Raw genomic sequence first — 111,917 nt, 5'->3', positions numbered from 1 at the left:
GTGAGGGCGCCGTTGAGAGAGAGTTTCATGTTGCCCGTGCCCGAGGCTTCCTTGCCCGCGGTCGAGATCTGTTCGGAGAGATCAGCGGCCGGAACGATGCGCTGCGCAAGGGAGACGCGGTAGTTCGGCAGGAAGACGACCTTGAGCTTGTCCTTGATGCGGGCGTCGTTGTTGATGACGGCGCCGACGGCGTTGATGGCCTTGATGATGCACTTGGCCATGTCGTAGCCGGGGGCGGCCTTCGCGGCGAAGATGAAGACGCGAGGGGTGATGTCGAGCGTCGGATCCTGCAGCAACCGGCGATAGAGCGCGAGGATGTGGAGGAGGTTCAGGTGCTGGCGCTTGTATTCGTGGAGACGCTTGATCTGCACGTCGAAGAGCGCGTCGGGGCTGACCGTGACACCGCACTGCTCTTTGATGATCGATGCGAGGTGGACCTTGTTGGCGCGCTTGATGGCCATGAATTCCTTCTGGAACTCCGGATCGTCGGCGTAGGCCTCGAGGCCGCGCAGCTTGTCGAGATCGCGCTCCCAGCCGTGGCCGATCTTCGAGGTGATGAGTTTGCTGAGGCCTTCGTTGCAGGAGAGGAGCCAGCGCCGCGGGGTGATGCCGTTGGTCTTGTTGTTGAACTTGCCGGGATAAAGCTCGTCGAATTCCGGGAAGAGGTCGGCCTTGAGCAGCTGCGTGTGCAGCGCGGCGACGCCGTTCACCGAGTGGCTGCCGACGATGGCGAGATGCGCCATGCGGACCATCTGGACCGGGCCTTCTTCGATGATCGAGAGCGTGCGCTTCTTGGCCATGTCGCCGGGCCAGTGTTTCTCGACCTCGTCGAGGAAGTGCTTGTTGATCTCGAAGATGATCTGCAAATGGCGCGGGATGACCTTCTTGAACAGGCCGACGCTCCATTTCTCCAGCGCCTCGGGCAGGAGGGTGTGGTTCGTGTAGGCAAGGGTCTTTGTGGTGATGCTCCACGCCTGGTCCCACGGCAGGCCGTGCACGTCGTAGAGCAGGCGCATGAGTTCGGCCACGGAGATGGCGGGATGGGTGTCGTTGAGCTGGACGGCGACCTTGTCGGGGAAGGTGTTCCAATCCGAATTCAGCTGGAGGAAGCGGCGGATGATGTCCTTCAGCGAGCAGGAGACGAAGAAATACTGCTGGATGAGGCGAAGTTCCTTGCCGCTCTCGGTGTTGTCGTTCGGGTAGAGAACCTTCGAGATGGTTTCGCTCTTGTTCTTTTCGGCGACAGCTTCGTCGTAACCGCCGCGATTGAAGGCGGCAAAATCGAAGTCGGCGGAGGCGCGGGATTCCCACAGGCGCAGGTAATTCACCGTTTTCGTGCCGTAGCCGGGGATGGGAATGTCGTAAGGGACGCCGAGGATTTTCTTGGTGCCCGTCCAGCTCGGGACGTAGTTCCCGCGGTCGTCGAAGATGTTTTCCACGTGGCCGTAGAGTTCGATTTCCATCGTATGCTCGGGACGGACGATTTCCCACGGGGTGCCGAAGGTCATCCACGCGTCGGGCAGCTCGATCTGGTAGCCGTTGCGGAATTCCTGTTTGAAAAGGCCGTATTGGTAATGGATGCCGTAGCCGACGGCGGGCAGATCCAGCGTCGCCAGCGAGTCGAGGAAGCAGGCGGCGAGACGGCCGAGGCCGCCGTTGCCGAGGCCCATGTCGTATTCCTCGTCGCGGATGAGATCGGGGTCGAGGCCCATCGCGCGGAGGGCCTCCTCCATCTGCGCGTGAATCCCGGCGCTGTGCAGGGTGTTCGAGAACAGCCGGCCCATCAGGAACTCGAGGGAGAGATAGTAGACGCGCTTCGGATTGTTATCCGCATAGCAGCCCATCGTGCTGATCATCCGCTTGATCACGACGCTTAGCGCGGCCTTCGAGCTGGCCAGCCACCAGTCGCGATTCGTGGCCGTGGTCGTGTCACGCGCAAAGGTGAAAGTGAGCTGGTTGTTGACGGCGATTTGCAGTCCAGGGGCGGTATGATCGAGCTCGGGTGTAATTTCGGTAGACATGAGTATGGGTTGACGTGGACCGGAGTGAATCTTCCTAGCAGGATGCGCACCACTTCCGGAGGCTGGCAAAGCGGAATGCACGACGATTTTGTGACGCGTGCATTCGCCCTGGGATGCGGTCCGGAAAAAACAAAAGGCGAACAGGAAACCTGTTCGCCTTTCGAATTCGGAAGGAACGCCTGGTTCCTCAGGGAGCCGGCGTCGGAGTCGGCGTTGGACTGACTTTCTTGAACTTGCCGCCAATCGTCGCCTGGCCTGAAACCGAGGTATTCATCTTGGAGGTGGCCGTGACGGTGAAGCGGCACTTGCCTCCGCCTTGGGATGCTGCCTTCGGCGTGATCTTGGCGCGAAGAACGACAGGGCCGCTCGAAGGACCAAAGAGCGAGGTCGTAAACGTGCCCGCCATCAGCTCGGAGGTGACATCCTGGCCCGCGTAGGTAAAGGTCACTTTCGCCAGTTTCTTCGCGTCGCTGGGGATCGCCACACCGATCGTAAACACGTCCGATGCGCCGGTATTGTAAACCGAGAAGTTGAAGGCTTTCTTCCTTGGATATTTGAAGGTGTATTTCGACGAGCCGATGACCACTGGCGTGCCGGGGGTGATCGCAAAATTAACCATGCGACTGGTGGTCGCGTCGGTCACGAAGATGAAATTCTGCGAGAAGACCACGCCGCGAGGGCCGTTCAATGAGGTTTGGGATGTAGTGGGGAGAGTGGCGGCGTTGGTGATAAACGTCGCCTGCCCGAGCACGAACGTGGCGGCGCCGCCGTCAATCAAAGTGGAGGGAGACTGATAGATGACGACTCGATTGTTGATCGTGTCGGCGACATAGAGGCGCCCGAGCGGGTCGAAGGCGACCCCCGACGGCCCGCGAAGAGTGGAAGCCGTGGGCGGATTAACGACTATATTGCTGGTGAAGTTCGTCTGCCCCAGCACCAGGGTCGCGATGGCACTTCCGTTGATGGGCTGGGTCGTGACTGAGGCAAATTTCAGGACGCGATGGTTTCCGCTGTCAGCAACCCAGAGATTGCCGTCGAGATCGACGGCCACTCCAACTGGAGCGTTGAAGGCGCTGTTGCTAAGGCCGGCGGTGCTGGCCAGGAAGTTGCCCTGGCCGTTGGAGAGGGCGGCCTGGCCGAAAATGCCGTCCGCAAAAGCGTAGGAAGCCAGACTGGTCGCACCATTGAATTTCAGGACGCGGTTGTTGCCTTTGTCGGCGACGTAGAGGGCGCCCGCGCTATCGAACGCGAGACCGGTGGGAGCATTCATGCCGCGCTGCGATGTCGTTGGTGTCCCTGTGTCGTCTTCTTCCTGGCCGAAGAAGGCATTCGCATCGGGACCGCTCGTGGCGATCTTCGAGGCACCGGTAAACTTGAGCACTCGATTGTTGCCGGTATCGGCGACCCAGAGGTTGCCGCTCGTATCCACGGCCACACCTTGGGGCGCGTTCATGGTGTCGGCCTCGGGGGGGACAGCGGCGACTTTTGAGAAGAGGGTCTCTTGACCGAAGGCGATTTCTGCGCTCGCACCGTTGTCGTAGGCCGCGGTGGAGCGATACCGAAGCACGCGATTATTGGCCGTATCGGCGACGAAAAACTTGCCCGTGGTGGGGTCGACCGCAATGCCGCTCGGCGTTGCCAGGGTGCCATCGGTGGGATTTGCAGCGGTTGCGCTCGCGGTGAAGTTGGGCTGGCCCCAGACATGGGCGGCGTTCTGTCCGTTCGTGAATTGCGCTCGGGCTCCGGGAAGGGCGCTCAGACCAAGGGCGACGGAAAGAAAAAATCGCTGAGGGGAGAGAAATTTCATGCTTTTAGGCTAAAGATGCGGACCACGTTGAACCGCGATCGTCAAATGGGGTCAAGAGCAATGTGCCCAATTCTTGATGGAGACAATTGCTCGTCCAAACCCTTCGTTCCAAACCCTTCGTCTAAACGAGGCCGAGTTTCATGCGGCCGGCCTCGGAGATCATGGATTGGTTCCATGGCGGATCCCAGACGAGGTCGACTTCGGCTTCGTCGATGCCGTCGAGGATGAGGACCTTCTGACGGGCGTCTGCGGCGATCGTCGGGCCCATGCCGCAGCCGGGTGCGGTGAGCGTCATTTTCACTTTCACGTTGGTCTGGCCGCTCTCGGTTTTGTCGACGATGCAGTCGTAGATGAGGCCGAGATCGACGACGTTGACCGGAATTTCGGGGTCGAACACGGTCTTGAGCTGGTTCCAGACGGCGTCCTCGAGCGAGCCGTCGACGGCTTTCTTCTCGGTCGTGAATTCGGCAGGGTCGATGCCGAGGGCGTCAACGTCCTTTTCGTCGATGCGGGCAAGGCCGGCCTGGGTGGCGACGGTGTAAGTGCCGCCGAGGGACTGGGTGATGATGACGCTGGTGCCGATCGGAAGGATGATCGACGTGCCGCTGGGAATCTGGATGGCGTCGCAGTCGCGGGTGAGAGTGAGTTCGCGTTGGTCCATGGATGGTATCAAAAAAAAGCGGATTTACTTTTGAAGGGTGATTTTGACGGTCTTCGGGGTGTTGAGCTGGTCGAAAAGCGTCGGGGCCTGCGGGGCGGCGGGCGTCGCGGAGGCGGCCTGGGGGTTCAGCGCGTCCTTGAGGGCGCCTTCCACGAGCTGGGCGCAGTGAATCTTCATCGGCGGGAGCGGGCCGAGGGGGGCGGAGAGGTCCGCGCCGTTCATGGCGAGGGCTTCCTCGGCGGTTTTGCCGCGAATGAGATCGGTGGCCATGCTGGCGACGGCGATGGCGGTCTGGCAGCCGAAGGTCTGGAAGGTCGCCTTGTCGATGACCTTGCGGCCGTCTTCCTCCTTGAACTTTACCCACATGCGCAGCATGTCGCCGCAATCCGCGCTGCCGACGGTGCCTACGGCGTCGGCGTCGGCCATTTCGCCGAGATTGCGGGGATCGGCAATCGCTTCCTGAATTTTCGTTTCGAGGTCGTCGCTCATGTCACTCGATCGTGTAGCGGGGCAGGCTGGGGTCGACTTCGAGGCTCCAGGCGTCGATGCCGCCGCGCAGGCCGCGGACGTTCGTGAAGCCGTGGCCGGCGAAATACGCGGCGGCGTCCATGCTGCGGGCGCCCTGGTGATCGACGAGAATGACGAGGCCGTCCTTCGGCCAGGAAGTCATGATCGTCTGCAGAAGCTCCTGCGTGAAGTGCTGCGCCTGGGGGATTTTCACGGCGTCGAATTCCTCGCGCGTGCGGATGTCCAGCAGCCGGGCGTCTCCGCCCTCGGCAAGGGCGGTGGCGGCTTCCTTCGGCTCGATCAGCATCTTCGCGTCCTCGGCGCATGCGGCCTCCACCTCGGCCAGCGTTGCCACGGGATCGAGCCCGTCGTTGCGGGCGCAAACCTCGGCGAACGTCTCTTCGGGGCGGAATCCGCAGCTCGAGCAGCCGCCGATGTGATGGAGGCGGAAGAGCGCGCGTTGGGCGCCGGGCAGAGCCTGGAGCAGCTCCTGCATCGTGGAGTCGGGCGACAGCGTGGCGGTCATGCGCGCAATATGAAGCGGGCGGGGCGTCGTGGCAAGAGGGGTGTCCCGCTGAGAATTTCGGGCCTTTTCGTGGAGAAGTCCCGTGTCCGGAAAAACATCCTTCTGGCGCGCTGCGCGTCGGGCTTGTTAGTTTCCCGCTCGTGAAATCTCCGCGCGCCATCAACGAAGCCACGGGAATCTTTGTGATTCTCGCCGTGCTTTTCGTGGCCAGTCTCCTTTGGGTTCCCCCTCTCGCTCTCCTTTGGATGGCCGCAGCGGCCTTCACCTGCTATTTTTTCCGCGATCCCGAGCGCGAGGCGCCGAACGATCCCGCGATCGCCATCGCCCCGGCCGACGGCAAGATCGTGAGCGTCGAGGAGCGCATCGAGGGCGAGGCGCTCATGCAGAGCATGGTGTGCATCTCGATCTTTCTGTCCGTCGTCGACGTGCACGTGAACCGCTCGCCAATTGCCGGCACGATCACGCACAGCGAGGGCAAGAAGGGGCTTTATCTGGATGCGCGGAACCCCGACAGCGCCCGCAAGAACGCCAGCCGCCTCTGGGTGTTCAAGGGCGAGAAGGTCACCGTGGCTGTGCGGCAGATCACCGGCGCGATCGCCCGGCGGATCGTGCCGTGGTCGCAGGTCGGCGACGAAGTGAGGCAGGGCCAGAAGTTTGGGATGATTCGTTTCGGCTCTCGCACGGAACTCTGGGTGCCGCTCGGCTCGAAGATTCTCGTGCGCGAGGGGGAATCCGTGCGCGGCGGCCTCACTCCGGTCGCCGAATTTCCCGCCGATCTGCCGAAGCCGACGCCGCTGATTTGAGAGGGTGACGGAGGACTTCCGCAGTCCGCGCCGGGGCGGAATAACGCTGCCTTTCACCGCGCGGTCGGTGTAGGCTGCCGCGCCACGAACGTATGAGCAGCCCCGGCCCGAAAATTTATCTCCTGCCGAATCTCATGACGGCGGGAAATCTCTTCTGCGGCTTTGCGGCGGTGCGCAGCATCATCGAGGGCAAGATCGCGGGCGAAGTCGGGTCCGACGCGCTGGTGAGCGGGCGCTACAAGGAAGCCATCGCGTGGATTCTCGGCGCCTGCGTCTTCGATCTGCTCGATGGCCGGCTCGCGCGACTCGGCGGGCGCGAAAGTCCGTTCGGCCGGGAGTTTGATTCGCTGGCCGATGTCGTGTCGTTCGGCGTCGCCCCGGCGCTGCTTGCCTACGACATCGTGCTGCACGATTTCCACAAGACAGGCTGGGTGATCGCCTTCTTCTACCTGCTTTGCGGCACGCTCCGGCTCGCGCGATTCAACTGCCTCGCGGCCGATCCCGAGCACAAGGGCGCGTCGAAGGATTTCGAGGGCTTTCCGATTCCTGCCGCGGCCGGCGTGATCGCCTCACTCACGCTCCTCATGCTCTGGATCAATGAGGGACAGCGCGCAATCGGCAACTGGAAATTTGGCCTGCCGGCGCTGATGATTTTTCTCTCGGTGCTGATGTTCAGCCGCGTGCGCTACCCGAGTTTCAAGGCTGTGAACTGGCGCACCGAGCGCTCGCTGCCGGCCTTCATCGTCGTGATCGGCGTGCTCGTGTTCACGGCGCTGAATTACCAGTGGATGCCGGCGGTGCTTTTCGTCGCGTTCCTGCTCTACGGCTTCGTGCGCCCCTTTGTTTCCAAGGCGTTGCGCCGGGAGATCGAGGACGACGACGAGCCCGGCGAGGAGGAGCCGGAGAAGCGCGATGCAGCTTGATCTGAGCTTCGGCGCGACGCCGGATCCGGAGGAGGTGCCCGAGGCGGCACCGCGGATTTTCACCGTCACGGAGCTTACCCGCGCCGTGCGCGCGGCGCTCGAGGCGAAGCTCGGCGAGATCTGGGTGCGCGGGGAAATTTCCAATCTCCGCCGGCAGGCCTCGGGCCACCAGTATTTCACGCTCAAGGATGCCGGCTCGCAACTTGCCTGCGTGCTTTTCGCCGGGACCGCGCGCAGCCTGCGCGGCCTTCGGCTGGCCGACGGCATGCAGGTGCAGCTTTTTGGCGAACTCACGGTCTACGAGGCGCGCGGGCAATATCAGCTCGTCGTCGCGCTCGCGCAGGAAGAGGGGCTCGGCGCGCTGCAGGCCCGCTTCGAGGCGCTCAAGGCGAAGCTCGCGGCGGAGGGGCTCTTCGACGCCGGGCGCAAGCGTCCGCTGCCGGCGCTGCCAACGCGAGTGGGCGTGGTGACCTCGCCCACCGGGGCCGCAATCCGCGATTTTCTCAAGGTGATCCATCGACGCATGCCGGGCGTGGAAGTGATCGTGAATCCCGTGCGCGTGCAGGGCCGGGGCGCGGCGAAGGAGATTGCCGCGGCGATCGGGGAATTTTCGGCGGCGCCGGGCAATGGGTTGCCGGAAGTGGATCTCGTTGTCGTTACCCGCGGCGGGGGCAGCCTCGAGGACCTGTGGGAATTCAACGAGGAAGCCGTCGCCCGCGCGATCGCGGCCTCGCGCGTGCCGGTGGTCAGCGCGGTCGGGCACGAGATCGACTTCACCCTCTCCGATTTTGCGGCGGATTTTCGGGCGCCAACCCCCAGCGCGGCGGCGGAGCTCATCGTGCCGGACGCGGGGCAGCTTCTGCGCGGCGTGCGGGAGCGCGTGGGCCGCATGGGGCGCGAGTGTGTGAGCGTGGTGCGGTTTCAACGGTCGCGGCTGGTCGCCCTCGAGCGGTCCGCGTTGTTTCGCGAGCCCGCCCGACTCGTGAGGGAGCGGCGCCAGCGGCTGGATGGAGCGCATGCGGAGATGTTTCGAGTGATCGCGGCCAACCTGAAGGACCGTCGCGAAGGGTTGCTCCGGGCGAGAGCCATGATCGCCGCTCATCGCCCGGCGGCCCAGGTGGCGATACGGCGAGATCACCTGGCCCGGGCGCGCACGTTGCTCGACGAGGCCGTCGATCGGCAGTTGCGTCGATTTCGCGAGCGCTCGGCCCGTGCGACGGGGCTGCTGCAGGCGCTCAGCCCCGATGCCACGCTGGCCCGCGGCTATTCCATCACATTTGGTGCGGATGGCCGGCCGCTGCGTTCCGTAGCCGCCGTGAAGGCCGGGGACGTCCTGCGCTCGCGCCTGTCGGATGGCGAGGTGAAATCCACCGTCGCGGGGCCAGAGCGCTGAGGCAGCAATGGCTCAGGCCCGCGTGAGTTGCTGCCGGTAGGCGAGAGGCCGACGACCTTTCGGAAGACGCGGTTGAAGTGCGTGAGGGATTGGAACCCGACGTCGTAGGCGATCTCGCTCACGCGGAGGTTCGGATTCAGCAGTAGCGTCTTGGCCTTCTCGATGCGCACGCGGGAGAGATACTCGGTGAAGTTCAGGCCGGTGGCCTTCTTGAACATCTTGCAGAAGTAGAACGTGCTCGTGTTCACGGCCCGGGCGACCTGGCCGAGCGAGCCCCATCTCGGGCGCGGATCGGCGCGCAAAGGAAAGGCTCCGCCCATTCTGAAACGGACAATATAGGGTTCGCACCCGGCAAGGACCGTGTATCGCCGCGGCGGGGGGCTGCGTAAAGTGCCATCGCCATGAATCCGTTCTCCTCCCTCCGCCAGCAGGAGAATCTCGAGATTGCGGATAACGACGATCTCGTCGCCCTTGCCCGGAAAATCATCAATGAACGCCATCTCGGCGTGCTCACCACGGTCGACTCCGAGAATGCCCCTCATGCCCGTTGGATGGCGACCCTCACTCTCGACACCTTCCCGCGTCTGCTCACGCTCACGGCCGCGCACAGCGCGAAGGTCCGCCACATCCGCGTGAATCCGCAGGTGGACTGGCTGTTCGCGAACGAGGATTTCACGGTCGCCCTCAATCTCCGCGGCACCGCGCAGGTGCATGTCGATACCGTCACGATCAAGCGCGCGTGGAAGATCATCGAGGACAAGTCGCATCTCTATTTTCTGAACACGTTCGACGGGAAGTTTGCCCTTGCGGTGGTCGAGACCGAGATTGAGCGGATCGATTACACTGCCGCCGAGGCCGGCATCCGCCTCAGCCATTTCGTGATGGAGCCGGTGCCGGTCGAGGCGTGATTTTTGGCAAAAAGGGAGCGGGTTTGAGCAAGTCACGGGTATCGCGCTGGACCCGACCGATGGCACCATCGGATCATGATCACCACCGAAGTCGCCCCAACCGCAGTCCAGGCCGCCCCTACCCGTAACCGGGCTTTGCTCGCGTGGGTCGAAGAAATCCGCGCCCTGTGCCAGCCGGATGACGTCCGCTGGTGCGATGGCTCGCAGGAGGAATACGACGAGCTTTGCCAGACGCTAGTCGATGCCGGCACTTTCCGGAAGCTCAATCCCGCCAGGCGCCCGAATAGCTATCTCGCGCTATCGGATCCGTCGGACGTCGCTCGCGTCGAGGACCGCACGTTCATCTGCAGCATACGCAGGAAGGACGCCGGACCGACGAACAACTGGATGGCGCCCGATGAGATGCGCGCCACGCTCGAGCCGCTCTTCACCGGCTGCATGAAAGGCCGCACGATGTTTGTCGTGCCGTTCAGCATGGGCCCGATCGGCTCGAAAATCGCCCACATCGGCGTCGAGATCTCCGACTCGCCCTACGTCGCGGTGAACATGCGCATCATGACTCGCATGGGGCAGGCCGTGCTCGACCAGCTCGGTGAGAACGGCAGATTCGTGCCGTGCGTTCACACCGTTGGCGCGCCGCTCGGCCCCGACGAGGCCGACGTTCCGTGGCCTTGTAACCGCGAAACCAAATACATCGTCCATTTCCCTGAGACCCGCGAGATCTGGAGCTACGGCTCGGGCTACGGCGGGAACGCGCTGCTCGGGAAGAAGTGCTTTGCGCTGCGCATCGCCTCGTGCATGGCCCGCGATGAAGGCTGGATGGCCGAGCACATGCTCATCGTCGGCGTCGAATCGCCCGAGGGCAGGAAGGACTACGTCGCCGCCGCCTTTCCAAGTGCCTGCGGCAAGACGAACTTTGCGATGCTCATCCCGCCGAAGGAATTCGACGGCTGGAAGGTCACGACCATCGGCGACGACATCGCGTGGATCAAGCCCGGTGCGGACGGTCGCCTTTACGCGATCAATCCCGAGGCCGGCTACTTCGGCGTCGCGCCCGGCACGTCGGCCCGGTCGAACCTCAACGCCCTGAGATGCTGCGAACGCGACACGATCTTTACCAACGTCGCACTCACGGAGGACGGCGATGTGTGGTGGGAAGGCCTCACCGACGAGCCGCCGGCCAGGCTCACCGACTGGACCGGCAAGGAATGGACCCCTGGCTGTGGCCGGCCCGCCGCCCACGCGAATGCCCGTTTCACCGCGCCGATGGCCAACAATCCCGTGCTCGACGACAAGGCGGACGATCCCGCCGGCGTGCCGATCACCGCGTTCGTCTTCGGCGGTCGCCGCGCCACCACGATGCCGCTCGTCTTCCAGGCGTTCAACTGGATCCACGGCACCTACCTCGGCGCGACGATGGGCTCGGAAATGACCGCCGCCGCCGCCGGCACGCTCGGCGCCGTGCGCCGCGACCCCATGGCCATGCTCCCGTTCGCCGGCTACAACATGGGCGATTACTTCGCCCACTGGCTGGAGATGCGAAAGGAGATCAGGCGCGTGCCGAAGATCTTTCACGTGAACTGGTTCCGCAAGGATGAGGACGGCAGGTTCCTCTGGCCTGGCTTCGGCGACAACATGCGCGTGCTGAAGTGGATCATCGACCGCTGCCACGGCACGGTTTACGCCGAGGAAACTCCCCTCGGCTGGATGCCCGCCGCCGAGGACATCAATATCGACGGCCTCGAGGGTTACGATTTCGCGACGCTCGAGAAGGCGCTGGCCATCGACGTCCAGGGCTGGAAACGCGAGCTCATGCTGCAGGACGAACTGTTCATCAATCTGAACGCCGACCTGCCGAAGGAACTGCTGTTCCAGCGCGAGTTGCTCATCTCACGTCTGTAAAGATGCGGTCCCCGTAATCCGGATCGCCCGCCTCGGTTCGATGAAGCGGGCGAACGGAGACTCAAGGAAAGGGGATATTCCATGATCAGCGGACCGCCTGTTCCACTCGATCAAGTTGCGAGGCTCGGCCTGCAGATCGGACGCCACCTGCTCGAAGGGAGCACCGCGACAAGGCGTGAGTCCTCTTGCGGCCGAATGGGAAAATCCATCCCGTCAAATTTCATGAAGAGGATTGATCGCCGTGCTTGCGTCCCACCGTGGGAAGCTCCCATATCCCTATGAACTGGCTGCACGATCTTTTGGTAGCCCCCACGATTGCGCACTCGGTGCTCATCATCGCGATCGTGGCGGCGACTGGCTCGTGCTCGTCGGTCGCGCGAAGCGTGTGACGCAGGCCGCTGCGATCTTCGGTCGCATGGATGCGGGCTGAGCAGGCATTTGTGCCGCGATTCGCAAGCGCGCGCTAATCTTTGGCAACGGCTCGTTAGCGGGGGGGGCAAGGGTTCGTTAGGCATCCCGGCCAACCATGACGACACACTCAAAATTCCTTTTTGGCGTAATCGCCTTTCTTTCCCTGACTGCCACAACGCAGGCCACCATGCTCGGAATCAGTGATATCCCGGCCGAGAGCGCATGGAATCGAGGCGACGTCGGCACGGCCTACGCAACGTGGGACAGCTTCTCGAACGTGGACTTCACCTCGACGCCTGCCCCCGCCGGCACCATGACATTTTCGAATCTGGCTCCGGGCGAATCATCGGGCACGACTTCCGCGACCCTCGCGCAATCCGTCGCCCAGACCAACAATTTCGCTCAAGGCGCCGGGGTCTACGACTTCGTCGGAGGGATGACCGGAAACACCTACGGAACGGATGTGTTTCTGAACGGCGGCAACAACGTCACGTTCACGATCAATGCCACGCTCAACTTCACGGCCTACGGCGTGATCCTTCAGATCAAGCGGGCCGGCAGCACGGCGACGCTGGCGGACGCCAATGGCTTCACGCCGATCCTGACGATCAATTCGACGGCGGTTGGCGCTGACGGCTTTTACACGACCACCGGCAGTGGAGATACGAATTCGACCGCAGGCACCTATTCGGTGACCACCTGGTATTGGGACGCTTCCCTCGCCGGTCTCACGGATACCGGCTCGTCGACCGTGAGCATCGCGCTTCCCAAGAACAATTCTTTCTCACGCTCGATCGACGCTTTCTCAGTAGACTTCGCTTCGGTCACAGCTGTTCCCGAGCCCGGCACTTGGGCGATCGGCGGGGCGCTCGTGGCCTTGTTGGCCTTCCGGGTTTATCGCACGCGAGCGACAAGGATTCGCGGTTGATCAACTTACCGCAAAAGCTTCGCAAGTGACCGTTAGCGGGAACTTGCGAAGGGCCTAGTCTTCGCCGCAATGAAACTTATTTCCTTCTCCAGGTTCGCCCTTGTCGCTCTTTTCGGAGTCGCGGCTCCTCTTTCCGTGCGCGCCCAGACGCAGGTGGATCTGTGGAGCGCCGCTGGCGGGGCATGGACGCTGGCCAATCAGCCGAATTGGACCCCGGGCACCGGCGGTGTCCTCAATCCCGATACTGCATCGGATAGCGGCGCCGACCTCATTGTCACGGGAGCAACTTCGGGCGGACTCTACGACTCGTTCTACTATACGTTTTTCTCCACCCCGGCGTTCGATCTTTCCACGAGCAACGTCCTCTCAGGCGTCAAAACGGTCACGTTGTCGTTCGTGAGTTCCTCCGTGTTCTCCGAAAGCTCTGCGACGCTCAGCTTCAACGGTTTGCAGTCGGCAACTGCGTTCTCGGCGGCGCCGACGGGCCAGGTTGAAATGGGACAATCGTATGTCCGCTACACATGGGACTGGGACGTGAGCGCCCTGGGAACGGCCAACGCGTTTTCCATGGAGTGGACCACGCCGAGCGCTCACACGGCTTACACCGAGGTGGCGCTCATCCAGGCGGTGCCCGAGCCGCATGAATATGCCGTTTGCGTGGCGGCTCTGCTTGGGTTGTTGATCGTCATGCGCCGGCGGCGGGTAAGTCTGGCGGCATAAACGGGGGCGAGGATCTTTCGAATCACGAAGGCGGCGGGCGATGAGTCCGTCGCCTTTTTCTTTCCGATCGGACGGATCGCATTGTCGGCGAGAGCCCGGAAAGCGCAATTCCCCGCTAATCTTTCACAAGCCGCCGACAGCGCTGCAATTCCCTGCCCGCTAGCCTCGGCGCAGTGAGAATTTACAGAGAATCTGGTTTTACCCTCGTGGAGATGATGGCGGGGCTCGTGATCGTCCTCGTCCTGACATCGATCACATTTGCCGTCACCCGGGGCGCGATGGAGAGCGGCTACACCGCCCGGGAAACCGCCGCCGCCCGCACCCTGGCGTCCGCTTACGCCGCGGCGACGGCGGACAACGACGGGGTGTTTCTGCCGGGGTTTGACGACACTGCCAGCGGCTATACGGCGGGAGGGCTCTCCATCCCTCCGGAGGCCGCGCATCGCTATCCCTACCGGCTGGCGCCCTACTTCGACTACGGGCTCGAGGGGGTGATCCTGGTGAATCGCAACAAGGCCCAGATCAAGAATTCCGGGATGGATTCGACCTACGCGACGAGCCTGTTTCCCGCGCTCGGCATGAACCTCTACTACGTCGGCGGGGAGTGGGAGAATGGAGAACTCAGTATGAAAGAGGATTGCGCGACCCGCATGGGGCAGGTCAGCAAGCCGTCGTCGATGCTGCTTTTCGCCAGCGCCGGATACGGCGCCGGGGACAAGAAGGTCGACGGCTACAACCGGCTCGAGCCGCCGAACAAGCGGGTGAAGGTCTGGGATTCCTCTGACACTGATGACGACGCCCGCGACAAGCCACCGGGCAACTACGGCAACATCGATTTCCGTCACAACGGTCTCGCCGTCTGCGTTTTCCTCGACGGCAGCATCCGGATGATGGCGCCGAAGCAGTTGCGCGACATGCGCCTCTGGAATCGCAACGCCCAGGACCTCGACGATCCCGACTACCGCGTGCCCGTCGAGACACCCCCGCCAGGCAGCGGCAGCGGCCGGCGCTAACCCACTTTTCTTCCTGCGCATGACCTTCAATTGCCGACCTTTCCTGATCGTGGCCGCCGGCCTCGGGTTTACCGCGTCTTCCCGCGCGGAATATCTGTTCGGCCCTGAATACCTCCCCGTTCTCGCCAAATACAACCTGCTCGATAGCAACAATAACCCTCCGCCGGCCTACACGAGCTGGAAGGGGGAGTTCGCCGAGTGGAATGTCTTATACTCCCCGCACACCGCGGCGAATTATCCTGACGTGACCGCGCCGCACGGCGGGAAGCTCGAGAATGGGGTGTGGAAGCCCGTGCAGGCGTCGGTCGCAGGTTTCCCCACCGGTTCCAAGAATGATCCCGTGCGTCCCTACGATCCCGGTAATCCGCTGGCCTTCTGGGACACGAAGAATCCGACCATCACCCAGACGGGAACGACCAGCGCGTTCATCACCGGGACGGACAGCTCGGGAAACATCTATTCCCACGCCGCTCCGACGTCCTTCGTCCTCAAGGATTCCACGGCGGACGCTTCCTCGCCCTACCTCGCGAAGACGGTGATGTTCCAGTTCCAGACCGACGGAGCGCTGGTGGATTTCTCCAACATCCGGCTTCGTTACACCGACGGCACCGGGACGCACACGCTGGCCGCCACGGATTACCTGCGCGAGTTTCAGGCCAGCACGGTCTCGATTCCCGAAGCCGTCGGCTCGATCAAGAATCGCGTCGCCCTTCAGTGGGACCTCAGCGCGCTGTCCATCAGCAGCTACGAGATCGTCTGGGCCGCGTCGGCTTCGAGTATGAGCTTCCAGCGCGCGCGACTGGATACGGCCGATCATTATGCGGATGACGCCGGGCTTCCCACCGCCCGCACCTGGACCGCTCCGTCGGGCGTCTGGAGCGCCGGAGCGAACTGGGCCCAGGGCTCGACATCGAACGAGGGGGGCAACGTGCGTTTCGCCAATGCCACCGCCGCGACGGCAACCCTCGACTCGAACCGCACGGTCGGCGAGATGATCTTCCAGACGGCCGCGAACGTCACCATCACGCCTTCCGCGTCGCAGAAGATCCTCTCGAATACCGGAATCACCACGACGTCCGCCGCCACCGGCGTCTACGCGGTCAACGCCGGCTGGCAATTGGGCGCACTGAATCTCTTCGATCTCTCCGCCGGCACCGTGCGGCTGGGCGGGGGTGTCTCCGGCGGTTACGGCTTCATCAAGCAGGGCGCGGGCACGCTTTCCCTCGGCGGGCCGCTCGACTTCAGCGGCGGCGTCACCGTCGGTGCCGGCACGGTCGAGATTGCTTCCGGCGGGACTTATACCGGCTCAGGCGGCTGGCAGGTGAACTCCGGCGCGAAGCTGCGGGTAAACGGGTCGTTCGGCGGTGCGGGGGCGCTCACGCTCACGGCGGCTACGCTCGGGGGGGCCGGCACGGTGAGTAAAAGCGTGACGATTGCCTCCGGCAGTCGCCTGGCACCGGGCGTGAATGCGGGGATGCTGACCCTCGTGGGGTCGCAAACCTGGAGCGCCGGCGGCGGCTACGAGTGGCAGGTCGCGAATGCCAGCCAATCCAGCGGCTGGGATTTCGTCCAGATCAACGGCACGCTCACCCTCAGCGGCCAGTTCACGATCTACGCGACCTCGATCACGGTGGATGGCATCCTTGCGGCAGCCAGCGGTTTCGATGCCAGCCAGAGCTATCAATGGCTCATCGCGACTGCCTCCGGTGGCATCACCGGTTTCTCGGCGACGAATTTCGTCGTGAACACTTCCGGATTCACCAACGCCAATGGCACCTTCTCGGTCAGCCGGACCGGGAACTCGCTCTTCCTCGATTACACGGCCGTCCCGGAGCCCGGCACGTGGGCGCTGCTCGGCCTGGCCGGAATCGCGCTGGGCGGCGTGGCTTGCGCCCGACGAAAAGCAATCCAGCGACAAGGAATCGCAAGCTGCCGCTAGCCAGCCCGGCTTTCGCGGGGCACCGTAACTCGCTCATTTCCACCGTGACCTCCTTCGAATCGAAATCATGAAAACCACTTCCGATCTCAAATCGGCCTGGGCGGAACTCCGTCAGGCGGAACCCAAACTGCGCATCCGCGATGCCGCCGCCCGCCTCGGCGTGAGCGAGGCGGAACTTCTCGCGACCGGCGACCATGTCATCCGCCTCCGCCCCGAATGGCCGGAGCTGCTCGAGGCCTTCAAGGAACTCGGTCGCGTGATGTGCCTCACCCGCAACGAGCACGCCGTGCATGAGCGCAAGGGGCTCTTCCGCGAGATCGGTTTCTTCGGTGGCGGCGCGATGGGCCAGGTTGTGGGACCGGATATCGATTTGCGGTTGTTCCCGATGTCGTGGAGCGCGGCGTTCGCCGTGCGGGAGGACGAGGCCACCGGCGCGCACAACAGCGTCCAGATCTTTGGCGCGGACGGCCTCGCCCTGCACAAGGTTTTCCTGCAGGACGACAGCGATCTCACCGCTTTTGAAAAACTCATCGCCGATTTCCGGGGTGACGACCATGGCTTCGTCGCCCTGCCGGTGGAGGCCGCCGCGCCCGATCGCTCGGATGCCGAGATCGACGTCGCCGGATTTCTCGAGGCCTTCCGGGCCATGGAGGACACCCACCACTTCTTCGGTCTGCTGCGCAAATTCCAGGTGGGGCGCGTGCAGGCTCTGCGGCTCCTCGGGCCGGAGTTTGCCACGCCGCTTTCCGCGAAGGTCGCCGGGGACCTCCTGCGCGCCGCCTCCGCCGCGAAACTGCCGATCATGGTCTTTGTCGGCAATCGCGGATGCATCCAGATTCACACCGGCGAAGTCAACCGGATCGTGCCCTACGGCGACTGGATCAACGTCCTCGATGCCGAGTTCAATCTGCACCTCCGCGAATCCGGCGTGGCCAGCGCGTGGCTCGTGCGAAAGCCGACCAGGGACGGTGCCGTGACCTCGGTCGAGCTCTACGATGCGACGGGCGAGAACATCGCGCTGTTCTTCGGAAAGCGGAAACCCGGCGAAGCCGAGGATTCCAACTGGCGCAACCTCGCAGCCTCCCTCGACTGATGCTCCGCCACGTTCTTCTCTCGATGGTGCTGGGCGGCACCGCCCTGGCGGCGCCTCAGCGCGTTGTCACCCTGGGCGGTGACATCACGGAAATTGTCTACGCGCTCGGCAAGGGCGACACGCTCGCGGCGGTGGACGTCACGAGCGTCTATCCCGAGGCGGCGCTCAAGTTGCCGAAAGTCGGCTACGTGCGGGCTCTCTCCGCGGAGGGCATCCTCGCCATGAAGCCCGACCTCATCCTCGCGAGCGGCGAGGCGGGGCCGGCGGAAACAATGGCCCAGCTCAAGGCGGCGGGGATTCCGATCGTCGCGTTGCCAAAAGACCATACGCTTCCCGGCATCGAAGGGAAAATTCGGGCCGTCGCCGAGGCTTTCGACGCGAAGGCCGACGGCGAGAGGCTCGCCAGCACTTTCGAGACCGATCGCGAGGTTGCCGAGGCCACGGCGAAGCAGGGCGAGCCAGTCACCGCGGTTTACGTGATGGCGCGCAGCGACGGCACCCTCATCGGCGCCGGCCGGGGCACCGCGGCCGACGCGATGCTCACGGCCGCCGGCTTGAAAAACATCTTCGCCGACACGGAGGGTTACAAACCCGTCTCCGGGGAGGCGCTCGTCGGGCAGAATCCTGCGGTGATCGTCACCGGGCAGCGCACGGTGCAGGCCAGCGGCGGCCTCGAGAAACTGAAGGCGAATCCCGCCCTCAGCCCCACGGCGGCCGTGAAGAATGATCACCTGCTGGTCTTCGACGACATGTATCTGCTCGGCCTCGGGCCGCGCTCTGCCCAGGCAGCGAGGGAATTGGCCCAGGCGGCCCGCAAGTGATGGAAAACGCCTGGTCCGGGGCGACAGATTGGACGCCGTCGGAGGCTCCGGCCCCGGCAGAACTTCTGCGTCGCTCCCGGCGCCGGCGTCGGTGGCTGTTTCTTGCTTTGGTGGCGCTCCTTTTCGGATGCGCGCTGGCCGCGGTGACGATCGGGCCCATGCGCATCGCGCCGGCGGACATTTTCGCTCTCGCCACGGGGCCTGGCGGGGAGGTGGATGCGACCGTGCGCACCGTCGTTCTGCAGATCCGCCTCCCGCGGGTCGTGCTTGCGGCATTGATCGGGGCTGCGCTGGCGGTCTGCGGGGCCTCGATGCAGGGATTGTTTCGGAATCCGCTGGCGGACCCGGGATTGATCGGAATCTCGGCGGGCGCGGCATGCGGGGCGGTGGGGGTGATCGTGCTCGGGCACCGCGTTTTGCCGGTGCTGCCCGACTGGGCCGCACCGTATCTTCTCGCGACGGCTGCGTTCGTGGGATGCCTCGTCGCCACGCTGGTGATCTTGCAGCTGTCGCTGCACGACGGCCATCCCGTGGTCGCCACCATGCTCCTCGCCGGCGTGGCGATCAATGCCCTGGCCGGGGCGCTCACGGCTTTCATGATCTTCCTGGCGAATGATCAGCAGGTGCGCGACGTGACGTTCTGGTTGTTGGGCAGTCTCGGCGCCGCCACGTGGGCGAAGGTCGTCATCGTCGCTCCGGTTGTCCTCGTGGGGCTCACGCTGCTGCCCTTCGTGGCGCGGGCGCTCAATGGCCTGTTACTCGGAGAATCTGAGGCGTCCCATCTCGGTTTCGATGTCCGGCGGACGAAATCGCTGGTCATTCTCCTCTCGACCGTGATGGTGGGCGTCTCGGTCGCCTTCACCGGCGTCATCGGGTTTGTCGGGCTCATCGTTCCGCATGCGGTCCGACTCGTCGCCGGCCCGGATCACCGCTTTCTGCTCCCGGCTTCCGCGCTTCTCGGGGCGGCTCTCCTCGTTGGCGCCGACACCCTTGCGCGCTGCCTTGTCGCGCCGGCGGAGTTGCCGATTGGCATCCTGACTGCGCTTCTCGGGGCGCCTTTCTTTCTGTGGCTGCTCCTGCGGGCCAAGGCCGTCTGGCAGCCATGATCGAGGCAAAGGACATTTTCGTGGAGCGCAAGGGCCGTCCCATTCTTGGCGGCGTGAACTTCCGGGCTCCGCACGGGAAGGTCACGGCCATTCTGGGCTCCAATGGCGCCGGGAAGTCGACGCTCCTGCGCGTCCTGAGCGGCGACCTGAAGCCGGACTCGGGGAGCGTGAGTTTCGGACGGCAACCGTTGGCGGATTGGAAACCTGCCACTCTCGCCCGTCGGCGGGCCGTCGTGCCGCAATCGAGCGCGCTCAACTTCCCCTTCACCGTGCTCGAGGTGATTCTTCAGGGCCGCGCGCCGCATCTTGATGGCGGGGAACGCAATATCGACGAGGCGGCCGCGCTTGCCGCGCTCGAGGCGGTCGACCTGGTCCGCTGGGCCGATCGCGATTACACCACGCTTTCCGGAGGCGAACGCCAGCGCGTGCATCTCGCCCGGGCGTTTGCCCAGGTCGGCACGGAAGGGGAGGGACGCTGGCTGCTGCTCGACGAGCCGACATCCAGTCTCGATCTTCGCCATCAGCGCGACATCCTGCGAATCGTGCGCCGATTTGCCGACTCTGGCGGGTGCGTCGTTGTCGTCCTCCACGATCTGAACCTCTGCGCGCGATATGCGGACAAGGTCTGTCTTCTCCATTACGGCCGTGTCCTCGGGTCCGGCGACGCGACCGCGGTCATGACGCCCGATTGGCTGGAAATCGCCTACGGCATCCGCGTGCAGACCATCCCGGGGCGAGAACATGCCGTTTTTCACGTGGCCTGAGACCGGACAGTCGTTGCCGGCGTGAACCACCCAACTTCCGAGACTTTATAGTTGAGAGTGAGACGCAATCTCATGTAGAAGATCCGTCCGATGTCAGCTGACTCCGTTCCCTTGCCTGCCTCCGCCCGCTCCGAGCGTGGGAGTTTCGGCGATCCTCGAGAGGAAGGATTTCGCATCACCCGGTGGGATGAAAGTGATGAGCCGCCCGGCCGCCATTGGTTCGACCCGCACTCTCTCGTTCTCTGTCTGAATGTGAATGGCCAGGGGCGCTTCCAAGGAGGGGAGACGCAGCCTTGGGCGATGGAGCCGGGGAGCATGGCTCTCGCAACCGCGCCGCGCCGGCGTCAGAATCTGGAGCGAATCGGCGGTCAGCGCCATCGCTTCGTCGCATTGGAGATGCGGCGCTCGTGGATTGCCCGGTGGGCCTCTCCGGCCGCAAACGAACTGCGTCCCATCGTTCGGCAGTTTATCGAAACATCGCGGGGAGGGGAGTCGATCTGCGAAGTTCGGCCCATGACCGCGCGAATTTCCCAGATCGCGATCGATATGCTCCAGCCTCCGGCGGCCCCCGCCGCCTGGCTCCCGTGGCACCATGCCAAGGCGCTGGAGCTGGTTTCCTCCGCGCTTTTTGTCGAAAGCAAATCCGAGCTTTTCTGCGAACGCACGAAACGCGTCGGTCGCGAGCGGGTCGAGCGCGTGCAGGAGATCCTTCGCGCCGATATCGAAAATCCCCCCGCGCTGGCCGAGCTGGGGAAACGCGTGGGATGCAGCCCGTTCTATCTCAGTCGCATCTTCCGCCAGGAAACCGGCATCACGATCTCCGCCTACCTGCGCCGGGCGCGCCTCGAGCGCGCGGCCGAGCTGCTTCGCGGGGGCGAGGCGAACGTCACCGAGGCCGCGGTGACCGTCGGTTATTCCAGTCTCAGTCACTTCAGTAAAGCGTTTGCTGAAGCCTTTGGATGCTGTCCCTGCCTGTATGGACGTCGTCCCGCAGGGGGGCAAATCACCCGCGCAGCCGCATAAATCCAGCCCTCCGAGGTCTGTAAAAATTTGTCATTTTGTTGTTGCGCGTAAACGTCGAATCAGTAATCTAACCGTTCCCGCACAACGTCGGGGTCACGAGCCAACCACATCGCCGTGTGGTTTTTTTGTCCCCAAAAATTTTAGCGGAAACTTTCGAGGAACACCCAATGCCCACAATCAATCAACTGGTCCGCAAGGGACGCGCCAAGGTGACGGTCAAGTCCAAGTCGCCGGCACTCGTGAATTGCCCGCAGCGTCGTGGCGTTTGCGTCCAGGTCATGACCCGCACGCCGAAGAAGCCGAACTCCGCGCTTCGTAAAGTCGCCAAGGTTCGCCTCACCAACGGTCAGGAAGTCATCGCCTACATCCCTGGCGAGGGTCATAACCTGCAGGAGCACTCGATCGTGCTCGTTCGTGGTGGTCGTGTGAAGGATCTTCCCGGCGTCCGTTACCACATCGTTCGTGGTTCCCTTGACTCCCTCGGGGTTGATGGTCGTCGTCGCAGCCGTTCCAAGTATGGCGCCAAGCGTCCGAAGCCCGGCCAGGAAGCTGTCGCCGCTGGCAAGGGTGGCAAGGGCAAGAAGAAATAATTTCGAATCGGTAAAACACCATGTCCCGTCGACGCAGAGTCATTCACAAGGAAGTCAAACGCGATAGCCGTTACGCGAGCCCGCTCGTGGCGCGTCTCATCAGTGCTGTCATGCAGGCCGGCAAGAAGTCGGTCGCCGAGCGCATTGTTTACGGAGCCATCGACAAGTCGCGCGAAGGTAGCGACACCGTCGATCCGCTCGAGACGCTCAACAAGGCCATCGACAACGTTCGTCCTCGTCTCGAGGTGAAGTCCCGCCGCGTTGGTGGCGCCACCTATCAGGTCCCGATGGAAGTTCCTCAGGATCGTCAGATCGCTCTCGCCATGCGCTGGCTCGTTCTCTTTGCAAACAAGCGCAAGGGTGTCGCCATGAAGGACGCGCTCGCCTACGAACTCAAGGACGCCGCCGCCGGTCAGGGCAACGGCATCAAGAAACGCGACGACATGCACAAAATGGCCCAGGCGAATCGCGCCTTTGCCCATTTCCGCTGGTAACCTCAGCCTCCTCCCCGTTCTTTCTCAATGTCCGCTACGCTCCAGGAAAAATCCGCTTCGAATCCGAACTCGCCCGACCGCGCGTTCCCGCTCGAGCGCACCCGTAACATCGGGATCTGCGCCCATATCGACGCGGGCAAGACCACGCTCACCGAGCGTATCCTCTTCTACACCGGCATGATCCATAAGATCGGTGAAGTGCATGAAGGCACGACCGTGACCGACTGGATGGAGCAGGAGCGCGAGCGCGGCATCACGATCACCTCTGCCGCCACGACCTGTTCGTGGTTGCAGCGCAAGGAACCCGTCGAAGGCATCTACAAGGCTTTCGAAGGCATCAAGCAGCGCGTCAACATCATCGACACTCCCGGCCACGTGGACTTCACGGCTGAAGTGGAGCGTTCCCTGCGCGTGCTCGACGGCGCGATCGCCGTGTTCTGCGGTGTCGCCGGCGTGCAGCCGCAGTCCGAGACTGTCTGGCGTCAGGCCACCAAGTATGGCGTGCCGCGCATCGCGTTCGTCAACAAGATGGATCGCACCGGCGCCGATTTCGAGGCTGCCGTCGAGAGCATGCGCACCAAGCTCGGTGCCAACGTCTGGCCGATTCTCATTCCCTGGGGCAAGGAAGATACGCTCGTCGGCCAGATCGACGTCCTGAACCAGAAGGCTGTTCGCTACCTCGACGACAACTCGATGGGGTCGACCTACGAAATCGTCGAGATCCCGACGGAGCTCAAGGCTTCGGCCGAAGTGGCTTATCAGGACATCATCGACCAGATGTGCGACCTCGACGACGAGATCGGCATGAAGTTCCTCGAGGAGCAGCCGATCACGAAGCAGGATCTCAAGGCGGCCATCCGTCGCCAGACCATCGCGAACAAGTTCGTTCCCGTTGCCGGTGGTTCCGCCTTCAAGAACAAGGGCGTTCAGTTCCTCGTCGACGCCGTTGTCGACTATCTCCCGAGCCCGATCGAAATTCCTGCCGCCAAGGGTCAGAATCCGGACGACGCGTCCGAGATGCTCGCGCCGGCGGACGACAGCGGCAAGTTTTGCTCGCTCGCCTTCAAGCTCTGGAGCGATCCTTTCGTCGGTAAGCTCGTGTTCTTCCGCGTCTACAGCGGCAAGCTTTCCAAGGGCGACACGGTTTACAACCCGCGCACGAACAAGCGCGAGCGCATCAGCCGCATCATCCAGATTCAGGCGGACAAGCGCGAAGACATCGACACCTGCTATTCCGGCGACATCGCCGCGATCGTTGGCATCAAGAACATCACGACGGGCGATACGCTCTGCGACGAGGATTATCCGATCCTGCTCGAGCCGCCGTCCTTCCCTGATCCGGTGATCTCGATGGCCATCGAGCCCAAGACAAAGGCCGACCAGGAGAAGATGGGCAACGCACTCGCGCGTCTCGCTGAAGAAGATCCGACCTTCCGCGTTTTCACCAACGAAGACACCGGCCAGACGATCATCGCCGGCATGGGCGAGCTTCACCTGGAGATCATTCGCGATCGCATGATGCGCGAGTTCAAGGTCGAGGCGAACTCCGGCAAGCCGCAGATCGCTTACAAGGAGACGATCATCAAGGCCGCCGATGGCGAGGGCAAACTCGTCAAGCAGTCCGGTGGCCGTGGTCAGTATGGCCACGTCGTCATCAAGGTCGCTCCGAACGAGCGCGGCAAGGGGGTCACGATCGAAAACAAGACGGTCGGTGGTTCCATTCCGAAGGACTTCATCCCTGCGGTCATCAAGGGCCTCAACGAAGCCACGCTGAATGGCATCATCTGCGGTTCGCCCGTTATCGACATTCACATCGACATCGTCGACGGCAGCTACCACGACGTGGACTCGAACGAAATGGCGTTCAAAATGGCGGCGATCTTCGCTTTGAAGGACGGCCTCAAGAATGCGAAGTCGATCCTGCTCGAGCCGATCATGAAGGTCGAAAACATCACCCCGGAAGAATTCCAGGGCGACATCATGGGCGACCTGAACCGTCGCCGCGCGAAAATCTCCGGTCTCGAGACCAAGGGGAACCTCACCACGATCAACGCCGAAGTGCCGCTCGCCGAAATGTTCGGTTACGCCACGGCCATCCGCTCCCTCTCGAAGGGCCGCTCCTCGTATTCGATGGAGCCCTCGCACTTCGAGCAGGTTCCGCAACAAGTGCTCAACGCGGTCGTTGAACAGAAAAACTAATCGATTGCCATCATGACGAACGGCCAAAAAATCCGCATCCGCCTCAAGGCGTTTGACTATCGCATCCTCGACGCTTCCGCCGCCGAGATCGTCGAGACGGCAAAGCGCACCGGGTCCAAAGTGACGGGCCCGATCCCGCTTCCGACTCGCATTGAGAAATTCACCGTGAACCGCTCGCCCCACGTCGACAAGAAGTCGATGGACGCGTTCGAGATTCGCACGCACAAGCGCCTGCTCGACATCGTCGAGCCGACCGCCAAGACCGTTGATGAGCTCCGCAAGCTCAACCTCCCGGCTGGCGTGGACATCACCATCAAGATCTGACGTCGCCATGAGCATTGGATTGTTAGGAAAAAAAATCGGCATGACCCGCGTCTATGACGACAAGGGCGTGGCCCAGGCCGTCACCGTGATCGCCACGGGCGGTAACCGCATTCTCCAGGTCAAGGATCAGGAGAAGGACGGCTACACGGCCGTGCAGGTCGGTTTCGACGACCAGAAGCCGCAACGCGTGAGCAAGGCCCAGCTCGGCCATTTCAAGAAGTCCGAGAGCGGCGCCAAGCGTTTCATCCGCGAATTCCGCCTCAAGGACGGCGAAGCCGCTCCCGAGAGCGTCGACGTTCCCACCACGATTTTCGAAGTCGGCCAGTTTGTGGACGTCATCGGCACTTCGAAGGGCAAGGGCTTTCAGGGTGTCGTCAAGCGTTTCAATTTCGCCGGTCAGCCGGAAACTCACGGTTCCATGATGCACCGCCGGAACGGCGCCATCGGTAATCGTTCGACCCCGGGCCGTGTTTGGAAGAACATGGGCATGCCTGGTCACATGGGTGACGAGCGCAAGACCGTCCAGAACCTGCGCATCGTCCAGGTGCGTGAATCCGAGAACGTGATCCTCGTCAGCGGCGCTGTCGCTGGTGCGAAGGGATCCTACGTCATCGTGCGTCCTTCCAAGAAGAAGGTCGCCAAGAAAGCCTAAGCCATGAGCGCCACCGTTTTTACCGCTGAAGAGGCCCAGAAGGCCAAAATCGAGCTGATCACCGAGGAGAAGAAGGGCAACCAGGCCGTTCACGACGTCGTGGTCGCTCTCCAGGCTGCCCGCCGCAGTGGCACCGCCTGCGCCAAGAAGCGCAGTGAGGTCAATCTGTCCGGCAAGAAGCCTTGGCGACAGAAAGGCACCGGCCGCGCTCGTGCGGGCTCGTTCGCTTCGCCCATCTGGGTTGGTGGCGGCGCCGCTCACGGTCCTCGCCCTCGCGATTACTCGAAGAACATTCCCAAGCAGGTCAAGAAGCTGGCCTTTCGCAAGGCTCTCAGCGCCCGGATTCTCGCTGGCGACGTCGTCGTCGTGGAGTCCTTCGCGGTGAGCGAGCCGAAGACCAAGCAATTCATCAGCCTCGTCGCTAACGCCGCCAAGGACGCTCGCAAGACGCTCGTTCTCGGCAGCCAGTTCGACGAGAAGACCTTCATGGCCGCTCGCAACGTGCAGACGTCCCTTCTCGCCACGGCGACGGACGTCAACACCGAGCAGCTCCTCGCTTACGACAAGATCATCGTCACCCGCGACGCGGTGGCCAAACTCGCTGAAAGGCTCGCCTAAGATGAGCACCATTTTCGACCAGATCCAGACCGTCATCCTCACGGAAAAGGCCACGCTCCTTTCCGAGGCCCACGGCAAATACACCTTCCGCGTCGCCCCGACCGCGACCAAACTCGAGATCAAGCGTGCCATCGAGCAGCTCTTCAAGAAGACGGTCGTCGACGTGAATACCGCGAACTACGCGGGCAAGAAAAAGCGCGAGCGTCGGGCCGACTTCGGCCGGAAGCCGCATTGGAAAAAGGCCATCGTCACGCTCAAGGCGGGCGAGAAGCTCGACCTCGTTTAAGCCATGGGACTCAAAACTTTCCGCCCTCTCACGCCGTCCGCCCGCTTCAAGGAGCTTCCGGACTTCGCGGAGATCACCAAGAGCACGCCTGAGAAGAGCCTGCTCGAGCCGATCAAGAAGACCGGCGGCCGCAACAACAACGGCCGCAAGACCGCCCGTCACCGTGGCGGTGGTCACAAGCGCATGTATCGCGTGATCGACTTCAAGCGCAACAAGCGTGACGTCGTCGCCGACGTGGTCGCGATCGAATACGATCCGAACCGCACGGCCCGCATCGCTCTCATCCAGTATCCCGATGGCGAGAAGGCCTACATTCTCGCTCCCGCCGGCCTCAACGTTGGCGCGAAGGTCGCGGCTGGCGAGGCGATCGAAGCGAAGGTTGGCAACGCCCTCCCGCTCCGTTCCATCCCGCTCGGCACGGGCATCCACAACATCGAGCTCGTCGCGGGACGCGGCGGCCAGATCGTTCGCAGTGCCGGCACCCAGGCCATCCTGAACAACCGCGAAGGCGGCTACGCTTTTGTGAAACTCGCTTCCGGCGAAATTCGCAAGATCAACGAAGCCTGCTACGCCACGGTTGGCCAGGTCAGCAACGTCGATCACATGAACGTCTCCAGCGGCAAGGCCGGACGTCATCGCTGGCTCGGTATTCGCCCGCAGACTCGCGGTATGGCGATGAACCCGGTCGATCACCCGATGGGTGGTGGCGAAGGCAAGAGCAAGGGTGGTGGCGGACGCCAGCATCCGCAGAGCCCGTGGGGTCAGCTCGCGAAGGGCTTCAAGACCCGTCGCAAGCACAAGAAGTCGGACAGCTTCATCGTGGAGCGCCGCCCCAGCCGCAAGAAAGCCAAGTAATCTACCATTATGGGACGCTCACTGAAAAAAGGCCCTTACGTCGACATGAAGCTGCTCGAGAAGATCGACAAGCTCAACGACGCCAACATCAAGAAGCCCATCAAGACCTGGGCCCGCCGTTCGACGGTGACGCCTGACTTCGTTGGTCACACTTTCAATATCCACAACGGCAAGACCTTCATCCCGGTGTTCGTCACCGAGAACATGGTCGGGCACAAGCTTGGCGAATTTGCGCCTACGCGCATCTTCAAGAAGCACGGTTCTCACACCGCCAAGGTGAGCAAGTAATAGAACGGATGAAACTTGCCGCGATAGTGGCAGGCATCTGTGTCCTCGGACTGGCGAACTTCGCCGACGCGCAGGACGAACGATCTTTGACAAATTCTGGAATCAGCGCTCCGCGGGTCATTACCAGCGGAGGTGGCCGAACTGCGAATCCGAACGGAGGCGATGACCAAGACGCCCCGATCGAAGAGCGCGTCGTCCTGCTGCAAAATACGGTGAAACAACTCACCCAAAGCCTGGCCAACGCCAACGCCGAAGCCGAGACCTACAAGCGGCAGGCGGCGGATGCGACCCTGAAACTCCAGGCGCTTGGCATTGCCGGCGTCGAGGGGGATCAGGACAAGCTCGAGCAGAAGTTGCTCGCAGCCGTCCGGGATCTTCGAATCGCCAAGAAGAACGGCGAGGAATACCGAAGCGAGCTCATCCAGCTTTCCGAAGCGGTGATGACGCTGCTCAAAACGACGGAAAACGTCGAACCCGAGACGCGTGGTTCGGTCGAGGCTGAGTTGCGAAAAACCGCCGAATTGCTTGGTGCTCCCGCGGGAGTCGCCCAGCCAGAGGGGACGGAAGTGAGCCTCTCCGACGCCATCGTTTCCGACATTCGAGACGATCTTTCCCTGATCGTCATGAACGTAGGTGAAAAACACGGTGTGAAGATCGGCATGCCCTTCGAGGTGTGGCGCAGCGGCAGCAAGATTGGCGAGGTTCGAGTGGTCGATGTGCGCGAGCGCATCGCGGGAGCCGTCATCCAGAGTTTGGAAAACAATAAGAATCCGGTGAAAGCCGGTGACCAGCTGCGGGTCGACGCCCGGCAGTAAGATACACAGACAGAATTAATCAACTAGACATGCAGGTTCAATCGACATATCGGTATGCGAGGATCTCGGCCTTCAAGGCTCGGGAAGTCACTCGAGAGATTCAGGGGCTTCCCGCCACCGATGCGCTCAGCGTGCTTCGTTTCACCCCGAAGAAGGCTGCGGCACTCATCAGCAAAACGCTGAAGAGCGCCATTGCCAACGCGGAGAACAACAACAACCTGCGGGTTGATACTCTCGTCGTGCAGGAAGCGATCGTGGGTGAGGGACCGACGCTCAAGCGTTTCGTTCCGAAGGCCCGCGGCAGCGCCGGCCCGATCCGCAAGCGCACGAGCCACATCAAGATCACGCTTACGGACGAGGTCGAGATCAAGCGTCGCGAGACAAAGAATACGAAGAAGACCGCGGGCAAGTCGGCCAAGCCGAAGAAGTCCGCAAAACCGGCCGCTACGGCTGAGACGGCGCCTGCCACGGAAGCTCCTGCTGCCGAGGCCGCCGCCGAAAAGAAAGAATAACCATGGGACAGAAAGTCAATCCAATCGGCTTCCGCCTGCCAGTCAACCGCGACTGGCGCTCGAAGTGGTATGCCTCGAAGAAGGATCTCGCCGATTATCTTCTCGTCGACGTGCGCATCCGTGAGCACCTCAAGAAGAAGCTCAAAACCGCCGCGGTTTCCAAGATTCTCATCGAACGCGCCTGGAACACGGTGCGCGTCACCATTTACACCGCCCGTCCGGGTGTCGTGATCGGTCGCAAGGGATCCGAGATCGAGAACATGACGAACGAACTCTCCAAGCTCGCCGAAGGCAAGCAGGTGAAGATCGACATCGTCGAGATCAAGAAGCCCGAGACCGATGCGCAGCTCGTCGCCGAAAATGTCGCCGGCCAGCTCGAACGCCGCATTTCCTTCCGCCGCGCAATCAAACGCGCCGTCCAGACCGCAATGAGCATGGGTGCCGAAGGCATCAAGGTTCGCGTGTCCGGTCGCCTTGGTGGTTCGGAAATCGCTCGCACCGAATGGTATCGCGAGGGCTCCGTGCCACTCCACACCCTTCGTAAGCCCATCGATTACGGATTCGCCGAATCCGACACGACTGCCGGAAAGATCGGCGTGAAGTGCTGGGTGACCAAGCCCGCCGAGAAGCCTGAAAACGAGCCTGCCAATGAGCCGGCCGGTTCCGCCAACTAATTTCTAAGGAGAACACGCCATGCCACTGATGCCAAAACGGGTGAAGTATCGCAAGACCCAGCGGGGTAGCCGCAAGGGGAATGCTTCACGCACGCTCTCCATCGATTTCGGCGAATACGGTCTTCAGACCCTCGAACGCGCCTGGATCACGAACACCCAGATCGAAGCCGCCCGTGTTGCGATGAATCGTAACATGAAGCGCAAAGGCAAGCTCTGGATCCGCATTTTCCCGGACAAGTCCGTGACGGCGCGCCCGCCGGAAACCCGAATGGGTAAAGGCAAGGGCCAGCCCGAATACTGGGTGGCCACGGTTCGACCGGGCAACGTCCTTTTCGAACTCGGAGGTGTCTCCGAGACTCTCGCGAAGGAATGCCTGCGCCTCGCCGCCAACAAACTTCCCGTCCGCACGCGCTTTCTCGCGCGTCACCACGCCGCCGCTGTTGCCTAAACCGGAGGCCCGCCCGCAATGAAAATTCAAGAAATCCGCGAAATGAGCGCCAAGGAACTCGCCAGCCGCAAGCACGAGCTCGAGCACGAGGCTTTCAACCTTCGCATCCAGAAACAGGGCGGCCAGCTCGAAAAGCCGCACCTCCTTACGGCGATCCGCCGCGACATCGCGCGCATTTCGACCGCTCTCACCGAGAAGACGAAGGCGTCCGCCTCCAAGTAAAGACCATGAGCGATTCCGCTACCCCTGCTCCCGAAGTCAAAGCCCGCGGCCTGCGCAAGACCCGCGTTGGCGAGGTTGTTTCCGACAAGATGGACAAGACCATCGTCGTGAAGGCCCTGACGCGCGTGCCGCACCCGAAGTTCGGCAAGATCGTCAAGCAGATCACCAAATTCCACGTCCACGACGAGAAGAACGAAGCCAGGATCGGCGACCGCGTTTCCATCGCGGAAACCCGTCCGCTCAGCCGCCTCAAGCGCTGGCGCCTCGTCGAAGTCATCAAGCACTAACGTCCCATGATCCAGATTCGCTCCCGTCTCGACGTCGCCGACAACACCGGCGCCCGCATGGCGACCATGATTGGTGTCATCGGCAAACGCACGTCGACCGCCCACGTCGGTGACGTGATCACCGCCAACGTCAAGGAAGCCGCCACCGGTGGTTCCGTGAAGAAAGGCGACGTCGTGCGCGCCGTCGTCGTGCGCACGAAGCACGCGGTCAAGCGTCCGGACGGTTCCGTCCTTCGCTTCGACAACAACGCCATTGTCATCATCGACAAGGACCAGAACCCCAAGGGCAGCCGCGTCTTCGGACCGGTCGCCCGCGAACTCCGCGAGAAGAACTTCATGAAGATCGTCTCGCTTGCCCCGGAGGTGCTCTAAACCACCATGGCTACGAAATTTCACGTCAAACGCGGCGACACCGTCCAGGTGATCACCGGCAACCACAAGGGAGCCACCGGCAAGGTGCTCGAAGTCCGCAGCGCGAAGTCACAGGTTGTGATCGAAGGCGTGCGCATGATCAAGAAGCACCTCAAGAAGAGCCAGGATCTGCCGAACGGCCAGATCAAGGAGCTCGAGGGCCCCATCCACATCTCCAACGTCAAGCTGACGGAGAAGACCACCCCGGCAAAGCCCAAGAAGGCTGCGTCGAAAAAGGCGGCCTAAGCGGCCCCGAATGCCATGACTGCGCAACCCGAACCCGAACTTTTGAACGAATACCGCGCTCGCGTGGTGCCCGCGCTTCGTGAGAAGCATGGCTACGCGAACGTGAACCAGATTCCTCGCCTCACGAAGGTGGTCGTCAACACGTCCATCGGCTCCGCCAACGACGTAAAGGAAGCCCTCGAAGTCGCGAAATCCGAGATCGCTCTCATTACTGGTCAGAAGCCGGTCGAGACGATCGCCAAGAAGAGCATCGCGAATTTCAAGCTCCGTGGCGAACAGGCCATCGGCGCGAAGGTCACCCTTCGCGGCCGCGCGATGTATGAATTCCTCGAGCGCCTCATCAAGATGTCGCTCCCGCGTATTCGTGACTTCCGTGGCGTGTCGCCGAAGGCTTTCGACGGCAACGGCAACTACACTCTCGGTGTCGCTGATCAGACCATCTTCCCCGAAGTTGAGCTCGACAAGATCAAGCGCAACATCGGCTTCGACATCACGATCGTCACGACGGCCCGCACGGACGGCGAGGCAAAGACCCTTTTGACCGAGCTTGGATTCCCCTTCTCGGACAAGAAAAAACCCGAAATCAAAAAACCTGAACCCGAGGTGGCGGCCTAAAGCCAGCGAAACGAGGTTCCCGGCAGTTCACCGGGGCCGCGGCTCGACCCGACCACAAATACCATGACCGTATCCGATCCCATCGCCGATCTCTTGACCCGGCTGCGCAACGCAGCGGGCGTCGGCAAACCCAAATTCGATGTTCCTTACTCGAAGATGAAGGGCGAACTCGTCCGCATCCTCAAGCGTGAGGGCTACATCGCCGATTACGAACTCGACACGACCGGGAAATTCCCCGTTCTCCACGTGCAGAATAAGTTCGTCAACAAGGTCGCCGCTGTCGCGGGCCTGAAGCGCGTCAGCAAGCCTGGCCTGCGCAAATACGTCAGCGTGGACGAGATTCCCCGCGTTCTCAACGGCATGGGCATCGCGATTCTCTCGACTTCGAGCGGCGTGATGACCGGTCATGAGGCCAAGCGCAAGAAAGTCGGCGGCGAACTTCTCGCCTACGTCTGGTAATTACGAGGAGGAACGACAATGTCTCGTATTGGTAAAAAAGAAATCGCCCTTCCCGAAAAGGTGAAGGTGAACGTTGCGGCCGACGGAGCCGTCGTCGTCGAGGGCCCCAAGGGCAAGCTCGAGTGGACGCTTCCGAAAGGTGTCGCCGCGAAGGTCGAGGAAAAGAGCCTCGCCATCACGGTCGAGACGGAGACCCGCACCTCGCGCGCCATGCACGGCCTCAGCCGTGCTCTCGTGGCCAACATGGTCACCGGCGTGTCCACGGGCTTTAAGCGCGACCTCGAGATTCAGGGCGTCGGTTTCAAGGCCGCCGTCCAGGGTTCGAACCTGAACCTGAACATCGGCAAGTCGCACGCCGTGCTTTTCCCGATCCCCGCGGAAGTCAAGGTGACTGTCACCGACAACACGAAGATCAGCGTGGAAGGCATCGACAAACAAATCGTCGGCCAGGCCGCCGCGAACATCCGCGCCTATTATCCGCCGGAACCCTACAAGGGCAAGGGCATCCGTTACGCCGGCGAGCAGGTTCGCCGCAAGGAAGGCAAAACCGTCCAGTAACCTCGACCACTCACGTATATGGCAAACACCAAACTGCGCAAAATGCGGCACGCCCGCGTGCGCAAAAAAGTTTCCGGTTCCACGGAGCGCCCGCGCCTTGCGGTGCATTTCTCCGGCCGCAACATCACGGCCCAGGTCATCGATGACGAGGCTGGCGTTACTCTCGTTTCGGCCAACACGACCGAAAAGGAACTCAAGGCCGGCAAGGCGAACGTCGCCACCGCCATTGAGATCGGCAAGCTCGTCGCGGAACGCGGCGCGGCAAAGAACATCCGCAAGGTCGTTTTCGACCGGGGCGGCAACGCTTACCACGGCAAGGTGAAAGCCCTTGCTGACGCGGCTCGTGAAGCGGGCCTTGAATTCTAATATGGCTGCTCCCAACAACAACAATCGTCGGGGCGGAAATGACCGCCGCAGCCGTGGCCCTGCCGCGGAAGAGCCGAAGTCGGACACCGTCGAGAAGGTCGTTTTCATCAACCGTTGCGCGAAAGTCGTGAAGGGCGGTCGCCGCTTCAGTTTCAGCGCTCTCATCGTCTCCGGCGATAAGAAGGGCAAGGTCGGTTACGGCTTTGGCAAGGCGAACGAAGTTTCCGAAGCGATTCGCAAGGCCTCCGAGGCCGCGAAGAAGAAGATGGTCACCATCGCCGTGCGCGAGGCCACCATCCCGCATGAAGTCACCGGTGAATTCGGTGGCGGTCGTGTGCTCCTGCGTCCGGCCTCGCCCGGAACGGGTGTGATCGCGGGCGGCGGCGTCCGTGCCGTCATCGAAGCGGTCGGTATCCGCGACGTGCTCGGCAAGTCGCTCGGATCCAGCAACCACGCGAACGTCGTCAAGGCCACGATCAAGGCCCTCAGCGACCTGCGCAATCGTGACGCGATCATGAAGATTCGCGGCAAGCAAATCCGCCCGGCGGCCGTCGCGCCTGCCGCGGAGCCTGTCGCCACCGCCTAAGGGGGCATTCCAACATGAGACTCCATACTCTTTCTCCTAATCCTGGTTCGAAGCACCGCCGCAAGCGTCTCGGCTTCGGCGAAAGCTCCGGCAAGGGCAAGACCTCCGGCAAGGGCCACAAAGGTCAGAAGGCCCGCGCGGGCAAGGGCATCCGCCCTGGCTTCGAAGGCGGCCAGATGCCGCTCATTCGTCGCCTGCCGAAGCGCGGCTTCAACAACAAGGACTTCAAGACCGTCTTCGGCATCGTCAATCTCGATGATCTCGAGCGCGTGTTCGCCGAAGGCACTTCGGTCAACGAAGCGGCCCTCCGCGAGAGCGGCCTGATCCGCGGCAACATCGACGGCGTCAAGGTCCTCGGTCGTGGCGAGATCAGCAAGAAGCTCACGCTCGAAGTCGATCACATCACGGACACCGCCCGCGAAAAGATCGAAAAGATTGGTGGCACCATTGCCATCCGTGAGAAGAAGAAGGCGGCCTAACGCTTCCTTCGGTTTTCTCCGAATGAGTTACACACGGGGACCTGGCAACGCGACATCGCGCTGTCATCCCCGTGTTTCCATTTTATCCCGTCCCAGCGCCCGACTTCCCCAATGATTTCCGCCTTTACCAATATCTTCAAAATTCCGGAGCTGCGCGCGCGCGTGCTCTTTACGCTCGCGATGGTCGTCATCATCCGGGTGGGTTCCGCGATCACGACTCCGGGGGTGAACTCCGAGGTGCTGCGGGCCTGGTTCATTGACGTGGCCGAGCGGCAGTCGCACGGCGGCGTCGCGGCGTTGTTCAATCTCTTCAGTGGTGGCGCGCTCAGCCACGCGGCGATCTTCTCGCTGGGCATCATGCCTTACATCAGCGCGTCGATCATGTTGCAGCTCCTGACGGCGGTCGTGCCGAAGCTCAGCAAGCTCTCGCGCGAAGACGGTGGTCGCCAGAAGATCGCGCAATATACGCGCTACACCACGCTGGCTCTTTGTATTTTCCAGGGCTACCTGCTCGCGCTTTCGCTCGAGAATCCCGGCTCAAATCCGTTCCTGCCGAACATCATGGAAACGATCAATCGTCTCGGAATGAGTCTTGTGACGGATCCCGGCATCGGCTTCCGCCTGCTGACCATTGCGACGATGACTGCGGGAACGATGTTCCTGATGTGGCTCGGCGATCAGATCACCGAGCGCGGCATTGGCAACGGTGTCTCGCTGATCATCACGGTCGGCATTCTGGCGCAGCTACCTGCGGGCCTGAACCAGGCCTGGCGCACATTTGTTCCGAGCGCGGCCAACGCTGGCTCCCAGCTCAGCCCGGTCATCCTCGTGCTGATGATCGCGTTCCTTCTTTTCGTGATTGCGGCTGTCATTGCGGTGACGCAGGCCCAGCGCAAGATCGCGATCCAGTATGCGAAACGCGTCGTCGGCCGGAAAGTTTACGGCGGACAGACGCAATACATGCCGCTCAAGGTCAATTACGCGGGTGTGATGCCGATCATCTTCGCCCAGGCGATTCTTCTCTTCCCGTCCACCATCGTGCAGATGGCTTTCCCGGGAAATTCCACGGCCCAGTGGATTGCCAATGAGCTTACGACCGGCGTGTGGCACTACGCGCTGTATGCCGTGATGATTTTCTTCTTCAGCTATTTCTGGGTGTCGACCCAGTTCCAGCCGTCGCAGATCGCGGACGATCTCAAAAAATACGGCGGATTCATTCCTGGTGTTCGTCCGGGCAAGCCCACCGCCGACTTTCTCGATTTCACGATGACGCGCCTTACCTTCGCGGGCGCGATCTTCCTCACCGCGATCGCGGTGTTGCCGGAGCTGCTGAGCCGTCAGCTGAACGTCCCCTACATGACGTCGCAGTTCTTCGGCGGCACGGGTCTGCTCATCATCGTCGGCGTTGTGCTCGACACGATGCGCCAGGTCGAAACGCACCTGCTGCAGCGCCATTACGACGGCTTCCTTCGCAAGGGCCGCATCCGCGGAGCGCGCGACGTCCGTCCTCGCGTCGGAACCGGTAACCTCGTCGCCGAGTCGTCGCTCGTGTGGCTCTGGGTGGGCCTTGGTGCCCTTGCCATTGCGGGAATGACGATCGTGCTTGCGCACAAGTAGGTTTTGAAGCGGCGGATCGTTCTGCTGGGGCCGCCGGCCTCCGGCAAAGGCACCCAGGCGGAATTGATCGCCGCGAGGTTCGGCATTCCGAATGTCTCGACCGGCGCGCTGCTCCGGGAAGAGCGCATGCGCGGCACGGCGCTCGGTCGCGAGGCCGATGAATGGATCGCGCGAGGCCGCCTGTTTCCCGACGAGATCGCGCTCACGGTCGTGCGCAACTGGCTCGCGAAAACGGGCGCGGATGCCTTTCTCCTCGACGGCTTTCCCCGGACCCTCGGTCAGGCAAAAGCCTTCGACTCCGAGCTCGTTGCGATGGACGTCTCGCTCGACGCCGTTTTTCATCTGGCACTTGCGGACGACGAAATCCGCCGACGGGTCGCGAGTCGCATCACCTGCGCCTATTGCGGGGCCACGTTCAGTGCGACGATTCACCATGTGACCGATGGCGATGCCTGCCCTTCGTGCGGCCGGCCGCTCATCCGCCGTGGAGATGATATTCCCGAGGCGCTCGCGGAGCGGCTGGCTCAGCATCGCCTCCACACCGAACCCGTTGTGGAACATTACCGCGCCTCCGGCTGCCTCATCGAGATCGATGCTGCCATGGGTCGTGAAGCCATTTTTGAAAAGTTGTCCGAGTTCATCGAGGAAGGCGTGCCGGCGTGATTCCGATCAAAACCCCTTCCGAGATCGAGAAGATGCGCGCGGCCGGAGATCTGGCGGCTCGCGTCCTCAATGCCGTTGCCGATCTCATCCAGCCCGGCATCACGACCGGTGAACTCGATCGTCACGCGGGAAGGCTGATTGCTGACGCGGGGGCGCGCAGTGCCTTTCTCGGCTACCGCGGCTATCCCGGCCAGCTCTGCATTTCGTTGAACGAGGAGGTCGTCCACGGCATTGGCGGTCCGCGGAAGATCAACTATGGCGATATCGTTACGCTCGATTGCGGCGTGGATCTCAATGGGTGGATCGGCGACACGGCCGTCACGGTGCCGGTGGGCATCGTCGATCCCGAGGTCGAGAATTTGCTGCGCGTGACCGAGGAGACGCTCAACGGCTGCCTGAAATTTGCCGTCGCCGGTCGCCGACTCGGTGACCTCTGCAACTACGTCGAGGAGCAGGTCGTCAAGAATGGTTACAGCGTTGTCCGCGAATTCGTCGGGCACGGCGTCGGTCGCAAATTGCACGAGGAGCCCCAGGTTCCGAATTACGGTCGCAAGGGAAGCGGGCCGAAATTGAAGGCGGGAATGACGCTCGCGATCGAGCCCATGGTGAACATGGGGCGTCACGACGTGCGCATTCTCGAAGACAAATGGACCGTCGTTACCCGTGACGGTCTGCCATCCGCCCATTTCGAACACACAATTTTGATCACAAACGATCAACCGGAAGTGTTGACATGGCGCAGAAAGACGCTATTGAAGTAAGGGCTCAGGTCGTCGAATCGTTGCCCAAGTCCCAGTTCCGAGTCGAACTGGAGAACGGTCATCGCATCGTGGCGAACATTTCCGGCAGGATGCGATTGCTCTTCATTCGTATCTCCCCAGGCGACATCGTCCGGGTCGAAATGTCCCCCTATGACCTCACGAAAGGCCGCATCACTTACCGCTACAAAGAAAAGAAACCATGAAAGTCCGAGCATCCGTCAAACGGCTTTGCGAAAGCTGCAAGATCGTCAAGCGTGAGAACGTCTTGCGCGTGATCTGCAAGAATCCCCGTCACAAGCAAAAGCAAGGCTGATTCCATTTTAGATTTTGGATTTTGGATTTTGGATTTGGGGGTAGCTACCCGATGACGAAATCCCGGCGGCTGGCCTCCAAAATCAAAAAATCCAAAATCGAAAATCCGAAATCCAAAATTCATTATGCCCCGTTTACTTGGAGTTGATATTCCCGGCGACAAACGCATCGAAGCGTCGCTGCCCTACATCTACGGCATTGGCCCGAAGACCGCGAAGCGCGTGCTCGAGCAGGCCAACATCGATCCGAACGTCCGCGCGAAAGACCTTTCGCCGGAACAGCTCAACGCGATCATCAACGCGATCGGCCAGAGCCGCATCATCATCGAAGGCGACCTTCGCCGTGAACTGCAGAGCAATCTGAAGCGCCTGCAGGCCATCAATTGTTACCGTGGCATTCGTCATCGCCGCGGCCTTCCCGTGCGCGGACAGCGCACCTCCACGAATGCTCGCACCCGCAAGGGACCCCGCAAGACGGTGGGCGTGCAGCGTAATCCGAACGCCAAGACCGGCAAGGTCTAACCCGAATCCCGCATCATGTCCGAAGACACGAACGAATCCATCACTCCGACGCCGGAGTCCGAGCCCGTCAAGAAGGCTCCGAAGGCGAAGAAGGAAGCCGCTCCTGCCGTTGAGGCCTCGGCTCCCGTTGTCGAGACCGCTCCGGTCGCCGACATTCCCGCTCCCGTGACCGAAGCTGCCGCTCCCGCTGCGGCGGCCGAGCCAAAGCCGAAGGCCGCGAAGAAGGCTCCCAAGAAGAAAGAGGAAGCTGCCGCTCCCGCTCCGATCAGCATCTCGCTGGACGACACGATCGAGCCGATCAAGGTCGTCAAGGCCAAGGGCAGCAAGAATATCACGCAGGGCATCGCCCACGTGCAGGCCAGCTTCAACAACACGATCGTCAGCATCACGGATCTCCGCGGTGGCGTGATCGGTTGGTCGAGCGCCGGCAAGATGGGCTTCAAGGGCTCCCGCAAGAGCACGGCCTACGCCGCGCAGATGGTTGCTCAGGATGCCTGCCGCCAGGCGATGGGCCACGGCCTCAAGGAAGTCGAAGTTCGCGTGAAGGGCCCTGGTGCCGGCCGCGAATCCGCCGTTCGCGCGATGCAGGCCATCGGCCTCGAAATCGCGATCATCAAGGATGTGACGCCCGTTCCGCACAACGGTTGCCGCCCGCCGAAACAGCGTCGCGTCTGAGTTGCTGTTTCTGAACCACCAACTCTCAACCATTTCCTAGATCATGGCCCGCAATACCGGTCCCAAAACCAGAATCAGCCGCCGCTACAATGTGTTCCTTGGCGGCTCCGCCAAGGCTTTCGAGCGCAAGAACTATCCCCCGGGCATGCACGGCCCGAAGGGTTCGCGCCGCAAGGTTTCCGAATACGCGCTCGCGCTCGCCGAGAAGCAGAAGCTCCGCCACCAGTATGGCGTGCTCGAAAAGCAGTTCCGTCGTTACTTCCACATTGCGGTCAGCCGCCGTGGCGTGACCGGTGAGACGCTGCTCCAGCTCCTCGAGACCCGCGTCGACAACCTCGTCTACCGCATGGGCTTCGCGAAGACCCGCCAGGGCGCCCGCCAGCTCGTCGCGCACGGTCACGTCCTCGTGAACGGCCGCAAGCTCGACGCCGCCTCGGCGACGCTCAAGCCCGGCGACAAGATCACCATCAAGGACGCCGCGAACTCGAAGCGTCTCGCGCAGCGCAATCTGGATCAGACCCAGATCGCGACCGTGCCCGATTGGCTGATCGTCGATCGCGACAATCTCGCGGGTGAGCTCACCCGCATCCCGACTCGCGACGAGATCAACCCCATTGCCAACGAGCAGCTGGTGGTCGAACTTTACTCGCGCTAGTTTTTCCGCACCAACTTGGCGGTGGAGTCTGTTTGATCCACTGTCGGAAAAAGGGGCGCCCGCTGGTTGTTTCAGGCGGGCGCCTTTTTATTTGCCCGGATTGCCCCTGGGATCAGGGAGCCGCCCGTTGCAGACGGACGGGATTCGCGTCGGCGGAATTGAAGGGGATGCTCTCGGAGGAGAGGCCTTCGAGGGTATTGCGGTTCACGAGCTGGAGAACCGCGGTTTCGTTCGTCCAGCCATCCTCCGTGATGGCGAGGTAAAGCGTTCTGCCATTCAAGACGCCGCCGACGGGATATTCGTCGAGGATGCCGGTGACCCGGTTGCCCTTTTGCTTCAATTCGCCGTCGCCCCATTCTTCGGAGATCCATCGACCGGCGACGTTCACGGACGGCTGGCCGGCATTTGCGGCGAGCCAGCCGGCGGTGGCGTTGTTGTTACGGGCGTAGTCCTCGGCGCTCGTGCAGCCACTGAGGGTGAGGGCGCCGACGAGAAGAAGACGGGTAGGTGAAATCATGCCCGCAATCTACGAAAGTCGGGCGATCGCCGTCCCATCCAAATTTGGGGAAAAATCAGGCGATCGGAGCGGCGCCCTGGGTGTGGCGAATCTCCTCGGCGGCCACGGAGAAGACAACGTCCTCGCCCATGTTTGCGGCGTGGTCGCCGATGCGCTCGATGAAACGGGCGACGAAGATGAGATTGAGGTAGGAGGGGATGAGGTGGGGCTCCTCAGCCATACGCTCGGTGCAGGCTTCCGCGAAATTGCGGTTCATTTCGTCGAGTTCCTTGTCACGAGGCTTCAGCTGGCGCCCGATTTCGGCGTCCTCATCGGCATAGGCCTTGATCGCGTCGGCGAACATGCTGGTGGCGAGGGCAAACATGGGCTCGAGGGAGTGAACGATGGCGATCTCGGGCACGGCGGTGAGCTTGCGGGCGCGGCGGGCGATGTTCACGGCCTGATCGGCGATGCGCTCGATGTTCACGCTGCTCTTCATGGAGGTGACGACCTGGCGGAGGTCGGAAGCGACGGGCTGGTAGCGCATGAGCACGTCGACGCCGTCGCGATCCACGAGAATCTCGAGCTGGTCGATTTCCTCGTCGTCGGCGATGACGACGTTGCTGAGCTCGTCGTCGCGTTCGAAGAGGCCTTTCGTGGCGTTCGCGAGATTACGCTCGGTGAGGCTGGCCATCATGAGCACGTTGTTGCGCAGGCTTTGAAGGGCGGCCTCGAAGCTGTTGAGAATGTGGGGTCCGTTGCTGGGCATGAGACGTGAAAGGGTGAAGGGTGGAGCGGAATTTGTTCGATCAACCGAAACGGCCGGTGATGTAGTCCTCGGTTTGTTTTTGCGAGGGATTCGAAAAGATCTTCTGGGTGCGATCGAACTCGATGAGCTTGCCGAGGTAGAAGAACGCGGTGTTGTCCGAGCACCGGGTGGCCTGCTGCATGTTGTGGGTCACGATCACGATGGTGAACTGCTGCTTGAGCGAGTGGATGAGCTCCTCGACCTTCACGGTAGCGATCGGGTCCAGCGCGGAGCAGGGCTCGTCCATCAGCAGGATCTCGGGCTGGTTCGCGATGGCACGGGCGATGCAGAGACGCTGCATCTGGCCGCCGGAGAGACCGAGGGCGCTATCATGGAGACGATCCTTCGCTTCCTCCCAGAGGGCGGCGCCACGGAGGCTGCGTTCCACGGTTTCGTCGAGAACCTTGCGGTTGTTTTCGCCGGCGATGCGCAGGCTATAGACGATGTTTTCGTAGATCGACTTCGGAAAGGGGTTCGATTTCTGGAACACCATGCCGATGCTGCGGCGCAGGGCGATGATCTCGATCTTGGGATCGTAGATGCTGCGACCGTTGATGGTGATGTCGCCCTCGTGCCGCACGCCGTCGATGAGATCGTTCATGCGGTTGAAATTGCGCAGCAAGGTGGATTTGCCGCAGCCCGAGGGCCCGATGAAGGCAGTGACCTCACGCTCGGGGATGGCGATGTTCACGTCGAACAGCGCCTGCTTCTTGCCGTAGAAGAAGTTGAAACTTTTCGCTCGGAGAAAATCTGCGCGAGGCTCGGCGGGTGCGGAGGCGGGCGAGTGGGCGACGGTTGCGGTGCTGGGCTCCATTGCGGGCATGGCGGTTATTTTTTGCGAAACGCCACCTGGGCGGTCACGTTCGCGATGGTGACAAAAATGACGAGAACGAGCGAGGCCGTCCACGCCATGTTCACCTGATGCGGGTAGGGGAGGGTCGAAAAATTGTAGATGAGCACCGAGAGGGACGCGGTGGGCTCCATGGCGGAATGGATCCAATACTGGCTGAAAAGGGCGGTGAAGATCAGCGGGGCGGTCTCACCGGCGGCACGGGCGACGGCGAGCATGATGCCGGTCATGATGGCGGGCACGGCATCGGGCAGGACGATGCGCCAGATCGTCTGGAAATTCGTGGCGCCGAGGCCGTAGGAGGCCTCGCGGTAGGCCTTCGGCACGCCGAGAAGGGCTTGTTCGGAGGTAAGGATGATCGTCGGCAGGATGAGAATCGCGAGGGCGAAGCCGCCGGCCCAGGCGGAGAAGCCGCCGGTCGTCAGCACGATGACGGCGTAGGCGAAGACACCGCAGATGATGGACGGAATGCCGGTAAGCAGCTTCGCGACGAAGCGCACGGCGTGGGCGAGGCGGGAGGTGGGAGCGTATTCCGTGGCGAAGATCGCGGAGAGCACGCCGAGCGGAGCGGCGAGCAGGAGGGCGATACCGACCATGAGGAGCGTGCCGACGACGGCATTGCCGAAGCCGCCACCGGTCATTCCCGCGGCGGGCGGGAGCAGCCGGAAGACGTCGAAACTGAGAAGCGGCAGGCCTTTCTTGACGAGAAGGAAAATGATGGACGCCAGCGGGACAAACGTGACGAGCGCGAGGCCGACGCAGGCGACGTTCAGCAGGCGGTTGCCGATGGCGCGGCGGGAGGAGCCGGCGTGGGCGCGGGCAAAGAAGTCCTCGGGGGCGGCGGTGGGCATTAGGCTCATGGCGGGTTCAACGGATGCCGGCGGTCTGCCGCTGGGTGTGACGAAGGACGAGCTCGCCGAGGATATTCACGAGAAGCGTGAGCAGCATGAGGATGAGAGCGGCGAACATGAGGGAAGAGATCTGGAGGCCGGAGGCTTCGCCGAACTGGTTGGCGAGGAGGCCGGCGAGGGTGCCACCGGGGGCGAGCAGGGAGGCGGTGAGGCGCGAGCTGTTGCCGATGAGCATGGCGACGGCCATCGTCTCACCCATGGCGCGGCCGAGAGCGAGAATGGTGGCGGCAACGATGCCGGGCGCCGCGGTGGGCAGGAGGACGCCGAGGATCGTTTCCCAGCGGGTGGCGCCGAGGGCGTAGCTGCCTTCGCGAAGGGTGGCGGGCACGGCGACGAGCGCGCTGCGGGAAATGGCGGTGATGGTCGGCAGGATCATGAGGGCGAGCACGAGGCTGGCGGTGAGCATGCTGTTGCCGTATGCGGGCGGGGCGAAGATCGTGCCGAGGACCGGCACGCCCTTGAACGCGACGACCGCCCATTGCCCGAAGGTCTGGACGAGCGGGATGACGACGAAGATGCCCCAGAGGCCGTAAACGACGGACGGGATGGCGGCGAGCATCTCGACGGTGAAGCGGATGAACTGCCGCGCGGGCGGGGGGAGAAAGTCTTCGCTGAGAAAAATGGCCACGGCGAGGCCGAGGGGGAGGGCGAGAAGGATCGCGATGACGGAACTGACGGTGGTCCCGATCAGGAAGGGGAGGACGCCGAAGATTTCGCGATTGGGCTGCCATTTGGCGCCGCTGAGAAAGCCGAAGCCGAATTTCTCGATGGCGGGCATGGATTGCCGGGTGATCTCGAAAATCATCCAGGCGAGGGTCGCGACGGTCGCGACGGAGGTGATGATGCAGAGGACGCGGAAGAGATCCGGGGCGCGCTTGAAGGACGCCAGGGAGCGGGACGTCCCGGTTTCCAGGGGCGCAGTGGCAGAGATGTCGGGTGCGGGATCCATGGAAAAAAGAGGCGACGCGGGTTTTATGAAGGCCCGCGTCGCCGGTGGAAGGTTACTTGACGGAGTCGAGGGCGGCGGTGGCCTTCTCGACGACCGGGGCCGGGAGCGGGATGTAGCCGAGGCCGGGAGCGAGCTTCTGGCCGTCGGTGAGGCCCCACTTCACGAAATCCTTGAGGGCGGCGAGCTTGGCGGCGTCGCCATAGGATCCGTAGAGGAGGAGCCAGGTGAAGGTCGCGATCGGGTAGGCGTCGGTGCCGGTCGGGTCTTCGGGCCAGATGCGGAGATTGGCGGGAAGTTCGACGCTGGCGAGGGTGGCGGCGCCGCTTTCGGCGGTGGGCTTCACGAACGTGCCGGCCTTGTTCTGCAGGCTGGCCATGGGGAGGCTGTTGCCTACGGCGTAGCCGAACTCCACGTAGCCGACGGTGCCGGGAGTCTGCTTGATGAGGGCGGTGACGCCTTCGTTGCCCTTGCCGCCGACGCCGACAGGCCATTCGACGGACTTGTCGCTGCCGACCTCATCCTTGAACGCCGGGCTGATGGCGGCGAGGTGCTTCGTGAAGACGAAGGTGGTGCCGCTGCCGTCGGAGCGGTAGGCGACGTTGATCGGAAGGGAGGGCAGGGCGATGCCGGGGTTGTCCTTCTTGATGACTTCGTCGTCCCAGCTCGTGATCTTGCCGAGGAAAATGCCGGTGTAGGCGTCGCGGGAGAGTTTGAGGTCGGTGATACCGGGGAGGTTGTAGGCGATGACGATCGAGCCGGCGGTGGCGGGGATCATCACGGCGCCCTTGGCGACTTTGGCGATCTCGTCGTCCTTCATGGCGGCGTCACTGGCGGCGAAATCGACGGTGCCGGCAATGAATTGCTTGATGCCCGCGCCGGAGCCGACGGATTGGTAGTTCACCTGCACGTCGGGGTGGGCCTTGTTGTAGTCGACGGCCCAGCGCTGGTAGAGCGGGGCGGGGAAGCTGGCGCCTGCGCCACTGAGCTGGACGGCATGCGCGGAGGCGGTCGCTCCAAGAACGAGCGCGGCAGCGAATCGGGAGAGAGTCGAAGTTTTCATGAGTAGGGTTTGGATTGAGGACGAAGCATGTCGGCGATGGCTGGAACCGTAAAAAGGCAACATGTCACGATTTCGTCACATGGATGGGTTGTGGCATTTCGAGGGTTGACTCACGAGCCCAAAAATCGCCGGTCCGGGGGATGAAGGGCGGAAGCGGGGGAAAGGTCGACCCTGGCGACGGAATCGGATGGTGAACTTCCGAAGAGCTTGTGAGTGATGCGGACGATCGGTAGCGTCCGGGCGGTTTTCGGCAATCCACCACTCACAATGCACGCGTCCGCTTCCGCTCCTCGTCGTTGGCTGCCTTTCGTTTTTGCAATTCTCGCGATGGGCATCGCGGTGGCGGGCAGTCTGGGAGCCATCCTGAAGGTTCCGCTCTGGGCAAACTGGGGGATTGCCTCTGCGGCGATGGTGCCGAATACCGCGGTGTGTGTGGTGCTGCTCGCGCTCGGTCTGATCCTGATGGCGCTCCGGGTGCGGCCGGCGGCTAGTGCCCTTGGTCTCGTGGTGACGTTGTTCGCGGGGATCGTGGTCTCGCAGTATTTCACGGGCAAGACCTACCGGGTGGACACCCTGTTCTTTGCGCCGTTGCCGGGAGGATCGGCGCGCATTTCGCCGAACGCGGGCACGGCTATCATCCTGCTGGGGCTGGCCATGGGAGCGTTTGCCTCGAGGGCGCGCTTCTGGGTGGGCGTAGGCGCGGCGCTGGGGAGCGCAGCGATGGCGGTGATCGTGCTGGCGCTGCTCGGCTACGCGACCGGGCTGCGCCCGGTGGCGCGCTGGGGGAACATCTCGGGGATGTCGCTGCCCAGCGCGACGGCGCTGTTTCTTCTGGCGACCGGATTTTTGGTTGCCCTCCGTGAGCGCAATCGCCGGTTCGACTTCGGCCCGGCCCTGTTTTTCACCGGCATTCTGATCCTTGCCTCGGTCGCGGCCACGGCGGTGTTGAGCAATTTCGGTCTGCTCGAGGGTCAGCGCGAGGTGCGGCACACGTTGGAGGTGCGGGACGTCCTGCGCCGAATCGGCCAGCAGGTGGAGGTCGCCGACCGGCTGGAGCGTTCGCATTACAACACGGGAGATCCCGCGACCGTGGGGCAGTTGAAAGCCGCCCAGGCCCAGCTCTGGAGTCAATACGGCGAGCTCAACAACCTCGTGAAGGACAATGTCTCGCAGGCCGCGCGGGCGGAGGCGCTGAACGACCTCCTGCGGCAGAAACTCGTCCAGAATGACAGGCTCCTCTCGATGGGCACCCTCGGACAGGTTGGGCTTGATGTCCGCAAACGAGAGGTCCTTGCCAGTCTGCAGGCCGGCGATGCCGTCGAAGCGAAGCTCAACGAGATGCTGGCCGAGGAGCAGCGCCTCCTTGGCGAACGCGGGACGCGGACGGAGCAACTCTCCCGGGAGAGTTTGGGGATGTTGATCGTTGCGGCGGGTGTCGCGGTGCTTCTCATTATCGCTGCGTTGCTGGCGGCCCGGGTGGCGGCCCGGCAGCGACGGCACGCTCTCGAGGAACTCGAGGCCCTGAACGCCCGCCTCGAGGTGCGGGTCCTCCAGCGCACCTCTGCGCTGGAGGAGGCGAATGCCGGCCTGCGGGCGGCGGAGGAGCGCATGCGGTTCCTTGCGGACACGATGCCTTACATGGTCTGGACGACCGATCCCGAAGGAAATCTCGAGTATTTCAACGAGGCCTTGGTCGACTATTGCGGGATGACTCGCGCGGATCTCAAGGACGGTCGCATGACGGAGGCCCTGCATCCGGATGATCGCGGACCGGCGGAGGCGGATTTCCGCCGGGCCCGGGAGACTGGCGAGCCCTACATGCGCGAAAATCGCTACCTGCGGGCATCCGATCAAACCTATCGCTGGCACGAGGTGCGCGCGCGGCCCGAGCGGAACGCCGAGGGCGCCATCATTCGCTGGATCGGCAGTTCCGTCGACATTCACGACCAGCGGCAGCATGCCGAGGAGCTCGCGCATCGGGTGGCCGAGGCGACTGAGGAACTGCGCGCCATTCTCGAAGGCGCCACGCATTTCATTTTTTCCGTGGATGCGGCGGGGCTCGTGCGGAGCTGGAACGTCGCGGCGGAGCGCACGCTCGGCTGGCGCGCGGCGGAGACGATCGGCCGCCCGGCGACTCTGGCGTGGCACAACCGTGACGAACTGATTCGCGCATTCGGTGGCGACGGAACGATCGAGGGCTTTTTCGAGCGGGCGCGCCGGGGCGAGGTGATCGAGCGCGAATGGCGACTCATGCGGCGGGGCGGCGGCGAGTTTCCGGCCTGGTTGAGCGTGACCTCGCTGCACGACGAGGACGAGGAGTTTTCCGGGGCGGCATTCATTGGTCACGACCTCACGGATCGCAAGCGCCTCGAGGCGAGCCTGGCGGAGGCGCGCGACGCCGCCGTCGAGGCCTCGCGTCTCAAGAGCGAGTTCCTTGCGAACATGAGCCACGAGCTGCGCACGCCGATGAACGGCATCATCGGCATGTCCGAGCTTCTGCTGCTCGCGCCGTTGCCGCCCGAACAGCGCGAGATGAGTGAGACGGTTCTCCATAGCGCCGAGTCCCTGCTCACGATCATCAACGACATTCTCGATTTTTCGAAGATCGAGGCCGGGCGCATGCATCTCGACGCCCAGCCGTTCGATCTGCGTCGCGTGGTCGAGGATTGCGCGCTGCTGCTCGCGCCTCGCGCCCACGAAAAGGACGTGGAGCTGGTGCTCGATTGCGACCCGAATCTCCCGGCCCGTCTGGTGGGCGATGGGGGGCGCATCCGCCAGGTCGTGATGAATCTCACGGGCAACGCGGTGAAGTTCACGCAACGCGGCGAGGTGCTCGTGCAGGTGAAGCTTGTCCACGCCGCGGGCAACCGCGCGGCGATTCGCGCGGAAGTGCGCGACACCGGGGCGGGCATTCCGGTGGAAGCGCAGGACCGCTTGTTCGAGCCCTTCACGCAGGCCGATGCCGCCACGACGCGCCGCTTCGGTGGCACCGGCCTGGGCCTCGCGATCTGCCGGCAGCTCGTGGAATTGATGGGCGGGGCGATCGGCTTCGACAGTCGCGAGGGCGAGGGATCGACGTTCTGGTTCGAGCTCGAACTTCCTCTCGCCGAAAGCCAGCCGGGAAGCTTGTCGAGCGACGGGCTCGTCGGACGGCGGTTTCTCGTCGTGGACGACAACGCGAACAATCGCAAGGTCGTCGCCGCGCAGCTCGCCGCCATGGGCGCAAATTCCGAGTGCGTGGCGAGTGCCGCCGAGGCCATCGAGGTGCTCGACCGGCAGTTCGAACCCTTCTCCGCGGCCCTGCTCGACTGGCACATGCCCGAGCGGGACGGCGCCTCCCTGGCGCGGGAGCTGCGCGAGTCCGGCCGGGTGCGGGGACGGGGCGCGGATCAGCTCGTTCTGCTCTCGTCGGCGGCCTCGCATGGCCTGATCGACGGGGAGCATCTTTTCGACGCGATCCTCACGAAGCCGGTGCGCGGCGCGGAATTGCGGCGCACGCTGTTGCGGCTGGTCGGTGCGGCGGATTCCGCGCCGGCGAGTTCTTCGGCGCCCGCCTTCGTCGAGTCCGCCAGCGGTCTCGAGCTTCTGCTGGTCGAGGACAATATTTCCAACCAGCGCGTCGCAAAGCTGCTGCTCGAGCGGCTCGGGCATCGGGTCGATGTGACCAGCGACGGCGAAACCGCGTTGCAATTGATCGCCGAGCGCCGCTACGACGCGGTCTTCATGGATTGCCAGATGCCGCAGCTCGATGGTTACCAGGCCACGCAGCGCATTCGCTCCGGCGAGGTTCCTGGCGTGAATCCGCGGATCACGGTGATCGCCCTCACGGCCAATGCCATGCCGAGCGACCGCCTGAAATGCCTGAGCGCGGGCATGGACGATTTCGTGACCAAACCCGTCCGGCTCGACGACCTCGGTGCGGTGCTCCGCCGCTGCGGGTTGACGGCGTAGCGCGGCCGCCGTCGGTAAAGAAGACGGGCCCCGCGGAAGGAATCCACGGGGCCCGGATTGTTCGAAGAGTTCGCGAGCGGTGATTAGAAGATCACGCTGCTCTGGACGCCGAGGATGGTGGCGTTCTGGACGTTGCCCGTGCCGTTCGGCTTGATGATGTATTGCACGAAGGGCTGGGTGTAGAGCCACTTGTTGAGCTGGATGCGGTAGCCCGCTTCGAGCACGGCGGTGTAGTTCGGCTGGTTCACGTTGCCGACGTTTTCCTGAAGGTTCTCGATGTTGGAGAAGCTGTAGGAGCCGTAGCCGAACGCGAGGAGCGTCTGGTCTTCGTCGCGGCCGGGGATGAGGCCGACGTAGCTGAAGCCGGTGTGGAAGTAGAACGGCAGGATGTTGTTATACTTCGGCGCGAAGGTCACGAGGTTGAACATGTAGAGGCCCTGCTTGCTGAGCTTTGGCTTTTCCATGGAGACGGGCTCCTTGAAGCTCTTGCCGGACTTGTCGTCCACGACGGACTTGCTGTCGGACGGGCCCTTGGCCAGGACCTCGACCTCGGGCGACGGCTCGCGGAAGAACTGCTGGTCGGCCTGCCCGTAAAAGCCGTATTGGCCCGCGTAGCGCTCGCCGAAGAACGAGTTGTTGCCGACGCCGAAGTAGTAGCCGCCGATGGCGTATTTGCCGTCGAGCTTGGCTTCACCGAACGAAGGCGTGACGCCGGTTTCCGCCATCCAGAGGGTGCCGTTCCGGCTGGGATCCTGCGCGTAGCCTTCCATGGCGAGGCCGTGGTTCGAGCTCGAGGTGGCGCTGGGGAAGGCGAGGAATGCGCCGCCCTTCATGTAGAACCACTCGGTAGGCTTCAGCTTCAGCGTGCCGCCCCAGGTGGAGTAGCTCGACGAGAAGGGAATATTGCCGCCGATGCCCTTCGAGGATTCGAAGGTGTTATTCACGAACAGCTTCGAGAGCGGCTGGTCGATGAATTCCTTCTGGGGCTGGATCCAGCCGCCGCGCAGAGTGAGGAACTGCTTCACGCCGAAGGCCTCGGGCGTGGCGTATTCCAGACCGAAGGTGATGAGGCGCCACTGCGTGCCGGACTGGAAGTGCGACGGCTGGAAGTTGCCGCTGGCCTGCACGAAGTTGTTCGGGTTCGAGTCGGCGCGGGAGTCGCGATAGCGCACGCCGCCGAAGGCCGAGAGACCCTCGAGGGCCTCGACGTCGAGGAGCTTGTCGAATTTCACCGTGGCCGCGAAGGCAAGTTCCTGGTCCCAGAAGCCGCGGGAGCCGCGCTGGCTGTCGACGACGCCGTAGTAGTCGCCGGTGTATTTCGCGCTGAAGTTGATGCCGCGGTCTTCGAGAAGGTCACGCACGCCGAACCAGTTGCCCGTGGCGTATTTTCCGTTCCACCAGGCGGAGAGGGCGCTTTCTTCGGAGACGGTGATGTCCGATGTGGAGGCGGACGTGGAGGTGCCGGCCAGCGAGGGCGAGGGCGCGCCGGCGATCACGGAAGCGAGCAGTCCGAGGGCGCCGAGGCAGCCGGCGGGGCGAAGGCGGGATTTCGAGGAGGTTTTCATAGTTTTTGGAAGAGGGGGGCGATCTTGCCGCGCGAGGAGGAGACGCAAAGTTGGCCAATGTGACGATTTCGTAACATGGGTTCCGGCCCAGGTCCGGCGCGTTTGAGCGTGGACAATCCCGCCGAAATCCCCCATGTAAATTTCCTGCGATGACGACGACCGCTCCCCCGCAAACGGAAGTCCCCCTCCTCAACGTCCAGGTCGACGGCGAATGGCGCCAGTTCCCCAAGGGCACCCGGCTCATCGAGGCCTGCATGAAGGCCGGCCAATACGTCCCGCACTACTGCTACCACCCGAAGCTCAGCTCGCCGGGCAACTGCCGCATGTGCCTTGTCCAGCTCGGCATGCCGAAGATGGGCGCGGATCGCAAGCCCGAGCTCGGCGAGGACGGCCACCCGATCCTGAATTGGAGCCCGCGCCCGGCCATCTCCTGCGCCACCGAGATCAGCGAGGGCATGGGCGTGCGCACCACCGGCGAGCTCGTCGAGGACTGCCGCAAGGGCGTGATGGAGTTCCTCCTCATCAATCACCCGCTCGACTGCCCCATCTGCGACCAGGCCGGCGAGTGCCGCCTCCAGGAATTTTCCGTCGAATACGGCAAGGGCGAGTCCCGCTTCATCGAGGAGAAGGTCAAGAAGCCCAAGCGCGTCGACATCGGCGAGCGCATCGTCCTCGACGACGAGCGCTGCATCATGTGCTCGCGTTGCATCCGCTTCATGCAGGAGGTTGCGCACGACGACGTCCTCGGCTTCGTGAACCGCGGCAGCCACACCACGCTCACCGTCTATCCCGGCAAGCGCCTCGACAACAACTACTCGCTCAACACCGTCGACATCTGCCCCGTCGGCGCCCTCACCAGCAAGGACTTCCGCTTCAAGATGCGCGTCTGGTTCCTCAAGGAGACCAAGACCATCGACACGAACTGCGGCACCGGCACGAACATCGTCATCTCCTCGCGCGAAGGCATCGTCCACCGCATCACCCCGCGCGAGAACGACTTCGTGAACTCCTGCTGGATGCCCGACAGCCACCGGCTGAATTTCCATTACCTCCACGATGCGGACCGCCTCAAGACGCCGCTCGTGAAGAACTCCCCCGTCGCGTGGAGCGAGGCCATCGCCACCGCCGCCTCGCGGCTGAAGGCCCTCGAGCCCTCCCGCCTCGCGATGATCGCCTCCGCCCGCATGACGAACGAGGAGCTCTTCCTCGCCCGGCGGCTCGCCCAGGCCCTTGGCATCGACCAGATCGACATCCTGCCCCGCCCGCAGGAAGGCGACGGCTACCTCATCGCCAACGACGGCAATCCGAACACCACCGGCGCGAAGCTCCTGGGCATGCACCTCCCCGGCCGGCTGCAGGATATCGGCGCCGGCGTGGCCAGCGGCTCCATCCGCGGCCTGCTTGTGCTCGGCGAAGACGCCACCAAATGCGGCATCGCCGCCGGCGACCTCGCGAAGCTCGACACCCTCGTCGTCCTCGACATCCTGCCGAACAACACGACCCCGCACGCCACCGTCCTGCTCCCGGCGAGCGCCCCGGCCGAGAAACGCGGAACAATGATCAACCTCGCCGGCCGCATCCAGCGGCTGAACCGCGCCATTCCCGCCCCCGGCAAGGCCCGCGACGACTGGGAAATCCTCCGTGACCTCACCGTGGCCGTCGGCGGCCAGAATGGCGTCTACTCCATCGAGGAAGTCTTCAAGGCCATGGCCGCCGAGGTCCCGGAGCTCGCCGGCCTGTCGATGGCCGCCATCGGCGACCTCGGCGTGGAGCTGAACCTCGGCGAAGCGATCGCCCGGCGCTAAAGGGAGCAACCTCCGGCCGTAATGACTGCTCGCGGTTTCGGGAATGTCGGATCGAACGGAGCCAAATCACCCGCCGTCAGAGACGACTGGGCTTCGCCCCACCCGGGCATTCTCCGTCCAGAGCGAAAGGCCGCCGCGTCGCAGCCTCACAGAGTATTCTCGCGGCCTCGAAGAGCGCCATCGCCGAAGGACACTCCCCGCCGGCAACCCTCAATATACGACTGGCCAAACACCTTCAGTCGTATAATCACCGGTTAGGCATCATGGAGACGCGCCTCATAGAGACTCTGGATGAGATTATTGTGCTCCTCCGGCAGTGCGACGAGGATGAGACCCGCATCGAGCAGTTCCTGAGTTATCGCGAACGAGTGCGTCGTAATCCATGCGACCGTGATGTGCTTGCAGCCCTGCGAATACTTTGTGGGCCGCGAGGCTTCTTGGGTGACTCACCGCATTACCCAAAAGCGCAGAGCGGTTTGACGCAGTTCCAAGTAAACGAACGTGTGTGGCGTTTGGTTGAGCAGATGGATCAAGTCCTGATGGAGGCAGGCAGTGATGCCTAACCATGCGCTGCAGCGAACCCGGCTTGAGCGTCGCGGTTGCAATCATGGCGTCCCGTGGGCCGGGTCGCTGAGCTTGGGTCGTTAGGCCTCAAACACGCCATGCGCTCACTCTTCTTTATAACTCTCGCGTTGTTAAGCGGCTGCGAGAAGCCCGATTTGCCAGAACCGCCCCGCACAATTGACCACGAGTTGCGCACTTTCATGGGCATTCGCACGCTGGACGCGAGCTTTACATTGCCGGATTCTGCTTCTGCCTACTATCCAGTCACGTTACTTTTCGCCGACGGCCAGCAAGTGGCCGAGATAAAAGGTCCCGCGATGATGAGTGTCGGAACCCATCAACCGCAACCCTTCCGCGGACATATTCAGCTTCTGTGGCAGTTCGAGTCGAATCAGTTCCGACGAGCGGCTATTGTGGACGGCTCCAATTCCCGAGACTTGAGCGACGCCTTTCCCCATTGGCAGCAGTTTTCGTCCGCTGGTTGGCGTCCAGTGCCGATGGATGAACATCTATCGTATCAGGGTGTTTCCATTCTAGGGCTATTGGCCTCTTCGTCAGCGCCACAACTTTATCCGACTTCTGCGACACTCGCGACCGCTGCAAAGTATGTTGTGGCTATCGGGATCGTTTATGATAGCGATTCAGCAGCATTACGGACACGCTTTCTGTCCGCACCCAAATGAGGCCTAATCATGCGCTGCAGTGAACGGCTCCGGCTGTCGCTCAGCTTGGTGTCGTTAGCTCTCTGAGCATCTCGCGCTCCCCTGTAGGAGGGCAAAGTTGACGAGACCTTGCCTCTGGTCGGTCATTCACCAGAACTGGTCAATCGTTCGCCAGGGCTGGGCGATCATCGGCCAGCCTCGTCTTACAGAGGGGCTGATCTGCCGAGAGTTGGCTTTTCAAGCCCGGGCTGTCGTGCGCGAACTCATGCGGCGGCCGGAGGAGCCGGCGACGCCGGTGGCCTACTCCGTCGTGCCGAAATACTTCTCGCGGAGCTTCTCGGTGGTGCCGTTTTCGCTGAGGGTGAGCAGGGCCTGATTCACGCGTTCACGCAGGGGGCTGTCCTGCTGCAGGGCGAGGCCGTAGTTGCTGATGTCGAACTCGCCGGCGATGGGCATGAGGCCGGAGTAGGCTTCCTCCTTGAGGGCGTATTTGAGGATGGGCGCGTCGTAGACCACGGCCTTCACCTTGCCGGCCTTCAGGGCGTCGAGGGCCGCTCGCACGTTGGGGAAGCCCTGCACGCGGGCTCGCAGGTTGTTGAGGATCGTCACCGAGGCGCTGCCGGCGACCGTGGCCACGGATTTGCCCTCGAGGTCCTTCGGTGAGTTGATGTCCCCCTGGAGGGTGTTCACCGTGAGCGTGCTGGCGAAGCTCGCCGTGAGCAGGGAGACGAGCACGATGCTCAGCAGCATCCACGCGATCGCCACGAGGCGCCCGCCGACGCCGATCGGGCCCTTGTTGTCCGCGCCGCCGACGAGGAGCGTGCTGATCGACCACCAGAAGGATTCCCACATGCCCGCGACGTAGGGCTTCGGCCACATGTCTTCGTTGACCTTGTGCTCGAACATCCAGACGAGGTGCGAGATCACGAGCATCACGAAAATCAGCAGCGCGAAGGAGCCGACGAAGCGCCAGTTCAGCACCGTGCTGACGACGGACCAGATCGAGCCGCTGTCCCCGGTGCGTGGCACGACGATCTGCTGGCCGGCGGCGAAGAAGGGCTGCGAGAAATCGATGATCTTCTCGCGCTCGGCGGTGATGCTGAGGGCGCCGACGCCGACGTCCGCCGTCTTTGCGGCAACGGCCTCGACCATTTGTTTGGGCGTGTCGACGAGGGTGAGCGTCGCGTCCACGTTCAGCTCCCTGGCGAGGTTTTCCCAGAGTTCCATCGCGAAGCCGGTGCGCTTGCCATCCTGCTCGAAGGAGAAGGGTTCCACGTTTCGGGTGACGATTTGGACGGTTTCCGCCGAGGCCGTGGAGAGGAACGATGCCGCGAGCAGCGAGAGGACAACAAGGAGACGCATGGAGGCCGGCAATCTGCGAAGGCGTGCGACCGTGCGTCAAGCCGCCTCGTTGGGGATGCGCCCGAATTTGCGAGGTTTGTGTGATTTTGCGCGTTTGCGCCTCGACACTCCTGCGGGAAAACCGCTATCGAAGGGCCGCGGCGAATGGACTCCCTCAACTTTCTCCAGCAACCAATCGTCTTCCTCGTCTGGACTTCGATCCTGAAGACGCTTTTCGTCCTCTTCGGCGCCATCCTTCCGCTTGTCTCGCTTTCCGTATTCGCCGAGCGCAAGGTCAGCGCCTTCATTCAGGATCGTCTCGGGCCAAATCGTGTGGGCGCGCCGGCCTCGCTCCTCGGCTTCAAGAAGGATCCCCACCTCTGGGGCTTCGGGCAGATGGTCGCCGACCCCATCAAACTCCTGCTGAAGGAGAACTTCATCCCGAACTCGGTCAACAAGTTCTACTACTACATCGCGCCGAAGCTCACGATGATCCCGCCGCTGCTCGTGCTGGCGGTCATCCCCTTCGGCAGCTCGTTCCTCACCGGGCCGGACGGCAAGCCCGTCCAGATGGTGATCGCGAACATCGACGTCGGCGTCCTCTACGTTTTCGCCGTCTCGTCGCTCGGCGTTTACGGCATCGTGCTCGCCGGCTGGGCCTCGAACTCGAAATACCCCTTCCTCGGCGGCATCCGCTCCAGCTCGCAGATGATCTCCTACGAACTCGCGCTCGGCCTCTCGGTCGTGCCCGTCTTCCTCATCTGCGGCACCATCAACCTCTCGCAGATCGTCGACTGGCAGATCAAAAACGGCTGGCTCATCTTCCCGATCTCGGTCGTCGGCGGTGTTCACTTCGAGTGGTGGCGTCTCGCGCTCATCCCGCTGATGGGCATTTCGTTCATCATCTTCCTCGTCTCGATGTTTGCGGAGACGAACCGCACGCCGTTCGACCTTCCCGAGGCCGAGCAGGAGCTCGTCGGTGGTTACCACACAGAATATTCCTCCATGGGCTTCGCGCTGTTCTTCCTCGGGGAATACGCGGCCATGATCGCCGGCTCGGGCGTGATCGTGACGCTCTTCTTCGGTGGCTGGAGCCTGCCGTGGATCCCCGACGGCACCTCGACGTGGCTCTTCGGCCTGGAGAATCACGTGTGGAGCTGGGTGCCCGGCGCCTTCTGGGGCTTCGTGAACATCAACGTCTTCTTCGCGAAGGTCTGCGCCTTCATCTTCTTCTTTATCTGGGTGCGCTGGACCGTCCCGCGCTTCCGCTACGACCAGCTCATGCGCCTCGGCTGGATCTACTTCTTCGAAATCGCCCTCGCGAATATCTTCCTCGTCGCCGCGGTGCTCGTTTACCTCAAACCCTGATCGGAATATGGCCCTCGTCGTCCAACGCCCGAAACTCAGCCTCGCGGAAAAGCTCTACCTGCCCGCGGTGCTCGGCGGTCTCATGCTGACGATTCGCCATTTCTTCAAATCCCTCGGCGGCAAGACCGAGACGATGCAATACCCCGAGCAAAAATGGGACGACAAGCTGCCCGAGTGGTATCGCGGCGCGCCCACGCTCGTCGCCGACGAGTGGGGCCGCGAGCGCTGCGTCTCCTGCCAGCTCTGCGAATTCATCTGCCCGCCGCGGGCGATCACCATCACGCCCGAGGAAATTCCCCGGACCGACGTCTGGGCGAAGGTCGAGAAGCGCCCGAAGGAATTCGAAATCGACATGATCCGCTGCATCTATTGCGGCCTCTGCGAGGAAGTCTGCCCCGAGCAGGCCATCTTCCTGCGCAAGGACTACGCGATCACCGGCTACAGCCGCGCGGAAATGAAGCACAACAAGGCCAAGCTCTACGAGCTCGGCGGCGTGATGCCCGACGTGATCAACAAGTGGAACGATCAAAAATAGTTCCGCGTCAAGAGAGCCAACCAACCCCTTCGCCGAACCCACCACCGTGTCCCTGTTCCTCTTCTGGACCTTCGCCGCACTGATGCTCGCCTTCGGCGTGGGAGTGGTGCTCGCCAAAAATCCCGTCACCTCGGCGATGTGCCTCGTGATGTCGTTCCTCGGCCTTGCCTCGCTCTTCATCATGCTCGATGCCTACTTCATCGGCATCATCCAGATCCTCGTTTACGCCGGCGCGGTGATGGTCCTCTTCCTCTTCATCATCATGCTGCTCGATCTCAAGGCCGAGCGCACCCGCAAGCTCAACCTGCCCGCCGTCGTCGGCGGAGGGGCCGTGCTGCTCGGCTTCCTCGTCATCCTGATGAAGGTCCTGCACTCGAACGACGCGTTTTTCAAAGCCACGAAGCCCGTCGTCGGAGTCTCGCTGTCGAACGACGTGAAATCCGTCGGCACGACTCTCTTCACGCAGTTCAACCTGCCCTTCCAGATCATCGGCGTCCTCCTGCTCGTCGCCACGATCGGCGTCGTCGTCCTCAGCAAGAAGGAGCTGAAATGAATTCGGAATTCAGAATTCGGAATTCGGAATACACGGCTCCTTCACGGAAAATTCCGCGTTCCGCATTCCGCATTCCGCATTTTTAACATGGAGCCGACTCTTTCCCTTTACCTCGCCGTTAGCGGACTGCTTTTTGCCATCGGGCTCGCCGGCGTGCTCCTTCGCCGAAGCATCCTCGTCATTTTCATGTGCCTCGAGCTCATGCTCAGCGCCGCGAACCTCTCACTCGTCGCCTTTTCGCGCTTCCGGCTCGTCGAGGGTCTGCCGAACTACAATGCGCAGGTGCTCGTGTTTTTCATCATCACCGTCGCCGCCGCCGAGGTCGCCGTGGGTCTCGCGATCATCGTTGCGCTCTACCGCGCCCGGCAGACGACCCATGTCGAGGACCTCAACGCCCTCAAGTATTAGATGAATCCGCAAACCGCACCCTGGATCATCCTCTTTCTGCCGCTGGTCGCGGCCGCGGCCATCCTGTTCTTCGGCGGCCGGTCGAAGCCCCTCAGCGCCGGCCTCGCGATCCTCTCGGCGGCCGTCGGCTGCGTGCTGAGCTGGATGATCTTCCTGGCCGGCAAGGACATCGCGGTGAGCGTCGACTGGATCAACTTCACCCGGATCATCGGCCCGGACGCGAATTTCACGATTCCCATCGGATTGCAGATCGACGCGCTTTGCCGCTCGATGCTCGTGATCGTCACGACAATTGCCACGATCGTCTTCGTCTACTCGATCGGCTACATGGCGAAAGAGGAAGGCTACAGCCGCTACTTTGCCGGCCTCGCGCTCTTCCTCTTTTCGATGCTCGGCATCGTCCTCGCGGACAACTTCCTGATGATGTTCATCTTCTGGGAACTCGTCGGCGTGAGTTCCTACATCCTCATCGGGCACTACTACGGCCGGGCCTCCGCGGGCGATGCCGCGAAGCAGGCGTTCATCGTGAACCGCATCGGCGACTTCGGCTTCATGCTCGGCATCCTTCTGTTCTGGAGCGTCACCGGCACACTCCTTTTCTCCGAGCTGCCTGATCGCGTCGCGGCTTTCCAGGGGTCGTCGTTCTGGCTCGCCGTCGCCGGCGTCTGCGTCTTCTGCGGCACGGTCGGCAAATCCGCGCAATTCCCGCTCCACGTGTGGTTGCCGAACTCGATGGAAGGCCCGACGCCGGTTTCGTCGCTGCTCCACGCCGCCACGATGGTCGCCGCCGGCGTGTATCTGCTCGCCCGCATCTTCCCGGTGCTGGAGGGCTCGCCCGACGCGCTCACCGTCGTCGGATGGATCGGCGCGATCACCTGCTTCGGAGCGGGCCTCATGGGCCTGCAGCAGAACGACATCAAACGCATCCTTGCCTACTCCACGATTTCGCAACTCGGTTACATGGTCGTCGGCATCGCGGTCGGAACCAGCGCCGGGGTGGGGATGTTCCACCTTTTCACGCATGCCTGGTTCAAGTGCCTGCTCTTCCTTTGCTCCGGCTCGGTCATCCTCGGCATGCACCACGAGCAGGACATCTGGAAAATGGGCGGCCTCGCGAAGAAAATGCCGATCACGTTCCTCGCCATGGCGATCGGCGGCTTTGCGCTGATGGGCTGTCCCGGCTTCAGCGGTGGATTCAGCAAGGACCTCATCATCGAGTTCGCGTGGAAGAATCAGCCGCTGTTCTGGCTGACGTTCGGCGGCGTCTTCCTGACCGCGATCTATACGACGCGCATGCTCGTGGTCACCTTCCTCGGCGCTCCGCGCAGCGATGCCGCGAAGCACGCCCACGAATCGCCGGCCGTGATGATCATTCCGCTCATCCTGCTGTCCATCCCGGCGCTGCTGGCGGGATACTCGTTTATCGAGGAGCCGTTCTTCGGCAAACTCCCGGAACCCGAGGCGCCGCCCTGGCTCCACTTCGGGATTCCCGCCGTCTTCGTGGCCGGTCTCGCGCTCACCCTCTTCATTTACCGCGGCGCGCCGAAGAAGGATCCCATCCTCATCCCGCTCTTCGCGAACCGTCTCTACATCGACGACCTCTACGCGAAACTCGTGCGCACCGTGCAGGACGGCACTGCGAAGGTCGCGGGCTTCGTTGATCGCTGGATCATTGACGGCGTCGGCGTGAACGGCAGCGCGAAGCTCACCTGGGCGTTCGGTTTCGCCCTGCGTTTCCTCCAGATCGGGAATATCCAGGCCTACGCGTTCTTTTTCGGGGCCGGCGTCATCGCGCTCCTTTACATCCTCATCGCTCCATGAGCCTGCCCAGCCCGCTTTTCTGCCTCACGCTCATTCCGATCGTCGCCGCCCTGTTCATCATGGTCGGGGCGAACGCGCCTTTCGTGGCCCGGGCCGTCAGCGTTCTCATGCTCGCGCTCACCGGGGTGCTTTGCTTCCAATATCCGGTATCCCAGGGCGGTCTCTGGTTCGTCTCGCAGTATCCCGTCTCCGAACAGCTCGGCCTCTCGCTGAGCTTCGGCGCAGACGGCCTCAGTCTCGCGCTGCTCCTGCTCTCCGCCATCGTGACGGCGAGCGCCGTCTGGATGATTCCGCCGATCAAGTCGCGCGAGAATCTCTTCTACGCTTGCGTGCTGCTCATCTCGGCCGGCCTCTTCGGCGCATTCTCCAGCACGGACGTTCTGTTCTTCTACGCCTTCCACGAGCTGGCGCTTATCCCGACCTTCCTGATGATCGGCATCTGGGGCTCCGGAGATCGCCAGAGCGCGGCGTGGAAGGCGATGATCTACCTCGCCGTCGGCAGCTTCGTCCTGCTCCTCGGCATCCTTGGCCTCTATCTCGCCATTCCCGCCAGCCAGCGCACGTTCGACATGACCACCATCCAGTCGATGGCGGCGAGCGGGGTGCTCAATCCGCCCCACTGGGTGTATTGGACGCTGCTCATTGGGTTTGGCTCGCTCGTTTCGCTCTTCCCGTTCCACTCCTGGGCGCCGCCGGTCTATGCCTCCGCGCCCATGCCCGTCTCGATGCTCCATGCCGGCGCCCTCAAGAAATTCGGCGTCTATGGCATCCTGCGCATCATCACGCCGATCTTCCCCGACTCGATTCTCGCGACCCGCGTCGCGTTGCCCTTCGGCTGGTCGATCTCCTACCTCGACATCTTCCTCGTCCTCATCATCGGCAACCTTCTCTACATCGGCCTCGTCACCATCGCGCAAAAGCGACTCGACTGGATGCTCGGTTACGCGAGCGCGATGCACATGGGCTACATCTTCCTCGGCATCGCCGCGTGGAATCCTCTCAGCCTGAGTGGGTCCGCGGTGCTGATGGTGGCTCACGGCCTTTCGATCGCCGCCCTGTTCGCGCTGAGTGGTTCCCTCCGCGAACGCACCGGCACGCTCGATCTCGCGGATCTCGGCGGCCTCGCGAAATCGATGCCCCGCTTCGGCCTGCTCTTCGGCATGGCGACGATGGCCTCGATCGGCCTGCCAGGCTTTGCGAATTTCGCCGGGGAAATCATGGTGTTCCTTGGCTCGTTCGGCGTGGCGAACCAGATTCCGCAGGGCGGTCTGAAGTTTCTTCAGGTCACGACGATCATCGCCGTCTGGGGCTTCGTCATTTCCGCGGTCTACATGCTTCGCGCCTACCGCTGTGTCTTTTTCGGCCCCCGGCCCGAGCGCTGGGCTCACCTGCCGGACCTCGCGCCCGTCTCGCGCTACGCCATCATCTTGCTGATCGCGACGCTGCTCGTCATCGGCTTCTGCCCGCAGCTTCTTCTTTCCTACGTCACTCCTGCTCTTCTGCTGCCGTGAATCCGATTTACCTCGAAGCTCTCGTCGTCACCCTCGGCATCGGGCTGCTCATGTCCGAGGCATTCGATGCCAAAATGGACAAGCGCTACCTCGTTTACGCCGGTCTTCTCGGCCTGGGCATCATTTTCGTGGCCTCGCTCTTCGCCCTTCCGCAATACATCGACGCCAGCGCGCCCTACGCCGCGTTTTACAGCGCGGACCCCATGGCGATGTTCTTCAAACGCTTCGCCATCATCTGCACGATGGTCGTGCTCGTGATGACGATCGACTACGCGCCAATTATCGAGCGCTTCATTCCTGGCGAGACGAAGGGCGCCGGTCTCGGGGAATTCATCACGCTGCCGATTTTCACCTGCGCCGGCCTCATGTGGATGGTGTCGGCCACCGACTTCATTGCCATCTTCGTTTCGCTCGAGCTCGTCACGATCTCGTTCTACGTGCTTGTGGCCTACCTTCGCCGTAGCCACACCACGCTCGAGGCCGGCACGAAATACCTCATCCTCGGCGCGCTCTCGACCGGCTTCATCGTCTATGGCGTCACCTGGATCTTCGGCGTCACCGGGCAGACGAATCTCGCCGCGATCGCCGCCGTGCTGCCGACTCTCCCGCCCGCCAGCCATACCGCGCTGCTCTTCGGATTCGGCCTCGTGCTCATCGCGCTCGGTTTCAAGATCGGCGCGGTCCCGTTCCAGTTCTGGATTCCCGACGTCTATCAGGGCGCGGCGACGCCGATCTCCGCGTATCTCTCCGTGGCGTCGAAGGCGGCCGGTTTCATTGTGCTCGTGCGCGTGCTCGATCTTTTCCTGGGCTTCGAGCCGCTACGGCCCCGCATCGACGTGCTCCTCGCGTTCATCGCCGGTGCGACCCTCATCTTCGGCGGACTCTCAGCCCTGCCGCAGCGCAATTTCAAGCGCCTGCTGTCCTACTCCAGCGTCGTCCACGCGGGCTTCATCCTCATGGCTGTGGCCAGTCTTGGCGTTGCCTTCGCGCGGACCGCGATCCAGTTCTACCTCGTCGCTTATTTGCTGATGACCTTCGTCGCCTTCGCGATCACCGCTCTCGTGGCCCGCGCGGCCGGTGGGGATGACATTTCGCATTTCGCCGGTCTGTCCCGCCGCGCGCCCTGGCTCGCCGGGGCGATGATGCTCTCCATGCTCTCGCTCGCGGGCATCCCGTTCACCGCCGGTTTTCTCGGAAAGCTCTTCGTCTTCCAGGTTGCGATCGAGGCCGGCCACACGTGGCTCATCCTCGTCGGCGCGGTCGCCGTGGCCTGCGGTTTCTACAGCTACCTGCTCGTCGTGCGTGCGATGTATTGGCAGCCCGCCCCGGACAATGCGCCGGAAATTCCGGTGTCGCTCGCGAGCTCCATCAGCGTCAGCGCGCTTGCCGCCCTCATTCTCGTTCTCGGCGTCTATCCGCAGGTTGTGCTCGGCTGGCTCGGATAGCCGCCGTCAGCTCGTTGCCCGGCGCCACGCTCGAAATGCCAGGATCCCTCCGGCGCACGTGAGGAGCACGAGCGTGCCCGGCTCCGGAACGATCGCGAATGTTGAAAAGACGGCGAGGTGATCGGAGGCGAGCGACGAGGTCGATGTCGTGAGAGTTGTGCCGTTCTTCGCGTTCATGGCGGCCAGTTCGGAGGTGCTGAAGAGCGCGGAATTGAAGACCTGGCCGCCGAGGTATCGGGCGTTTGGTCCGTAGAGGATGTAATCGAAGCGCGAGGTCGGCTTGCGGGAGGAGATCGTGCTCAGGCTTCCGTTCCTGCTGGTCGGGCGAGGGTCCTTGAGGCCGGCAGCGAGCAGTTTCGCGACGGGGTTGTAAATCGCGGTCGTGCCGTTGGCCAGGGTGATCGTGTCGCCCAGCCGGTGGCCGCTCCAGTTCGCCGACGCGCTCGCCTCCGAGGTCTCGTTGAAGTCTCCCGTGACGATCACCGCGTCGCTGGGATGGCTCGCAATCCAGGAACCGATCGTGGCGCTGTTGGCGGCGGCCTCCGCCTGGCGTTTTCCGGCGGACGTATCGTCGTTCAGCGCCTTCAGGTGCATCGTAAAAATGTCCAGATTCGTGTCGCCCGGGATGTCCACCGTCACGCGCGCCAGGCCGCGGAGCGATTGGTAGCCGCCACCGGAATCGGAATACGTCGAGGCATTGAGGATGGGATAGCGGGAGACGATCGCGGTGGTTTCGTAGCCGTCGTTGCGAGTGGCCACGTAGACGTAGAAGTCCGTATTCTGCACCGGCGTGGGCCCGTAGATCGTGAGGTTGCTTTGCACGAAGGCGACGAGCGAATTCGTGGCGGTGGTGATGTTGAAGCCGACGCTGTTTCCGCCCAGCTCCTGAATCGTCCAAATGTCGGGGCTGAAGAAGTTGACCTCCTGCGCGAGGTGGGGCTGGGCGCTCGTGTTCGAATCGCTGGCGCCGATGTCGCGGTGGATGTTGGTTTGCAGGACGGTGATCGTCGTCTGCGCGACCGCCGCGAGGCCGGGTGCGAGCCAGGCCGTTGCCGCGAGCAGCCCGAGCAAGAGGCCGCGCCGGGTGACCGGGGGAATCGCGGCGGAGTGCATGGGAGACGCCGAAGGGAAGCACCCGCAGTGCCACGCCCTCCTGTGATCGGTCGCTTTTGCAAGGGGACATCGACTTCGCGCACGCCTTCTGCTTAATGCCTTTTCATGAGTCATCCCCTCGATCCGAAGCGCACCGTCGCCGAGCTCAAGGAACTGCGCGCCTTCACCGCCGACGAAAATGGCGCCCAGCGCGTCGCCTTCACCGACCTGTGGGCGGAGGTCCGCCAGTGGCTCACGGCCAGGCTTTCCGAACTTCCGGTCGAGGTCCACACCGATGCCGCCGGCAATCTCTGGGCGACGATGCGCGGCGAATCCGAGAAGGAGCTTCTCATCGGCGGCCACATGGATTCCGTGCCGAACGGCGGCTGGCTCGACGGCTGTCTGAACGTTCTTGCCGGCCTCGAGATTCTCCGCCGCCTCGCTGCGCAATACGAGGGTCGCCCGCCGGTCACCGTGCGGCTTGTCGATTGGGCGGACGAGGAGGGCGCGCGCTTTGGCAAAAGTCTCTTCGGCTCATCCGCGTGCGGCGGCACCCTCGACAGGGACGAGGCGCGTGGTCTCACGGATCGCGACGGCATTTCGCTGCCGGATGCGCTGCGCGCCCGGGGAATCGATTTCGAGCGCGTGATGGAGAGCGGGATCGAGTTGAAGAACGCCGCCGCCTACCTCGAGCTGCACATCGAACAGGGCCCGGTGCTGCTCGATCTCGACCTGCCGCTCGGCGTCGTGCTCGGCACCTGCGGGGTGGAGCGCCATGCCATCACCTTCCACGGCCAGGCCGCGCATTCCGGCAGCACGCCGATGAACCGCCGGAAGGACGCCTTCCTCGCCGCCGCGAAGATGAGTCCGGAAATTTACCGCGTCGCCGAGCGCCACGGCGGCGTCTGCACCATCGGCTCCTGCAGGACCGAACCGGGCATCGTCACCAGCGTCGTCGCCGGGTGCCGCATTACGCTCGATCAGCGGCATCTCGACCCCGCCGCGCTCGCCGCGATGTTCGCCGAGGCTCGCGAAGCCAGCGAGCGCTTCGCTGCCGAGGGGGGCGTGACCGTCTCGTGGGAGCGCCTCTGGCATATCGAGCCGATTCCCTTCGCGCCCGATCTCATCGAGCTCTGCGACGCCGCGATCTTCGAAACGGCCGGCGTTTCCCACCGGCTGCCCTCGGGTCCGCTCCACGACGCCGCCGAGGTGTCTCGCGCCGGCGTGCCGACCGTCATGATGTTCGTCCAGAGTCTCCATGGCATCAGCCACAACAAGATCGAGGACACGAAGGAGGAGCATCTCGAGCTGGCCGTCGCCGCTTTCGATCGCCTTGCCGACAAGACGATTGCGTGGCTCGGCAGTTGCGCATGACGCAGTTGGCCTCGAAATTGCTAAACAAGACTCTTTCATCAAGGAATCCCCTAAAGACGTATGGCCACTCTCGCGACGACCGTTGACGGACTCAAATTGCCGAACCCCTTCATCATCGGTTCCGGCCCTCCCGGCACGAACATGAACGTCATCAACCGCGCCTTCCGCGAAGGGTGGGGCGCGGTGATCGCGAAGACGGTGAGCCTCGACGCCTCGAAGGTGATCAACGTTGCGCCCCGCTACGGCAAGCTCAAGGCCGCCGATGGCAAGGAGATCATCGGCTGGGAGAACATCGAGCTCATCAGTGACCGCTCGCTCGACATCTGGATCGAGGAGTTCAAGAAGATCAAGGACGCGCACCCCGAGGGCGTCCTCATCGCGTCGATCATGGAGGAATACAACAAGGATGCGTGGATCGAGCTCGTCCAGCGCTGCGAAGCGGCGGGCGTGGATTCCTTCGAGCTGAATTTCTCGTGCCCGCACGGCATGCCCGAGCGGAAAATGGGCGGCGCCATGGGCCAGGATCCCGAAATTCTCGGGCAGGTTTCCGAATGGGTGATGAGCGCAACGACGAAGCCCGTGTGGGCGAAGATGACCCCGAACATCACGCACATCGAGGAGCCCACCCGCGCCGCGCTGAAGGCCGGCTGCCAGGGCGTGAGCGCGATCAATACCATCCGCAGCGTCATCGGCGTGAATCTCGAGACGCTTCGCCCCGAGCCGAGCGTCGAGGGTTACACGACGCCCGGTGGCTACTCGTCGAAGGCTGTCAAGCCGATCGCCCTGCGCATGTGCATGGAGATTTCGCAGCTCATCAATGCGGAGTTCCCTGGCCGCACGCTCTCCGGCCTCGGCGGCATCGAGTCCGGCGAAGACGCCGCGCAATTCATCCTGCTCGGTTCGCACACGGTGCAGGTCTGCACCGGCGTAATGAAGTTCGGCTACGATTGCGTGAAGCCGATGTGCGACCAGCTCCTGGCCTTCATGGAGAAGCATGGCTTCGAGACGCTCGACGATTTCCGCGGCGCGAGCCTGCCCTACTTCACCAGCCACACCGAACTCGTGCGCATGCAGAAGGAACGCAAGGCCGCGCAGGAGGCAAAGAAGATGGTGAAGGCGGACGGTGAGTGGAGCGGCGACGATTTCGTCGCGCAATCCGACGCGCTGGCCCGTGGCTGAGCCGCGGACTCCGTGATTTCATGACAATCTGTAAAAGTTTCATCGGCGGCGAGTGGATCGTTTCCCCCGCCGCCGAGTCCGCTCCGGTTTTCAATCCGGCTCTCGGCGAGATTATTGCCGAGGTGCCGCTGGCCGGGGCGGAGCTGGTCGACCAGGCCTGCGATGCCGCCAGCGCGGCCTTCCCGGGCTGGCGCGACACTCCGGCGGTCGATCGCGCTGGCGTCCTGTTCCGTTACAAGGCGCTGCTCGAGGCGGAGTTCGAGTCCATCGCACTCACGATCTCGACCGAGCACGGCAAGACGCTCGGCGAGGCGCGCGGCGACCTTCGACGCGGCATCCAGATGGTGGAGTATGCCTGCGGCGCGCCGAGCCTGCTGATGGGCGAGTCGCTCGAGAACATCGCCCGTGGCATCGACTGCGACGTGATCCGCCAGCCGCTCGGCGTCTGCGCGGGCATCGTGCCCTTCAATTTTCCGGCCATGGTGCCGCTCTGGATGTTCCCGCTCGCGCTCGCCTGCGGAAACACGTTCATCCTCAAGCCCAGCGAGAAGGTGCCGCTTACGGCGACGCGTCTCGCCGAGCTTCTCGACGTCGCCGGCCTGCCGAAGGGCGTCTTCAACCTCGTCCAGGGCGGCCGCGCCTGCGTCGATGCGCTGCTCGTGCACTCGAAGGTGCGCGCGATTTCCTTCGTCGGCTCGACCCCCGTCGCCCGCCACATTTTCGATATCGGCACGAAGCACGGCAAACGCGTGCAGGCCGCCGGCGGCGCGAAAAATTTCATCCTGATCATGCCCGATGCGACGGTGACGGAGTCCGTGCGCGGCCTGGTCGAGGCGGCGTTTGGCTGCGCGGGTGAGCGCTGCATGGCTGGTTCCACGGCGATCGCCGTGGGCAAGGCGCGGGACACCGTCATTCCCGAACTCGTCGCCGCGGCGAAACGCATCCGCGTGGGCGCTGCGTTCCGCGACGCGAACGTCGAGATGGGGCCGGTGATCACCGCGGCGCATCGCGACCGGGTCGCGTCGTTGATCGATCTCGGTGAGCGCGAGGGCGCCCGGGTGGCGGCCGATGGCCGCGCGGTGCGCGTGGACGGCGCGCCGAATGGCTTTTACGTGGGGCCGACCATCCTCGACGGCGTCGCGCCCGACGCGACCGTGATGAGCGAGGAGATCTTCGGCCCGGTGCTCGGCGTCGTGCACATGGATGATCTCGATGCCGCGATCGAAACGGCCAATCGCTCGGCCTATGGCAACGGCGCGGCGATTTTCACGAATTCCGGCCGCGCGGCGCGCGAGTTTCGCCACCGCATCAATGCCGGCATGGTCGGAGTGAACGTGGCGGTGCCCGCACCGATGGCGTTTTTCCCGTTCAGCGGCTGGAACGAGTCGTTCTTCGGCGATCTGCATTTGCAGGGGCGCGAGGGCGTCGCGTTCTACACCCAGCAAAAGGTCACCACGTCGCGCTGGTTCGCCCCGGGCGAGGGAGACGTCTGGGCCAGATAGAGTCCTTCGGGGGGCTCTCGGGGAAAATCCCCGTGGCCTCCGCGCTCTCCGTGTGAGAAAGAATTTCCCATGAGTCTGCTCATCAAGAACGGTGAAATCGTCACCGCCGACGCCCGCTACGTGGCGGACATCTGGTGCGAGGGCGAAACGATCACGCGCATCGATTCTCACATCGAGCCGCCGGCGGGCGCCGAGGTGATCGATGCCACGGGCAAGCATGTGTTTCCCGGGTTCATCGATCCGCACACGCACATCTACCTCCCGTTCATGGGCACGTATTCGCGGGACACCTACGAGACCGCGAGCAAGGCCGCGCTCGTCGGCGGCACGACCACGCTGTTCGACATGTGCTGCCCATCGCGCGCAGAGGAGCCCATGGCCGGCTTCGAGACCTGGCGCGCGCAGAGCGAAGGCAGGTCGGCCTGCGATTACAGCTTTCACATGGGCGTCACGAGATTCGACGCCGGCAGCGAAGCGCAGCTTCGCGAGATCGTCGCGCGGGGCGTGCAGTCCTTCAAAATCTTCCTCGCCTACAAGGGCGCGTTTGGCATCGACGACAGCGAGCTCTATCGCACGCTCAAGCTCGCCAGTGAACTGGGCGTGGTCGTCTGCGCGCATTGCGAGAACGAGACCCTCGTCGCCGAGCGGCAGAAGGAGTTGCTCGCCGCGGGCGTGACCGGGCCGGAGGGGCACTATCTCAGCCGGCCGCCCGAGGTGGAGGCCGAGGGCGTGCACCATCTCATGAGCTTTGCGCAGCTCACCGGCGCGCAGATCTACATCGTGCACACGAGCTGCGTGGAGGCGGTGCGCGAGGCGGTGGAGGCCCGGTTGAAGGGCGTGAACGTCGCCATCGAGACGCTCATTCAGTATCTGCTGCTCGACCGCACGTATGCCGAGCGCGACGGATTCGAGGCCGCCAAATTCGTGATGTCGCCGCCGTTGCGAGACGTGGCGAATCAGGAGTTTCTCTGGAACGCGCTGCGCTCGGGCACGGTGCAGACGGTCGCGACGGATCACGCGCCGTTCGATTTCGAAACGCAGAAGCCGATGGGAGTCTCCGATTTCACGAAGATTCCGAACGGCATTCCGTCCCTCGAAGAACGCGTGAACCTGCTTTACACCCACGGCGTGTGCACCGGCCGGCTCGATCTGCAGACCTTCGTCGCCGTCGCGAGCACGAACGCGGCGAGGCAGTTCGGCCTCTTTCCGCGCAAGGGGACGATCCAGCCCGGGGCGGACGCCGACCTCGTCGTTTACGATCCGTCGTATCGCGGCACGCTGTCGAAGGCGACGCAGACGCACGCGGTCGACTACAACGCCTTCGAGGGCTGGGAGATCAAGGGCCGTCCGAGCGTGGTGACGGTGCGTGGCGAGGTGGCGGTGCGCGATGGCGTCTTCGTCGGCACGGTGGGACGGGGCCGCTTCCTCGAGCGCACGCCATGAGCACCGGACTCGCCGCGCCGCGCTATGGGTTCGACCCGACGCACGGGTATTCCGAGAGCGATCTCCTGCGCGTGACGGCGCCGACGCCTCCCGCCGACTTTGCGAATTTCTGGCGCGCTCGCTACGATCGCGCGCTGAAGGTCGCGACGAAGCCGACGCTGCGGGACACGGGCACGGATGCCGCCGCGTGGCGCGTCTTCGAAATTTCGTATTGGTCGACCGATCGCGTTCGCGCGCGAGGCTGGCTGTTGCTGCCGCGCGAGGGTCCGGTGCGGCGGGGATTCGTGATCGGGCACGGTTACGCGGGGCGCCCGGGACCGGACACCCATCTGCCCTTCACGGATGCCGCGCTGCTGTTTCCCTTTTCGCGCGGGATCGGGCGGTCGATTCACGGCACGATTTCCAGCGATCCGATGTGGCATGTGTTGCACGATATTCACGACCGCAATCGCTACGTGCTCGGCGGGTGTGTCGATGATCTCTGGACGGCCTTCAGCGCGCTCCTGCGGCTCTGCCCCTACGTCGCCGGGCATGTCGGCTATCTCGGCATCAGCTTCAGCGGAGGCATTGGCGCGCTTGCCTTGCCGTGGGAGGCCCGGGTGCAACGCGCGCACCTGAACGTGCCGACCTTCGGTCACCAGCCGCTGCGGCTCGAACTGGGCTCCACCGGCAGCGCGGCGAGCGTGCAGAAGTTCGTGAAGCGGCACCCCAAGGCGAGGGACACGCTGGCCTATTTCGACGCGGCCAGTGCCGCGGCGCACGTGAGGATCCCCGTGCATTGCGCCTGCGCGCTCTACGATCCCTCGGTCGCACCGGCGGGGCAGTTCGCCATTTATAACGCGCTGGCGGGACCAAAATCGCTCTTCACGCTGCCGGCCGGGCATCACGCCTACCCCGGGCAGGAGAGGGCGGAACGGGAATTGCTACAGGAAATTGACAATTACTTCCGCGATTTGTGACGCCGCCGGCGGCATGAATCCGGCCGCAGTCGATGAATCGGGAATACCACAAATGGTGGAGCTGGCGCCTGAATCGCCAGATGGAACTGCTGGTCTTTGGCCATGCAGGCGAGAAAATGCTCGTCTTTCCAACCCGCGGCGGCCGGTTCTACGAATACGAGAACATGCGCATGGTCGAGGTGCTGCGGCCGAAGATCGAGCGCGGGGAGCTCCAGCTCTTCTGCCTCGATAGCATCGATCCCGAGAGTTTCTATTGCTTCTGGGCGCATCCTTCGGGCCGGATCCAGCGGCACAAGCAATACGAGGACTACATTCTCCACGAGGTCTTCCCGTTCATGCACGCGAAGAATCCCGACCCGCGGGTGACGGCCCATGGATGCAGTCTCGGCGCCTTTCACGCGGCAAACATCACGTTCCGCCATCCGCATCTGTTCACGGGTCTGAAGGCCTTTTCCGGGCGCTACGACCTCACGATGAACGTGGAGCATTTCCGCGACCTCTTCGACGGCTTCTACAACGAGGACATCTACTACCACACGCCCACGCATTTTCTGCCGGGCCTGAATGCGGAAGATCAGATCAGGCGTCTGCAGGAGATCGACATGGTCTTTACCGTCGGGAAGGAGGATCCCTTCCGCGACAACAACGAGCATTTCAGCGACATCCTTCGCGGCAAGGGGCTGAAGCACGAGATGTTCCGGTGGAACGAGCGTGCCCACCACGGCCACTACTGGCGGCAGATGGCCAGCCTGTATCTCTGAGGCCCGGCGGGCGGATCGTTTCCGGGGGGAACGGCGAGTTCGCCTTACTTCGCGAAGGTCGCCTTGTCGTCGGCTTCGAGCCAGTCGAACAGGGTCGTGTTCTCGAGATCGAGGTTCAGCTTGGCGAGCTCGCCCTGGAACCACCTGCGCTTCTCGGGATCTTTTGCGGGATTCGCGGCCTCGACGCTGTCCGACCAGGCCTTGATCTCCTCGGCGGTCTTCGGCGTGCCGTGCGCGTCGAGCCAGGCGACGAGCTCCTCGTCCGTGGCGCCGGCGGCAAGCTGTTCCTTGAAGGCGTCTCCGGTGACACCCTTGAACCCGAAGAGGTAGTTATCCAGCGGGCAGTCGTAGTGGTAATCGCCGGTGGCGCCGGCCAGGTGCGCATGCCCCTTGTCGATCGTGCGGGCAATGATGGCGTAGCCGCCGAGGCGGAGACGGGGACTGCGGGGAGCTTCCTTCGTGAGGTCTTTGGCGATGGTTGTCATGAATTCCTCCTTACGGCGGATCTGGCGATGCGCAACAAGAAGTTCGAGAAAGATCGAACAACAATTCGGGAAAGAACCATTGAAATTACGGTCGCGAATCGCCAGTTTCGGGAACCTAGCGACGTCCTCGCTCTCTCCCCAATGTATCGCATCGTATTGATCACCGATCAGCCCCGGATCGAGGCGAAGGTCGACCGCCTGCTGCGGGACCGTCTGCGCGGGCAGTATCTCATGAAGTCGCTTCCCGAGACGGGCGAGGCGTTTCCGCTGATCAATGGCAAGGCGCCGTCGATCATCATTGTCGCCATGCCCGAGGCCGACGTCTCCGCGATGCAAAGGGCAATGCGCCGGATGGTCGCCAGCGCGGGTCGCATCCCGGTGGTCGCGCTGCTCGAGGAGCCGTGCGAACCACTGGAGCTCGCGGTGCTGCATGTCGGCGCGCAGGATTGTCTGGTCCTCAGCGAGCTGACCGCGCGCTGCATTGGCCGGGTCATTCGAAATGCCGTGGAGCGAGCGAGAGTGGAGGGGGATCTGGCTCGTGAGCAGGAGATGCTCGAGAACCTGCTCGCCCGATTGCCCGACCGCATTTATTTCAAGGACCTCGAAAGTCGGTTTGTGCGCGTGAACCAGTCGCACGCAGATTTCTTTCAGCTGCGAGATCCCGCTGCGGCGGTTGGCCGGAGCGACCACGATTTCTTCACATCCGAGCATGCGCAACAGGCCCTGGACGATGAGCGCCGGATCATTCGCACCGGCGAGCCGATCATCGACCAGCTGGAGCGGGAGACGCATCCCGATGGCAAGATCACGTGGGTGCTTTCGTCGAAGCTGCCGCTCCGCGATCAGTTCGGGGAGATCACGGGGACATTTGGCATCTCGCACGACGTGACGGCGATGAAGCAGCTCGAGCAGACGATTGAGGCGGAGCGCCGGCGGCTGGAGGAACTCAGCGAAGAGCTGCAGTCGAAGAATCTGCAGCTCGAGGACGATCTTGTGATGGCGAAGGGCATCCAGGAGGCGCTCCTGCCCGAGCGGCACTACGTGTTTCCCCGCGGCGCCTCCGCCGATTGTGCGCGGATCGAGTGCTCGTCGGTTTACCGGCCGGCGGAAGCCGTGGGCGGCGATTTCTTTACGATCATTCCGGTTTCCCCGACGAAGGCCGGCGTGCTGATCTGCGACATCATGGGGCACGGTCTGCGCGCGGCGCTAGGCACGGCGATCATGCGCGGTCTGGTCGAGGAGCTGAAATCACGAGCGGAGAGTCCGGACGTCTTTCTTTTGGAACTCAATCGGGGGCTTCGGGCGATCCTGCGGAACATTGACGAGCCGCTGCTCGTGACCGCGTGCTATCTCGTGGTCGATTCGAACAGCGACGACGTGTTTCTTTCGAGCGCGGGGCATCCGCTGCCACTGGTGATTCGCAAGGCGACGCGGCAGGTTTCGCCGCTGGGCACCCGCCGCTCGGTGCACGGACCGGCGCTGGCCTTGTTCGATGATGCGGTTTACGGGATGGAGACGTTCCAGCTCTCGGTGGACGATCTCGTGCTCCTGTTCACGGATGGCGCCACCGAGATGAGCGACGTGAGCGGGCACGAGATCGGCGTCGAGCGTTTCATGGCCGCGGCAGGCAAACATGCCGGGCTCGGGGCGCAACGGATGTGCGAGTGCGTGCTCGACGAGATCCAGCTCGAGGCCGGTGGGGCCGCCTTCGAGGACGACGTCTGCCTGCTCACGATCGAGCGCCGCGCGCCGGGAGCCGACGCGCAGCAGCAGGGCTGACTATAGCCGGCTGAAGGCTTCGTCGAGAACGGCGAGGAGGAAGTCGGCGTCGTCCTGCGTGATGCACATCGGCGGGGCGAAGCGAATCGTCTGGCCGCGGAGGCCGCCCTTGCCGAGCAGCAGGCCGAGTTCCTTCGCGGTCTCGACGACCTGGGCGCACTCGGCGGTCGCGGGTTCCTTCGTGGCGCGATCCTTGACGAGTTCGAGGGCGAGCATGAGGCCTCTGCCGCGGACGTCGCCGATGATCGAATGCCTGTCCTTGAGCCGGGCGAGGCCCGCAAGGATGTATTCGCCGAGCCGGGCGCAGTTCTCCTGCAGGCCTTCCTCGTCGATGACCTCGAGGACGGCCTTGCCGACGGCGCTCACCACGGGATTGCCGCCGAAGGTGTTGAAGTGAATGCGCCTGGCAAGCGTGCTCGCGATTTCCGGAGTGGTGACGACGGCGGCGAGCGGCACGCCGTTGCCGATGCCCTTCGCCATCGTGACGATGTCGGGGATCACGCCCTGCGTTTCGAAGCCCCAGTAGTGCGAACCCGTGCGGCCAAAGCCAGTCTGCACTTCGTCGGCGATGCACACGCCGCCCGCGGCGCGCACGTGCGCGTAGGCCTGTTCGAGGTAGCCGTCGGGGAAGACGACGAAACCGCCGACGCCCTGGATGGACTCGGCGATGAAGCCGGCGACCTGACCCGAAGTGGTGAAGTCGATGACGGATTTCACGTCGTCGGCGTATTTGCGTCCGGCCTCCGCGTCATCGTGGCCGTAGGGTCCGCGATAGGGGTAGGGCGACTGCGCGTGATGCACGCCGAAGCTGTGGGGCACGTTGAATTTCCACGTGCTATGCGCCGTGATGGACATCGTGGAAGCGCTGCCGCCGTGGTAGGCATTGCGCAGGGCCACGATGTCGTAGTTCCCCGTGTAGGCCCGCGCCATCAGGAGCGCGAGGTCGTTCGCCTCGGAGCCGGAGTTCACGAAATAGCAGACCTTGAGGTCGCCGGGCATCTTTGCGGCGAGCGCGGCGGCGTATTCCGCGACGTGCGGCTGGAGGTAGATCGTGGTGGAATGCTGGAGCGTGGAAGTCTGCTGGTTCGCTGCGGCCACGACCTTCGGGTGGCAATGGCCGACGCTCACGGTGACGATGCCGCCGAGGCCGTCGAGGTAGCGTTTGCCGGTCTCGTCCCACACGTATTGCATGCGGCCTTCCACGAGCATGATGGGCTGCTTGTAGTAGAGGAAAATGCCGGGGTTGAGGTGGGCCTTGCGAAGGGCGAGGACTTCCGCGGCGGTGGGGCCGGTGTAGGGCGTCGGGACGTGGGGGGTGGCGGGCAGGACGGGCGCGGTCATTGGAGAAACTTACGAGGCGGCGGGGGTGGCGATGGTCGGGACTGGGGCCGGAGAAAGTCGGCGCAACCCAAGATACGTGAGAAACGCGAGGCCGAAACCGATGAACCACGCGTAGTGGTAAAGGCCAAGTAGCGCGGGCGGCACGAGCGCGCCGTCGATCCATTTCACCTGCGCGAGGAAGCCGGGAAGATTCGGCAGCACCCCGATGGCGAGGGCGCCCAGCGCCGCGAGGCTGAAGCCGCCGTGGTAGCGATACTCGCCGTTCGCGTCGTAAAGCGCGGCGACATTCAGATTCGTGCGCCGGCAGACGAAGTAATCCGCGATGAGGATGCCGCCAATCGGCCCGAGGAGGGCGCTGAAGCCGCCGAGCAGCGTGAAGACGTAAACGGTGGGGTCCGCGAGGAGCTTCCACGGCATGATCAGGATGCCGATGATGCCGGTAATCGTGCCGCCCATGCGGAAGGATATCCGATGCGGGGAGAGGTTCGCAAAGTCGTTGGCGGGGCTGACGACGTTGGCGGCGATGTTCGTTGCGAGCGTCGCGATGCAAAGCGCCAGCATGGCGACGAAGAGGACAATCGGGTTGTCGAACTTCGTGAGCAGCGTGGTGGGGTCCCAGATCGTCTCGCCGTAGATCACGGCCGTGGCCGAGGTGACCGCGACGCCGATGAAGGAATACAGCGCCATCGTCGGTGGCAGGCCGATCGCCTGGCCCACCATCTGGCCGGCCTGCGAGCGGGCGTAGCGGGAGAAGTCGGGGATGTTGAGCGAGAGCGTGGCCCAGAACCCGATCATGCCCGTGAGCGAAGGAAAGAAGACGGCCCAGAATTGACCCGCCCTGGGCTGGCCCGGGGCGAATTGCGAGGGCTGCGAGAGCATCGCGCCGAAGCCGCCAGCGCGGTCGTAGGCCCAGGCAAGAAGTGCCAGGCCGAGGAGCAGGAGCAGGGGCGCCTTGATGTTCAGCAGCCAGCGGATGCAGTCGATGCCCTTGTAGATCACCGCCATGTTGATCCCCCAGAAGAAAAGAAAGCAGATTGCCTGAGGGACGCTGATGCCCAGAGCCGCGATGGGCTTTGCCGCGAGCAGGGCGGGAAAGAATTCGCCGAGGATCTGGTAGATCGCCATGCCGCCGATCCATGTCTGGATGCCGAACCAGCCGCAGGCCACGAGCGCGCGCAGGATCGCGGGAACGTTCGCGCCCAGCGTGCCGAACGAGGCGCGGCAATACACGGGGAAGGGGATGCCGTATTTCGTGCCGGCGTGCGCGTTCAGGATCATCGGGATCAGGACGATCACGTTCGCGAGAAAGATCGTGAGAATCGCCTGCGACCAGTTCATGCCGACCTGAGAATCCACGAGGGACGATGCGAGCATGTAGGTCGGGATGCAGGCGGCCATCGAGATCCAGAGCGCGGCGAAGTTCCACCACTTCCAGGTGCGTCGATCGGCCGGCACGGGCGCGAGATCGGGGTTCCAGAGCGGATTGACGGAAGAGTCGTGCGGAGCGCCTTGCATGTTACGGATTCACATCGGCCGGCGCGGGGGCGCAGAGGCTCTCCGGAGGATAAGCAGTTTCGATACCAATACCGATCATTTCCTCGGCGTCCCCGATGGCATCGGCGGACGTATCAGCTTGGCAATGAAGATTCTTCTCACCGGGGCGAATGGCTATGTCGGCCTGCGCCTGCTCTCGGCGCTGCTCGAGGGCGGCCATTCCGTGCACGCCGTGGTCCGGGATTCGCGCCGGCTGCCGCTCGACGAGCTTGCGGTGCATGGCGAACGGCTGCAGGTCGTCGAGACGGATCTCGACGATGGCGGATGCGGGCAGGCGTTTCCGGAGGAGGTCGAGGTCGCCTATTTTCTGGTTCATGCCATGGGCGACGGCGCCAATTTCGCGGCTCGGGAGGAGGCGATCGCCCGCAATTTCGTGGAACGGATCGAGGCAACGCGGGCGCGGCAGGTGATTTACCTGGGCGGCATCACGCCGGAGCACGGCCGGCTTTCCGAACATCTGGAATCGCGGCGGCGCGTGGGGGAAATCCTCGGCGGCTCGCGCGTCCCGCTCACGACGCTGCGGGCCTCGATCATCGTCGGGAGCGGCAGCGCATCGTTCGAGATCATCCGCGATCTCGTCGAGAAACTGCCCGTGCTCATCACGCCGCGGTGGACCCGGCACAAATGCCAGCCGATCGCCGTTCGTAATGTCCTCGCGTATCTTCAAGGCGTCGCCGGGAATGCGGACGCCATGGGGCGCAGCTTCGATATCGGCGGGCCGGAGGTGCTGACCTACGAGGAGTTGCTTCGGCAATACGCGGTCGAGCGCGGGTTGCGACGATGGATCATCGCCGTGCCGTTCCTGAGCGCGCGACTGTCGTCCTACTGGCTGTATTCCATGACGAGCACGACGTTTCGGCTCGCGCGGGCGCTGGTGGATAGCCTCGCACATGACACGGTCTGCGGCGATGAGGCGATTCGGGCGCTCGTTCTGCAGGAGTTGCTCACGTATCGACAGGCGGTGGAGAAGGCGTTCGTGCGCATTGCGCAGAATCACGTGCCGTCCACGTGGTATGACGCGTTCGCCTCGGGCTCGTTGCCCCCTTCGCGCATGCGGGCGATCCGCACGCCGGAGCACGGCACCGTGACCGATCGGCGCGTCGCACCGTTGAAAGCGCCGCGGGAGGCGGTGGTGGACGCGATTTTCTCGCTTGGGGGGCGCCGCGGATGGCCGTCGATGAACTGGGCGTGGCGGGTGCGGGGAATGATGGATCGTCTGGTCGGCGGCATCGGGCTTCGTCGTGGCCGGCGGGATCCCACGCATTTGCGCCCCGGCGACGCCGTGGATTTCTGGCGGGTCATTCTCGCGGACCGCAAGGCGGGCCGGCTGATTCTCTTTGCGGAAATGCGGTTGCCGGGGGAGGCCTGGCTGGAGTTCGAGGTGACCGATCGCGAGCTCCGGCAGACGGCGACGTTCCGGCCGCTCGGATTGCTTGGGCGTCTCTATTGGCTCGGGTGCATGCCTTTCCACGCATGGATTTTCCCACGCATGGCCCGGACGCTTGCATCCCCGCGATGAGCGAATTTCGCGGAAAAAATGCAAGGGACGATCTTGACAGGATGGGCCGATCCCTGTTCTCTGTCACTCCCTCTGAATTCCTGAGTAGCTCAGTGGTAGAGCGATCGGCTGTTAACCGATTGGTCGTAGGTTCGAATCCTACCTCAGGAGCCACTTTGTAACTGGTTATCAATCAGTTACATACGACTCACGAAGGTCCGATTTTCCGGCAAGTGCCAGCGGTTTTGCCAGCAATCGGTTTTCCACGCGAAAATCCGCTTGAATCCGACGCGAACTCGCCCACTGCTCGGTAACGGAGAACGACTCGCCGCGTGTAGCCTCGCAACCACACGTGGAAATGAAGGATCGATACCGCCTGTATCAGCGCGAGAACGGCGTCTATTACTGGCAGGAGAACGGAACCAACAAGCAGGGCAGCCTGCGCACGAAGGATCGGCGCGAGGCGCAGAAACTCGTCAACGCGAAGAATGAATCGCACCGAGAGCCCACGCTGAATCTCTCCATCGCGCGCGCCTATCTCGCCGCGCACGATCCGAGCATGAGCAAGCGCACGTGGCGCGAGGTCATGCACGAGATGGAGCGCCACGGCATCGATGCCACCCGTGAGCGTTGCGCGCGCACGATGTGCTCACGCGCCTACGATCCGATTCGCGATAAGCCGCTCGTCCAGACGACCGCCGCGGATCTGCTCGCCGTCGTCCATGCCAACGGCAACTCCATCGCGCATTACCTCCGCCGCCTGCACAACCTCGCCGTCGATCTCGGCTGGCTGCCGTGGCCGGTCCTCACGAAACGGAGCTGGCCGAAGAAGGTCAGCAAGCGCCGCCGCGCGGTCACCGCCGACGAGCACACGCGCATCATGGCGAGCGAGAAGAATCCCGAAAAGCGCGCCTACTACCAGTTCCTCTACGAGACCGGAGCCGCGCAGTCGGACGCCGCCGAGATCACCGCGGAAAGCATCGACTGGCAGAACATGCTGCTCGTCTATCGCCGCAAGAAGCTCGGCCCCGACAGCGAGCCAGCACGGCTCAGCATCGGCAAGACGCTGCGTCAGCTTTTGGAGACGCTGCCAAAAACCGGACCGCTCTTCCCGACGATCCGGACGGCGGGCGCGAATGCGCGTTCGACCGAGTTCAGCCGCCGGTGCCGCATCGCGGGCGTGTCCGGCGTCAGCCTTCACTCCTACCGGCATTCTTGGGCGCAGCGGGCCAAGGCCTGCGGCTATCCGCAGCGGTTCGCGCAGGAAGCTCTGGGCCACAGCAGCCGCGCCGTGCACGAGGCCTACGCCAAAGGCGCGATGGTCATCCTTCCGGCCCTCGACGAATACGAATCGCTCGCCGAGCGCAAAGTCATCGCCATGCCGCTCCGCATCACGCTCGACGAGGCTCCGGCACAGGCCGCAACGGGAACTTGAAAGATGATACAAAGTAACATACCGTCTGCTTTGGAATTCATCGAACTTCCGCGTTTCACCGCCATCGTCACGGCGCTGGTCGGGGACGAGGACTATCGGCGATTCCAAAAGGAACTGCTGGAGGATCCCGAACGTGGCGATGTCATTCAAGGCACAGGAGGATTTCGAAAAGCGCGGATGCGTCTTGCCGGAGCAGGCAAGAGCGGCGGCGCTCGCGTCATCTATCTCTACCTGCCCGAGCACGACGCGATCTTCCTCGCGACCCTCTACAAGAAATCCAAACGCGAAACATTGACCGACGATGAAAAGCAAAGCCTCAAGCAAGCGGCCTCCCTCCTCAAAGCGCATTTCAAGCTGGGATGATGCCGTCTTCGATCCCGCCGATCTCGTGCGGGACATGAGGGACGTTGCGGATCACTATGCCGGCAAAAAGAAGCTGACGCTCCGCTCCTTCCGAGTTGTGGCTCCGGCTCCGAAATTTTCGCCGACCGAGATCGTCAAGCTGCGCGAAGCGCGCAACCTGAGCCGTCCTTTGTTCGCCCAGATTCTGAACGTGCCTTCGGTCACGGTCCGCAAATGGGAGTCGGGCGAACGAAAGCCGTCCGGTGCCGCCCTGCGACTTCTCGAAGTCATGCAGAAGACTCCCGAGCTGCTTTTGAGTCTCGGCCACATCGAGGCGGGCATCTAGCTTTCGTCCTCGAGTTCGAGGGTTGGATGGTCGCTCTGCGAGGTCCGTTTCCGGCTGTTCTTGCGATGCCAATGCTGCGTGAGCGCTTTCGTCGCCTGTGAAAGCCAGTCCCGATTTTCCGCGCACGCCTGAACCTCAATCGCCGCGAAATATTTCGGCGCATTCGGCGCGGGCTTGCCCAGCGGCGTGAGCATCTTCGCGGCGACGAGCGGCGCGATGTCGTGTTCCTGAAATCCGAGAAGCACCGCGGTTTCCGCGGTCGTCAGACGCCCCGGCAGTCGGTGGCAGTTCAGAATCGCGAGAATCTCGTGCCCGCTCGTGATCTTCTTGCTCGAAAGCATCACCGCACCTCCTTCCTCGTTTCACCACACGGAAAGCACATCCATATTCGACCGAAATCGCGGAACGGCGTTCTCATTGGTGAAGGTCCTCCGCAAGAAGATGCCGCTCCGCGTATCGGATCGTTTCGTCGATGAACCCATCGGCAAGGTCGAGGTGCGACCGCCCGTATTTGAGCAGCCTTCGGATCTCCACCGCGTCCTCCATGTTCACGGCGAACATGATTTGCTTCTCCCACTCGCCGGCAGACAACGACGGGATTTCCTCGGTCGCCTCGACTTGAGGAGGCGCGGCGCAAATAACCTCGTTCCAGTCTTTTCGACCCTCGGGAGGTGCATCCCGCACCACCTCCAACCCGGCAGCACGTCCGTGCATGATCGTCCGCGCGGAATTGAATTCACCCGTGGAATCCCGGTCGAATGCCGCAAGCAGCACCGCCGTCATGCGCCGAGCGATCTCGATGATTGCATCCAATATCGGGATGCCGAAACCGCCGCCCACAGAAACGTAGCCGGTGTTGTCGGGAAGTCCGTGCGCCTGAGCGTGAGACATCGCGTCGATTGCGGATTCGCAAATCACGAGTTTCTCGCATCGGTCTGGAATATGAGCCCAGAGACTTTTCGTCCCGCCCGCTGAGAATCCTTGGAATCCCGCGCCGCGGATTTCTCCACCGTGGCCTCCGGCCTCGGTGTGCGGGAAAACCGCATTGCCGCGTCCATCGTCGAGCCAGCTTCCGGAAAAATGGTCGAGGGTTTCCGCACGAAATCCGCGGACGTTTTGCAGATATTGGATGGCGTCGATTGTCGCGGCCTGCGGCGCAGCCTCGCTGCCGCGAGGCTTGGCAATGGGGAAAGAAGCGAATCGCTTCCGCTCCGGTGGCGGCAACGATCCCGCCACGACCTCCGACAATCGTTTTCGCACCGAGCCGAGATCGCCCCAGCCAAGTTCCTTCTGCGCGAAATCGATGATGCTGCCGCCTTCGCCGCTGTCGCGTCGGAAATATCGCCACTGTCCGTCGAGCGATCGGCTCACCACGATCTCGCGCTGGCCGTCGGGCTGACGCATTTGAAAATGACGCCCTCCCATCCCACCGCTCACATCGAGCAGCCAGCCACTCACACCGGCGAATCGCGTGAGATCGATGGAGCGCTTCAGCTCATCGAGCGCGACCGCAGATCGTTGACTTTTTGAGCCGCCTCCTGCTTGGAAAGATTGCACGGCACCCCGTCGATCAGCGTTTGTCCGGCCTCCGCCCAGATGGCTTGGACTTTTCCCGGCACCAGCCAGATGTCGCCGACCTCGACGAGCAGCGACGTTACGCTCTCCAGCTCGCTCGCGAGCCTTTCGAGCTCGGCGGAGAGCCGCATCAACTCGTGCGTTTGTGATCTGTCTGTCATCTCGTTTTGCTCGCTCATTTTGTTCGACTGCCTGCATGCGACGCCCGGCACGGGCAGCCGCGGTTGCGCGAAGGCCGACATGCCGTGTCGGTTCGCAGGAGATGCCTTGTGCCTCAAGGCTGAGATGGGAAATACGCGAAGCGACACCTGACTTTTTCAGCGCGGCATTCACGCGCTTGCTCCACTCCTCGCGCATGACCTCAACTGCCGCGCGCGCGGAGACGATGGTGTCGAGTTCGCGTGTCTTCGCTCTAAACTTGTCTGCCTCGACTCGGCGTGTCGTGAGAAGCAGATGCGCATGGTGATTACGGCCGTCTCCCTTTTTGTTGGGCGGATGGAGAGCGTAGGCGACGGCCACGCCATGAAGATCGCGGATCTTGAGACAATAGCTTTTGACGAGCCGCTTCTGGGCCTCACGATCCAGTTCGTGAGGAAGTGCGACGATGATGCGGCGCGCGACACGCGCGTCCTGCCGTCTCTCGGCGGATTCGGTGGCGTCGGCGAGTCCCTGGCAGGTGCCCGACCATCCAATGACTCCGCTGATGATCGAGTTAGCTTCATCGCTGTGGAAAGAAGCAAGCTTGGCGCTGACGAGCTTCCCGCTCGGAAGCCGCAATCGCTCGCCCAGCATGTAGGAGAGCTGCTCGGCGGTATGACCGCCTTTCTCCGAACGCTGGACCGTTCGAATATTGAAATGGAAGATGGCCATGCTCTTTTCCCTATTGCCTCGTGCCGCGGACGATCTGCGTTCCAACATGCGAGCGGCAGCGAGCGACTTCCGGTAGCGCCGGAGCGCTACCGCCTCGCCCCGCGAGGCGCACAGTCAAAGCCCCAGGGCTTTGACTTAATGTGCGCTTCCCCAGAAACGCCATGGATAGAGGGATGCACCGCTCAGGGTTCATCGCGTGACACAGGCTTCGTAACCGGGAGACCGGTAGATGGTGCCTCAAGCCCTAGAACGTTGCGGACGTAAGTTTGGTGAGACGCGGAGAGATGCGGCAAGATGGATTTCACAACCTCGGGGCGATTGAGCGCCGACTCTCCAATGAGGAACGCACATCGACGTTTCCGTTTTCGCTCGCGCCGCTTTTCAGCGGCTTCTGTCGCCTTCGCTCGCGCAAGAAGCTCCGCGGCTTTCTCGCGTAAAACTTCCGCCTTTGATTTTTGGTCTGAGCTCGTGGTTGTCATCACGAGCGACCTCTACTTCGGGTTGGCTTACGAAGTCTTGCGGCGAAGTTCCCCGGAAACTAGAGCGGGAGAAGATCTTTCGTTCCAATCGTCAATGATGCGTTGCGCTCGATTTCTAGCTTTAAGCCAATCTTCTTCTCGCGCGTACAAGGCGTCTGGTCTCACGGGGTCAACGATCTTCCGAGCTTCGGATATGTCGCCGTTGAACCATTTTAAAAGCCGCCAAACTCCCAGAGCTTTCAAATTTCCTGCGATGATGCGCGCGCGACTTGTTCCCCTCCCAGTTTCTCCTTCCCGCGGGTGATTTTCATCTATCCATTTCTTGAAGGCAGAAAGGATCGCGTCAGGGCTTCGCTTCCAATTCACTTCAAAAGAGTAAAGGTTTTCGGCCGACAGATATGCATATGTCTCGTTTCCAACCCATTTTTCGCCATACGGAATAGCCTGCTGGAGGGCAGGACTTGAGGGAATCTCAGGAAATTCCTCTTCCGGTCTACCTGCATAACCCGTTTTCAAAAAGGGAACGCGAGGAAATTCTACACCTGGCAGCAGTAAGTCCGAATGCTCTGGCAAAGACGACAAGCGCGTTGGCTCGCCCGGCGATGCAGATACTTTTCGGGCGATGATCTTTAGGTCGTTGGACAGCCCTTCGCGCTGCTCCCTTTTTATCCAATCTACGATCCAAGGAACGCAACGTGCGTACTCGTAGGTGAAGCAAAAATATAGCCGCGCTCCTGTCAAAACAGTTGGAAAAGCTTCGAAATGCCATTCTTCTGGAGGAGGTATTTTCGGAACTGGCCTCATCGATTATGGCCTCATTTCACGGAGGGACGGGCGATTTTCGATCAGCGCCTTTCGCGCTTGAAGACATCTCCGAAATCGCAGCCGAGCCGGTCCAAAAGTCGCTCCAAGGTATCAATGGTCAGGTTCTGATCGGCCATTTCCAGCCGATTCAGGCTCGAATCGGAAATTCCCAACTTTTTGGCGAACTGATCGAGCGTGAGAGTTCCACGTTTCTCGCGAAGGAACACGGCCAACTGCTTTCTGAGCTTGCGCACCCACGAAGGATGTGTGAGCACTTATCCCGCATATGGGATTTTTTAATTGGCTGAGGACTGGCGTCATCGATTGTCGCCTCTACATTCTGACGGCGCGCGCTACTGAGGCGGAAACCATTCTCTCGAAATGAGCGGTCACAATCGCGACGAAACAGAATATCAAGGCATCGCGGCGAGCGTTCCTGGGTTACGACTCGGTATTGATAACCCCTTGTCGGGCGAACCTTCCCCAGAATTCACAGACGCACACAGGCAAGTGGCCAAAGAAATCTTTTCACGATGGGATGGCTCGACAAGTCTCGAACTGACCGAAGAGGATCTCCTCGGTCTTCTTCCGAACGGTCTTGCTTTAGGCCGCTACCGGATGACTGGAGTCTTGAGTGATCTCTCGCGTTATTGGTGCACAGTAAAAGTTCGACAAGAGTGGCGCATTTCTACCCTTCTCGGAAGTATCGATGTCAGGTCGCGAGGCGATGAAGAACACTTCGTGCTGCATTTCCCAAGCAAGTTCGGGAAGCTGATGAAGAGGCGTCTCGATCACATTTGACCGCCAGACTTGTCATGGGTTGCGCATGCCTGCGAACACGCAATGCACATTCGAGCCACTCTAAACTTGATCGAAGCCACGTCCGTGGGGGATCATTCATCCGTGCAGATTTTCCTCAGTGCACCATTCCGAATACGTCTCGTCTGATTCCTTCGATTCAGACGGGAGCGTAGCTCAACGGTAGAGCAGCGGGCTTATACCCCGTGCGATAGATAATCGGCTGATGTGGGTTCGACTCCCACCGCTCCTATCTTCTTCAAGAAAGAGTCAATTCTGGTACGATTCGGGATTCAATGGGGCAACTCTCTCTTTCCAACTCGAATCCCGCCTCTGTAAAGCCGCTTGGCTGCTCAAGGAGCCGGTTGATGCGGCAGACTTCAAGACCTACATTTTTTCCGCCCCGCTTCTCAAGTCTCTCTCAGATGTCTATGATGAGGAGCTTGCCATTGCGCTGAACGAATTTGAGGGCGATGAAGAAGCTGCGTTATTTTCGGACGTTTCAGGCGCCGGAGGGCTGTCCTTGGCGGGATCTGCGCAACAATCTACGCCCCCCCCGCGACTATCTCCTTGGAGAAATGGAGCGAAGATGCCTGGATTCGCGCTTCTTGTGTCGCAATTTCGGGGCGATGAACTTTTAACGCCTGTCATGTCTTCTGAGGCCCAACTCCGAAAGGAAATCATAGACCTCCGACTCAAAGAAGCGGGGTGGAATGTTTCAGACCGGACTCAGGTTATCGAAGAGTTCTTCGTTTCTCGCGGCTCTGGCGCTGTCCTACGTGAAGATCCCGCCACTTACGATGTTCAACGCGAATTCAGCGACTACGTCCTCCTCGGCAAAAACGGCAAACCTCTCGCCGTGGTCGAAGCCAAGAAATCCTCGAAAGACGCCGAGATCGGGCGCGAACAGGCCAAACAATATTGCGTAAACATCCAGATCGAACAGGGGGGCGAACTGCCTTTCTGTTTCTACACCAACGGCCACGATATTTTTTTCTGGAGCCTCGGCGAAGCCCCACCGCAAAAGGTCCACGGCTTCCCTACTCGACAAGACCTTGAACGCCTACTGCACCTCCGCAAACACAAGAAGCCACTCACCAGTGAGTTAATCAACACCACCATCGCGGGACGCGATTACCAGCTACAGGCCATCCGCTCCGTCATGGAGGGCATCGCGCAGAGCCGCCGGCAGTTCCTCCTCGTCATGGCCACCGGCACAGGCAAGACTCGCACTTGCATCGCTCTTGTCGATGCCCTCATGAGGGCGGGCGTCGTACAGCGCACCCTTTTCCTTGTGGATCGCATCGCCCTACGTGGACAGGCGCTCGATGCCTTCAAAGAACACATTCCCGATGAACCTCGTTGGCCTGAGCCCGGCGAGAAAACCATCACCACCGACCGCCGCATCTACGTCGTCTCCCAACTAATTGAGGCGGCTCGAAGCGTCCCACTCGTTGACATTGCCCCGGAAACCGCGTTGCGATGGACTCTTACCCTCTTGTGGTTCACTGCGGCTGCAGATCGCCGCGTGAAAGACAGAGCTACCCGAGCCGCGACTTTGGTTTTACGGGCGAAGCCCGAGATCGCATTGCAGTTGATAGATGCTCTCCTTTCTATCGATGACGATGAGGTCCGCGAGCGGACGCTACTTAGTATTTACGGGGCTCTGCTACTCAACCCTGATTCCAACACCCTCGGACGCGTCGCGAAGACCGTTATGGAGCGGTATCTGTCCGAGCCGCAATCGTTCCAGAACGCTCTTCTCCGCGATCACATCCGCTGTCTCGCGGAGTTAGCTGCAGAGCTGGACTGCTTAGAAACAGGTTTCAATCCCCTCGCACCGACCCGCAGGCAGCGTCGCGCTGACTGGCCGCTTCGCTTTCCCACAGACTCCGAGATTGAGAAATGGGTCCATGCCGACGGAGCAGTTGGTTACGTCGCACGAAGCTGTCTTCACGACGATTTCAACCACTACACAATAGGTTGCTTGGGGCCATGGATGGCGAACCTCACCAAGCCTGAGATCGGAGCATGGCTTGTGAATCATATCGTCAAAGATATGGGGTTAGCGGAGAGCGATTGTGATGCATACGACCAATACATCACCGCGAAAGAAGGGGGCGGCCGGGCTAAACCCGTTTGGGCTGAGCGAATCGGTAAGAAGTATCAGTGGATCGCGCTCTACCGGCTCGCGTCCCGACTGCATGACAAGGTCAAAGCTGAAGCCGACAGTTGGGAGCCCGATCCGATTCGGCGTCCGCTCATCCTTCTTGAAGAGCGGAAACTCGATCCGACATTGACCATTACGGTAGCTGCCGAGACGGGCGAGGATTGGTGGATTCATGAACGCATCGATTTGCATGCAACGAAGGAATTGAGCTTCGCCAACTGGGTCGCTAAACGCGATGATCTGCCCTCCTTTGAATGCCTCTTGGAAATCTCCGACTTTCAGGACCAGCGATGGCAGCTGCTAACTGCTTATCCGAGTTGGGGAGAATTCGATCCTCACCGGAAGTATGGCGACCCGTATCGAGACTCTTGGATTCACATCAATAGCTACCTCATTCCGGATGCGGATATGGACGCTACCATTGAAGCATTGGACGAGCGTAACTACTTTGGCCTGTGGCTTCCCACCGAAGGCAAGTGGTTGTCGGCGTTCGCGGGAGAATATCCTTTTGGCAGTTCCTACAATGTTTTGCCCGATTGGTATCTAGGTGCGGACGAGAAAATTCGAGACACGTCGCTAAAAGCACATCACGCATCGAACCACCTTCTTTCGGAATGGACTTACGATCCTATGGTCCCGACGAGTCTTTACCTCCAGGCACCAAGCAAACCTTTTTTCACGTTAAACGATCTGTGGTGGAACGGCATCGACGGTTTCACAGCAGGCGATCGCACCGTTTTTTTTGATCCATCGCTCAGATTCGGGGGCAAGCACGCGCTCCTCGCGGATGCCGAATATCTCAATAGAGTGTTGAAGACCCTGAAGCGCCGACTCGTCTGGACGATGCTCGGTGAGAAACGCATTCTTGGCGAACAGCGAGTTCCAAAAAAGTCTGGTGTTTGTTTCTCTCAACTCGCCTGGCTTACGGACTCGGGGGAAATAGCTTTCGGCAAACGGACCTATTATGAGCAAGGAGATTACGAAAAGAATCAAGGGGTAAGGAAGGGGCGAAGAGAGTAGCCACGGCCCACGGCGCGGGGATGCTCGATTTAGATAAATTGCCTCACGTGTTCTTAAGGGATCAATCGTTCTCATGCAAAACACCCACCAAGCAAAGATGAGCAATCTGCTGATCGACAATTGGACTCTTCAATGCGTCGGGACGCTCCTGTCGAATGGACTTGTGGGCGGCACGGCCAGTGAATTGGAAGTCGCGCCGGAGCAGAACGATTTCTCTTATAAAGCGGTGCCTCAGGATGCGCTGAATGTACGTTGCCTCTTTCAAGTGCTCAACAATTTGGTTTTCACCGACGCATTGTTTGTAGAGGGAGAGCACGCAGATACCTGGCGTCAATTCGATGAGTTAGAAACTTTGTATTCCGACGGCTTGGTCATTCCAAAGCCGTTCCAAGACATTCGACAAGAATGGCTACCGATCCGACAGTGCTTCGTCGAGGAGCTCTGCGTCTGCCCGATAATGCGTGAGCACCATGAGGAAAATGTCCGGACATTCAAGGAAAGCGGCAGATCGGCCGATCCCTATTTCGGTCAGCTCATTTGGGGCGGAGCTGGTATGCTGGCACGCGCCCACGTGCTCAGTATTCCCTACAACAGTCATCCAGTGCGAGAAGCCTGGTTCGGGCGAGTGGACAGCCTTTTTGGGTTGCGATCCGCCGAGCGGCGCTTTCGCGAATTTGTGGCAGAGCAAAGGGTAAAGGTGCTCAATCGCATAGATTCAGGTGGTTATCTTGTCCGGCTGCATTTACCGCCTATTGCCGCACTCGCGATCCAAGAGGCGCAACAGCCGGGGGATTTGCTCAAAATCGCTCTACAGCTTCGAGAGCAATACGCTTCCTTGCGGCAGTGGTTGAGCGAATTTCAAACTGCTCTGGATACGAGTGACACCCACGATCTTCTGGCTCGCGAAAAACTGCTTCAGTCGGTCGCCCGCCATATTGATGCACACTGCTCAGCGTTTCCAGTGGGCGATACCACAGTCCAAATTGGCGTCGATTGGCTCAAAACCACTTTCAAATCTGGCGATCCAATCAATTCTGCCAAAAATCTGGTCGGTGTCCGCGCGTTGATGAACCGCTTGGTGTTGGCACCCGCCGGAGGCGGTATTGCACGTAAACTCGCCAAGTTATTCGGAGAGGAGAAAAGTCGCCTGGGGCGCGAGCTTGAAACTGAACTGGGACGTTCAGTGTCGATGAGTGATAAACCTGATGTAATTCTGCGGGAAATATGATCCTACCTCAGGAGGTGGGGCAAAAAACTGCCAGCAAAACTGCCAGCAAAACTGCCAGCAAAAAATCTCAAAAGCACCCGATTTGATAGTCACGGAGTTCGCAAAAATCGTCTTGACGAACAGTGTCAAAAACGTCGTAAATACCTGTAAATAAACGAGAAGCACAGGCGAATCCTACCTCAGGAGCCACTTTTTTGATGGAGACTCAGATCTCCCACGTTGGGGGCAAGTGGTGCCCCAGGGCCAGGGCGGCGACTTGTGCGGCTTGCGCGCGAATTTCTGGAATCGCCGTCGTTTCCCACAGCATGCCTTTGAGCGGTGGACCGATCAGCGAGATTTGCTCGTAGATCCGGCCCTTCGTTCCAATGGGGGCGAAACTGTCCGTCGCCTCCAGCCCCAGCAGAAGCGGGTCGGGATGGAGCACTCCGCGCGCGAACAGGTTGATGAGCAGCGGATCGTTGAAGTGCTGGCGGAAGTTCGATTCCGGGCCGATGCAGTTGAAGACCTTTTGAACGTGCAGCTCGCGGACCGTTTCCTCCCGCTTGGGTTGGAGATGCGCAATGACACTGGTTTCCGTTTCGACAAAATCCCGCAGGCGACCCGGGACGAGCTCGAGGCGGCCCTCCGCCCGCAGGCGCTCGAGCACGGCCCACGCGGTGCCTGGCATGCGGTGACGGTGTGACTCCCAGAACGTGCGCACGTGCCGCAGGAAGCGGCGTCGGTCGTCGGGTGTGAGGCTCCTCCAAATTGCCTGCGTGCGCGGGCGCAGCGCGTCGAGCACGGGACGCCAGTTTTCGACGCCCGCCCCGTGAATTTCCGCACGGACGATTCGGACAAGATCGCGCAGGGAGCCGGGCAGGTTCGGGAAAAAGTCGGGATGCGACGTGCCGAGCCTGTGCGCCTGTGGCCAGCGTCCTCCGCGCGAGGTGACGATGTATCTGCCACGATGTCCGGTCGCCTCGAGCCCAAGAATCACATCCACCGCCGTGAGGCCCGTCCCGACGAGGAGCACGTCGTCCTCCGGAGAATCCGTCGAGATTGCGCCGCTTTGCCAGACGGAGGCGACATACCGCGGACTGCTGAAGAAGGAATGCCTCCCGGGCAACGGGTCGCGCGGCGGCAGATTGCCGAGCGCGAGCACGATGTGGCCGACATCCTCGGTGTCGCCGTCCTGCGTGACGAGCGTTCCGCCGCCACGAGTCGGAATGAAATCGACGACGCGGCTGCGGCGGAGGTCGAGCCTCGCCTGACAGCCGGGCCGGGCGTAGACCTCCTGCACGAGTGCCGCGAGGTAGCAGCCGTAGATCGCGCGCGGCAGGAAGTCGGTTTCCTTCGGCGGTTCGTCGCGGAGCAGACTGGCGACGTTGCCGGGGCGCTTCAGCCACTCGAGGAAGTGCCCGGGCTGGTCGGGCAGCGCGCTGATTTTCCAGGCGGGAACGTTGAGCAGGTGCGCGAGATTGCGCGTGCCGTAGGCGAGGCCGCCGCTCGGAAATTCCGCCGGATCATAGAGCGCGATGCGGCAGGGCACGCGCGCCTGCAGGCCGATCTGCGCCGCGGTGAGCAATCCGCTCGCTCCGCCGCCCACGATGGCGATCATGCGTCGGGCTTGTCGAACCTCACACGCACGCTTGTCTCGACCTGCACGACGCGGCCTTCATGCACCGTGATGTGAACGGAGCCGAATTTCAGCGCGTTCACCTGGCGCTCGACGACATCGAGCCACTTCTGCTTCGGGATGGAAACGCGCGGGGTGATCGTATCGATGGGATTGCTCATAAAGTTAGCGGGCCAGCGCGGCGGAGGGCCGGTCCTGGTTCGCAACGATCTCGCCGAACGGGCTCACATAGCTTGGGAAATCGAGGGACTCGGCGATGTCGAGCGGCAGCAGCGGGAAGACGAGTTCCGCGAAACGCCGCGCCTCCTCGAGGTGCGGGTAGCCGGAGAAAATGAAATGGTCGATGCCGAGGGCGGCGTATTCGTTGATGCGCGCGGCGACGATCTCGGGCGAGCCGACGAGCGCGGTGCCCGCGCCGCCGCGCACGAGGCCGACGCCCGCCCAAAGATTCGGGCTCACTTCGAGCGAGTCGCGCTTGCCATTGTGCAGGCTGGCCATGCGTTTTTGCCCCGCAGAGTCGAATCGCTCGAAGACCTTCTGCGCGGCGGCGATGCTTTCGTCCGTCACGTAGCGGATGAGCTCGTTCGCAGCCTGCCAGGCCTCTTTCTCCGTCTCGCGCACGATCACGTGGAGGCGAATGCCGAAGCGCAGCGTGCGACCCTGCTCCGCGGCGAGCGCGCGCATGGCGGCCACCTTTTCCGCGGCCTGCGCGGGCGGCTCGCCCCACGTGAGATAGACGTCGACGTGCTTCGCGGCCACGCGGTGGCCGGCCGGCGAGGAACCGCCGAAATAGAGATCGGGATGCGGCTTCTGCACGCCCGGGAAAAATACCCTCGCGTCGCGCACGCGGAGGTGTTTGCCCTCGAAATTCACCGCCTCCTCCGCGACGACGCGCCGCCAGATGTCCAAGAACTCGTCGGTGACTTCGTAGCGCGTGTCGTGATCGTCGAAAATGCCATCGCCGGCCAGCTCCACGGGGTCGCCACCCGCGACGACATTGATGAGCAGCCGCCCGCCCGAGAGCCGGTCGAAGCTCGCCGCCATGCGCGCGGCAAGGGTGGGAGACATGAGCCCGGGACGCACGGCCACGAGGAAGCGCATGCGTTGCGTGACCGGAATGAGCGCCGAGGCGACCACCCAGGCGTCGTCGCAGGAGCGGCCCGTCGGCAGCAGCGCCCCGTAGTAGCCGAGTTCGTCCACCGTTTGTGCGATCTGCTTGAGATACGGAAGCGTGGTGGCGCGGGCGCCGATGCCGGATGCGAGATAACGGCCGTCGCCGTGGGTGGGAATGAACCAGAGGATCTTCATAGGGAAATTTCTTTGGGCGCGGCGGCCGTGCGGCGTTTGCCTGCGAGGGCTCCGCAACGCAGAAGGCGGTCGCGCACGATGTTGCGGCTGATGCCGAGCAGACGCGCGGTCTCGAGCTGATTGCGGTGGCAATAGTCGTAGGCCGCGCGCATCACGCTGCTCTCGATGTTCTCGAACAGGTTGTCGCCGCCCTGCTCGAAGAGCTCGAGCAGCGCTCGCTTGAGGCCATCCGCGGGATTGCCCGTCGGGAAGCGCAGCGATGGCTCCGCGGCATTGGCGCGCGGGCGCAGCGAGGCGAGATTCAAATCCTCGGGACGGATCACGCTGCCGCGCCGCACGAGGATCGCGTGGTGAATGACGTTTTCGAGTTCGCGGATGTTTCCCGGCCAGGAATGCCCGCGCACGAGCTGCTCCATCGCCTCGGGACTCACGCGAATGTCCCGCACGCCGAGCCGCTCGGAATAAACGCGGACGAAATGCTCGACGAGGGGCGGAATGTCTCCCGGACGGTCGCGCAGAGCGGCGAGATGCAGGTTCGCGACGTTGAGCCGGTAATAAAGGTCCTCCCGGAAGCGACCTTCGTTCACTGCGCTCTCGAGCTGCACGTTCGTCGCCGCGACCACGCGCACGTCGATGTCAATGGGCTTGCGCGAGCCGACGCGCACGACCTGGCGTTCCTGCAACACGCGCAGGAGCTTCACCTGCAACGCGAGCGGCAGGTCGCCGATCTCGTCGAGGAACAACGTGCCGCCGTGCGCCGCCTCGAACCACCCGGACTTCGCCGAGATTGCGCCGGTGAACGCCCCGCGCTCGTGACCGAAGAGCTCGCTCTCCACGAGATTCTCGGAAAACGCGCCGCAATTCACCGCGACGAACGGCCCGTGCGCTCGCGAGCTGAGCGCGTGGATGTGGCTCGCGATGATTTCCTTGCCCGTGCCGGTCTCGCCCACGATGAGCGCGTTTGCCCCGCTCGGTGCGATGAGCCGGATGCGCTCGAGCAGCGCGCGGGACCGCGGGTCCTCGAAGACAAGCACGCTCGCACGAAGCGGCGCGGCGATCTGGCGCTCGCTGGGCAGCGTCAGCACGGGCTTCTTCGAAACCCGCACGTGCGAAACCGACTCGAGACTGCGGCTCATGGAATCGTGCAAAATCATATAACGACTTGTTTAGTCGTATTCATTAACTGGTGTTGCAATCTTCTTTCTTGCGGATGGTCGCGAATCAGGCCGCCATCTCTTTTGCCGTCGCGCCAGGGAAGTTCAGCAAGTGCCCCAGCTTTTCCTGCTTCGCGCGGAGATAGGAGATGTTCTCGGGATTCGGCGCGGTGACGAGCGGCACGCGCTCGACGATGGTGAGATCGTAGCCGCCAAGCTGCGTGAATTTCGCCGGATTGTTCGACATGAGGCGGATCGTGGTCACGCCCAGGTCGGCGAGAATCTGCGCGCCGATGTCGTAACGGCGTGAGTCCACGGGCAGGCCGAGATCCTGATTGGCCTCGACCGTATCGCGGCCGGCATCCTGCAGCGTGTAGGCGTGGAGCTTGCTCGTGAGGCCGATGCCGCGCCCCTCGTGTCCGCGCAGGTAAACGACGACCCCCGCGCCCTCCTGCTCGATGCGGGCGAGCGCCATCTCGAGCTGCTTGCCGCAGTCGCAGCGCGCGGAGCCGAGGATGTCGCCGGTGAAGCACTCGGAATGCACGCGCACCAGCACGTTCTCGCGGCCGGCGACCTTCCCTTTCACGATCGCGACGTGCTCCGCGCCATCGAGCTTCGAGCGATAGACATGCACCTGAAACGAGCCATGCGCGCTCGGCAGTCGCGCCTCCGCCGTGCGCTCGACGAGCCGTTCCCGCGAGCGGCGGTAAACGATCAAATCCTCGACCGTGAGGAAGGGCAGCCCGTGCCGCGCGGCGAAGGCCTCGAGCGCCGCGCCGCGAACCATCGTCCCGTCGTCGTTCACGATCTCGCAAAGCACGCCGACGGGTTGCAGCCCCGCCAGCCGCGCAAGATCGAGCGCGGCCTCGGTATGGCCGGGGCGTCGCAGCACGCCATCCTCGGCGGCGCGCAGCGGAAAAATGTGGCCAGGGCGCAGGAAGTCGCCCGCGAGCGCGCACGGATTTGCCAGCCCCTGCAGCGTAGCCGCGCGATCCGCGGCGGAGATGCCCGTCGTCGTGCCGTGCTTCCAATCGACGGAAACGGTGAACGCGGTGCGCTGGGATTCCGTGTTGTCGCTGACCATGAGGGGCAGCCCGAGCTCGCGCAGACGCTCGCCCGGCAGCGATGCGCAAATGATGCCGCTCGTGTGCCGCACGGTGAAGGCCAGCAGCTCGGGCGTCGCCTTCTCGGCGGCAAAAATGAGGTCGCCCTCGTTCTCGCGATCCTCGCTGTCCGCGACGACCACGGCTCTTCCCGCCGCGATGGCGGCCAGGGCTTTTTCGACTCGGGTGATGCTCGTTGCGTTCATGAATAGAAGGTGGGTTTGGGGATGTGACGGTTGAGAGCCCAGTCGCCGAGCTCGCGAATTTTGTAGTCCACGGGATCGTGCAGCGTGTGCGTGCGGACGTTGCGCCAGAAGCGGTCGAGCCGCGCGGCGCCGGCGGTGGCGCGCGAGCCCATGACCTCGAACATCCGGTTCGTCACGTCGAGCGCGGTGCGAGTGGTGAGCGTCTTCGCGACGGCGATGTCGATGGCCGCGCGGCCCCGGCAATTTTCGCTGAGGCCTTCGCCCATTTCCCACGTGCGCTGGAGCGTATCGGCAGCGCGGTCGGTAAGCGTGCGCGCGGCCTGGAGCTCGACGAACATGTTGCCGTAGTTCGCGAGGATGTAGGGATCCTCGGTCGGCGTCTCGACGCCGGAGGTGAGCCACGAGCGGGTCTGAGCGAGCGTGTAGTTGCGCGCCTCGGCGAGCGCGCCCTCCGCGATGCCGAGGTAGATGTTCGCGAGGATGATCTGCGCGAGGCACGGCCGCAGCGTGGCGCGCACGCTGCCGAGCGGACCCGGACTGCGGAGGATTTCCTCGTCGTGCAGCGCGACATTGGAAAACTCCACCGTGCCGCTGTCGGTCTGCCGCTGGCCGAAGTTGTCCCAATCCTGCCTGATGCGCAGGCCGGCGCGATCCGAGGGGATCACGCCGACGAGCAGGCGCCCCTCCGGATCGAGCGCGGAGAGAAGCAGGCGGTCGGAATCCGTCGCGCCGGAGCAAAAGCCCTTGCGCCCGTTCACGAGCCAGCGGCCATCCGCCGGCGTCGCATGCGTGTTCTGATCGAGCGGATTGAGCGCGTTGCCCCAGAACCAGCGGTTCCGCGCCGTCTCCTCGAAATGCCGCGCGCGCTGCTCCTCCGAGCCGAAGAGATCGACCGTGGCGAGCAGGAGGTGCTGGAATCCGAAGAGGTGCGCGAGCGAGCTGTCCACGCGAGCGAAGAGCCGCACGATCCTGAGGATCTCCGGCCAATCCGCGCCGCCGCCGCCGAGCGCCTCGGGGATGAGGAGATTGAGCAGTCCGCTTTCGCGAAGGAGATCGCGCTCGCGCTTCGCGGTGCCGCCCTTGCGATCGCGCTCGATCGCGGTCTGGGCGAAGTCCGCGGCGAGCCGCTCGGCGATCTTCAGCGGATGCCGGCAGATGGCATCGACCTCGCTGGCTGGAATGGGAATGGCCGCACTCATAGCCGCGCTGCGTTACGCGAGCACCGGAGCCTTGACCTTCGCGATGAGGCTGTCGATCTCGCGGTCGAATCGTTCGCGAATCTCCTCGTCGATGAGGAGGTCGCTGCCCTCGCCGAACTGGAGCTGTGTGTCGACGGCGAAGACGCCCTGCAGAATGTCCGACGCGCCGAGCGCGCCGAGCACCGGCTTGAGCGCGTAATCGAGCACAAGCAGGTGCGCGAGCGTGCCGCCGCTCGCGAGCGGAAGTAGCGTCTTGTTGCGGAAGGCCTGCTGGGGCAGGATGTCGAGCAGTGCCTTCAGCGAGCCCGTGTAGGCGGCCTTGTAAACGGGCGTCGCGATGATGATGCCGCGCGCCTCCGCGATGAGATGGCGGAATTTCTCGAAGGACGGGCTGTCGTATTTCGCGAGCACGAGATCCTCGGCGGGAAAATCGCGCACGCTCACGACTTCGGTGCCGAGCCCCTCGGCGGCGAGCTGTTCGACCGCGTAGTCGAGCAGGGCCTGGGAGCGGGAACGGGCGACGGGGCTTCCGGAAATGAGGAGAATGTCAGGCATGGTGTTGTGATGTTGAAGTGCTGAGAAGCGGGTGGGAGTTACGCGGCGACGGCGAGGCCACGGCCGGTCTCGAGCTCGCGGACGAGCGGAAGCACGCGTTTGCCGAAGTATTCGACCTCCTCCTGGAAGTGGAGGAACCCGCTGAGAATGAGGTCGGCGCCGATGCTCTTGAGATGAACGATGCGCTCGGCGATCTGCTCGGGCGTGCCGATGAGGTTCGTCTTGAAGCCGTCGTTGTATTGGACGAGGTCCTCGAACGTCGATTTGGCCCAGTTTCCTTCGCCCTCGGGCGACGCGGCGCCGGCGTTCTTCACCTCGTGACCGAAGGCGCGCACGGCCTCGGGATTCGCCTTCGCGATGATTTCCTCGAGCACGTCGCGCGCCTCCTGCTCGGTGTCGCGGGCGATGATGAAGGCGTTCACGCCGACCTTCACCTTGTGGCCGTTCTGCGCGGATTTCTGCCGGATGTCGGCAATCTGCGCGGCATGCCCCTCAGGCGTGTTGCCGTTCGTGAAATACCAGTCCGACACGCGCGCCGCCATGTCGCGCGCCGCGCGGGAGCTGCCGCCCTGGAAGATCTCCGGGTGCGGCCGCTGGAGCGGCTTCGGCTTCAACGTGTAATTGTTGAATCGATAGAAATCGCCGCGGAACGTGAAGTTGTCCTCGGTCCAGATTCCCTTGAGGGCGCGGATGAACTCCTCGGAGCGGCGGTAGCGCTCGTCGTGGTCGAGCCACGGCTCGCCAATCGCCTGGAACTCCCCGCGGAACCAGCCACTCACGATGTTCACCGCGACGCGGCCGCCGCTGAGCTGGTCGAGCGTGGCGAGCTGCTTCGCCGCGAGCGCGGGATTCCACGGGCCGGGCAGGATGGCAGCGATGAGCTTCAAGCGCTCCGTCGCGGCGAGCAGCGCCTGGCTGAAGAGCACGGGCTCGTGCTGGTATTCCGCGCCGTAGCCGGCGGTGAAGCGAATCTGGCTCAGTGCGTAGTCGAAGCCGCTGCGCTCGGCGATCTGCGCGAGCTTGCGGTTGTAATCGATGTCCCAGCTCGTGCGCTGTTCGATGTTGCTGACGACAAGGCCCCCGCTGACGTTGGGAACCCAGTAGGCGAAACGAATGTGATCCTGGTGAGTCGTGCTCATATGCGTGTGTTGATTGCGGCAGAACCAGCATTCGCAGTGTCCGTGCCAACGTTCATATCTCGTTTGTTTCCAATGACTTGAGGTTTTCATGGCTTCCTGTCGCTGCTGGAGGTGGCGCATCCGCTGCGGGCGCGCTGCTGCTCCAGCAGCAATCGGGGGTTCCTCAGAACTGGAGCCCGAGCGAGAGCGAGTAGAGTTCCTGGTTCGCACGACCGCCCGGGGCGATGGCGGCGGTCGTCTCGCCGAGGACGTAGTGCCGGTAGCCCGCGGAGACGGTCCATTTGCCGAACTCCGACGGGATGAACCCGAGCGGAACCGAGAGCTGCGGACCGAACGCGAAATAGCCGAACGTCTCGCCGCCGTAGAATTGCGACCCGAGGCCGAGCGTGAAGTTCAACCCGAGGTTCACCGGATATTTCGACTTTGCGAAGAACGTGTAGTTCGGCGTGAGGCTCGGCTCGAAATACCAGCCATGCCCGCGCAGGCCCGACGGCGTGGAGCTCGGCAGCTCGTAGAGCGTCTTGAACACAGGCTGGAACGAGAAATTCGGGAAGAGCAGGTTGCTATCGTCGTAGGCGAGGATGCCCTGCAACCACTGGCCGGAGTCGTAGCCGCCGGCGGGCGTGATCCACGTGTTGTAGAGCAGCGTGAAGGTGAAGCGCTTGAGGAACGTCACCGAGGCGCCCGGGATGAAGTCGAGCTCCGTGAAATGCCGCGTCGCCTTGTCCTTCGTCGGGTCGGATACACGTGGGTCGGAGCTGAGGTCGCCCCACAGGCCGGCCTGGATATTGACGCTGTTGATGAATCCGTCGCCCTTGTAGAGGTTCAGGTAGATATCGACGTAGGGCTGATAGATCACGCCATGGCTCTGCACGATGATGCCGCGTGTGTTGTATTGGTTGAGGATCGCGAGGCCGAGGTCGCCGGAGAAACGCGACTTCTTCGGCTCGACGACCACGGTTTCCTTGACCTCTTTTTCATTGGTTTCGGTCACGGTCGTCGTCGTCGTGGCTTTTGGCTTCTTCTTGTGCGGCGCGTCGTTCTCCGGCGCCTCGGTGGCGCTGGCGCTTGTGGCCTCGGCGGCGCCCTCGGGCGCGGGATGCTGGGCGCGGAGTTTCGGGGTGGAGCCCGCCAGCAGCGCGGCGAGCAGGATGGGTGTAAGCAGAGTTTTTTTCATGATGGTTGGCATGGTGGGAGCGCCCGTCCGCAGGCTGGGTTGCGGGCGCAGGAAGGGTGGGTGGCGTTTCCGAGCGGAAAGCCGGGTGCGCTCCCGGGTGGGGGAGTGGCAGAATGGGAGCGCGAGGCCGCGCGCTAACGACAGAGCGTCAACTCCATGCGTGCAGCGGTGGGTTCACGCCGTTGAGCGCGTAGTTGCCGAGGATCGCGTATTTCCAGCGCACGGGATCGTGCAGCGTGTGCGTGCGGGCGTTGCGCCAGTGGCGGTCGAGATTGTGCTCGGCGAGCGTGGAGCGCGTGCCGGCAAGTTCGAAGAGCCGGTTCGTCGCGTCGATGGCGATCTCCGTGCTGAACACCTTAGCCTCGGCCACGGCGATCTGCGCCTTCGCGACGGAATCGGCGGTCGGCTCCGCGACGGCGCGATCCACGGCGAGGCCGGCTTTCTCGAGCAACGCCTCGGTCGCGTGCAGGCGAAGCGTGAGATCGCCGATGGCCTGGATCACGTAGGGATCGTCACTCGCGCGCTCGAGTCCGCTGTCCACCCACGGACGCGACTTCGTTTTCACGAACGTGATCGTGTCGTCGATCGCCGCCTTTGCGATGCCGGCATCCACGGCGACCTGGATAATCTGGAAGATTGCTCCATCGGCGGTGGGCTTGTCGTAGCCCTTGTAGCCGGGCACGAGGTGCGTCTTCGGCACCTGCACATTCTCGAGGATCACCGTGCCGCTGAGCGTGGTGCGCTGGCCGAATGCCGACCAGTCGTCGATCACCGTGAGCCCGGGCGCATTGCGGTCGGCGATCGCATACCAGGCGCGGCCTTCGTCATCGAGCGCGACGATGGGCACGAGGTGTGCAAGCAACGCGCCGCTCGAGTAGAACTTGCGGCCGTTGACGATCACGTGGTCGCCCGCGTCGGTGAACTTCGTCTCGAACTCCGCCGCGCGCTTCGAGCCGAACTCGGAGAACGCATTTCCGAATCGCGTGCCGTTCAGCACGAGATCGAAGAGCACCCGCTGCTGCGCCTCATCGGAGACGGTGCGAATCGCCGCAACGACGCCGAGATGGTTCTGCGGAATCTGCCCCAGCGACGGATCGGCCGCCGAGATGATCTCGATGACCTTCGTGAGCGTGACATACGAGAGCTCCGGGCCGCCGAATTTTTTGGGGACGTTGATCGACCACAGCCCGCTTTGCGAGAAGGCGTCGAGCTCGGCGACCGGCCACGTGCGGAAGCGGTCGCGGTCGGACGCGCCCTGCGCGAATGCGGCGGCAAGATGCTCGGCGACTTCGAGGGCCTCGGCATCGCTGCGGATGATATGCGCAGGCTCCGCGGGCTTGGCCACGCCAGGCACGCCCTGGCGGGACTTGGTGGTGTTTTGCGGGATTTCCGTTTCGAGAAGGAGACTCATGGTATGTCGGTGGGTTGGTTTTGTAGTGGAGATCAAATGGTGGCGGCCTCGCCGAGGGGGACGCCGGCTTTTGCGGTGAAGCCTTCCCCGAGATAGAAGGCCTTGATGTCGGAACGGCTGCGGAGCTCCTGCGCGGAGCCTTCGAGCACGGAGACGCCGTTCTCGAGCACGACGGCGCGATGCGCATAACGAAGCGCGATCGTGGAATTCTGCTCCGCGACGAGAATTGAAAGTCCCTCGGATTCGTTGAGCGCGCCCAACGATTGGAAAATGCTCTGCACGGTCTTCGGCGCAAGGCCCATCGAGGGCTCGTCGAGCACGAGAAGGCGGGGACGCGACATCAGCGCGCGGCCGATGGCGGTCATCTGCTGCTCTCCGCCGGAGGTGAGGCCGGCCACGGCATGGCGCTTGTCGCCCAGGCGCGGAAAGATCTCGTAGATGCGGGCGAGATCCCGGGTGATCTCGCGGCGGCCCGAGCCGCGGGCCACGCCGCCGGTCACGAGGTTTTCCTCGACCGTGAGCGCGCGAAAGCAATGCCGGCCCTCGAGCACCTGCGCGAGACCGAGTCGCACGAGCGCGCCGGGACTCGTGCGCAGGACGTCCACGCCTTCGAAGCGAATCGCGCCGGTGGTAATGCGTCCGCGTTCGGCCGGGAGCAGGTTCGACACGGCCTTGAGCGTGGTGGATTTGCCGGCGCCATTCGCACCGATGAGCGCGACGATTTCGCCGGAGTGCACGGTGAGACTCACACCGTGCAGGGCGGCAATGGAGTGATTGTAGATCGCCTCGATATTCTCGACGACGAGTTGGGCGGGTGCGTGAGACATGCCGGGTGGAGTGGAAGGAGAGACCGGCGCCTTGACCATACGCCGGCCTCTCCGCTCGGTGGCTACTTGTTGCTGACGACCGGGGTGTTGGTTTCGACCTTTTCGGCGTCGGACGCCGTGCGGAGCCTGATGTTGTGCTCGGTGGCGTAGGCGAGCGCGGACTTCTCGATGATCGGGCGAAGGAGCTTCCAGTCGGGCGCGATCCAGTCGGAGACGACATTCCATTTCCTGCCGTCCCATTGCTGGAAGGTCACGTAACCGTCGCCCTCGTGGTTGTCCCAGGTGACGTGAATCGAGTGGAACAGGTCCTTCGCGCCGAGCTCCTCGACGCGCTTGGGATCGAGCTGCAGGTGCTCGAAGCCCCAGCGAACCTCGTCGCCCGTGAGCGTGCGATGGCCGAATTTTTCCTGCGCAATGCGGACGGCCTCGACGTTGAGGATGCCGTTCACGATGCCGAGGTTGTGATAGACGCTGCCGATGCGCTTCTGGTCGGCAAGGTTGCCCTTGCCGGCGCCGTAAACCGTCTTCACGATTTCCTGGAGCACGGGATATTGCGCGCCGGAGGCCTGCGTGGTGATCGCGACGTAGCCCTTGGCGGCGTCACCGGCGGGAATGACGTCCTCTTCGGAGTTCGACCACACGTTGCCGACGATGTGATCGGCGGGGAAGCCGACCTTCTGCGCCGTCTTGAGCGCGACGGGATTCATCACGCCCCAGCCTCGGAGCACGACGTAATCAGGCTTTGCGCGGCGGATCGTGAGCCACTGCGACTGCTGCTCGTTGCCGGGATGCGGCACCTCGATCTGCTGGACCTCGAAGCCGTATTTTTTCGCGAGGAGCTCGTAGATCGGAATCGTCTCCTTGCCGTAGGGCGAGCCGTGATAGAGGACGACGATCTTCCTGCCCTTGAGCTTGTCGAGGCCGCCCACCTTCGTGCCGATGTAGTTGATGATCGCCGAGGTCTCGCTGTAGGGATTCAGCAACAGCGGGAAGACGTAGGGAAATACGCGGCCGTCCGTCGAGTCGGTGCGCCCGTGATTGATCGTGATGAGCGGCACCTTGTCCTGCGTGATGCGGTCGATCATCGCGTAGGCGATGCCGACTGAGAGCGGGTTCCACGCCGCGATGCCGCGCGTATTCTTGAGGCGCTCGTAGACCTCGACGCCGCGCTCGACCTCGTATTGCGTCTCGCCTTCCTCCCACGTGAGCTTCACGCCGTTCACGCCGCCGTCGCGGATGTTGACCAGGTTCAGGTAGTCGATGAATCCGCCGAAGAAGCCGGTGCCGCCGGCCGCGTAGGGACCGACGCGATAGCTCTGCAGCGGGAAGTTCTGCTCGTCGGCGTGCGCGAGGGTGGCTGCGCCGGAGAGCGTCACTGCAAGGGCGGCGGAGAGCGCGAGCTTTCGCCGCAGGGATGGAAGGAGTTGGGTGGTTTTCATGGAGTTTGGGTGTTGGGTGAAAGTCGGGCCTTGATGCGGTCCCAGAGGGCGACGAGTCCGTTGGGTTCCGCGATGAGGAAGAAAATGATGAGCGCGCCGAGCACGATGCGCTGGCACATGTCGAGCGTGCCGGAGTCGAACCGGTCGCCGAGCAGGAGGCTGCCGACGCGCGACAGCACGAGCGGGAAGACGACGAGCAACGCCGCTCCGAAAAACGCCCCGCGAATCGAGGCCAGCCCGCCGATGATGACGATGAAGACGATCTGGAACGAGCGATCGAGATTGAACCCCGCCGGCTCGACGGTGCGCAGGTAGGCGAATGCCCACAGCACTCCCGCCACACCGACGAAGAACGACGAGATCGCGAACGCAAGGAGCTTCGTCCGCAGCACGGGCACGCCGATCACCTTCGCCGCGAGTTCATTGTCCCGCACGGCGATGAAATTGTGGCCGGTCTGCGTGTTCACCAGCCGCCAGGCCAGCGCGGTGAGCGCCGTCACGATGGTGAGCGCGAAGAGATAACGTCCCACCGGTCCGTCGAACGAAATGCCAAGGACCGTGAGCGCCGGCGCATCGATCACGCCGGAGGGATTGTCATTCGAGAACCAGCTGAACTTCGTGAGCGCCCACTGCACGAAGAACTGCGCCGCAAGCGTCGAGACCGCGAGGTAGAAGCCGCGCAACCTCAGACTCGGCAACCCGAAGACGATGCCGATCGCCGCCGCCGCCAGACCGGCGAGCACGAAGCTCCCGAGCAGCGGCAGCCCAGGCACGCGCAGGTTGAAATTGTAGGCGGCAAACGCCCCCACAGCCATGAACGCCGCCGAGCCGAGCGAGAGCTGCCCCGCGTAACCGGTGAGCAGATTCAGCCCGACCGCCGCAAGCGACAACGCGAGAAACGGCGTGAGAATCGCGTCGAAGACATACGTGCTGCCGACGAATGGCACGACGCCGTAGGCTACGGCCAGCACCACGAGCGGACCCAGCCAGGCCGGCGCCTGCCAGCGCGCGCGGGAATCGAGAGTCAGGGTGGTCACGGCTCAGGCCCTTTCGATGAGTTTCTGGCCGAAGAGGCCCGACGGCCGCACGAGCAGGAATGCGAGCGCGATCACGTAGGCGAACCACGTCTCGATGCCGCCGCCAAAGAACGGGCCGACATAGACTTCCGAGAGCTTCTCGAACGCACCGATCAGCAGGCCTCCGACAATCGCGCCCGTGATCGAGTCGAAGCCGCCCAGCACGAGCACCGGCAGCGCCTTCAGCACGATGAGCGAGAGCGAAAACTGCACGCCGAGCCGCGCGCCCCAGAGCAGGCCGGCCACGAGCGCGACCACGCCGGCCGCCACCCACACCGCAGCCCAGATGCGCTGCAGCCGAAGCCCCACCGCGAGCGCGGCGAACTGATCGTCCGCCACGGCTCGAAAGGCGAGCCCCAGCCGCGTGTAGCGGAAAAATGCCGTCAGCCCCGCGACCATCGCCGCAGCGATCCCCGCCGCAACGAGGTCGAACTTACTGATCAAAATTCCGCCGACTTCGAATGGCGTGTCTTCGATCCCGAGATCGAGTCCATGCACCTGCGTGCCCCATACGAGTTGCGCCATGCCCTCGATCACGTAGGACAGCCCGAGCGTCGCCATGAAAAGCACGATCGGCGGCTTGTTCACGAGCGGACGCAGCACGGAGCGTTCGATCGTCAGGCCGAGCAGCGCCATCACGCCGAGCGTGAGAAGCAGCGCTCCCCAGAAGGGCGCACCGCGCTCGAGCACGCTCACGAAGGTCAGCGCCGCAAGCAGCACCATCGAGCCCTGCGCGAAATTGAGAACGCCCGAGGTCTTGTAAACCAGCACGAAGCCGATCGCCACGAGCGAATACATCACTCCGGCCAGGAGGCCGCCGACGATCACCTCCGCGAGAAACGCGAAATCAAACATACGCCTCCTCCGGCTCGTCGTGAGCGACGCCGACATACGCGTCGATCACAGCCTGGTCGGCCTGAACCTCTGCCGGCGTTCCGTCCGCAATCTTGCGCCCGTGGTCGAGCACGGTCACGCGATCCGAGAGTTCCATCACGATCGCGATGTCGTGCTCGATGAGCACCACCGTCGTGCCGAACTCGTCGCGCGCCGCCCGCACGAAGCGCGCCATCTCCTGCTTCTCGGTAGCGGTCATTCCCGCCATGGGCTCGTCGAGCAGGAGCACCTTCGGCCGCGCCACCAGCGCACGAGCCAGTTCGACCCGCTTTTGCAGACCGTAGGGCAGCGTGCCTGCGAACCGCTCGCGCACGGCCTCCAGCCCAAGAGATTCGATGATCTTCTCCGCACGCACCCGCGCATCCCGGCGCTCGCGTCCGGCGCGGCCGAGGCCCACGATCTGTTCGACGAAGCTCGCGTGCCGCGACGCCGCCCGGCCGAGCTCGACGTTCTCGAGGACGGTCAGCCCCTTGAAGAGGGCCAGATTTTGAAACGTCCGCGCGATGCCGAGCTTCGCGAGCTGCTGGGTCGGCACGCGTGAGAATCGCCAGCCGTCGATCCAGACGCGCCCGCTTTGGGGACGATAAATCCCGCTGATCACGTTCAGCAGCGAGCTCTTGCCCGCGCCGTTCGGCCCGATGATCGCGCGAATCTCCCCGTGCTCGACGGTGAGATCCATATCCTCCACGGCGGTAATGCCTCCGAACGCCAGCGTCACCGACTCCAATTTCAAGGTGGGGAAGTCCGATTTTAAAAAACGACTTATCGAGTCGTCTTTTCGGTCAAAAAAACTCTTCGTTTTTTGCTTCTCTTCCAGCTTCGGAAAAGTTGGCGCGTCTTCCAGCCATTTGTCCGGCAATGCCGTCGCAGGACCGCCCGCGCCGCTTCGGATGACGAGATTTTTGGAGTTCATGATCGAGTGCCATTCCTAAAACAGCTCTCGTGCCAACCTTGGAAGGAGGTCTTCACATCCATTCGCAACATTCTGGTCATTAGTGTGTTGTGATGTTCGTTCGGTTTAGGGAAGTTCCTTTTCGAAATTTCCCATTCCCCTCTGCCTTGCGGCATCCGCAGTCCTTTGCTGCTCCGCTGTTGCGCCTGCAGCAAGTTGGATTAAGCGCTGTCCTTCCGGATCACGACGGTGCTTCTGCCCGTAATGATTGGGAAACGGCCCACTCTCGAACGGAAGAATTGCCAGGAGGGGAGCGGCGAAGGCGCTCATCTCCATACGAGCCGTTTGAGCTTTGTGGGGATGGCGAGCCGCGCTTCTGGGGAAAGCGACGAATCCCTTTCATCCCAGAAATTACCGGGTTCGTCCCAAAAAAATTGAGGGGCCTGCCTGCGCGGTGGCAAACAATTGAAATTTCATGTCAGCCGCTGTTTCGAAATTCTTCGCGCCCCCCTGCGATGCAGAGTGGGCATTCACGATCGCCCCGCTCATGAAGCAGTGGATCGCACTTGCTGTTTCGAAGGAGCCCACTGTCGACCGGGGCGTTCTCGAAATCAGCCCTGACCTTTTGCCCCTCGCCCGAACGACTGCAAACCAAGAAATGACGGCCAGCAACCCACAGGAGAAACCTGCAACCCAAGACCTCACCGAGGCATTTGATTCGCGCCTCGCCGCCTTCAAGAAAGAACTCTCGAAGGCGAAGGAGATTCGTCAGCTCGATCGACGAATCAAGCGTGTCACCGCCATCCGGGCCCAGATCAAGGCCCTGGTGGAGGCTTATCACGCTGCGCTCGCTTGAGCGAGGCGTCCTCCCCGGACACGCGATCGCCGCACATTTTCTTGACTCCCCCCCTGGTCCGCCGCGCAGGCTGGGGAATGGTTCGGTTCCTCAGCCCTTTCCGAACGCTTCTCCTCGGCTGGCTCATCTCCTTTGCCGCCTGGGGAACGGTTTCCGTGATCCTTGGGGCGGAGATTGTCAGTCGTGGGGGGGATGTGCCCACTGCGATTCGGCATGGGCTGCGTGACTGGGCTTCGTGGGCGATCCTGACGCCGCTCCTCTTTCGATTTTCGGCGCGATTTCCGCTCGGTCGGCCGCGGAAATACGTGGTGTGGCCGGCGCATGCGCTCGTGTTCGTCCTGTCGATGGCGTTTCTCCATATCTGGAAGGGAGGGGTCGACTGGGCCTTTTCAGCGGCAGCCGGCCAGTCGAATGAGACCTTGCAGCTTCACCAGCCCCCGCCGCTCCGATCTTCGGAGACGCTTCTGGTGGGGGAGGAACCGCTCCCGCCGGCGATCAATCTCTTCGGCTATTTCACCTTCGAGCTGCCGATCTATCTGATGCTCGTGGCAAGCGCGCACCTGCTCCTTTATCGGCGCCGTCTCGAGGAACGCGCTGCCGGGCTCACCCGCGCCCGTCTCGAGGCGCTCAAGGCGCAGCTCCAGCCCCACTTTCTTTTCAATACGCTCAACACGATCGCCGGGCTCGTCCACGAACAACCGGACAAGGCCGACGCGATGCTCGTCGCGCTGAGCGACCTGCTGCGACTCAGCCTCGAGACGTCCTCGGAAGTCGAGCTGCCGCTGGGGAGGGAGATGGAATATGTCGAGCGCTACCTGGCGATCATCGGCGTCCGGTTCGATGGTCGGATCGGCCACTCGATGGACGTTGATTCCGATGCCCGGAACGCGCTGGTGCCCGCGTTCATCCTCCAGCCGCTGGTCGAGAATGCCGTTCAGCACGGGCTGCTGCCGCGTCCCGAAGGCGGCAGCGTGACCGTGACCGCGCGGCGGCAGGGTGCGCGACTGCGCATTATCGTTTCGGACGATGGCCTGGGCTTTCGCAGCCGCCCCGACGCGACCGAGGGCATCGGGCTCGGCAATGCCCGGGCGCGGCTCGAGCAGCTTTATGGCGACGATGCCGTGCTCGAGATGTATGATGGACCGCTCACGCAGGTGATTCTCGAGGTTCCCTACCGGACCGCGCCGTGAAAAAGATTCGAACGATCCTGGTGGATGACGAACAGGTCGCGCGCTTGCGGCTGGCGCGGCTTTTGCGGGCCTCGCCCGAGATCGAGATCGTGGCGGAATGTGAAAATGGCACCTCGGCGATTTCCGACATCCGCCAGCACGCTCCGGATCTCGTGTTCCTCGATATTCAGATGCCGGGAATGGACGGGTTTGACGTGGTCGATGCCCTGCCAGCCGAGAAACGGCCCACGATCATTTTTGTCACCGCTTACGACGAATATGCGGTGCGCGCCTTTGAGGCCTGCGCCCTCGATTACCTTCTCAAGCCGGTGGCCGGCGATCGTCTGCTCAAGGCGCTCGAGCGGGTCGCGGAACGACGGGGAAAGAACTCTGCCGAAGAGCCGGAGGCGGTTCGGGATCGCTTTCTGGTGCGGAATCAGGGCCGGGTGGATGTCGTCGCGGCTGCGCAGATCGAGTGGATCGAGGCGGCGGGAAACTACGCGATCCTGCACACCGCCACGCAGAATCACATCATTCGCCAGACGATGACGTCGCTCGAGGCCAGCCTGCCGGAGGATTTTTTCCGCGTGAGCCGATCGGCGATCCTGAATCTGCGGCACGTCGTTCAGCTCGACGCGGACGCAGCCGGGGAGAATTGCGCGTTATTGCGAGGCGGGGAACGGGTGCCCTTTACGCGCAAGGTCAGCGAAGTCCGCGCGCGGCTGTAGCGGACGTTCGAAGGAGTTTCGAGGACTTGCGTGGCACGGCAAACGCTGCGATAGGAACGGTCATGATGACGGCCGATCTTCAACCGCTGCGGGAGGCGCTCCAGCGCCGACTCGATGTCGTGGCGGACCGCGAATTTTACGCGCGGGATGCCGCCGGGCATCTCGCCGCTCTGATCGAGGCCTCTGGCGAAGTCGATCGACTGGGGGCGCAACTGGGCGGGGACGCCGACCCGATGCTGCGGCATTATCTCGAGCGCCAGAGCTATGTGAAGGCGATGGATTGGCTGAACGCCCGGGCTTGCTGACATGGAAACGATCGACCTTGCTCCCGGCGCGATGGCGCCCGACTTCGAAGCACTCGCGATCGGCGGCGCCTTTGGTCTGGAGGGCGGCCGGGTGCGGCTGAGCGAGCTGCGCGGTGTGGCGGTGGTGCTGTATTTTTATCCGAAGGACGATACGCCGGGCTGCACGACGCAGGCCTGCAGCATGCGCGACCGCTGGGCGCACCTCAAACGGCCGGACACCATGTTCTTCGGCGTGAGCGTGGACTCGCCGGAAAGCCATCGGCGTTTCATCGAGAAATACGAACTGCCTTTTCCCGTCATCAGCGACGAGTCGAAGGAAATCGTCCAGGCCTACGGCGTGTGGGTGCAGAAGACGATGTATGGCAAAACTTTCATGGGCACGGAGCGGACGACTTTTGTCATCCGCCCCGATGGCCGAATCAAATCCGTGTTCCGCCGGGTGAAGCCCGACGCGCACACCGACATCCTGCTCGAAGATCTTGCAAATTTTAAACCGTGACAGCGTGCTGAAGCTCTACGAACGGCTCGAGTCGCTCGTGGACAAACTGCCGGGCGGCGTGCAGAAGCCGATCCTGCGCGAACTCGTGCCCCTGCGGGAACTTTTCCTCGAGCAGCGACCGGCGCGCGTGATGGTGATTGGTGGCGCGGCCTCGACGAGCGTGCCGGCGATCCTTCATTTCCTTGGCGGCATGCCGGTGGAGACGGGCGATTCCCACCGCGGCTGGCGCACGTATCGCGTGCCGGAACGCGGGGCCATCGAGGTGTGCGATGCCCGGGCGGAGACTCCCGATGCGTTTGTGGCGGACGCGCTGGCGGCGGCAAAGCCGGATGTGGTGATGTTTCTGCGCGGCGGCGCCGATGCGGCGGAGAGTTTCGACGCCGCGTTCTCCATTTCCGCGGCGCGGCTGGCGCTTGCGGATAGCTCCGAGGCGGTGCGGCCGGGATTGGTGGCCCTTTCTTTCGGCAACGACGGCGAGGCGGACCGCGCCCGCCTGCGCGCCCTGCTGAATTCCCGGCGGGAGTTCGTGCAGCGCTCGCTCCATGTCTTCAGCGCCGATGCGGAGCAGGCGGCGGCCGTGGCGGAAGCTCTCTGCGCCGAGCTGCCGAACGAGGCGAAACTGGAGTTTGCGCGGATGACCGGAGCGCGCGGAGCCCAGGCGCAGATTGCCTCGTCGTTGCTGAAATCCTTCACCGCGGTGTGTGGTGTCATCGGCGTGCAGCCAATCCCGCTCGCGGACCTGCCGATTCTCACGACGCTGCAATCGCTGCTCGTGGGCCTCATCGTTTACGTAAGCGGCCGGCCGGCGAGCGCGCGATTGATTGCGGAGTTTGCGGGCGCGCTGGGCGTGAGCATTGGTGCGGGGTTTGCCTTTCGCGAAGGGGCGCGGGCCTTGCTGAAAGTCTTCCCGATCTGGGGCAACGCGATTTCCGGAATCGTCGCCGGCGCGGGGACCTACGCGGTGGGCCGGGCGGCGATCGCCTATTTCATCGAGGATCTCCCGCTGCAGGAGACGAAGAAACTTTTCCAACGGTTGCAGCCGGGGCTGAATTCCTTCCGGAACCGATCGCTGCCGATCTTTCATTCTTCGAAGGACGAAAAAACGACGGTCAAATAGCCCGGCCGGTGCGAATGTCCTGCATCGTCTCGCCGAGGCGATGAATCACGTCGCTGGCCACGAGGCCCTCGGGTGAGCCGCCCGGACCGAAGACAAAGCGTTCCGCCGCGCGGCCGCAGATCCAGGCGCCGAGCATGGCGGCCTCCCGCGGCGAGTGGCCCTGTCCGAGAAAGGTCGCGCAGACACCGGACAGCACGTCGCCCATGCCGCCGCTTCCCATGCCGGGATTCCCGGTTGTATTGAAAACGGTTGGCGCTCCCGCTTCGGCGATGACGGTGCGTGCGCCCTTGAGGAGGACGGTGACGTGGTGCGTTCCGGCAAATTTTTCCGCGGTGGCGCGGCGGGAGAGCGACCGGCTCTCCGGGAAAAGTCGGGCCATTTCTCCGGGGTGGGGCGTGAAGAGGCGCGGGCCGGCCATTTTCTGCCAGGCGCCCGGCGTGCGGGCGAGAAGGTTGAGGGCGTCGGCGTCCACGACCATCGGGCCGGAGAAACCGGTGATGATCGGAAGAATCTCGGCTGCGGCCGGAGAGCCGATGCCCGGGCCGATGGCGATCGCGTCGAGACGATCGGCGAGTGCGTCCGTGTGGCGGGCGACGGGGCGGACCATGACCTCCGGCGGCATGGTCGCGGCGAGGAGTTCGTAGCAATCGGGCAGGGCGTAGAGCGTGACGAGGCCAGCGCCGGCACGGAGGGCGCCTTCCGCGCAGAGCCGGGCGGCGCCGAGGGTGCCCCGCGAACCGGCGAGGATTCCGATGCGGCCCCACGTCCCCTTGTGGCTGTCGAAGGGCCGCGGAGGCAGGAGGGACTGGAGTCGGAGCGGGGTGACCAGTTCCGCGGCGTCTCCTTCCGAGGTCGCGAGTTCGTCCAGCGGAACGAGGGCAAGCCGGCCGACGACAGCGGTGGCGGCGTCGGCGAGCAGGCCCGCCTTGGGATGGCCGATGGTGACGGTGAGATCGGCGACGACGCAGGACTCCGCGGCCTCGCCGGTATCCGCATCGAGTCCGCTGGGAAGATCGGCGGCCACGACGAAGGCCCCGCGCTGCTGGCGGAGCGCATCGATGCGCCGGATCGCCAAGGCGATGGGTTCTCGCGGGGCGCCCCGGGCGCCGATTCCCAGCAGGCCGTCGAGGAGGACGAGGGAGGGCGCCATGGAGGTTTCGAAACGAAGCGATGCCCGAAGCTCGGTGAGCTTCTTGGCGGCGAGCGGGGAGAGGTCGTGCTCGGGAAAGACGAGGTCGGCTTCGACATTCCATCCACGCCGGGCGAGGTGACGCGCTGCGACGAGCACGTCGCCGGCGTTGTTGCCCTTGCCGCAGACGGCGATGACGTGGGCGGGGCCGGGAACGAAGGCGAGGATGGCTTCGGCGATGCCGAGGCCGGCGCGATCCATGAGGTCCTCGGCATTCACGCCGCGCGCGAAAGCGTCCTCCTCGACCGCCCGCATTTCCGCACTGCTCAGAAGCATGCTTCAGCCTACTTCAACGCCGCCCGATTCCCAAAGAAGGAAGCGCGCTCGAAAAAGACCTTTCCCTGGGGCTCGTCCTGTGGTGGATGACGTCATGCGCTCGATCCTGGACACGCTCACCGACCATCCGGTGCGTTCCTTCGCCGCCGGGGAGGCGGTTCTCGAGCAGAATACGAGCACCGGCCGGCTTTACATCATGATCGAGGGCCGGGTGCAGATCCTGCGCGACGGCGCGGTGATCGACACCTTTTCCCGGGCCGGCGATGTCTTCGGCGATTTGTCCGCGCTGCTCGGCGTCGCCCACACGGCCACCGTGCGCGCGGTGCAGGACTCGCGATTCTACGAGATCGCGGATGCTCGACCCTTCCTGGAGCAACATCCGGCAATGACGCTTTATCTCTGCGAGTTGCTTGCCAGGCGGCTGAATTCGCTGACGGCGTATCTCGTCGACCTGAAGCAGCAGTATGAAGGCGACGAGCGGATCGACATGGTCGACGAGGTGCTCGAGGCGCTGCTGCACCGGCAGCCCCGCTCGCGTCTCTTTCCGCGGGATTCAGTTGTCCGCGATCCGGAGACTGCGGGTTGAACACCCTTCGATCGAGTGCCACTCGGCGGTCATGGCATCGAGATCGAGAACGATCGATGTCGGCTGGGGGCCGATCTGCCGACCGGGGTTGAAAACCCACGTCCGGCCAACGCGATCGATCCACGAACCCTCGGGATAGAACGGTGCATTGTGGACGTGGCCGCTGAACACCATCTCGGGCTGGAAGCGCTGAATCCACTCGCGAAGGGGGTCGTCTCCGACGGATTCCCGGCCTGTCCAGCTTGTGCGGGAGCCGCTGGGCGGGGCGTGATGAATCCAGATCCATCGCCGGGGCGAGCGGGCCGCCTCGCGCTCCAGCAAGGCTTCGAGTTCCTCGCGGGATTGGGCGCCGTCCCACCACGGGCACACGGTGATGCGGACATCGCCGAAGTCGAGGCTGTCGCCGTCGACGAAGAGGTCCTCGCCGCCGAGATCCCGCAGCCAGAGCGCGACCGATTCGTCCGCGGAGTTGCGTCCGTCGCCATCGTGATTGCCCGAGCTGATGACCAGCCGCGCGCGCCGACGGAGGCGGCCCACGTATTTCTCGACGACGGCGATCTGGATGTCGAAATCGAGGGGCGAGGCGAGGTCGAGCAGATCGCCGCCGATCACGGTGAGGTCGTAATCCGGGGCGTTTGCGAGCAGCCGGTCAAACTGCCGAAGCGAATAGTGGAGGTCCGCAACGAAAAGCAGCCGCATCGTCATGCGATAGCGAGGAGCCTTCGCGCGAGGCGAGAGAAAACCATTTTCCCGGGCTGGCGCCCGCTCCAGAATCGCCTCCGTGCTCATTGCCCTTCACAAGCCTTACGGCGTTCTCAGCCAGTTTACGCCGGAAGCTCCCGGGCAGCGGACGCTGGCGGAGTGCGGCCTGCCGGCGGGCGTGTATCCGGTCGGACGGCTGGACGCGGATTCCGAGGGGTTGCTGCTCCTGACCGATGAGGCGGGGCTGAATCACCGGTTGCTGCATCCGACGCGTGGGCATTGGCGGCGGTATTGGGCGCAGGTCGAGGGCGAGCCGCTGCCGGCGGCGTTCGCGGAGCTCGAGCGAGGCGTGATGGTGCAGGGCAGGCGCACGCTGCCGGCGCGGGCGTGGCGGGTGGAGC

Annotated in this window: 115 protein-coding genes, 2 tRNA genes and 2 pseudogenes (1 of these 119 running past the window's edge); 80 read left to right on the top strand and 39 right to left on the bottom strand. The window is 63.0% G+C overall.

The window, feature by feature from the left end; genetic code table 11:
• The 5 genes from VIM61_03455 to VIM61_03435 form a co-directional block, all read right to left on the bottom strand.
• A protein-coding gene (locus VIM61_03455; protein ID HEY8899440.1) for a glycogen/starch/alpha-glucan phosphorylase crosses the window boundary here: on the bottom strand, positions 1-2,021 show its 5' portion. It extends 442 nt beyond the left edge of the window; the window shows 2,021 of its 2,463 coding nt (coding positions 1-2,021); it begins with the start codon at positions 2,019-2,021; the stop codon falls past the left edge of the window.
• A 187-nt stretch (positions 2,022-2,208) separates the two neighbouring features.
• Positions 2,209-3,828, bottom strand: coding sequence for an NHL repeat-containing protein (locus VIM61_03450; GenBank protein ID HEY8899439.1), 1,620 nt, complete (start codon positions 3,826-3,828; stop codon positions 2,209-2,211).
• A gap of 121 nt (positions 3,829-3,949) precedes the next feature.
• Positions 3,950-4,489 (bottom strand): putative Fe-S cluster assembly protein SufT, encoded by a 540-nt coding sequence (gene sufT / locus VIM61_03445; protein HEY8899438.1) that lies wholly within the window; start codon positions 4,487-4,489, stop codon positions 3,950-3,952.
• A 24-nt stretch (positions 4,490-4,513) separates the two neighbouring features.
• The gene (locus VIM61_03440) at positions 4,514-4,978 is read right to left on the bottom strand and encodes an iron-sulfur cluster assembly scaffold protein (GenBank protein ID HEY8899437.1); all 465 of its coding nucleotides are present in this window, start codon (positions 4,976-4,978) and stop codon (positions 4,514-4,516) included.
• Between the two features lies 1 nt (position 4,979).
• Complete coding sequence (locus VIM61_03435; protein ID HEY8899436.1) at positions 4,980-5,522, bottom strand: rhodanese-like domain-containing protein; 543 nt, start codon at positions 5,520-5,522, stop codon at positions 4,980-4,982.
• Between the two features lie 140 nt (positions 5,523-5,662).
• On the opposite strand from VIM61_03435, the gene VIM61_03430 reads away from it, so the two are divergent.
• The 3 genes from VIM61_03430 to xseA all read left to right on the top strand — a co-directional run bounded on the left by VIM61_03430 (position 5,663) and on the right by xseA (position 8,641).
• Positions 5,663-6,325, top strand: coding sequence for a phosphatidylserine decarboxylase (locus VIM61_03430; GenBank protein HEY8899435.1), 663 nt, complete (start codon positions 5,663-5,665; stop codon positions 6,323-6,325).
• Positions 6,326-6,417: 92 nt separating this feature from the next.
• Positions 6,418-7,248, top strand: a complete 831-nt coding sequence (gene pssA / locus VIM61_03425; protein ID HEY8899434.1) for a CDP-diacylglycerol--serine O-phosphatidyltransferase — start codon at positions 6,418-6,420, stop codon at positions 7,246-7,248.
• The gene (gene xseA, locus VIM61_03420; protein HEY8899433.1) at positions 7,238-8,641 is read left to right on the top strand and encodes an exodeoxyribonuclease VII large subunit; all 1,404 of its coding nucleotides are present in this window, start codon (positions 7,238-7,240) and stop codon (positions 8,639-8,641) included. Before pssA ends, xseA begins: the two co-directional genes overlap by 11 nt.
• A 47-nt stretch (positions 8,642-8,688) precedes the next feature.
• Here xseA and VIM61_03415 read toward each other — a convergent pair.
• Positions 8,689-8,961 (bottom strand): annotated as a pseudogene (locus tag VIM61_03415) (helix-turn-helix transcriptional regulator).
• A gap of 81 nt (positions 8,962-9,042) precedes the next feature.
• Here VIM61_03415 and VIM61_03410 point away from each other — a divergent pair.
• The 42 genes and pseudogenes from VIM61_03410 to rpsD all read left to right on the top strand — a co-directional run bounded on the left by VIM61_03410 (position 9,043) and on the right by rpsD (position 39,457).
• A complete protein-coding gene (locus tag VIM61_03410; GenBank protein HEY8899432.1) occupies positions 9,043-9,549 on the top strand; it encodes a pyridoxamine 5'-phosphate oxidase family protein in 507 nt (168 codons plus the stop codon).
• Positions 9,550-9,624: 75 nt separating this feature from the next.
• Entirely contained in the window at positions 9,625-11,451 is a 1,827-nt protein-coding gene (locus VIM61_03405) for a phosphoenolpyruvate carboxykinase (GTP) (GenBank protein HEY8899431.1), read from the top strand.
• 526 nt (positions 11,452-11,977) lie between these two features.
• A complete protein-coding gene (locus VIM61_03400) occupies positions 11,978-12,790 on the top strand; it encodes a hypothetical protein (GenBank protein ID HEY8899430.1) in 813 nt (270 codons plus the stop codon).
• Positions 12,791-12,859: 69 nt separating this feature from the next.
• On the top strand, positions 12,860-13,510 hold the full coding sequence (locus VIM61_03395; protein ID HEY8899429.1) for a hypothetical protein: 651 nt from the start codon (positions 12,860-12,862) through the stop codon (positions 13,508-13,510).
• A gap of 173 nt (positions 13,511-13,683) precedes the next feature.
• Entirely contained in the window at positions 13,684-14,523 is an 840-nt protein-coding gene (locus VIM61_03390; GenBank protein HEY8899428.1) for a prepilin-type N-terminal cleavage/methylation domain-containing protein, read from the top strand.
• Between the two features lie 19 nt (positions 14,524-14,542).
• Positions 14,543-16,462: an autotransporter-associated beta strand repeat-containing protein gene (locus tag VIM61_03385; protein ID HEY8899427.1), complete on the top strand. Its 1,920-nt coding sequence runs from the start codon at positions 14,543-14,545 to the stop codon at positions 16,460-16,462.
• A gap of 67 nt (positions 16,463-16,529) precedes the next feature.
• On the top strand, positions 16,530-17,555 hold the full coding sequence (locus VIM61_03380) for a ChuX/HutX family heme-like substrate-binding protein (protein ID HEY8899426.1): 1,026 nt from the start codon (positions 16,530-16,532) through the stop codon (positions 17,553-17,555).
• Positions 17,555-18,376 (top strand): ABC transporter substrate-binding protein, encoded by an 822-nt coding sequence (locus tag VIM61_03375; GenBank protein ID HEY8899425.1) that lies wholly within the window; start codon positions 17,555-17,557, stop codon positions 18,374-18,376. Before VIM61_03380 ends, VIM61_03375 begins: the two co-directional genes overlap by 1 nt.
• A 110-nt stretch (positions 18,377-18,486) precedes the next feature.
• Positions 18,487-19,482, top strand: a complete 996-nt coding sequence (locus VIM61_03370; GenBank protein ID HEY8899424.1) for an iron ABC transporter permease — start codon at positions 18,487-18,489, stop codon at positions 19,480-19,482.
• Positions 19,479-20,246, top strand: a complete 768-nt coding sequence (locus tag VIM61_03365) for a heme ABC transporter ATP-binding protein (GenBank protein ID HEY8899423.1) — start codon at positions 19,479-19,481, stop codon at positions 20,244-20,246. Before VIM61_03370 ends, VIM61_03365 begins: the two co-directional genes overlap by 4 nt.
• Before the next feature lie 513 nt (positions 20,247-20,759).
• Positions 20,760-21,269 carry an AraC family transcriptional regulator gene (locus VIM61_03360; protein ID HEY8899422.1) on the top strand — a complete coding sequence of 170 codons (510 nt, stop codon included), beginning with the start codon at positions 20,760-20,762 and terminating at the stop codon, positions 21,267-21,269.
• A 167-nt stretch (positions 21,270-21,436) separates the two neighbouring features.
• The gene (gene rpsL, locus VIM61_03355) at positions 21,437-21,859 is read left to right on the top strand and encodes a 30S ribosomal protein S12 (protein HEY8899421.1); all 423 of its coding nucleotides are present in this window, start codon (positions 21,437-21,439) and stop codon (positions 21,857-21,859) included.
• A gap of 20 nt (positions 21,860-21,879) precedes the next feature.
• The gene (gene rpsG, locus VIM61_03350; GenBank protein HEY8899420.1) at positions 21,880-22,353 is read left to right on the top strand and encodes a 30S ribosomal protein S7; all 474 of its coding nucleotides are present in this window, start codon (positions 21,880-21,882) and stop codon (positions 22,351-22,353) included.
• 27 nt (positions 22,354-22,380) lie between these two features.
• On the top strand, positions 22,381-24,552 hold the full coding sequence (fusA, locus tag VIM61_03345; protein ID HEY8899419.1) for an elongation factor G: 2,172 nt from the start codon (positions 22,381-22,383) through the stop codon (positions 24,550-24,552).
• Positions 24,553-24,564: 12 nt separating this feature from the next.
• Complete coding sequence (rpsJ, locus tag VIM61_03340; GenBank protein HEY8899418.1) at positions 24,565-24,876, top strand: 30S ribosomal protein S10; 312 nt, start codon at positions 24,565-24,567, stop codon at positions 24,874-24,876.
• Between the two features lie 7 nt (positions 24,877-24,883).
• Entirely contained in the window at positions 24,884-25,528 is a 645-nt protein-coding gene (rplC, locus tag VIM61_03335) for a 50S ribosomal protein L3 (GenBank protein HEY8899417.1), read from the top strand.
• A 3-nt stretch (positions 25,529-25,531) separates the two neighbouring features.
• A complete protein-coding gene (rplD, locus tag VIM61_03330) occupies positions 25,532-26,146 on the top strand; it encodes a 50S ribosomal protein L4 (protein HEY8899416.1) in 615 nt (204 codons plus the stop codon).
• Position 26,147: 1 nt separating this feature from the next.
• Positions 26,148-26,432, top strand: coding sequence for a 50S ribosomal protein L23 (gene rplW / locus VIM61_03325; protein HEY8899415.1), 285 nt, complete (start codon positions 26,148-26,150; stop codon positions 26,430-26,432).
• Between the two features lie 3 nt (positions 26,433-26,435).
• A complete protein-coding gene (rplB, locus tag VIM61_03320; GenBank protein ID HEY8899414.1) occupies positions 26,436-27,287 on the top strand; it encodes a 50S ribosomal protein L2 in 852 nt (283 codons plus the stop codon).
• Positions 27,288-27,296: 9 nt separating this feature from the next.
• Positions 27,297-27,575 (top strand): 30S ribosomal protein S19, encoded by a 279-nt coding sequence (gene rpsS / locus VIM61_03315; protein HEY8899413.1) that lies wholly within the window; start codon positions 27,297-27,299, stop codon positions 27,573-27,575.
• Between the two features lie 8 nt (positions 27,576-27,583).
• Complete coding sequence (locus VIM61_03310) at positions 27,584-28,390, top strand: hypothetical protein (GenBank protein HEY8899412.1); 807 nt, start codon at positions 27,584-27,586, stop codon at positions 28,388-28,390.
• Positions 28,391-28,419: 29 nt separating this feature from the next.
• Positions 28,420-28,740 (top strand): annotated as a pseudogene (gene rplV / locus VIM61_03305) (50S ribosomal protein L22).
• 164 nt (positions 28,741-28,904) lie between these two features.
• The gene (gene rpsC, locus VIM61_03300) at positions 28,905-29,576 is read left to right on the top strand and encodes a 30S ribosomal protein S3 (GenBank protein ID HEY8899411.1); all 672 of its coding nucleotides are present in this window, start codon (positions 28,905-28,907) and stop codon (positions 29,574-29,576) included.
• A gap of 19 nt (positions 29,577-29,595) precedes the next feature.
• Entirely contained in the window at positions 29,596-30,024 is a 429-nt protein-coding gene (rplP, locus tag VIM61_03295; protein ID HEY8899410.1) for a 50S ribosomal protein L16, read from the top strand.
• Between the two features lie 18 nt (positions 30,025-30,042).
• A complete protein-coding gene (rpmC, locus tag VIM61_03290) occupies positions 30,043-30,246 on the top strand; it encodes a 50S ribosomal protein L29 (protein ID HEY8899409.1) in 204 nt (67 codons plus the stop codon).
• A 5-nt stretch (positions 30,247-30,251) separates the two neighbouring features.
• Positions 30,252-30,533, top strand: coding sequence for a 30S ribosomal protein S17 (gene rpsQ / locus VIM61_03285; protein ID HEY8899408.1), 282 nt, complete (start codon positions 30,252-30,254; stop codon positions 30,531-30,533).
• Between the two features lie 6 nt (positions 30,534-30,539).
• The gene (rplN, locus tag VIM61_03280) at positions 30,540-30,905 is read left to right on the top strand and encodes a 50S ribosomal protein L14 (GenBank protein ID HEY8899407.1); all 366 of its coding nucleotides are present in this window, start codon (positions 30,540-30,542) and stop codon (positions 30,903-30,905) included.
• A gap of 6 nt (positions 30,906-30,911) precedes the next feature.
• On the top strand, positions 30,912-31,190 hold the full coding sequence (gene rplX / locus VIM61_03275) for a 50S ribosomal protein L24 (protein ID HEY8899406.1): 279 nt from the start codon (positions 30,912-30,914) through the stop codon (positions 31,188-31,190).
• 15 nt (positions 31,191-31,205) lie between these two features.
• Positions 31,206-31,805 (top strand): 50S ribosomal protein L5, encoded by a 600-nt coding sequence (gene rplE, locus VIM61_03270; protein ID HEY8899405.1) that lies wholly within the window; start codon positions 31,206-31,208, stop codon positions 31,803-31,805.
• Positions 31,806-31,868: 63 nt separating this feature from the next.
• Positions 31,869-32,264, top strand: coding sequence for a 30S ribosomal protein S8 (gene rpsH / locus VIM61_03265; GenBank protein ID HEY8899404.1), 396 nt, complete (start codon positions 31,869-31,871; stop codon positions 32,262-32,264).
• A gap of 18 nt (positions 32,265-32,282) precedes the next feature.
• A complete protein-coding gene (gene rplF / locus VIM61_03260; protein HEY8899403.1) occupies positions 32,283-32,822 on the top strand; it encodes a 50S ribosomal protein L6 in 540 nt (179 codons plus the stop codon).
• 18 nt (positions 32,823-32,840) lie between these two features.
• The gene (gene rplR / locus VIM61_03255) at positions 32,841-33,188 is read left to right on the top strand and encodes a 50S ribosomal protein L18 (GenBank protein ID HEY8899402.1); all 348 of its coding nucleotides are present in this window, start codon (positions 32,841-32,843) and stop codon (positions 33,186-33,188) included.
• Position 33,189: 1 nt separating this feature from the next.
• Entirely contained in the window at positions 33,190-33,774 is a 585-nt protein-coding gene (gene rpsE / locus VIM61_03250; protein HEY8899401.1) for a 30S ribosomal protein S5, read from the top strand.
• Between the two features lie 14 nt (positions 33,775-33,788).
• Entirely contained in the window at positions 33,789-34,253 is a 465-nt protein-coding gene (rplO, locus tag VIM61_03245) for a 50S ribosomal protein L15 (protein ID HEY8899400.1), read from the top strand.
• Between the two features lie 111 nt (positions 34,254-34,364).
• A complete protein-coding gene (gene secY / locus VIM61_03240) occupies positions 34,365-35,870 on the top strand; it encodes a preprotein translocase subunit SecY (protein HEY8899399.1) in 1,506 nt (501 codons plus the stop codon).
• A 3-nt stretch (positions 35,871-35,873) separates the two neighbouring features.
• Entirely contained in the window at positions 35,874-36,533 is a 660-nt protein-coding gene (locus VIM61_03235) for a nucleoside monophosphate kinase (GenBank protein ID HEY8899398.1), read from the top strand.
• The gene (gene map, locus VIM61_03230; GenBank protein ID HEY8899397.1) at positions 36,530-37,294 is read left to right on the top strand and encodes a type I methionyl aminopeptidase; all 765 of its coding nucleotides are present in this window, start codon (positions 36,530-36,532) and stop codon (positions 37,292-37,294) included. The genes VIM61_03235 and map overlap by 4 nt, the downstream gene beginning before the upstream one ends.
• On the top strand, positions 37,267-37,497 hold the full coding sequence (gene infA / locus VIM61_03225) for a translation initiation factor IF-1 (protein ID HEY8899396.1): 231 nt from the start codon (positions 37,267-37,269) through the stop codon (positions 37,495-37,497). Before map ends, infA begins: the two co-directional genes overlap by 28 nt.
• The gene (gene rpmJ / locus VIM61_03220) at positions 37,494-37,607 is read left to right on the top strand and encodes a 50S ribosomal protein L36 (protein HEY8899395.1); all 114 of its coding nucleotides are present in this window, start codon (positions 37,494-37,496) and stop codon (positions 37,605-37,607) included. Before infA ends, rpmJ begins: the two co-directional genes overlap by 4 nt.
• Positions 37,608-37,731: 124 nt before the next feature.
• Positions 37,732-38,127, top strand: a complete 396-nt coding sequence (gene rpsM / locus VIM61_03215; protein ID HEY8899394.1) for a 30S ribosomal protein S13 — start codon at positions 37,732-37,734, stop codon at positions 38,125-38,127.
• A 288-nt stretch (positions 38,128-38,415) separates the two neighbouring features.
• Positions 38,416-38,802, top strand: a complete 387-nt coding sequence (gene rpsK, locus VIM61_03210) for a 30S ribosomal protein S11 (GenBank protein ID HEY8899393.1) — start codon at positions 38,416-38,418, stop codon at positions 38,800-38,802.
• Positions 38,803-38,845: 43 nt separating this feature from the next.
• A complete protein-coding gene (gene rpsD, locus VIM61_03205) occupies positions 38,846-39,457 on the top strand; it encodes a 30S ribosomal protein S4 (GenBank protein HEY8899392.1) in 612 nt (203 codons plus the stop codon).
• 112 nt (positions 39,458-39,569) lie between these two features.
• Here rpsD and VIM61_03200 read toward each other — a convergent pair whose 3' ends face one another.
• Genes VIM61_03200 through pstS form a run of 6 tightly spaced genes read right to left on the bottom strand, consistent with a single transcriptional unit; the run spans position 39,570 to position 44,531 of the window.
• Positions 39,570-39,974, bottom strand: coding sequence for a hypothetical protein (locus tag VIM61_03200; protein HEY8899391.1), 405 nt, complete (start codon positions 39,972-39,974; stop codon positions 39,570-39,572).
• Positions 39,975-40,029: 55 nt separating this feature from the next.
• The gene (phoU, locus tag VIM61_03195; protein ID HEY8899390.1) at positions 40,030-40,722 is read right to left on the bottom strand and encodes a phosphate signaling complex protein PhoU; all 693 of its coding nucleotides are present in this window, start codon (positions 40,720-40,722) and stop codon (positions 40,030-40,032) included.
• A 40-nt stretch (positions 40,723-40,762) separates the two neighbouring features.
• On the bottom strand, positions 40,763-41,584 hold the full coding sequence (gene pstB, locus VIM61_03190; GenBank protein HEY8899389.1) for a phosphate ABC transporter ATP-binding protein PstB: 822 nt from the start codon (positions 41,582-41,584) through the stop codon (positions 40,763-40,765).
• A gap of 5 nt (positions 41,585-41,589) precedes the next feature.
• Positions 41,590-42,471, bottom strand: coding sequence for a phosphate ABC transporter permease PstA (gene pstA / locus VIM61_03185; protein ID HEY8899388.1), 882 nt, complete (start codon positions 42,469-42,471; stop codon positions 41,590-41,592).
• A 7-nt stretch (positions 42,472-42,478) separates the two neighbouring features.
• Positions 42,479-43,471, bottom strand: coding sequence for a phosphate ABC transporter permease subunit PstC (gene pstC / locus VIM61_03180; GenBank protein ID HEY8899387.1), 993 nt, complete (start codon positions 43,469-43,471; stop codon positions 42,479-42,481).
• 52 nt (positions 43,472-43,523) lie between these two features.
• Complete coding sequence (pstS, locus tag VIM61_03175) at positions 43,524-44,531, bottom strand: phosphate ABC transporter substrate-binding protein PstS (GenBank protein HEY8899386.1); 1,008 nt, start codon at positions 44,529-44,531, stop codon at positions 43,524-43,526.
• Between the two features lie 327 nt (positions 44,532-44,858).
• Between pstS and VIM61_03170 the strand changes: the two genes are divergently transcribed.
• On the top strand, positions 44,859-48,482 hold the full coding sequence (locus VIM61_03170) for a response regulator (protein HEY8899385.1): 3,624 nt from the start codon (positions 44,859-44,861) through the stop codon (positions 48,480-48,482).
• Between the two features lie 83 nt (positions 48,483-48,565).
• Here VIM61_03170 and VIM61_03165 read toward each other — a convergent pair whose 3' ends face one another.
• On the bottom strand, positions 48,566-50,047 hold the full coding sequence (locus tag VIM61_03165) for a carbohydrate porin (GenBank protein HEY8899384.1): 1,482 nt from the start codon (positions 50,045-50,047) through the stop codon (positions 48,566-48,568).
• Between the two features lie 149 nt (positions 50,048-50,196).
• Between VIM61_03165 and VIM61_03160 the strand changes: the two genes are divergently transcribed.
• From VIM61_03160 to VIM61_03150, 3 genes are all read left to right on the top strand, one after another.
• Positions 50,197-51,852: a molybdopterin-dependent oxidoreductase gene (locus tag VIM61_03160; protein HEY8899383.1), complete on the top strand. Its 1,656-nt coding sequence runs from the start codon at positions 50,197-50,199 to the stop codon at positions 51,850-51,852.
• Between the two features lie 263 nt (positions 51,853-52,115).
• Positions 52,116-52,415, top strand: coding sequence for a hypothetical protein (locus VIM61_03155; protein HEY8899382.1), 300 nt, complete (start codon positions 52,116-52,118; stop codon positions 52,413-52,415).
• Between the two features lie 99 nt (positions 52,416-52,514).
• On the top strand, positions 52,515-53,099 hold the full coding sequence (locus tag VIM61_03150; protein HEY8899381.1) for a hypothetical protein: 585 nt from the start codon (positions 52,515-52,517) through the stop codon (positions 53,097-53,099).
• Between the two features lie 279 nt (positions 53,100-53,378).
• On the opposite strand, the gene VIM61_03145 is transcribed toward VIM61_03150, so the two are convergent.
• On the bottom strand, positions 53,379-54,440 hold the full coding sequence (locus tag VIM61_03145; protein HEY8899380.1) for a transporter substrate-binding domain-containing protein: 1,062 nt from the start codon (positions 54,438-54,440) through the stop codon (positions 53,379-53,381).
• A 144-nt stretch (positions 54,441-54,584) separates the two neighbouring features.
• On the opposite strand from VIM61_03145, the gene VIM61_03140 reads away from it, so the two are divergent.
• The 7 genes from VIM61_03140 (at position 54,585) to VIM61_03110 (ending at position 62,060) form a co-directional block, all read left to right on the top strand.
• Positions 54,585-55,787, top strand: coding sequence for a complex I subunit 1 family protein (locus VIM61_03140; protein ID HEY8899379.1), 1,203 nt, complete (start codon positions 54,585-54,587; stop codon positions 55,785-55,787).
• A gap of 7 nt (positions 55,788-55,794) precedes the next feature.
• Complete coding sequence (locus VIM61_03135) at positions 55,795-56,322, top strand: NADH-quinone oxidoreductase subunit I (GenBank protein HEY8899378.1); 528 nt, start codon at positions 55,795-55,797, stop codon at positions 56,320-56,322.
• A gap of 46 nt (positions 56,323-56,368) precedes the next feature.
• Positions 56,369-56,875, top strand: a complete 507-nt coding sequence (locus tag VIM61_03130; protein ID HEY8899377.1) for an NADH-quinone oxidoreductase subunit J — start codon at positions 56,369-56,371, stop codon at positions 56,873-56,875.
• Between the two features lie 87 nt (positions 56,876-56,962).
• Positions 56,963-57,283 (top strand): NADH-quinone oxidoreductase subunit NuoK, encoded by a 321-nt coding sequence (nuoK, locus tag VIM61_03125; GenBank protein ID HEY8899376.1) that lies wholly within the window; start codon positions 56,963-56,965, stop codon positions 57,281-57,283.
• Positions 57,284-59,104 carry an NADH-quinone oxidoreductase subunit L gene (nuoL, locus tag VIM61_03120; protein HEY8899375.1) on the top strand — a complete coding sequence of 607 codons (1,821 nt, stop codon included), beginning with the start codon at positions 57,284-57,286 and terminating at the stop codon, positions 59,102-59,104.
• On the top strand, positions 59,101-60,615 hold the full coding sequence (locus VIM61_03115) for an NADH-quinone oxidoreductase subunit M (GenBank protein HEY8899374.1): 1,515 nt from the start codon (positions 59,101-59,103) through the stop codon (positions 60,613-60,615). Before nuoL ends, VIM61_03115 begins: the two co-directional genes overlap by 4 nt.
• Complete coding sequence (locus tag VIM61_03110) at positions 60,612-62,060, top strand: NADH-quinone oxidoreductase subunit N (GenBank protein ID HEY8899373.1); 1,449 nt, start codon at positions 60,612-60,614, stop codon at positions 62,058-62,060. The genes VIM61_03115 and VIM61_03110 overlap by 4 nt, the downstream gene beginning before the upstream one ends.
• Positions 62,061-62,066: 6 nt before the next feature.
• On the opposite strand, the gene VIM61_03105 is transcribed toward VIM61_03110, so the two are convergent.
• Positions 62,067-63,173 (bottom strand): endonuclease/exonuclease/phosphatase family protein, encoded by a 1,107-nt coding sequence (locus VIM61_03105; protein ID HEY8899372.1) that lies wholly within the window; start codon positions 63,171-63,173, stop codon positions 62,067-62,069.
• 105 nt (positions 63,174-63,278) lie between these two features.
• On the opposite strand from VIM61_03105, the gene VIM61_03100 reads away from it, so the two are divergent.
• The 6 genes from VIM61_03100 (at position 63,279) to VIM61_03075 (ending at position 70,370) form a co-directional block, all read left to right on the top strand.
• Positions 63,279-64,526 carry a hydantoinase/carbamoylase family amidase gene (locus tag VIM61_03100; protein ID HEY8899371.1) on the top strand — a complete coding sequence of 416 codons (1,248 nt, stop codon included), beginning with the start codon at positions 63,279-63,281 and terminating at the stop codon, positions 64,524-64,526.
• 60 nt (positions 64,527-64,586) lie between these two features.
• Positions 64,587-65,705 (top strand): NAD-dependent dihydropyrimidine dehydrogenase subunit PreA, encoded by a 1,119-nt coding sequence (preA, locus tag VIM61_03095; GenBank protein HEY8899370.1) that lies wholly within the window; start codon positions 64,587-64,589, stop codon positions 65,703-65,705.
• A gap of 20 nt (positions 65,706-65,725) precedes the next feature.
• Positions 65,726-67,207, top strand: coding sequence for a CoA-acylating methylmalonate-semialdehyde dehydrogenase (locus VIM61_03090; protein HEY8899369.1), 1,482 nt, complete (start codon positions 65,726-65,728; stop codon positions 67,205-67,207).
• A 69-nt stretch (positions 67,208-67,276) separates the two neighbouring features.
• Positions 67,277-68,650: a dihydropyrimidinase gene (hydA, locus tag VIM61_03085; GenBank protein HEY8899368.1), complete on the top strand. Its 1,374-nt coding sequence runs from the start codon at positions 67,277-67,279 to the stop codon at positions 68,648-68,650.
• Positions 68,647-69,609, top strand: a complete 963-nt coding sequence (locus VIM61_03080) for an acetylxylan esterase (protein ID HEY8899367.1) — start codon at positions 68,647-68,649, stop codon at positions 69,607-69,609. Before hydA ends, VIM61_03080 begins: the two co-directional genes overlap by 4 nt.
• Positions 69,610-69,641: 32 nt before the next feature.
• Positions 69,642-70,370 carry an alpha/beta hydrolase-fold protein gene (locus tag VIM61_03075; protein ID HEY8899366.1) on the top strand — a complete coding sequence of 243 codons (729 nt, stop codon included), beginning with the start codon at positions 69,642-69,644 and terminating at the stop codon, positions 70,368-70,370.
• 44 nt (positions 70,371-70,414) lie between these two features.
• Here the strand turns inward: VIM61_03075 and VIM61_03070 are convergent, their stop codons facing one another.
• On the bottom strand, positions 70,415-70,855 hold the full coding sequence (locus VIM61_03070) for a DUF5069 domain-containing protein (GenBank protein ID HEY8899365.1): 441 nt from the start codon (positions 70,853-70,855) through the stop codon (positions 70,415-70,417).
• A gap of 141 nt (positions 70,856-70,996) precedes the next feature.
• Here VIM61_03070 and VIM61_03065 point away from each other — a divergent pair, with 141 nt between their 5' ends.
• Positions 70,997-72,634: a SpoIIE family protein phosphatase gene (locus VIM61_03065; protein ID HEY8899364.1), complete on the top strand. Its 1,638-nt coding sequence runs from the start codon at positions 70,997-70,999 to the stop codon at positions 72,632-72,634.
• On the opposite strand, the gene VIM61_03060 is transcribed toward VIM61_03065, so the two are convergent.
• The gene (locus tag VIM61_03060; protein ID HEY8899363.1) at positions 72,635-73,975 is read right to left on the bottom strand and encodes an aminotransferase class III-fold pyridoxal phosphate-dependent enzyme; all 1,341 of its coding nucleotides are present in this window, start codon (positions 73,973-73,975) and stop codon (positions 72,635-72,637) included.
• A 9-nt stretch (positions 73,976-73,984) separates the two neighbouring features.
• Positions 73,985-75,490 (bottom strand): NCS1 family nucleobase:cation symporter-1, encoded by a 1,506-nt coding sequence (locus tag VIM61_03055; protein ID HEY8899362.1) that lies wholly within the window; start codon positions 75,488-75,490, stop codon positions 73,985-73,987.
• Positions 75,491-75,614: 124 nt separating this feature from the next.
• Between VIM61_03055 and VIM61_03050 the strand changes: the two genes are divergently transcribed.
• The 5 genes from VIM61_03050 to VIM61_03030 all read left to right on the top strand — a co-directional run bounded on the left by VIM61_03050 (position 75,615) and on the right by VIM61_03030 (position 79,150).
• Positions 75,615-77,048, top strand: a complete 1,434-nt coding sequence (locus VIM61_03050) for an SDR family oxidoreductase (protein HEY8899361.1) — start codon at positions 75,615-75,617, stop codon at positions 77,046-77,048.
• 78 nt (positions 77,049-77,126) lie between these two features.
• Positions 77,127-77,201 (top strand) — tRNA-Asn (locus VIM61_03045).
• 184 nt (positions 77,202-77,385) lie between these two features.
• On the top strand, positions 77,386-78,462 hold the full coding sequence (locus tag VIM61_03040) for a tyrosine-type recombinase/integrase (GenBank protein HEY8899360.1): 1,077 nt from the start codon (positions 77,386-77,388) through the stop codon (positions 78,460-78,462).
• Between the two features lie 30 nt (positions 78,463-78,492).
• On the top strand, positions 78,493-78,825 hold the full coding sequence (locus VIM61_03035; protein ID HEY8899359.1) for a type II toxin-antitoxin system RelE/ParE family toxin: 333 nt from the start codon (positions 78,493-78,495) through the stop codon (positions 78,823-78,825).
• Between the two features lie 34 nt (positions 78,826-78,859).
• Complete coding sequence (locus VIM61_03030) at positions 78,860-79,150, top strand: helix-turn-helix domain-containing protein (GenBank protein HEY8899358.1); 291 nt, start codon at positions 78,860-78,862, stop codon at positions 79,148-79,150.
• Here VIM61_03030 and VIM61_03025 read toward each other — a convergent pair.
• From VIM61_03025 to VIM61_03010, 4 genes are all read right to left on the bottom strand, one after another.
• On the bottom strand, positions 79,147-79,491 hold the full coding sequence (locus VIM61_03025) for a hypothetical protein (GenBank protein HEY8899357.1): 345 nt from the start codon (positions 79,489-79,491) through the stop codon (positions 79,147-79,149). The two genes, VIM61_03030 and VIM61_03025, sit on opposite strands and share 4 nt — an antisense overlap.
• A gap of 73 nt (positions 79,492-79,564) precedes the next feature.
• Positions 79,565-81,595 carry a MobA/MobL family protein gene (locus VIM61_03020; GenBank protein HEY8899356.1) on the bottom strand — a complete coding sequence of 677 codons (2,031 nt, stop codon included), beginning with the start codon at positions 81,593-81,595 and terminating at the stop codon, positions 79,565-79,567.
• Between the two features lie 506 nt (positions 81,596-82,101).
• Positions 82,102-82,878, bottom strand: coding sequence for a hypothetical protein (locus VIM61_03015; protein HEY8899355.1), 777 nt, complete (start codon positions 82,876-82,878; stop codon positions 82,102-82,104).
• A gap of 41 nt (positions 82,879-82,919) precedes the next feature.
• Positions 82,920-83,132 carry a helix-turn-helix transcriptional regulator gene (locus tag VIM61_03010; GenBank protein HEY8899354.1) on the bottom strand — a complete coding sequence of 71 codons (213 nt, stop codon included), beginning with the start codon at positions 83,130-83,132 and terminating at the stop codon, positions 82,920-82,922.
• A gap of 127 nt (positions 83,133-83,259) precedes the next feature.
• Between VIM61_03010 and VIM61_03005 the strand changes: the two genes are divergently transcribed.
• The 4 genes from VIM61_03005 to VIM61_02990 all read left to right on the top strand — a co-directional run bounded on the left by VIM61_03005 (position 83,260) and on the right by VIM61_02990 (position 88,094).
• Positions 83,260-83,679 (top strand): hypothetical protein, encoded by a 420-nt coding sequence (locus tag VIM61_03005; GenBank protein HEY8899353.1) that lies wholly within the window; start codon positions 83,260-83,262, stop codon positions 83,677-83,679.
• Between the two features lie 163 nt (positions 83,680-83,842).
• Positions 83,843-83,929: transfer RNA gene (locus VIM61_03000), tRNA-Ile, on the top strand.
• Positions 83,903-86,866: a DEAD/DEAH box helicase family protein gene (locus tag VIM61_02995; protein ID HEY8899352.1), complete on the top strand. Its 2,964-nt coding sequence runs from the start codon at positions 83,903-83,905 to the stop codon at positions 86,864-86,866. The genes VIM61_03000 and VIM61_02995 overlap by 27 nt, the downstream gene beginning before the upstream one ends.
• Before the next feature lie 73 nt (positions 86,867-86,939).
• Positions 86,940-88,094 carry a hypothetical protein gene (locus tag VIM61_02990; GenBank protein ID HEY8899351.1) on the top strand — a complete coding sequence of 385 codons (1,155 nt, stop codon included), beginning with the start codon at positions 86,940-86,942 and terminating at the stop codon, positions 88,092-88,094.
• Between the two features lie 205 nt (positions 88,095-88,299).
• Here the strand turns inward: VIM61_02990 and VIM61_02985 are convergent, their stop codons facing one another.
• From VIM61_02985 to VIM61_02915, 15 genes are all read right to left on the bottom strand, one after another.
• Positions 88,300-89,691, bottom strand: a complete 1,392-nt coding sequence (locus VIM61_02985) for an FAD/NAD(P)-binding protein (protein ID HEY8899350.1) — start codon at positions 89,689-89,691, stop codon at positions 88,300-88,302.
• Entirely contained in the window at positions 89,688-89,870 is a 183-nt protein-coding gene (locus VIM61_02980) for a YezD family protein (protein ID HEY8899349.1), read from the bottom strand. The genes VIM61_02985 and VIM61_02980 overlap by 4 nt, the downstream gene beginning before the upstream one ends.
• A gap of 4 nt (positions 89,871-89,874) precedes the next feature.
• Positions 89,875-91,017 carry an FMNH2-dependent alkanesulfonate monooxygenase gene (ssuD, locus tag VIM61_02975; GenBank protein ID HEY8899348.1) on the bottom strand — a complete coding sequence of 381 codons (1,143 nt, stop codon included), beginning with the start codon at positions 91,015-91,017 and terminating at the stop codon, positions 89,875-89,877.
• Positions 91,014-92,153 (bottom strand): sigma-54 dependent transcriptional regulator, encoded by a 1,140-nt coding sequence (locus tag VIM61_02970; protein ID HEY8899347.1) that lies wholly within the window; start codon positions 92,151-92,153, stop codon positions 91,014-91,016. The genes ssuD and VIM61_02970 overlap by 4 nt, the downstream gene beginning before the upstream one ends.
• An 85-nt stretch (positions 92,154-92,238) precedes the next feature.
• Positions 92,239-93,480 (bottom strand): bifunctional 3,4-dihydroxy-2-butanone-4-phosphate synthase/GTP cyclohydrolase II, encoded by a 1,242-nt coding sequence (locus tag VIM61_02965; protein HEY8899346.1) that lies wholly within the window; start codon positions 93,478-93,480, stop codon positions 92,239-92,241.
• Positions 93,477-94,679, bottom strand: a complete 1,203-nt coding sequence (locus tag VIM61_02960; protein ID HEY8899345.1) for an acyl-CoA dehydrogenase family protein — start codon at positions 94,677-94,679, stop codon at positions 93,477-93,479. Before VIM61_02960 ends, VIM61_02965 begins: the two co-directional genes overlap by 4 nt.
• A 12-nt stretch (positions 94,680-94,691) precedes the next feature.
• Positions 94,692-95,234, bottom strand: coding sequence for an NADPH-dependent FMN reductase (gene ssuE, locus VIM61_02955; protein HEY8899344.1), 543 nt, complete (start codon positions 95,232-95,234; stop codon positions 94,692-94,694).
• A gap of 38 nt (positions 95,235-95,272) precedes the next feature.
• A complete protein-coding gene (sfnG, locus tag VIM61_02950; GenBank protein HEY8899343.1) occupies positions 95,273-96,373 on the bottom strand; it encodes a dimethyl sulfone monooxygenase SfnG in 1,101 nt (366 codons plus the stop codon).
• 163 nt (positions 96,374-96,536) lie between these two features.
• Positions 96,537-97,550: a hypothetical protein gene (locus tag VIM61_02945; protein ID HEY8899342.1), complete on the bottom strand. Its 1,014-nt coding sequence runs from the start codon at positions 97,548-97,550 to the stop codon at positions 96,537-96,539.
• Between the two features lie 148 nt (positions 97,551-97,698).
• Positions 97,699-98,961 carry an SfnB family sulfur acquisition oxidoreductase gene (locus tag VIM61_02940; protein ID HEY8899341.1) on the bottom strand — a complete coding sequence of 421 codons (1,263 nt, stop codon included), beginning with the start codon at positions 98,959-98,961 and terminating at the stop codon, positions 97,699-97,701.
• Between the two features lie 32 nt (positions 98,962-98,993).
• On the bottom strand, positions 98,994-99,788 hold the full coding sequence (locus tag VIM61_02935; protein HEY8899340.1) for an ABC transporter ATP-binding protein: 795 nt from the start codon (positions 99,786-99,788) through the stop codon (positions 98,994-98,996).
• A 62-nt stretch (positions 99,789-99,850) separates the two neighbouring features.
• Positions 99,851-101,227 carry an ABC transporter substrate-binding protein gene (locus VIM61_02930; protein ID HEY8899339.1) on the bottom strand — a complete coding sequence of 459 codons (1,377 nt, stop codon included), beginning with the start codon at positions 101,225-101,227 and terminating at the stop codon, positions 99,851-99,853.
• Positions 101,224-102,264: a branched-chain amino acid ABC transporter permease gene (locus VIM61_02925; GenBank protein HEY8899338.1), complete on the bottom strand. Its 1,041-nt coding sequence runs from the start codon at positions 102,262-102,264 to the stop codon at positions 101,224-101,226. The genes VIM61_02930 and VIM61_02925 overlap by 4 nt, the downstream gene beginning before the upstream one ends.
• Positions 102,265-102,267: 3 nt before the next feature.
• The gene (locus VIM61_02920) at positions 102,268-103,158 is read right to left on the bottom strand and encodes a branched-chain amino acid ABC transporter permease (GenBank protein HEY8899337.1); all 891 of its coding nucleotides are present in this window, start codon (positions 103,156-103,158) and stop codon (positions 102,268-102,270) included.
• A complete protein-coding gene (locus tag VIM61_02915) occupies positions 103,151-103,930 on the bottom strand; it encodes an ABC transporter ATP-binding protein (GenBank protein ID HEY8899336.1) in 780 nt (259 codons plus the stop codon). The genes VIM61_02920 and VIM61_02915 overlap by 8 nt, the downstream gene beginning before the upstream one ends.
• Positions 103,931-104,564: 634 nt before the next feature.
• Here VIM61_02915 and VIM61_02910 point away from each other — a divergent pair.
• The 6 genes from VIM61_02910 (at position 104,565) to VIM61_02885 (ending at position 108,763) form a co-directional block, all read left to right on the top strand.
• Positions 104,565-104,945, top strand: coding sequence for a hypothetical protein (locus tag VIM61_02910; GenBank protein HEY8899335.1), 381 nt, complete (start codon positions 104,565-104,567; stop codon positions 104,943-104,945).
• A 194-nt stretch (positions 104,946-105,139) separates the two neighbouring features.
• Entirely contained in the window at positions 105,140-106,135 is a 996-nt protein-coding gene (locus tag VIM61_02905; protein ID HEY8899334.1) for a histidine kinase, read from the top strand.
• Positions 106,132-106,842 carry a LytTR family DNA-binding domain-containing protein gene (locus tag VIM61_02900; protein ID HEY8899333.1) on the top strand — a complete coding sequence of 237 codons (711 nt, stop codon included), beginning with the start codon at positions 106,132-106,134 and terminating at the stop codon, positions 106,840-106,842. Before VIM61_02905 ends, VIM61_02900 begins: the two co-directional genes overlap by 4 nt.
• A 62-nt stretch (positions 106,843-106,904) precedes the next feature.
• The gene (locus VIM61_02895) at positions 106,905-107,147 is read left to right on the top strand and encodes a hypothetical protein (GenBank protein ID HEY8899332.1); all 243 of its coding nucleotides are present in this window, start codon (positions 106,905-106,907) and stop codon (positions 107,145-107,147) included.
• Position 107,148: 1 nt separating this feature from the next.
• Positions 107,149-107,646, top strand: coding sequence for a peroxiredoxin (locus VIM61_02890; protein HEY8899331.1), 498 nt, complete (start codon positions 107,149-107,151; stop codon positions 107,644-107,646).
• Entirely contained in the window at positions 107,627-108,763 is a 1,137-nt protein-coding gene (locus tag VIM61_02885; GenBank protein HEY8899330.1) for a hypothetical protein, read from the top strand. The genes VIM61_02890 and VIM61_02885 overlap by 20 nt, the downstream gene beginning before the upstream one ends.
• Here the strand turns inward: VIM61_02885 and VIM61_02880 are convergent.
• Positions 108,756-110,228, bottom strand: coding sequence for an NAD(P)H-hydrate dehydratase (locus VIM61_02880; GenBank protein ID HEY8899329.1), 1,473 nt, complete (start codon positions 110,226-110,228; stop codon positions 108,756-108,758). The genes VIM61_02885 and VIM61_02880 overlap by 8 nt on opposite strands.
• Positions 110,229-110,322: 94 nt before the next feature.
• On the opposite strand from VIM61_02880, the gene VIM61_02875 reads away from it, so the two are divergent.
• Entirely contained in the window at positions 110,323-110,814 is a 492-nt protein-coding gene (locus tag VIM61_02875; GenBank protein ID HEY8899328.1) for a cyclic nucleotide-binding domain-containing protein, read from the top strand.
• On the opposite strand, the gene VIM61_02870 is transcribed toward VIM61_02875, so the two are convergent.
• The gene (locus VIM61_02870; GenBank protein HEY8899327.1) at positions 110,782-111,603 is read right to left on the bottom strand and encodes a metallophosphoesterase; all 822 of its coding nucleotides are present in this window, start codon (positions 111,601-111,603) and stop codon (positions 110,782-110,784) included. The genes VIM61_02875 and VIM61_02870 overlap by 33 nt on opposite strands.
• On the opposite strand from VIM61_02870, the gene VIM61_02865 reads away from it, so the two are divergent.
• The coding region (locus VIM61_02865; GenBank protein ID HEY8899326.1) for a pseudouridine synthase at positions 111,596-111,917 on the top strand (322 nt) is incomplete at its 3' end. The genes VIM61_02870 and VIM61_02865 overlap by 8 nt on opposite strands.

The sequence above is a fragment of the Chthoniobacterales bacterium genome, assembly GCA_036569045.1.
Lineage (GTDB): Bacteria > Verrucomicrobiota > Verrucomicrobiia > Chthoniobacterales > JAATET01 > JAATET01.
The sequence above is the reverse complement of the archived record's forward strand: the minus strand, read 5'-3'. Positions and strand labels throughout refer to the sequence as shown.

What these genes read in the sequence shown, in the direction of transcription:
- VIM61_03450 (HEY8899439.1), bottom strand. Translation starts at nt 3,828, where the DNA reads ATGAAATTTCTCTCCCCTCAGCGATTTTTTCTTTCCGTCGCCCTTGGT.
- sufT (HEY8899438.1), bottom strand. Translation starts at nt 4,489, where the DNA reads ATGGACCAACGCGAACTCACTCTCACCCGCGACTGCGACGCCATCCAG.
- VIM61_03440 (HEY8899437.1), bottom strand. Translation starts at nt 4,978, where the DNA reads ATGAGCGACGACCTCGAAACGAAAATTCAGGAAGCGATTGCCGATCCC.
- VIM61_03435 (HEY8899436.1), bottom strand. Translation starts at nt 5,522, where the DNA reads ATGACCGCCACGCTGTCGCCCGACTCCACGATGCAGGAGCTGCTCCAG.
- pssA (HEY8899434.1), top strand. Translation starts at nt 6,418, where the DNA reads ATGAGCAGCCCCGGCCCGAAAATTTATCTCCTGCCGAATCTCATGACG.
- xseA (HEY8899433.1), top strand. Translation starts at nt 7,238, where the DNA reads ATGCAGCTTGATCTGAGCTTCGGCGCGACGCCGGATCCGGAGGAGGTG.
- VIM61_03410 (HEY8899432.1), top strand. Translation starts at nt 9,043, where the DNA reads ATGAATCCGTTCTCCTCCCTCCGCCAGCAGGAGAATCTCGAGATTGCG.
- VIM61_03405 (HEY8899431.1), top strand. Translation starts at nt 9,625, where the DNA reads ATGATCACCACCGAAGTCGCCCCAACCGCAGTCCAGGCCGCCCCTACC.
- VIM61_03400 (HEY8899430.1), top strand. Translation starts at nt 11,978, where the DNA reads ATGACGACACACTCAAAATTCCTTTTTGGCGTAATCGCCTTTCTTTCC.
- VIM61_03395 (HEY8899429.1), top strand. Translation starts at nt 12,860, where the DNA reads ATGAAACTTATTTCCTTCTCCAGGTTCGCCCTTGTCGCTCTTTTCGGA.
- VIM61_03385 (HEY8899427.1), top strand. Translation starts at nt 14,543, where the DNA reads ATGACCTTCAATTGCCGACCTTTCCTGATCGTGGCCGCCGGCCTCGGG.
- VIM61_03380 (HEY8899426.1), top strand. Translation starts at nt 16,530, where the DNA reads ATGAAAACCACTTCCGATCTCAAATCGGCCTGGGCGGAACTCCGTCAG.
- VIM61_03375 (HEY8899425.1), top strand. Translation starts at nt 17,555, where the DNA reads ATGCTCCGCCACGTTCTTCTCTCGATGGTGCTGGGCGGCACCGCCCTG.
- VIM61_03365 (HEY8899423.1), top strand. Translation starts at nt 19,479, where the DNA reads ATGATCGAGGCAAAGGACATTTTCGTGGAGCGCAAGGGCCGTCCCATT.
- VIM61_03360 (HEY8899422.1), top strand. Translation starts at nt 20,760, where the DNA reads ATGACCGCGCGAATTTCCCAGATCGCGATCGATATGCTCCAGCCTCCG.
- rpsL (HEY8899421.1), top strand. Translation starts at nt 21,437, where the DNA reads ATGCCCACAATCAATCAACTGGTCCGCAAGGGACGCGCCAAGGTGACG.
- rpsG (HEY8899420.1), top strand. Translation starts at nt 21,880, where the DNA reads ATGTCCCGTCGACGCAGAGTCATTCACAAGGAAGTCAAACGCGATAGC.
- fusA (HEY8899419.1), top strand. Translation starts at nt 22,381, where the DNA reads ATGTCCGCTACGCTCCAGGAAAAATCCGCTTCGAATCCGAACTCGCCC.
- rpsJ (HEY8899418.1), top strand. Translation starts at nt 24,565, where the DNA reads ATGACGAACGGCCAAAAAATCCGCATCCGCCTCAAGGCGTTTGACTAT.
- rplC (HEY8899417.1), top strand. Translation starts at nt 24,884, where the DNA reads ATGAGCATTGGATTGTTAGGAAAAAAAATCGGCATGACCCGCGTCTAT.
- rplD (HEY8899416.1), top strand. Translation starts at nt 25,532, where the DNA reads ATGAGCGCCACCGTTTTTACCGCTGAAGAGGCCCAGAAGGCCAAAATC.
- rplW (HEY8899415.1), top strand. Translation starts at nt 26,148, where the DNA reads ATGAGCACCATTTTCGACCAGATCCAGACCGTCATCCTCACGGAAAAG.
- rplB (HEY8899414.1), top strand. Translation starts at nt 26,436, where the DNA reads ATGGGACTCAAAACTTTCCGCCCTCTCACGCCGTCCGCCCGCTTCAAG.
- rpsS (HEY8899413.1), top strand. Translation starts at nt 27,297, where the DNA reads ATGGGACGCTCACTGAAAAAAGGCCCTTACGTCGACATGAAGCTGCTC.
- VIM61_03310 (HEY8899412.1), top strand. Translation starts at nt 27,584, where the DNA reads ATGAAACTTGCCGCGATAGTGGCAGGCATCTGTGTCCTCGGACTGGCG.
- rpsC (HEY8899411.1), top strand. Translation starts at nt 28,905, where the DNA reads ATGGGACAGAAAGTCAATCCAATCGGCTTCCGCCTGCCAGTCAACCGC.
- rplP (HEY8899410.1), top strand. Translation starts at nt 29,596, where the DNA reads ATGCCACTGATGCCAAAACGGGTGAAGTATCGCAAGACCCAGCGGGGT.
- rpmC (HEY8899409.1), top strand. Translation starts at nt 30,043, where the DNA reads ATGAAAATTCAAGAAATCCGCGAAATGAGCGCCAAGGAACTCGCCAGC.
- rpsQ (HEY8899408.1), top strand. Translation starts at nt 30,252, where the DNA reads ATGAGCGATTCCGCTACCCCTGCTCCCGAAGTCAAAGCCCGCGGCCTG.
- rplN (HEY8899407.1), top strand. Translation starts at nt 30,540, where the DNA reads ATGATCCAGATTCGCTCCCGTCTCGACGTCGCCGACAACACCGGCGCC.
- rplX (HEY8899406.1), top strand. Translation starts at nt 30,912, where the DNA reads ATGGCTACGAAATTTCACGTCAAACGCGGCGACACCGTCCAGGTGATC.
- rplE (HEY8899405.1), top strand. Translation starts at nt 31,206, where the DNA reads ATGACTGCGCAACCCGAACCCGAACTTTTGAACGAATACCGCGCTCGC.
- rpsH (HEY8899404.1), top strand. Translation starts at nt 31,869, where the DNA reads ATGACCGTATCCGATCCCATCGCCGATCTCTTGACCCGGCTGCGCAAC.
- rplF (HEY8899403.1), top strand. Translation starts at nt 32,283, where the DNA reads ATGTCTCGTATTGGTAAAAAAGAAATCGCCCTTCCCGAAAAGGTGAAG.
- rplR (HEY8899402.1), top strand. Translation starts at nt 32,841, where the DNA reads ATGGCAAACACCAAACTGCGCAAAATGCGGCACGCCCGCGTGCGCAAA.
- rpsE (HEY8899401.1), top strand. Translation starts at nt 33,190, where the DNA reads ATGGCTGCTCCCAACAACAACAATCGTCGGGGCGGAAATGACCGCCGC.
- rplO (HEY8899400.1), top strand. Translation starts at nt 33,789, where the DNA reads ATGAGACTCCATACTCTTTCTCCTAATCCTGGTTCGAAGCACCGCCGC.
- secY (HEY8899399.1), top strand. Translation starts at nt 34,365, where the DNA reads ATGATTTCCGCCTTTACCAATATCTTCAAAATTCCGGAGCTGCGCGCG.
- infA (HEY8899396.1), top strand. Translation starts at nt 37,267, where the DNA reads ATGGCGCAGAAAGACGCTATTGAAGTAAGGGCTCAGGTCGTCGAATCG.
- rpmJ (HEY8899395.1), top strand. Translation starts at nt 37,494, where the DNA reads ATGAAAGTCCGAGCATCCGTCAAACGGCTTTGCGAAAGCTGCAAGATC.
- rpsM (HEY8899394.1), top strand. Translation starts at nt 37,732, where the DNA reads ATGCCCCGTTTACTTGGAGTTGATATTCCCGGCGACAAACGCATCGAA.
- rpsD (HEY8899392.1), top strand. Translation starts at nt 38,846, where the DNA reads ATGGCCCGCAATACCGGTCCCAAAACCAGAATCAGCCGCCGCTACAAT.
- VIM61_03200 (HEY8899391.1), bottom strand. Translation starts at nt 39,974, where the DNA reads ATGATTTCACCTACCCGTCTTCTTCTCGTCGGCGCCCTCACCCTCAGT.
- phoU (HEY8899390.1), bottom strand. Translation starts at nt 40,722, where the DNA reads ATGCCCAGCAACGGACCCCACATTCTCAACAGCTTCGAGGCCGCCCTT.
- pstB (HEY8899389.1), bottom strand. Translation starts at nt 41,584, where the DNA reads ATGCCCGCAATGGAGCCCAGCACCGCAACCGTCGCCCACTCGCCCGCC.
- pstA (HEY8899388.1), bottom strand. Translation starts at nt 42,471, where the DNA reads ATGAGCCTAATGCCCACCGCCGCCCCCGAGGACTTCTTTGCCCGCGCC.
- pstC (HEY8899387.1), bottom strand. Translation starts at nt 43,471, where the DNA reads ATGGATCCCGCACCCGACATCTCTGCCACTGCGCCCCTGGAAACCGGG.
- pstS (HEY8899386.1), bottom strand. Translation starts at nt 44,531, where the DNA reads ATGAAAACTTCGACTCTCTCCCGATTCGCTGCCGCGCTCGTTCTTGGA.
- VIM61_03170 (HEY8899385.1), top strand. Translation starts at nt 44,859, where the DNA reads ATGGGCATCGCGGTGGCGGGCAGTCTGGGAGCCATCCTGAAGGTTCCG.
- VIM61_03165 (HEY8899384.1), bottom strand. Translation starts at nt 50,047, where the DNA reads ATGAAAACCTCCTCGAAATCCCGCCTTCGCCCCGCCGGCTGCCTCGGC.
- VIM61_03160 (HEY8899383.1), top strand. Translation starts at nt 50,197, where the DNA reads ATGACGACGACCGCTCCCCCGCAAACGGAAGTCCCCCTCCTCAACGTC.
- VIM61_03155 (HEY8899382.1), top strand. Translation starts at nt 52,116, where the DNA reads ATGGAGACGCGCCTCATAGAGACTCTGGATGAGATTATTGTGCTCCTC.
- VIM61_03150 (HEY8899381.1), top strand. Translation starts at nt 52,515, where the DNA reads ATGCGCTCACTCTTCTTTATAACTCTCGCGTTGTTAAGCGGCTGCGAG.
- VIM61_03145 (HEY8899380.1), bottom strand. Translation starts at nt 54,440, where the DNA reads ATGCGTCTCCTTGTTGTCCTCTCGCTGCTCGCGGCATCGTTCCTCTCC.
- VIM61_03140 (HEY8899379.1), top strand. Translation starts at nt 54,585, where the DNA reads ATGGACTCCCTCAACTTTCTCCAGCAACCAATCGTCTTCCTCGTCTGG.
- VIM61_03135 (HEY8899378.1), top strand. Translation starts at nt 55,795, where the DNA reads ATGGCCCTCGTCGTCCAACGCCCGAAACTCAGCCTCGCGGAAAAGCTC.
- nuoK (HEY8899376.1), top strand. Translation starts at nt 56,963, where the DNA reads ATGGAGCCGACTCTTTCCCTTTACCTCGCCGTTAGCGGACTGCTTTTT.
- nuoL (HEY8899375.1), top strand. Translation starts at nt 57,284, where the DNA reads ATGAATCCGCAAACCGCACCCTGGATCATCCTCTTTCTGCCGCTGGTC.
- VIM61_03115 (HEY8899374.1), top strand. Translation starts at nt 59,101, where the DNA reads ATGAGCCTGCCCAGCCCGCTTTTCTGCCTCACGCTCATTCCGATCGTC.
- VIM61_03105 (HEY8899372.1), bottom strand. Translation starts at nt 63,173, where the DNA reads ATGCACTCCGCCGCGATTCCCCCGGTCACCCGGCGCGGCCTCTTGCTC.
- VIM61_03100 (HEY8899371.1), top strand. Translation starts at nt 63,279, where the DNA reads ATGAGTCATCCCCTCGATCCGAAGCGCACCGTCGCCGAGCTCAAGGAA.
- preA (HEY8899370.1), top strand. Translation starts at nt 64,587, where the DNA reads ATGGCCACTCTCGCGACGACCGTTGACGGACTCAAATTGCCGAACCCC.
- VIM61_03090 (HEY8899369.1), top strand. Translation starts at nt 65,726, where the DNA reads ATGACAATCTGTAAAAGTTTCATCGGCGGCGAGTGGATCGTTTCCCCC.
- hydA (HEY8899368.1), top strand. Translation starts at nt 67,277, where the DNA reads ATGAGTCTGCTCATCAAGAACGGTGAAATCGTCACCGCCGACGCCCGC.
- VIM61_03080 (HEY8899367.1), top strand. Translation starts at nt 68,647, where the DNA reads ATGAGCACCGGACTCGCCGCGCCGCGCTATGGGTTCGACCCGACGCAC.
- VIM61_03075 (HEY8899366.1), top strand. Translation starts at nt 69,642, where the DNA reads ATGAATCGGGAATACCACAAATGGTGGAGCTGGCGCCTGAATCGCCAG.
- VIM61_03070 (HEY8899365.1), bottom strand. Translation starts at nt 70,855, where the DNA reads ATGACAACCATCGCCAAAGACCTCACGAAGGAAGCTCCCCGCAGTCCC.
- VIM61_03065 (HEY8899364.1), top strand. Translation starts at nt 70,997, where the DNA reads ATGTATCGCATCGTATTGATCACCGATCAGCCCCGGATCGAGGCGAAG.
- VIM61_03060 (HEY8899363.1), bottom strand. Translation starts at nt 73,975, where the DNA reads ATGACCGCGCCCGTCCTGCCCGCCACCCCCCACGTCCCGACGCCCTAC.
- VIM61_03055 (HEY8899362.1), bottom strand. Translation starts at nt 75,490, where the DNA reads ATGCAAGGCGCTCCGCACGACTCTTCCGTCAATCCGCTCTGGAACCCC.
- VIM61_03050 (HEY8899361.1), top strand. Translation starts at nt 75,615, where the DNA reads ATGAAGATTCTTCTCACCGGGGCGAATGGCTATGTCGGCCTGCGCCTG.
- VIM61_03040 (HEY8899360.1), top strand. Translation starts at nt 77,386, where the DNA reads ATGAAGGATCGATACCGCCTGTATCAGCGCGAGAACGGCGTCTATTAC.
- VIM61_03030 (HEY8899358.1), top strand. Translation starts at nt 78,860, where the DNA reads ATGAGGGACGTTGCGGATCACTATGCCGGCAAAAAGAAGCTGACGCTC.
- VIM61_03025 (HEY8899357.1), bottom strand. Translation starts at nt 79,491, where the DNA reads ATGCTTTCGAGCAAGAAGATCACGAGCGGGCACGAGATTCTCGCGATT.
- VIM61_03020 (HEY8899356.1), bottom strand. Translation starts at nt 81,595, where the DNA reads ATGGCCATCTTCCATTTCAATATTCGAACGGTCCAGCGTTCGGAGAAA.
- VIM61_03015 (HEY8899355.1), bottom strand. Translation starts at nt 82,878, where the DNA reads ATGAGGCCAGTTCCGAAAATACCTCCTCCAGAAGAATGGCATTTCGAA.
- VIM61_03005 (HEY8899353.1), top strand. Translation starts at nt 83,260, where the DNA reads ATGAGCGGTCACAATCGCGACGAAACAGAATATCAAGGCATCGCGGCG.
- VIM61_02995 (HEY8899352.1), top strand. Translation starts at nt 83,903, where the DNA reads ATGTGGGTTCGACTCCCACCGCTCCTATCTTCTTCAAGAAAGAGTCAA.
- VIM61_02990 (HEY8899351.1), top strand. Translation starts at nt 86,940, where the DNA reads ATGCAAAACACCCACCAAGCAAAGATGAGCAATCTGCTGATCGACAAT.
- VIM61_02985 (HEY8899350.1), bottom strand. Translation starts at nt 89,691, where the DNA reads ATGATCGCCATCGTGGGCGGCGGAGCGAGCGGATTGCTCACCGCGGCG.
- VIM61_02980 (HEY8899349.1), bottom strand. Translation starts at nt 89,870, where the DNA reads ATGAGCAATCCCATCGATACGATCACCCCGCGCGTTTCCATCCCGAAG.
- ssuD (HEY8899348.1), bottom strand. Translation starts at nt 91,017, where the DNA reads ATGAAGATCCTCTGGTTCATTCCCACCCACGGCGACGGCCGTTATCTC.
- VIM61_02970 (HEY8899347.1), bottom strand. Translation starts at nt 92,153, where the DNA reads ATGAGCCGCAGTCTCGAGTCGGTTTCGCACGTGCGGGTTTCGAAGAAG.
- VIM61_02965 (HEY8899346.1), bottom strand. Translation starts at nt 93,480, where the DNA reads ATGAACGCAACGAGCATCACCCGAGTCGAAAAAGCCCTGGCCGCCATC.
- VIM61_02960 (HEY8899345.1), bottom strand. Translation starts at nt 94,679, where the DNA reads ATGAGTGCGGCCATTCCCATTCCAGCCAGCGAGGTCGATGCCATCTGC.
- ssuE (HEY8899344.1), bottom strand. Translation starts at nt 95,234, where the DNA reads ATGCCTGACATTCTCCTCATTTCCGGAAGCCCCGTCGCCCGTTCCCGC.
- sfnG (HEY8899343.1), bottom strand. Translation starts at nt 96,373, where the DNA reads ATGAGCACGACTCACCAGGATCACATTCGTTTCGCCTACTGGGTTCCC.
- VIM61_02945 (HEY8899342.1), bottom strand. Translation starts at nt 97,550, where the DNA reads ATGAAAAAAACTCTGCTTACACCCATCCTGCTCGCCGCGCTGCTGGCG.
- VIM61_02940 (HEY8899341.1), bottom strand. Translation starts at nt 98,961, where the DNA reads ATGAGTCTCCTTCTCGAAACGGAAATCCCGCAAAACACCACCAAGTCC.
- VIM61_02935 (HEY8899340.1), bottom strand. Translation starts at nt 99,788, where the DNA reads ATGTCTCACGCACCCGCCCAACTCGTCGTCGAGAATATCGAGGCGATC.
- VIM61_02930 (HEY8899339.1), bottom strand. Translation starts at nt 101,227, where the DNA reads ATGAAAACCACCCAACTCCTTCCATCCCTGCGGCGAAAGCTCGCGCTC.
- VIM61_02920 (HEY8899337.1), bottom strand. Translation starts at nt 103,158, where the DNA reads ATGTTTGATTTCGCGTTTCTCGCGGAGGTGATCGTCGGCGGCCTCCTG.
- VIM61_02910 (HEY8899335.1), top strand. Translation starts at nt 104,565, where the DNA reads ATGTCAGCCGCTGTTTCGAAATTCTTCGCGCCCCCCTGCGATGCAGAG.
- VIM61_02895 (HEY8899332.1), top strand. Translation starts at nt 106,905, where the DNA reads ATGATGACGGCCGATCTTCAACCGCTGCGGGAGGCGCTCCAGCGCCGA.
- VIM61_02890 (HEY8899331.1), top strand. Translation starts at nt 107,149, where the DNA reads ATGGAAACGATCGACCTTGCTCCCGGCGCGATGGCGCCCGACTTCGAA.
- VIM61_02880 (HEY8899329.1), bottom strand. Translation starts at nt 110,228, where the DNA reads ATGCTTCTGAGCAGTGCGGAAATGCGGGCGGTCGAGGAGGACGCTTTC.
- VIM61_02875 (HEY8899328.1), top strand. Translation starts at nt 110,323, where the DNA reads ATGCGCTCGATCCTGGACACGCTCACCGACCATCCGGTGCGTTCCTTC.
- VIM61_02870 (HEY8899327.1), bottom strand. Translation starts at nt 111,603, where the DNA reads ATGAGCACGGAGGCGATTCTGGAGCGGGCGCCAGCCCGGGAAAATGGT.